An 82,752-nucleotide genomic window follows, 5' to 3' on the forward strand; every position below is an offset into this window, starting at 1 on the left:
ACAAGAAGTGTTGCGGGGTCTGATTTTTTGACTTGATACGTATAGCTGAAAGAGCTACTTTCAATTTGTGGCGTTATATGAAACAACAACCTTCAATCGTCTAAGTCATCGAATAATATACGATAAAATTAAAAAACTTCAATCGGTTGTCCTTTTTGGTCCGAGACAGACCGGCAAATCAACCCTGCTTGAGGGAATTTTTTCTGAACTTCCAAGTGGCAACCAGATTCGTATCTATTTTCAACTCCCTTCAGAACGACAACGATTTGATGAGGAACCGGAGCTTTTGATTCGCGAAGTTGACGCCAAGAAGGGAGGAGGTCCCTTATTTGTTTATATTGATGAGATTCAAAAGGTTCCGAAGATTTTGGAGGTTCTCCAATTTTTGATCGACAAAAAAAAGATTGTGTTGGCAGCGTCGGGCTCCTCTGCCAGAAAGATGAAAAAAATTGGTACGAATTGGTTGCCGGGACGAATTCATCTTGAACATCTGTATCCCCTGTCCTGGAGGGAGAGTCGGGTGCTTGAGGCGGCGGTTCCTTTAGAGGAATTGCTCCTTTATGGTTCTATGCCAGGCATTTTGGCTAAGAGAGATCTTCGTGCAAGGGAAGAAGACTTGGCTGCCTATGCCCATCTCTATCTCGAGGAAGAAATTCGGAGTGAGGCCTTAATTCGTGACTTGCCACGATTCACGAAATTTTTGAGACTGGCAGCCTTGGAGTCCGGTTCATCACCAAACTATTCAAAAATTGGGTCTCAAATAGGTGTCAGTCACACAACCATTCGGGAATATTTTCAGATACTGGAGGATAGTCTTATTATTCACCGTTTGGACGCCTTTGGCTCGTCACGCGACCAGGTTTTGAGGAGGTCTCGGTATTACTTTTTTGATATGGGGGTAAGAAATGCTGCTGCCCAGTTGGGTCATAGCAGCGGTCTGTTGCCGTTACAGAGAGGGCTCCTCTTTGAGCATTTTGTTCTGCTCGAGGTTGTTTCACAACTGAAGTACAAGTCCGGGCTCTCTTTTTGGAGGACAAAACAGGGTCAAGAAGTTGATTTGGTCATTGAAAAGGACAATCGTTGCATCGCCCTGGAAATCAAGGCAACGCGCACCCCCTCCCGTGGAGACTTAAAGGGGTTGGAGGCATTTTCTAAAAAATACCGGTCGAGTGAGACATTACTTGTTTGCCAGGTAATCAGACCACAGAAATTTGGTTCTCATGTCGCTATTCCATGGCAAGAGCTTCCCGATCGTCTCGGGTTGTAAGATAGAACTATGGAAAGCTTCTTTCGCCTCCCGGATTACGGAAGGCTCGGTTTCAGGGATAGACCCTGCAACTACCAATACATTCCTAATCCAGTTTGCAACTGGATCGTCCTCCAATTTTCTGGACTGGCTGTCATAAGAAGATTAAAACCTAGCTTTGGCCATCCCTCAAGAGGAGTGACCTCGTGAATTCCTAGTTCAAAACCTGCAGTGAAGTGGTCACCATAAAGTCTACTAGCACGATACCCCCATAAGAAAGAAGTCCTGACCGTTTCGTATAATTCCATCGTGAGGGCTTTATGACCAAATTCAAGAAAGGCATTTCCTGCCACATCATTCTCTTCACCTCGTCTGGAATTCCCTTCCGCATCGGTGATTACAACCGGTTTATCATGCGGCTCACCATTAAAACCTAAAACCCCATAGACTTGGGTGGCGAGAAGGGTTTTTTTATCGTCGTTTAAACGCAAGGCCGGTCCAAAAGAGGCGGAAGCGCCGGCTCCGAACCCATTTTGAACTCCAACCGATACTTGAGTGATGGCTGTTAGATCAACTTCCGACATTTCTTCCTCCTTTTTTATTTTTGCAGTTTCTATGCATTGACTTTCAAATCTGAAATCGATCTCGGGTATTAAAAGGTGCTTCTTAGCAGAAAAAAACGTACTCTTTTGGAGTACGATTGAGTGAATGATTTTTTAGCCGAGAAATCGGCTACGGGCGAGAGAAATCAAGCCTGGGAGGAGATTCCCTTATCTTTTTGGTGCGGAATTAAGGTCATCCTCATTTCCCCATCTAAGTCCTTCGATTCATAAATTCGGTGGCGAATTTATTTACTCAGGACTAGTGCTGAACGAGTGATTTTGCGTCCCACTTCGATTGAAGGTTTGTTTTTTTAGTCGCAATATGGCAATCCTATCTTCTTATGAGAGGCGTTGTTAAGGGATTTCAATTTTCAGCGATCACTGCTGGTATTAAAGCCGGCGGAAGGCCGGACTTGGCGCTCATTTGTTCGGAAGTCCCTGCGATTGTTGTGGGAGCGTTCACCACCAATCAGGTCCAGGCGGCGCCGGTGACCGTTTCAAAAAGAAATATCCGTTCGGGGCGTTGTTCCGCGATCATCATTAATAGCGGCAATGCCAATGCCTGCACGGGGGCTCGGGGGCTTCAGGATGCCGAGTGGATGGTCAAGGAGACATCGAATCGCCTCCACCTCCCTCGTCAACACGTTTTGGTCTGTTCCACGGGAAAAATTGGGGAGTGGCTCCCTCGCAAGTCGCTTCATCGTGGAATTCCCCGGCTTGTTAAAGGTCTTTCCCCACAAGGGGCCTCCTCGGTTGCTCGGGCGATCCTGACAACCGATCGGGGGCCGAAGATCTCTTTTTTTGAAGGGAAGATTGGCAAAAAGAAGTTTCATCTTCTGGGAATCGCCAAAGGGGCCGGAATGATTTTCCCCCGGATGAAGAGAGAGGCAACGATGCTTGCCTTTCTGATGACAGATCTCCGAATCGGTCGCCCGCTTCTCAAATCGATTTTTGATCGGGTACTGGATCAGACGTTTCATTGCATCACGGTGGATGGGGATACCTCGACCAATGATACGGTTCTCTTAATTGCCAACGGAATGGCCGCTCCTCTCGCCGTTCGATCCGGCTCCAAAGAGGCGCTTCTCTTTGAAAAGGGGCTTCACCAGGTGATGCAGGAATTGGCGCTGAAAATTGTTCAGGATGGTGAGGGGGCGACCAAGCGGGTTCAGATCGATGTATTGGGGGCTCGGAGTTGGCAAGAGGCTCAGAGAGTGGCGGAGACAATCGCCCATTCCCCCCTCGTCAAGACCTCCTTTTTTGGTGAGGATCCGAATTGGGGACGGATCCTGGCGGCCGTCGGTCGTGGAGCGGTCAGAATTGATCCAGACGTGGTGGATATCTACTACAACAACGTTTGTCTCGTGAAGAGAGGTCTCAGGAGATCGGTTGGGGCAGAGCGGAGGGCTCATCACGTGATGAAAAAGAATGATTTTAGGGTCACGATCGCCCTGCATCAAGGCAACGCTCGCTTCAGTCTTTGGACTAGTGATTTGGGGACCAATTATGTTAAACTCAACGCGACGTATCGTACATAACACCGATGCCTCGAAACCTTTTTGGAAACCTTAACGGTTTAATCTCGAAATACAGTGATCTTGTTTTAGCCGCTTTGATCATCGCCGTTCTCTCGATGATCATCATTCCACTCCCCCCCTGGCTTCTGGATCTGCTCATTTCCGTGAATCTTGCGACCGCCGTAACGATCATCATGGTCTCCCTCTATATTTCAGACGCCTTAAAGATTGGCTCTTTTCCGACCATCCTGCTCATGACAACCCTCTATCGGCTCGCGTTGAACATCGCCGGGACCCGTCTCATCTTGTCTGAGGGGTATGCCGGTGAGGTCATTCATGCCTTCGGTAGTTTCGTTGTGGCCGGGAACTATGTGGTTGGCGGTATTCTTTTTCTTATCCTGACTCTCGTCAACTTTATTGTCATTGCCAAAGGTGCCGAGCGTGTTTCGGAGGTCGGGGCCCGTTTCACCCTGGATGCGATGCCAGGGAAACAGATGTCGATCGATGCGGACCTTCGTGCCGGTATCATCAACATGGAACAGGCGATGGAACGGCGCCAGATCCTTCAACGGGAGGCACAGCTTTACGGTGCGATGGACGGCGCGATGAAGTTTGTCAAAGGGGACGCCATTGCTGCGATTGTGATCACCGTCGTCAACATCATTGCCGGTTTCATTATTGGGGTGATGCAGCGGGGAATGACCTTTGGTGATGCCGTCAAGGCCTACTCGCTCCTCACGATCGGGGATGGTCTGGTTGCCCAGATACCGGCCTTGATCATCTCGGTCTCCGCCGGTGTTATTGTGACACGAGTTGCCTCTGAACAGAGGGAATCGAATCTGGGACGGGATATTATCCAGCAGGTAACCGCCCATCCCAAGGCTATCGGCATTGCCGCCTTTCTTTTTTTGATGCTGCTTTTTGTTCCGGGTCTTCCCAAGCTTCCGTTCCTGATTATGGGGTCATTCCTGAGCCTCCTCGTCTTCATGCTGCAGAGGGGGAAAGAGCAGGCCGTTCAGAAGGCGTTGGAGACCCCCAAGGAAGAGGTTGTCAGAAAGGCGGTTGCCAAACAGGGGGATCAGCTTCCTTTTGTCATGCCGGCGCCGATCTCTCTCGAAGTGGGGGCCGATATTATCCCGTGTGTCGATGATAGCCAGGATGGGGGACGTTTTATCAACGAACTGATTCCGTTATTGCGTCATGGCCTCTACTATGAGCTAGGGGTTAACTTTCCCGGTATTCAGGTGAGGGGACAGACGGTTGATATGCAACCGGAGAGCTATGTGATCAATATCAACGAAATTCCGGTTGCCAAAGGGAGGGTGGAGAAGGGATCGATCCTTGTTGGGGAATCGTTGGAGCAGCTTCAACTTTTCAACATTACCGGGAAGGAGACACTTCATCCGATCGACAACTCGATCGTCACCTGGATCTCTGCCGAATACAAGGAAGTGGCGACCCAGGCCGGTTTTCGGATGTGGGACACGGCCGAATACCTGATCCTCCACCTCTCGCACGTCCTGCGACGTCATGCCCACGAATTTCTTGGTGTTCAGGAGATTCAGACGATGCTCAATGAATTGGAAAAGACGCACCCCGCCCTCATCAAGGAACTGATTCCCAAGGTGATCACCATTTTGCAGCTCTCCGAAATTTTTCAGCGGCTCGTTCAGGAGGATATCTCGATTCGTGATCTCAAGAATGTTTTTGCGACACTGGCCCAATGGGGTGAGGTGGAGAGGGATGTTGTCGCCTTGACAGAGCACGCCCGTGCCGGACTCAAGCGGTACATCACAAACAAATATTCCGGACAGACCGGTTCGCTGGCAGTCTATCTTTTAGATCCTGATATTGAAGAGATGATCCGGAATGCAATCCGCAAGACCGATAAGGGGAACTATCTCGCGCTGGAGCCGGAGGTCACCCAGGAGCTGGTGGAGGCGGTCGGGAAGGAGATTGCGAGTCATCCTCTCCCTCCCGGCTCAAAACCGCCCGTGATCCTGACCGTCTCCGAGGTTCGCCGTTATTTCCGCAAGATTATTGAACTGGAGTTTCCTCAGCTGGCGGTTCTTTCCTACCAGGAGCTCTCAGAGAGTCTTCGGATCCAACCGATTGCCAGGGTTTCGATCCGATCCGCCGCTCAGGCGGCATAGATTCGTTCTTGGCTCACAGGATTTTCAGAATTCCCCACAAAGCGCCGACAATCACCGCAAGGCCCAACAGGGACAGAAGAATCTCGCTGATCGGCCATGATTTTATCTTCATGAGTGAGGTGACGGATCGGGAAGATTCAGGGGAAGGGGGTGGAGGAGGGGGCTCCTCTGACTTTGGGGCAGGAGGCGGTTTTTGTGGCTCGGACGGAAGAGGTTCGAGCTCCTTTGCGGCCTCGAGAGGATTTCGAAAAATCAGGATGATCGTCCCAAAATGGATTCGGTCGCCGTCTCTCAACTCTTTTTTTCGGACCTTCTCCTTCCCCACATAAACACCATTTCGACTCCCCAGATCCTCAACGACAACGGAGTCCAATTTTCGGGTCACCTTTGCATGTTTTCGGGAGATCACATCCGAATCGATTCGAAATTCACAACCTACGTCTCGTCCAATCGTCACCTGCTGGTTCTTTCCCTCCAGGACGAATTTTTGGCCAGACAGGGGGCCTTCCATCACTTCAAGGGAGGGGTGGTTCTCCCGATCGAGCGCCTTGAGAAGTTTTTTGGCCATTTTGATCTCAAGGATGTTTGAGTCCGTCACTTCATAAACATCGTTCTCTTCGAGTGAGGAGGTGGTGAGAAACCGGATTTCATGGGGGCCGGCACGCAGAAGATCCCCGGATTTAAGCAGCGTCTTCTCTTCAGGGGGAAGAGGAACTTCGTTCAAGAAACTCTTGTTTTCGCTCTTTAAGTCAATGACAAAGTAATTCTCTCCATCTCGGAGGATTTCAAGGTGATGCCTCGAGACCTCCGGGCTTTGGAGATAAATAAAACAGTTACGGTCCCGCCCCACGAGGATGCGGGTTTGGTCCATCCGGTAACGCCCCTTTTCACCCGTTTTTCTATTTTTGACAATGAAGGTAGGTCGTATGTTCATTGGTCCAGCAATTAATGACAACCACCCAGTTGTTTAATCCGCCCCTCCGCAAGTCGTGTCTGGTCCGGATATTTTTTCCCAGCGGCCTTTACAAACTGGCAGAAATAGGCAGATGCCTCACGGGACTGGTTTTGAGAATCATAAATTTGAGCCAGATCGTAGAGGCTGGGGGCATGATTCTTGTCGATCCGCAACGCCTCCTGAAGGGTATAGATCGCCTCCTGAAAACTATTTAATGCGATGTAGGTTGTGCCGAGATTGTAGTGGGCCTCCAGAAAGTCCGGCAGGATTTCGATTGCCTTTTTATAGGACGTTTCGGCCTCGCGGTGATTTCCCTGCAGCCCGTAGGTATAGCCTAAATCAAAGTGCGCCCTGGCGCTCTTCGGATTTATTTTGAGGGCTCCCACGAACGTTGAGAGCGCATCTCCATATCGCTGTTGTTGCAGATAGCTTTCGCCAAGGGCAATCAGCGCCTCTTCGGATTGTGGATCGACCCGTCGGGCATTCGCAAAGGACTCCTCCGCTTTGACCGGGTCGCCTTTTTCCAGGTACAACTCCCCCAATTTTTTCCATGGGGCCGGATCGGTCGGCCGTGTTTCGATTGCCAACCGGTAGCGAAGGATCGCCTTTTCCCAGTCACCGAGTTTGCGGTAGGTTTCTGCAAGATCAAGATGGGCATGATAGAGGCGCGCATCAATTTGCGTCGCCTTCTTCATCGCGCCGATCGCCTTCTTCCAGCTCTCTTTCGGGTTTTCATCCTTCCTGGATTTTTCGAGGTAGGTCAGTCCGAGGTTGTACCAGGCATCCGCGAATTTATCGTCGGTCTTCTTCGCCTTTTGGGTCGCCTTGGTAAAATAGGTGATGGCGAGTGCGAACTCCCCTTTGGCCAGATAAACAGTCCCGACATGGTTGTAAGGGGTTGGCCACTGGGGGTCGAGTTTGATCGCCGTCTTGAAATAATCAAGGGCGGGATCGTACTCCGCACGGTACTTGTAGATGAGGCCGACGTTGTTGTGGGCCTCGGCGTACAAGGGGTCTAACTCAGCGGCTGTCTTGAATTCCCACATCGCCCGCTCCAGATCCTGGAGGGCAAGCTGTCTGACCCCCTCGTTGTTGTGAAAGACGGCCAGATCAATCGGAACATGCTTTTTCTTCTTCCCCCACGTGGGAGAAGCAATAAGAACCAGAAGAGCTGTGAGAACCAAGAGCGGTTTTTTTGTCATCGTTTTTCTCCTGCACAACTGTTCAGGTTTTCTATGAATCTTTGATGATACTCCGCCTCGCGGATGCGCCCCTGCTTTGTCAGGAGTTCAAAGGCCCGCTCATGGCTGCCCAAATCGCCAGGGAGAAACTCTGTCACCTTTCGCATTTCGCGGGTCGCCCCCTTGAGATCTCCTTGAGCCAGGTACCCCTCCGAGAGTTGGTAGTCGGTTTCTGCCTTAAGATAAGGTTCAATCTCTTCCGCCTTCTTCTTGGTCAACGCCGGCTTCATGAGCCGGGCCTTTTCGAGTTCCAGGCGGGCCCGTGTGAAAGAGGGGCGAAAATTTTCCCCCTGCATATTTTCAACGAATCCCTGTCGTACGAGGGAGAGCGCAAGACCGAGATAGGCTGGCACAAAATTGTAGTCGTTCCGGATCGATTCCTCAAAACGGCGCACCGCCTCCCGAACTCCTTCCAGGCTCCCACGTCGGAGGGCGATCGATCCCAAGACAAAATACCGAAGTGCCTCATTGGAAAGGGTCTCATGACGGATTGTCAGAAGCTCCTTCTTCTTGACATGGACGTCCGGGAAGGAATCGTTTGCTGCCTCCACAGCGAGTGCGAGGTAGTCGTTGATCGTCCGGGTGCCCGGAAACTCGACATTTCCGGTGAGTCGACGTTTTTCGATCCCCTCCCTCACATCCAGAAATCGCGTGCTGATGTTGATCGCCTGGCCTGTTCGTGAAAACTTGCCTGTGATGACGTAATCGGCGCCCGCCTTTTTGGCGATCTCCAGTGCGGTGCTTGAGTCAAAAAAACGGGGACTCGGGTCGGCAACCGATATGAAGGTGTGTGTCTTCTTGGCCAGTGACAGAAAATCCTGGAGCAGGACAGGAAAGAGGTGGCTGATCCAGTCATCCTGCGAGATCTTGGAACCGTTTTCAAACGGGAGGATCAGGAGTTTATGATTCTTGGAGACCGGTCTCTCGTTTGTCTCGAAGATCGACTTCCAGCAAGGCGAGCCCGACGCCAGGATCGGCCAGCTAAAAAGCAAAAGGAAGATCACTCTTTTCTTGATCATGAGACAACTCCTTAATAGCATAAATTTAGTATTGTTTTCAATTTTTTGGGTTATATTTAAAAAATGGCGCCACCGGCCGAGGACGACCACACCATCGTAAGCCAGCCCCAGGAAGAGTACCCCTGTCTTGAGCTTTTGGGGGGGGGCGGTGTCTCCGGCCGTTTTCCGCTTCATCCCGGCAGTAATCTTGTTGGGCGCCTCTCCGACAGTGATATTGTCCTGGATGATTCCAGCGTCTCCCGGAAACATGCGACGATCCAGATTTCGGGAGACGTGATCACGCTCATTGACCATGGTGGTCGGAACGGAACGCTCGTTCAGGGTCAGAAGGTTCAGGCCGGTGTGGAGATCCCGCTTGACCATGAATTTCGTATTCGGATCGGTGCCTACTCGTTCCGTCTCCTGAGAAAGGCTGCGGCACCTGCCTCTGCTGAAGGGCCTGCCGCTACTCCGCCTCAAAACCAGGAAGAGCTACCCGAAGTCCCTCCTGAAGAAGCTCCGCCCTCCGAAGAGGAGATGCAGGAAGAGATTCCTCAGCAGGAGGTTGCGGTCCCTCGCAAGAGACGTCTGTTTCTGATCCTTTTACTTGTCTTGGGGGTCGTGGTGATCGGACTCGGTGGCTGGAGTTTGTACAACCGTTTGGGAAGCAAGAAGAGGCCGGATCGAAAGGTAGAGAGGAAAGAAAAGATAGAAAAACCGGCTGAGGGTGAGGGGGGAGAGGCCTTGCCTGTTATTGGCGGAGGGGAGGAGCAGCCGGATGGGGCAGAGATAAGACCGGTCTTCCTTGCCTTTTCCTCTCCCCAGATGCCGGTTCGCGTCTTCTTTGGAGAGAAGGAGGTTGGCAAGACACCGTTCCGGATCTCATCAACCCTCGAGTCCGGCAAGTGGTACGAGGCGAAGGCGCTGTTTGAACTTTCGGAGGTCGGTGAAACGGTGGAAGAGACCGCCAAATTTCAGGTGACTCCGGGGGTTGAGTTGATTCCGATCTCCTTTTCGGCACCGATTGGGGTCTTCAAGGTGGCGAATCTCCCGCGGGATGCGGAGCTTTATCTGGAGGGTTATTTTGAAAAAGATCCGACACGGCCGAAGCCGATCAAATTCTCCGAGGTTGTTTTTGGAAAGCCGGTCTATATTCCGTATGGTCAGTATGTCCTGGAGCTGCGCCAGAGCCGGCAACTGGAGGGGTCACAAACGTTCGTGGACAAGATGATCTACCGGCGTGAATTCTTGATCAATACCGAGAAGACAAATTACACGCTCGAGGTGAAGGAGACCGATCTGCCGTTCTTTCCGGTTGAGATTGTGTCAGTCCCGACAGGGGCGAAGGTGTTGATTGACAGTAAGGAGGTCGGTGTCACCCCGTTTCAAGGGATGTTTCCGCTGGGGGAACATCTGCTCGTTCTGAAACGGGACGGTTACAACGATCACTCCCAGCTTATCAAAATGGAGGTGAACACCGCCTTTGTTTCCGAGATCAAACTGGTCACCTCCGAGGCGGGTGAGAGTATCAATCGGGCGACCGAGCTCATCAAGGGGGATCGACCCGGAGAGGCGCTTCCGATCCTGGTTGAGGCGTTTAACAAGAAGCCGACGGAGAGGGAGTCTGCAGAGATCTCTTATCTGGTTGGCATCTGCTACCTCCGTCAAAATGCATTTCAGGAGTCGGAGGATCATTTCAAGAAGGCGATGGTTCATCCTGACTTTAAATCCCATGGCCGCTTGGGTCTCGCAAACCTGACCTACCAGAAAGGGGATCCTGTAAAGGCGCTCCAGCTATTGATTGATGTCCTGATCAATGCGGAGGATGCCGCGGTTCGTTCCAACGCCGGCATCCTGTTTCAACAGCTTTCTCCGCTCAAGTCGGTTTTGTATATTACCTCTGATCCTGAGGGGGCGCTCGTTTTTGTCAACAGTCAGGAGATGCCTCGAAAGACCCCGCTGATTCTCCATGACTTGAGTGTTGGCAGCTACCGGATTGAGGTTAAAAAGGAAGGTTTCTCACCGGCGGAACAAAAGCTGAATTTGGGGATCTCCGAGTTCAGACCGGTGGTGCTTAAGTTGGCGCCGATTCAATAAGTTCCTTATCCGCCTCCGCCAGAAAGCCCTGCTGTCTTGCGGGGATGAATGGTCCGGAGATCCGAAGCATTGGCAGAGGAGGGTCGGTGGCTACGGGGATTCCGCCAAGAAACCCCGCGGTCTTGCCGCGGGAGCTTCATAAATTCATTGTCCCCAACCTAAAAATCTGATAAAAATCAGCCAAATGGCAAAGAAAGAAGACCCCCGGAGCCTGCCGGAAGCAAAGCACCTTGAAATTAAAAATATTTTGGAAACGAATCGGAACCAGGTTATGGGATTGGCACGCCGTCATGGGGCAAAAAATATTCGTATCTTTGGCTCAGTGGCACGGGGTGAAGCACAGCTCGATAGCGATATTGATCTTCTTGTGGAAATGGAAAGTGGAAGGACACTCCTCGACTTGGTTTCTTTTTGGCAGGAGATTGAGGACCTTCTTGGCAGAAAGGTCGATGTTTTAACTGACGGTGGCATTAGCCCTTATCTAAAAGATCAAATTTACTCTGAAGCTGTTCCTCTATGAAAAAGAAAGATCCTGGAATCTATCTTTTGCACATCCGGGATGCACTTGCCAAAATTCTCGAATTTACTAGCTCCGGAAGGGGCACTTTTTTTAAGGATTCCAAAACACAAGATGCCGTGATCAGAAACTTAGAAATCATCGGAGAAGCTGCGAAAAATCTTCCAGACGATTTTCGAGAGATGCACCCTCAAGTCTCCTGGAGAGCTGTTTCTGGAATGAGAGACAAACTGATCCACGACTATTTTGGAGTGAATCTGAACATTGTATGGGAGGTTGTTGAAAAGGAAATACCTTCTTTAAGACAAAAAATTGCAGTCCTTCTGGAAGGGCTCAAATAACTCAGAGTTTTTTTATCTGCCTCGCGAGACCATTTCCGGGGCAGTCGGTCTGTTGGCTTCGGGTAGGCGTGTAACCCCTTTTTTTTGTGATCTCCCGATCCACCTCCCGATGAAGAACAACGTGGTCTCGGACAATCTTTGGGTAGTCGTGTCTCAAAGAGCCGATGAGCCATCGAAGGCTCCTTATTTGGGCCTCGGTGGCGTAATCGGTCTCTCCACTAAAGTTGCCGGCCAACGCGATACCGATCGAGCCGTAGTCAGGATCTTTTGTAATATCGTGCGAGAGATTGGCCTCCTCGGATTCGCCGGCATGACCCCCCACATATCTCAGTTCACGGCCTTGGTAGATCGTTCCATCCCCCAGGATATAAAAGTGGTAGGCAATGTCATCCCATCCACTCCCTTGGGCATATCGTTGTAAGGCGTTGGGGGGGTAATCGGCCGGGAACGCCGTGTGATGGATCACGACATGGTCTATAACCTTTGGCAGCGGTCCCTCGTATCTCTGCCTCTCTATCTCCGGTTTGGGAGGCACCGCCCCCCATGAACCCCGTGGAACAATTCTCTTGCCTTCGCCCATATATAACTCCTTATCTCTGCCCCGGTTGATTGGCTGTATAGAATATGACCTTGTTGGGAAGCGAGTCGAATTCATAATTTTCAGCAAACTTCACAACCTCTCCCGAGGGCAACTGATAATTGGCCGTGTCATAATTGCCTGTATCGAGGTTGATCGCGGAGCGAAGCCCCGGGATCTTCAAGGCGAGATAGGCCGTCTCATAGAGGGTCAGATGGCCTGGAAAATCGACCAGGCCAAAGCTCCCATCTTTAAAGGTCACGAGGAGCCTGCGGTTTGCTGTGCCGGATCTTGAGGTAGACTGATCGACCCTGTTTTCTCCCTCATGGACGAGGAGGTGGGACTGAAACGCATCGCACTTTTGATCGCGGCACCAGTTGTCAAACCGGAAGAAATCAACCGCGTTCAGATCAATTTGCAGTCGTTGATGACTGTCGGGGAGGGTGAATTGGTCCAGATTGGACAGCAAAAAGGCCCCGCTTGCCAAGGCGATCGCCAATCCGTCTACCTTATCAGACAAAAAGTAGCTCTCCGTCCTGCCGTCATTCATCGAGAGGAACGCCGGTTTACGCTCCTCAGTACTGTAGACCGCAGCGGCCCCGGCGGCATAACGCCCCCCATATTTTTTCCTCAGAGAATCTTTCCCAGTCGTTTCGTCAATAGTGACCTCGAGATCGAGCCGTGCCCCTTCAGCAGGCCGGCCCCGGATGATCGTCCCGACTGCTTCTCCATCTCGTCTCAAGCGTTCGAGGTAAAAACCTTGCTTGAGTGGCCTGACCGTTTGATAGTCATAGCCCCTTCCATCAAATTCCTCTTTATTAAAGTTCGTGTTGTTTAGCTTATCGATCCCCCTTCTGATGATATAGGCAATCTCTCCCTTTTTAAGGTGATCCCACGCCTTTTCGTACCAGGGCGTCTCAAAAGGGACCTCTACGCCTAGTTCATTAAGCGCCTTGACGAACCCCTCCCCCTCTTCGTCTGAAAACAGTCGATCGAGATCCTCCTGATGGGCGACGAGCCACTCCGCGACCTTCGTCCCGTGAAAGCGGGCGATTGTTTGATACAGCTTTACTGCATCCCAAGAGTAGTGGGTAGGATATGCGAGGCTTGTCGCCGTGCGGATCCTTCCGGCGATGTTTTGTCGGGTGATCGGTTCCTCGATGGAGAAGAGGCCGATCTGGAAGAGGGTACGATCCCCGAGATTTTCGCGCAGCTGGTTTAGACCGATCCGTGCCTGCTCCATGAGATCAAAATCCGGCAGGGCGGTCGCCGGATAACGTAGCCTGAAATGGCCAAGCAGTTTTTCGGGATCAAAGAGTTCGGCAACGATTCTATCCCTGATCTGGTAAGGGAAAGAGAAATATGAGACGGAATTCGAGACATCGTCTATTAATTTGGTAAGCTCGCCTAACGGCCTCTCCTTTCCTGACAGGGGGGGCAGGTGGAACAGCTCAGCAATCGTGTTCGGTGGAAACGACCTTATCCTTGCAATGAGGGCGTTGCCGAAGTGAGTTGAGAATTGATGCTGCGGTGAGTCACTTCTGATCCTACTGAACATGATGGAGTATTCCTCCAACAGTTTCCTGGGATCTTTTTCACGGTCAATGCCGCTCGCGATCTCGCTTGCGGTCTCCTTCAAGAATCGATCGGAAAAACGGCTACCCCATAAGAGGTCGGGTATCCACCGATTGTCTGGATTCTCCCTCCAGAGCTTGGCAATCCTCTTTGGGGTGATGACCTTTTCAAGGGATCTTTGTAGTAACTCCTTTGCCTCCGGTGCGAGATTCTCGGCCCTCAAATAGGTCTCCGTTACAAGTTGAAGGTCATCAACGGTCCGTACCGTCCGGGGGGCCCTCTTTTGAGAGAGTCGTTCCTCCGAGAGGTATCCTTTTCGTAGTTCATGGGCAAGTGATCGGGTCTTAAGAATCTCCTCCTGATGCCCCGGAGGAAAACCGAATGTCCTGATTTCAGCCTCCCAGCTCGCTATGATATCGTCCAACGATTCAGAGAGACGGACGACCTCATCCAGGTAGTCTGCGAGATCCCCTGTTCGTTGCAGCGTTCGCTCCAGATATTGTTTCCGTGTCTCCCCTGTTTTGAGATCCTGGGGTTTAAGCCGAATCCGGTCCTTTATCTCCTCAATAGAACGGACAAAGATGGATAACATCTCCTGTGGAGGGGGGGGCGTAGGATTTTTCCTAAAGACGGTCGGGCACTGAAATCGTGATGGGACGCGTACCTGTTGAACCAACCGCATCCTGTTCTCCGGGGTTTGGGCAGAGAAGATGTAATCGATAATCGGGAGCCTTAAGTGGAGTTGGGTGTCGAGTCTCTTAAAGAATCGGGCCGCCTCCTCGTCGGTCTGCCCCTCTTTCTTGAACTCCTCATAGAGATAAAGAAACGCCTCGGGGTCGGTTCGATAGAGTTCCGGGAACAGCTCTACAATGAACTCGTCAACGGCCTCGATCCCAAAGGTGTTATTGTTATTGTCTTCAAGGTCAATAAAAGTCCAGACGAGCTCGTCACGAAAGAAGGCATGCTGCCTCGCAATCGAAACCATTTGTGAAAAATCAAACAAGAGGCGCCGGATCTCGCAAGCGTCACGCCTTTCAAACGCTCTGCTGACACGATCGAGCAGCTCATTGGAATTTACTTCGTCGTCATTATACCTTCTGCCATAATCCTCGATCTTGCCCAACCTTTCAGAGGCATTGAAATAGAGCGGGATGACCCTGTCTACATTATTTTTGCTCATAATTTGAGTCCCTGTCTTGTTATCGGACCTAGGCCCGCTTGAGTTTTCTATTAAATTCATTGTCCCCCACCTAAAAATCTGATAAAAATCAGCCAAATGGCAAAGAAGGAAGAGCCGATTCACCTCCCTGAGGCAAAATATCCTGAGATTACAAGGCTTTTGGAGACGGAGGATTTTGAGAAGGTCAATAAAGATTTTGCGAAGACCTATGGGGAGTTAGAAAAGCTAAGCAAATCCAAAGGGATGAAAAAGGCGGCCGATGCCGTTAAGGGGATGAAGGCGATTGAGAAGGCGATCGATCTCTTAAAGAACCTCCTCAAGAGGAAATATGAGATGCAGGAGCCAAAGAAGAAGGGGGTTGCCTCAAAACCATGAGGAACGTTCTCCCCATAGAAATGTTGAGGTGGGAAGCAACTCACCAGGGAAGCGGTCCCGATAATCATAGCGTGAGGGGAATAGGCCCCTTTCGGAGGCAAATATGATTACGGCAATCGATCCGGTAATGCTCAAGAAGAGCGGGACGACAGTCAAGACGAGTTCCGGCTCACAAGATTTTTCACGTTTCATGGGGGCGATGGCCCCGGCCGGTTACGAGGCGACGATGCAGACGACGAATGATCCGAATCAGGCCGCCGTGAGTCATGCCGCGATGACAGGACTCTCAGGTGCGACCGCCTCCTATCATGCCCCGTATTATGGAACGGCCCCTGTAAGTACCGCTTCAACAGGGGGGGGATATCCTCCGATGATGGGGACACAAACAATTCCTCCGCTTGATCCTGGAGCAGCCTCAGCGGGTGGCGGCATGATCCCGCCAGGCGGCGTTGGAAGTGCGGCCTCCGGGGCGATTGCAAACCCGAGTCAGGACTTTCAGGAGAAGAGCCAACTCTTAAATCAGATGTATGATTCTTCGCTCAATATGTTATTTTTACAGGCGCAGGTTCAGGATCAGAATAGAGAGTTTACGCTTGCCTCAAATATGTTGCAGAGCCGGGATCGGACACTCCACAACATGATTCAGAACATGAGAGGCATGTAATAGGCGGAATGTTAAAGAAGACTTTTGGGGGAGGGGGTTTTGGTTCCAATAGATCGCCAAGGATTGGTCCTTCTGATGGAGGCCGGATATGTCTATCTGGGCCTTACCCTGTTTGATGAGGCTCGCGAGGTGTTCGAAGGGATTACCGTTCTTGCCCCCAACAATGAAATCCCTCATGTTGCGATCGGGACCTCCTTCTTTGCACAGATGAAATACGACAAGGCGGTGCAGTCGTATCGGAAGGCGCTCAAGATCAAACAGGATAGCGCCTATGCAAGGGCGTTTCTCGGAGAGGCGCTCTTCTTTCTGGGGAAGAGGGAAGAGGCACTTTCTGAACTCGAAAAGGCGCTCCTTTTGGATCCCCAAGGGACCTCGGGTGCCTTTGCCAAGTCTCTGAAGGATGCAATCAAGAACGGGTTTGTGCCTCCACCCCATGCGGGCAAGCACTAAAAGAGCTGTTTTTGAGGATAGAGAGGTTGTAGAATAATAATCATGGAGCGTTGTCTCAAGATTTTTATCCCCCTTATTTTCCTTGCCGTTCTCGGCTGTCAGAAGATTGACCTGCACCATGGCCTCACGGAGATTGAGGTGGATGAGATCATGAATCTCCTCCACCAAAACGGGATTGATGCGGTCAAGGAGAAGGAGGTTTCAGGTCAGGAGATCTCGTGGAAGGTCTCGGTCAAGGCGGGGCAGATTCACGAGGCGAGACGTTTTTTGGTTGCCAACAATCTTCCCCGTCGTAAGGAGCTCGGGCTCTCCGGGGTCTACAAGGAGAAAGGTCTTATTCCGACTCCCGATGAACAGAAGGCACGCTTTCTGCTTGCCTTAAAGGGGGAGATCATCAACTCGCTCGAAAAGATCCCCGGAGTCGTCGATGTCGATGTCGTCCTCAATGTACCGTCTGAGGATGAGTTCTCCGAATTGAATGGACAGCAGAACAGACCAACCGCCTCTGTCATTGTCCGGATCCGTTCCGAGAGTGATTCCAGTGATATGACAGAGGGGAAAATCCAGCGATTTGTGGCGAATGCGGTTCCATCGCTCAATCCCAATGATGTGACCGTCATTATCTCAAGGGGGGGAGGGCCCAGGACGACCTCCGGCACCCTTTTTCCATCGACCGGTGGTTCCTCTCTTCCAACAACCGATTCGCAGGCCTCCACCCGGCGTGCGGAAAAGAGCGGCCCTCATGTGGAACTCCTGGGAATCAAGATTCAGGAAGGGTCTGTCGGCAGGATGAGGATTATTTTTATATTTTTGCTCCTGGTCCTGGTCGTCTTGTCGGCAGCCCTTCTCGTCAGTATTGTCCGTTTCAATAAAATGAAGCTGAGGGTTCAGAAGGGAATGCCTGTGGAGGCGGTCCCTATGGGAGCGGGGCAGCAATTTTTGGGGGGTGGGGAGGCAGCAGGAGGGGGGGCAGAAGGGACATTTGATATAGGAAGAAAGGGTTAAGGAGGGGCAACTTGAGGGGGTGTTTGCCACGATACTTAGGGTGAAGGGTTAGTTTTATGAATCAGATTCGTATAGATGCCAATCGGGTTAAATTTGAGGCGCGAAACAACCCTCCACCGGAGGTTGCAGAAAAAGGCTCTAAATTCTGGAGGTTTATGCGTGGATTCAGCGCCTTGGCAGCCCCGGTTGGATTTGCCTCGTCCGCATTTTTTCCCCCAGCAGCGCTCATTGGGGCCTCAGCCTACGGTCTGGGTCAGTTTGGCAGTTATAAAGATTCAACCAAAAAGGCGGAACATGAGGTGCCTTATGCCCCTTACTATCCCGGCCTGAACACCCCTGCCGGTGGGCCGGTCTCGGCCCCGATGCCACTTGCGATTGATCCGGTGCAGGATCCAATCAATATTATCGTAAACCGGCAAGAGGTCGCCAACGATATGATCGGGAGGATCAGATGATACGACGAACAGGTGATACAACCCCGCCTCTGACGGTTGTTGGAGGGAACCAGACGGCTCCTGGTGCAGGGAGCGGCGGTCCACCTCCTGCGACCAATGATGAAAGCCGGGTTGTCATTGATTCAAGCAGACCGGATATCAGCTTGGGACAGGTGGTTGGTGGGTTGCAGATTCAGGGTCAGGCACTGGAGAGAACACTTTATTATGTTCGGCAGATGATACCGTCTGAGACGATGAGAGACAGTTTCTGGGATATGCTTTTGAACGATCCGGGGATTGCGGGTAGTGACGTAAAGCACCGTGTTGCTCGTGACCTGGCAATGGCGGATCATGAAAAAAAGGGGAATCCAACAGGTTAGCTGACTGCGGTCTCCCACCCTTCAAGGTGGCGACTCAAAACCGCAAGATTTCCCTCCTTGAAACAGATCTGAAACAAGGCCAATTTAACCATTTGAAAATAAAGTAGTTATTGTCTAGCCTCTTTGGCTCTATTGGCACGAGAACTGCACACTAACGGGGGAGGGGAGGATTACTATGGTCCTGAAGCTGCTCAGCAAAAAGCCAAAGTTGTTTGAATCAAAGCTTGAATCAAAAAAGGAAGAGAAGGGATCGGCTGGGGCAGGCCACCTCTCCCCAAAAGAACAGAAAGATATCCAGAAGAGAAACAGCCTCGTGGAGCAGTACCTCCCTTATGCCACCTCCATCGCCGGGAAGGTGATGCAGACGCTCTCTTCGGTTGTCGATTTTGATGATGTCATGTGCAACGCCCGCCTTGGTTTGATTGAAGCGGCCAAAAAATTTGATCCGACCATGAACGTCGATTTCAAGACATTCTCTTATTATCGAATCAAGGGGGCGATCTACGACGGCCTTCGCAAGACCGGTTGGATCCCCCGTTCCCTCTACGCCAAGATCAAGTTTGAACAGGCGAGTAATGAATATCTGCAATACATGGCTGAAAAGCAGGGGGCGGCGGCCAAGGTTGCGGAACAGGAGATGGGGGAGCTTTATGATACCGTGAATTCACTCGCCTCGATCTACGTTATCTCCCTCGATGCGGCCGAAGACGGACAGGAGATTGAGGATACCAAGAACAAGGATATCGAGCAGTCAGCGGAATTTCAACAGGTCAAACGACAGATGAAAGAGGCGATCGAGTCGCTCCCGGACAAGGAAAGAAAACTGATCAAGATGTATTATTTTCAGAACAGGACGCTGGAGGAGGCGGGGCGCGTATTGAATCTCTCGAAATCCTGGACCTCACGCCTTCACGCGCGTGCGCTCGAAATTTTATTCAAGAAGATACAGACCAAGATGAGGACAGGCGTTTTTGAGATGGGGGAGGAACAGCCCAAGAGAGGGGAGGGATAACCGTATGGATCCCGTTATTGCGAAGACATTGACCGAAACAGTCCGGCCCTCCGGTGAGGGAGCGGCTCCCATCAAGCCCCAAACGGGCCTTGATTTTGACAAACTGCTTCAGGAGCAGATGGGACAGTCGGAGAATACGCAGAAGATGATTGAAGGGATGTTTGGGACTCAAAGTGAGGGAGGCTCCTCGCTGAAGGTTATGTCGGGAGAGGGCGTGACGGTTGATCCCGACAAGGTGGCGGGTGCCAAGAGAAGTGATCTTCTGCATGTCTTGAACGACGTCAATCGAAGTGCCCTGCAGATGGACCAGATGATTGAAATGGTGACATCGGGCCAGAAATTCAACCCCCAGGAGTTGTTGGCGATCCAGGCGGGAGTTTATCAGATCGTTCAGGAAGTTGATTTGACCGGGCAGATTGTGTCGAGTGCGGATCGGGCCCGCAACTCGTTATTGAACATACAGATTTAAGGAGAAGGAGAATCTCAGAGTGAAAGACCAGATGAGACAGGAGATGTTGGCGGGAATGGCGTCGGTTCTATCCGGTGCAGACGGGGAGAAGCTTTTCCGCTTTGCGGCCCCGAAAGAGGAAGAACCATTAAGGCGTCTGTTTCAACGGTATCTCCGGAATCCGGTTGATCGCGAGGCGCTTCGCCTCAAGCTTGAAAACTGGGAGCGCTTTGGGAAGCGAATGGCGCTCGAGGAGATCCATCCCGGATGGATTTTGGAAAAATTACGTGGAGAGTCCCCCCGGCTCTTGAGTCTCTTGCCCCATTTTCTCTCTTCGTCCAAGACCGAGGCGCTGCTCCACCAACTTAATTTTGAAGAGCGCCAGTTCATTTCGGAACCGGCGCGCGACCTCTCACCCGGGCTTCTCGCAGTGGTCCGTTCTTTGATCGAGAAAAAAATTGGAGAGCCCGCTGTCCTCAAGTCGGACGAGCCGTTCTCTTTCGATCACCTTTCCTGTCTCCGGAGCGGTGATCTTCAGGCCCTCTTCAAGGATCTGGGGCAGGAGGAGTTTTGTCGCGCCTTTGCCCATGTTGATGGGCAAATTCAAAGGGCGGTGCTGACCCGGTTTTCATTGGGAGACGTCAGGGAGATTCGGCGTCGGCTCAAGGCGTCTGAATCTGTCACGACAGAAAAAAGAAGGCAGGCGCAGAGGCACATCCTCTCTCTTTCGTTTGGAGAAGTCTCACCGGACCATCTTTTACGGGATATCGGTTTTTCCGTTTTTGTGCGAGCCGTCTCATTAGACAAGATCGATTGGGCCGATTCTCTCTGCCAAAAATTATCCGTGACGGATGGCTACGGACTGAAGCGATTGCTCCAGGAGAAGAGGATGAAGGGGGAAGAGGGGAGCAAGGAATTGTGCGATGAAATTATGGGCCGGCTCTACGTGCTTGCAACGCAGGGGAAGATTCAACGTTATTGGAAGGAAGAGAGGGAGATCGAGCCGACCGTTTTTTTGCAAGAGGAGAGGATTTAAATGGCATCCCGAATCATTAAAGGAGAGGGAACGGGAGAGTATTTTGATCCGACCGTTTTGGAATGGAATTCCGAACGGAAGGTGATTCCCGGAGAATTTTTGACCGCCTCTGAAGAGGCCAGACAGCTGATCCAGAAGGCGAAGGAAGAATCAGCCAGAATTTGCAAGCGGGCTGAGGCGGTCCTGGCCGACGCCGTCCGTGAGAAGGAGGAAGAGCGGGAGAGGGGATATCGGGAAGGTTATGAAGAGGGGCAGGCGGAGTTGGCGGAACGCCTGGTTTCCTTTGAGGCGGAACGTGAAAAGGTGCTGGCCGGCCAGGAGAAAGAGATTGTGGAGATGGTTCTGGAGATTGCCGAGAAGATTGTGGGGAATCAACTGGAACGCGGAGGGGTCGCCTCGGTTGTTCGCCAGGCGGTTTCCAAGGCGGTTGGAGAGCGGCTTGTTATTCATGTCCATCCCGATGACCTTCAAATATTGGAAGCGATCAAGGATTTTGGGCCCCTGACACTTCTCGGAGACCCGGCCGTAACACCGGGAGGCTGCCTCATTGAATCGGAGCTTGGAACGGTGGATGCCCGGCTGGAAATTCAGTGGAAGGCGATTCGGAAGGCGCTTGGGATAGAGGAAGAGAGATGACAACGATCAATTTATCGAAATACAGAAAAAATATCGTTCAGGCGACGACGGTTCAGAACAAGGGGCGTGTGACAGAACTGATTGGTCTCGTTGCGCGTGCCGTTGTTCCAGGGGTCAAGGTCGGTGAGCTTTGTATGATTCATCCGGGAGGGGAGAAGGAACCGGTTGGTGCGGAGGTGGTTGGATTTCAGGGGAGCGAAGTTCTTTTGATGCCTTTGGGCGAGCTGGAGGGGATCTCCCCCGGGAGTGAAGTTGTCCCGACGGGCGATTGTCTCAAGGTGAAGGTTGGCCCGAATCTCCTGGGACGAGTCCTCGATGGGCTCGGAAATCCGATTGATTCCCTTGGGGTTCTGGAATGCGACGAAACTTATCCGGTCCATCGTGAGCCGCCCGATCCGATGAAAAGGGCACGTGTAACGCAGCCGATCTCTGTTGGTGTGAAGGCAATGGACGGACTGTTGACCGTTGGTGAAGGTCAAAGGCTTGGCATTTTTGCAGCGGCGGGTGTCGGAAAGAGTACCTTGATGGGGATGATTGCGCGTCACTCGGATGCGGATGTCAACGTGATCGGTTTGGTCGGCGAGAGAGGTCGTGAGGTCCGTGACTTTCTGGAGGTCGACCTCAAAGAGGATGGGCTTAAAAAGTCGGTGGTCGTTGTTTCCACCTCTGATCAGCCGGCCCTGACCCGTGCCAAGGCGGCTTACGTTACCACGGCGATTGCGGAATATTTTCGCGATCAGGGGAAGAAGGTCTTTTTAATGATGGATTCGGTGACCCGCTTTGCCCGTGCCCTGCGCGAGATCGGACTCGCAGTCGGCGAACCACCGGCCCGTCAAGGTTTTACACCGTCTGTTTTTTCAACACTGCCCCGGTTGCTGGAGAGGACCGGCAATTCAGACAAAGGGTCGATCACCGCCTTTTATACGGTCCTGGTATCGGGGGATGACATGAACGAGCCGGTCGCGGATGAGACGCGGGCGATTCTCGATGGACATATTGTCCTTTCGCGAAATCTTGCGGCGCGGAATCATTTTCCGGCGATTGATATCTCCGAGAGCATCAGCCGCGTCATGAGCACGATTGTTGACGCCGAGCATCTGGAGGCGAGCCGGAAGTTGCGTGAGGTCGTCGCCAACTACGAGAAGGAGCGGGATCTGATCCTGATCGGTGCCTATGAGGCCGGGAGCGATCCGCGTGTCGACTACGCGCTCGAAAAGATTGAAGAGGTAAACAGCTTCTTGAAACAGGGGATCGATGAGAAGATTTCGATTGAGGAGACGACCGATCAAATGAAAGGGATCTTTGGCGCATGAAACAGCCTCGCTATCGATTACAGGTGTTGTTGGATCAGAAGGCCCGGTTGAAACAGAAGGCCGAGATCAGGCTGGCACAGACGATTGCGAGACTGGAGGCCGAAAAGAAGAGACTTCGCCGGTTTGAAGAGGAGAGGGAGGCGATGATTGCCAAGAGAAAAGAGGTCCGGTTGGAGCTTCACCAACGGGTCTCGACCGGCAAGGCACGGATCAAGGATGGGAGTTACGGCATTCATTATTTGAAGAGGCTTGAAGAGGAGCAGAAGCAGAAGGAGGCCCAGATTGAGAATCAGAAACGTCTGATCCTCGATTGTGAAACGGAGGTCAAGCGGGCACGCAGAGATTATATCAATGCCGTAAAGGAGTTGCGGATCATGGAGAAGCACAAGGAGCTCTGGTGGAAAAAGGCCCAGCTGGAACTCTTGCGGCACGAGGAGAAGGAGATGGACGAGCTCGGGAATATCATCCACCAGCTCAAAAAAAGTTTTCAGGGAGAGGACGTTCGACGGAGTTAAACGATGACGGACTCGATTAACAATAATAACTATGACGATTCAGTGCCGAGGGGTACGTACCAGATTCGACCCGAGACGCTGAACCGGAGCGGGCGGTTGATCGTCAGTAATGCGCCGGCTCCCCGCTACTCCAAGGCCTCACCGCAACCGTTTCAACAGGTCATGGATAACCTTCAGGAGAATCGGACCGCGACAGTCGATCCCTCCTTGCAAAAGACGGAAACAGCGACCCCGGAATTGACGCAAGCCGCGACGACAGAAGCGGCTGTGCCGATGGACCGCTCTGCCCCTCAATCTCGGGAGAACGTTCAGCGGCGCTCCCGCGACTGGGAGTCGGATGCGGATGGCAAGAAGTCTCGTACACAAGCGAGCCACAGTGAACGTCCCAAGTCTCAGGAGGCGGAACAACGCGTTGTCGGCAGAGGCCCCTTGTCCGAAAGGGGACGCGACCAAAAGGGGCAGGGTCAAGGAAAGGAGAATTCCAATTCTTCGCGGGGGGATCATCTCAAGGCGTTTGTTTTACCGGCCCACCTGAAAGGGTTGGGTAAGGGGAAGATTCAGGAATTGGGGCAAAGCGGTTTTCTGCAGCAATTGAAACAGACCCAAACGGCCGACTTTTCGAAAAAGGTCCATCAACCAACGGTTTTTTCGAAGGCACTCCTGGATCAGATCGTCCATTACGTCAAACTCCTTTCAAAGGCGGATGGCGAGAAGGAGATGGATATCTCGCTCCATGAGAAAGTCTTTAAGGGGCTTCGTCTCCGGGTGGCAACGAACCAGTCCAGGATTGAGGCGACCTTCCTCACAGAATCTGAATCGGTGCGCGAACTCTTCCTCGCCAGAAAGGGTGAGATTGAGAAGGCGCTGGCGGAAAAAGGGATTGATGTTCGCAAGATAGATGTTACAATGATTCAGCGTGGTTAGATCCCCCAATATTGTACCGTTTGATTTCGGGAAACTTCCCCACATCGGGGCGGCTGAGGTATCTCTGATCAACGCCTTTCATCGTTTTTTCCCGTCTCATGCTACCTCGGATGAGCTGAAACAGTCTGTCCAGGAGTTGCTTCACGAAGAGCTTGGCTCCGACTTTTCATTTCATGTCGAGAGGGTCGAATCACGGCCGATGGCGCAAGTGTTGGAAGGGCTCCCCCGCCTCGGGATCTTTCTCGTGATAGGACTTCCGCCGAAAGAGGAGAAGATTGTTGTCGATGTCGATCTCCTGATCGCCCATGCGGTTGTTGATCGTCTCTTAGGGGGGCATGGCGACACCTTGGCACAAACCCGCACCCTTTCAGAGATTGAAGAGGGGGTCCTTTCCTATCTCATCCTTAAACTGCTCTCCCATTTTTACGACACGATGGGGGCGTCTCCGCGGGTTCATTTTCGTCTGTTTGATTTTTGTTCCAACACGAACGAACTTCAACCTTATCTGAAAAGTGGGGAGGCGGTTATCGCCTTGACGCTTCAGGTTCGTTTGGGCAGACAATCGGGCTCATTCAAGATGTTGATTCCTTCTTCAATTCTTCTTCAATTCTCCTCTGCCGATGATTTCGGGCTTACAGAGGCCGAAAAGAGAGATCGTTCGGAGCGGATGAACGCCTTCGGTTTTTTGCCGGCCTCTTTATGGGTCGAGGGGGGGAGGACGACCGTCAGGACCGGAGAGCTCTCTCGATTGAAAGAGGGGGATTTTGTGCTCCTCGATGAAGGGGGGGGTGATGCCGTCTCGCTCCGAGTTGGTACGGGAGAACGGCGTTCAGTCCGTGGAAAGATTATCTCCAGGGAACGGAAGCTCCAGGTGCAACTGGAGGAGATTTTCGATGAACATTTTGTGGGGGGGATATGAAGGAGAAGGATCCCTATCTTTCCGAATTAGATGCGCTTGATACCGATCATCAGTTTCCCTCTGATGAAGAGGCAACCGATGTCCAGATGGGTCAGCCGCCGCCATTCTCGGAAGAGGGGGCTGAAGGGCCCATCGAGGAGGCTCCCCATGAATCGGTCTCGCTCGCCTCGGATGTTCCGGTACAACTCGTTGTGGTGTTGGGGCGAAAAGAGGTGACGGTCAAGGATCTCGTCGATTTTAAAAAGGGACAGGTTGTGGAGTTGAACAAGGTTGCGAATGAGGCGGTTGATCTTGTTGCGGGAGGGAAGGTGATTGCAAAAGGGGAGTTGGTTGAGATTGAGGGGAAGTTGGGGGTTCGGATTCTAAAAATGTTAAAATAATATGGAAGGCACACCCGATTTTGCCGCGCTTTTTATGAAGATGATCGCGGGGCTCGTTTTGGTGCTCGTGCTCGCGGTTGTTTTTATCCGCTTTATTCTGCCTCGGACCGGATTGGTGGGAGGGCGCTTCTGGGGAAGGAGGGGGCAGGGGATTGAGGTGAAGGTGTTGGAACGTGTCGTTCTGGAACCGAAGAAGAGTCTTTACATCGTCAAACTTTTGGAACGCTATTTTCTGCTAGGCTCGGCAGAGCAATCGTTGAATCTGATTACAGAGCTGTCAAAAAATGAGGGGGAACAGCTTGAAGGCAAAAATAAATAAACTCTCCATTTCTCTGCTTCTGATCCCGCTCCTTTTTTTGAGTGATACCTTGGCGGCCCAGGCGGGGGACTTTGGCGGCCTCGTGACACCGGGGCAGGCGATTGCGCGTCCCCTTGTCCTTCTCATGGTCCTGGCCGGGATCTCCGTCATCCCATTTGTCGTGATGATGACGACCTCGTTTGTGAAGATTGCGGTCGTCTTGGCGTTGATTCGGACTGCCTTGGGAACCCAGCAGATCCCCCCCAATACGATTATCACAGGTCTTGCGTTGATCCTGAGTGTCTACATCATGATCCCCGTCGGCCTCGAGGTCTACCAGGTGGCGGGAGGGACGATCCAGCAGGGGAGCAGCAAGCCGTTTCTCTCCGATGTCACCGTGAGCCTGCTCGTCAAAGGGGTCCAGGAGGGGCGTGAACCGGTCCGGCAGTTTTTGCTCAAGCATACCCATAAAAAGGAACAGGAGCTTTTTTACAATCTTGCCCGGAAGATGAGGAAGGATGCGGATCGGGAGAAGGTGACAGACAAGGACTTCACCATTTTGGTCCCTTCCTTTGTCATCTCGGAACTCTCGGAAGCGTTTCAGATCGGTTTCATTATTTTTCTCCCGTTTCTTGTGATTGATATTGTGGTGACGAACATCCTGCTCTCTCTCGGGATGTTCCAGATTTCGCCGATAACGGTCTCCCTACCGTTCAAGTTGCTTTTATTTGTGTTGGTCGATGGCTGGTACCTGATCGCGAAGGGGTTGATCCTCGGTTATTTATGATGGAAGCCTACATCATCTCGATTGCCAAACAGGCACTCTATTTGACACTAATTTTGACCGCCCCTCCCGTCGCCGCGGCGATGCTGACCGGCCTTGTGATCAGCCTGATCCAGGCAACAACACAGATCCAGGAGCAGACGCTGACCTTTGTCCCAAAACTCGTGGCGGTGATGGTCGCCCTTGTGCTGGCCGGCCCCTGGACGATGGTTCAGCTCGTTAATTTTGCCAAGTCACTTTTGGAGGCGTTTCCGACTTACGTTAAATAATGGAACGGGTCTTCCACATCGCCGGCTATGAGATCGACTGGCGGTTCTCGCTCCTGCTCGCCTCGCTGATCATGATCCGCATGATCATGATCACCACGACGATCCCTTTTCTCACGGGCAAGCCGGCCCCCGGCATGGTGAAGATCGGACTTGCCCTCTCGCTCCTCTTCTTTCTGTTTCCGTATCTCTCTTCGGAGAGCAAGGGGGTTATGGCACTCACACCGATCCAGCTCGTGACCCTTTACTTCAAGGAGGCGTTTTACGGCCTCGCGATCGGCTTCACCTCGTCGATCGTCTTTCACGGGATTCAGGCATCCGGTCTCGTGATTGACAATCAGAGAGGGGCTGCCCAGGCACGCATGTTGATCCCCCAGTTTCAACAGGAGAGCTCTGTTTTTGGCCAGTTTCAGTTTCAGCTCGGCCTTGTCCTTTTCCTGGCGATTGGCGGGCACATCCATTTCTTCAATGCGGTGATTGGGAGTTACGACAAACTGCCTCTCTTGGGAATCCCCCCTTCCGGTGGGAACTTTCCAGCGTTTGTTGATGAACTGATCCACTTGACCGGCGAGGTCGTCGTCCTTTCGGTTCAGCTTTGCGCCCCGGTCCTGATCTCGATCTTCATTGCCGATGTCATCTTGGGGACGATTTCGCGCACCGCCCCGGCGATCAACGTCTGGGAACTTGGTTTTATCATCCGTGGTGTCCTGGGTGTCTTCGTAGTTTTCCTCGCGCTCGGTCTGATTGTGAGCCAGATGGAGAGGATGACGCTCGGGATGGTGGGGCAGGTGCAGAGGGTTATCGATTTTCTCTCTGGTTTACGATCATTGTAGATCCCAAGGAATCACAACAACATCTTCAGAAAGCGGGTGGGCAGATTCTGCCGGCGCGATAACCAATCCCTTTTCAATTTTTAGATGAGGATAAGCTTCTCTAAATGCCTGAATGCCTCGAGTATCATGACCGGTCGGGCGGCTATTCCCCTTGACCTCAATGGGGTAAAATTTTCCGTTGTATTCCAGCAAGAGATCCACTTCCGCACCTCCGTGAGATCGCCAATGGTAGAGAATCGGTGGGGGATTTAGCAGTTGGCACTGTTTTCGGACTTGGCTCACCATGAGTGTCTCAAAGAGGCTTCCCCAAAGGGGATGTGCCGAGATTGCATCGGGTGTTGAAATCGCCTGGCCAAAACAGGCGAGGCCCGTGTCACTTAAGTATCCTTTCCCTTTCGTGCTGATTCTTTTGATTGTATTCCCGGAGTAAGGTGGAATCTCGTACCATTGATAAGTGGCCTTGAGGAGATCGAGCCAACGATGGGCTGTTTGAGGTGTTAGGCCTAATTCACGCCCTATCTCACTGTAGTTGATCTCTTGAGCCGTAAGGGCCCCGCACAAACGAAAGAATCGGGCAAAAGATTGAAGATCCGAGATCTCTGCCAGAAGACGAACATCTCGTTCCACATAGGTTCTCAAATAAGCAGCGTGGAATGGGGGGATATTTTGTATCTCCAAAAATTGTGCCTCGGGAAGTGAGCCGCGCCAGATTGTCTCAAAAAGAGTGCCAGGGAGTTTGAGGCGAGAACATTTCATGACAAAATCCTCGCTACTTTTGGTGAGCCATTCTCCGAGCCATGAGCTGCCTGGTGTTGTATCGCTGATTTCCTGGAGACTGAAACCATCCAGGTCCAAAAAGACCGCTCGTCCAGCAAGGCTTTCTGCAAGAAGTTTCATGACCCCCCACTGCTGGGAGCCGGTCAAAAGATATTGTCCCGGAGGGCGCTCTTTTTCCAATCGTCTTTTGATGGTAGAGACAAGCTCTGGTGCGTATTGAATTTCATCCAGGATAACCGGCGGTTTTCTGTGGTTTAAGAACAGTTCCGGGTCGGCTCGGGCATTTTCAATATCAATGCTGGGGTCAAAGACAACCCGTGAGATGTTTGGATAGGCATGCTCGAGAAGGGTACTTTTCCCTACCTGTCTTGCACCACTAACAACAACAACGGGAAAAACCTTGAATAGCTCTATTAATCTCTCTTCTAAGCCTCTTTTGAGGTAGTGTCTCTCCATCCCTTGAATTTTAGTGATCTGATCACCAAATATCAAGGAAGTTCTGTTTTTAGTTACCGACACAACTCGACCGGAACCGCCTACCGATAACTACTGTAGGGGGAGGGAGTACCAGGTATGATCGACTTATATGGATTCGAAGGGGGACCGATAAGGCTGCCAGGGGAGCGGTTTGGGTTATTTAAGGGTGTAGATCCCGCAGCCCAACAGGCGGCGCAACGCCAGATGGAAGATCGTCTCAGGCAAGAGGGTCGGAATGAGATGGCGGCTGAGGCGGCCGATCAGTGGATCAAGCAAGGGACCGGGCTTCGATTTCAACAGGATGTGCTTGACGGGGCGGATAACCTTGAAGAGGCGGCCAAAAAGGCCGGATTGGATACCTTTGAGGTCCAGAATCCAAACTGGCGGAACTGGAATTTTAGTATCGATCTGCCGGGCTCCAGGAATGATGATGATAATAACGCCTTTTTGGCCCGCTTAAAACAGGCAGTCACCTCGAGCGCTGCGTCGAGCAGTGATCCTAACGGCGAAAAATTTTGGGACAGGCATTATGGATCGGTCCTCAAATTGATGAAGGAGAAGGCGCCTGATATCAGTGGGAATGCGAAGATGGACGGCTTCAGTGAGTGGAACCGGATTGACGAGAAAGAGAGGGTGAAGCTCCTTCATTTTGCGGTCGTCGCGAATAATCTTAAGGAGAGGATCAAGATAAAGGAGCATCCCGATATCATACGGCTCAAGATGCGCGTTCGGGCGGCCGTCGAGAAGATGTTTGATGCGGGCAGTAAGAAGGAAGGGACATTTGATCAAGAGACCGTTGAGAGGGTGACCGAATTCCTCATGAGGCAGAATGCCCCTGTGGAGGCGCTTGAGTTGGTCTCGGACGTTGCGGCCGAGAAACTGCGCCCCGAAGAACTTAAAGAGAAACTGGCGAAGTATGGTTCGTGGGCCCTGAACATCTTCTTTATGAAGGAGATGATCTGGAGTTTTCTGGCCGACACCTCCGTTGGTAAGAAGGTACGGCTCGATCGGGCCGAGCGATGGCTTCAACAGAGATGGGCCGGAAAATCAGGCCTTGGTCGGTTTTTAACCGGTGTGAGGCCCCCTCCAGGCCTTGCGGCCCATGAGAATGCCGCAAAATTGGGAGGTCTTTTTATAAGGCCCGATCATCCCGTCCTGGATCCTGCCGTTCAGGCCGATCCGGTCCGACTCCACGCCGCCTTCCGGGATCTCGTTTTTGAAAATATTAACTTGGAATGCGATGTGAAGAGGCAACCACGGCCGGGTGAGGTCGAACAGAGGACTCTTAAGTCCCGACAGCAGGCGGCAAGAAAACATGCGACAGCGGCTATAAGGGGTGAGCCACCCGCCTCTGCAGAGGCATTGTCCTACGACCTTCGTGGTCAGCTACGCCCCGGTGAGACCGTTGTAGCGCCGGAGATTTTAAAGGCCCGCTCAAAGATAGCGAAGCAACAGCTTGCCGCGATGACTCGTGGTGCGCCCCTTTCGCCTGTCGCAGTCCCTTCAGTTACTACGACACCTGCTCCATCGGCTCCAGCAACTCCTGAGACACCCGTGGTGTCGGATCCAGCGGCGACTTCAGCCACTACACGGGTTCCAGGCGCCTCGGCCACTTCTTCTGGTGGTAGGGCTAGTGCAGCGGTATCTGGCGATATAGGTACTCCTCCCCCTCCTCCGGCATCGCCACCTTCTCCGCCTGAAACAACTGTTTTAGGTGAGAGGAGCGGCGTTATTGAATTGCCTGAGGCACCTCCCCCGACCGAGCCCCCTGCTGGGGCGCGTGCTCCATCGGGTAGGGCAGTTGCGCTGGCACAGGCAAGCAGTCTTGTCGCCTGGGTCGTCCTGTTTCGAGGGGCCCATATCGCTGTTGATTTTTTGGCAACGAGCCCCGAGTCACGAGAAAAGGGACATACCGCAATAGACTATGTAGGTGGTGTGGGCGGCACAGGATTGTTGTTTTATCTCTCTGCAACGAGCAAGAGCCTATTACCATTAGGAGTCGGCTTAGCTGGGATAGGATGGAGGTCAGTTGCCGATGATGTGAGTGATTGGTTCTCTGTCGGTGGGTGGGAGAAGCCATCTGGCTGGAAAGGAGTCGCCTTTGAGGCCGGTCTTGACGTCGCCTCTCTAGGTGCCGGGGCACTTTCGATCGGTTCTGTTTCCGCCGCCAACGCGGCCGCCGTTGCTGCTGGGACGGCAGAGGGTAGCTTTCTCATCGGTGGGGCGAGTGCAACCGTGGGTGCCGGCGCAGCCCCTTTCGCTGGTGCCATCATCGCAGGTTTTGGGATCGGTTACGCGATTGGAACGGGAGGCGTGAAGGCGGCCGAGGCGCTTGGGTTTGATCCGATCGGCTGGACGGAGAGGAACGTCTTTGGACGGCTCTTTGGGACACCCCGCGCAAAGTATTCAGAAGGGACGGCGACAACCCCGGGGACCCGCGTCACGGTCGATGCAAGTGGCAATCCAACAGGCTCCCAGTCCTATACCCAGCTTGAGTTCAAGGGGGATCTTGTTCGTGACGACAACGAGGTGAAGATGGTCGATGCCAAATCGGGTCAGGATATCGGCTGGAGCTTCCTCAATCCCGATCGCGTTAAATTCAAGAAATTCGAGATGCCTAAATTGGGAGATGACGGAAAACCGGTTCGACTAAAGGACAAGCAGGGGAACTTCATTCAGGCAAAAGGCAAGGATAATAAGCTCATGACCGATGGGGAAGGGAAGCCGATCTATGAGACCGAAAAGACGGAGAAGCCGATTGAGGTCAGTGCGTTTGAGAGGAACATGAAGATCTTAGAAGAGGTTTATTTGAATAACGGCAAGGCGAATGAGGAAGGGCAGTATGTCATTACCGACAATGGGCCAGAAAAGGTTCCAGAAGGGAAGACGCCTACCAAGGATGCGAAGAAGCTGTTAGGAAAAGAGGCGTATGCGTTTGCGCTCGATCGATACATGCGCCGATTGAATAAGTGGACAGAGGATCACCATGGAAATACCACAGAGGGGCACAAATTGATTCTGAAGCTGCTTGATACGAAGATGAGGGAGATCAGGCTCCCGGGGAGCGACCAGGTGATCAATGCCCATGATACGGTGAAGGCGACTGAAAGCAAAAAGAAAGGCAGTGGTGGAGGAGGTGGAAAGCCCCGTCCTGCAGGCGGTGAGGAGTGGACCAATTAGGTTAGGATAATTTATGGCGCAAGGGATCATCAGTTTTCAGGATAAATCGGAAAAAACCCTGCTTGAGGGAGAGATCCTCTATTCCGACGGCAACCTCAACAATCTCCATGACATGGAGGCGGCCTCGATCAGGATCAAGGACGCGGTGGGAGAGCATGTTTTTCATGATACCGATCAACTGGCCGCTTATCTCAAAGACAAGTTCAACGGGCAGGAGGTTGCCTATGTCCGTTGGGGAGAGAAGGGTGGAAAGCTCTCTCCTCCGGCCAGCAGTATCTCATTGGACCGTTTCCTCGAGAAGCATGGGAGCTGGTGGAAGAGGGCCGGGTCGGAAGTGGCTGAGTATGTTGCCCAGGTTCGTATTGATCAGAAGAAGGTTGATTCGATGTATGGTACGAAGACCTTTAGCGGCCAGAAAGAGAAGCAGGCATCCCAGGAACTTTATCAACGCCTGAAACGATTGGGGGATGGATTCAGCCTCACAACGCTCGTGGATGGCGATCTCAGTGTTGGTGGTTTGTCTAATGAAGAGAAGGCGGTCTTCTGGGAGCGGTTGAAGGACCGCTTCCCAGACAGTGGTGACACGGAAGGCGTTTTGGAGGCGATCAAGGCGATGAACCCCTCTCTGAAGATCGGGGATGCCGCTTGCACGATCGACGCGTTCTCTCTCGCCGAAAAAGATTATCACGAGATTGGCGATCGTTTGAACAAGAAAGAGGGGGATGGTGTTGAGGGGGACAACGATGTCGCCCTGGGGAGCATCCCGAGCACACCACAGAATGTCTCGAAGCAGATCGGCAAGATTAAAAAGAAGATCGATGACCTTTTGGCGATCCTGAAATTGTTGATTGCATTGGGTGACACCGACATGCTCGCCCTCTACCTGGAGCTCTACAGCTTAAGGAAAAAGCTCGATGGGGCCAAGGTCTCGGCGCATGTGGCGGATATCCAGAAGGCCCGTGATGAAAATATCGATAAGCTTTTGAAGAAGGCACAGGACTATGAAGAGAAGGCGGCCAGGAGTGAAGATCGTAAAGAGGTGACGAAGTATCGAAACAAGGCAGAGCTGATCCGGAACGTGATCGAAGGGCTCCGCACACTCGACAGGCCTCTGCAGATGCTCGCTGACGGAATGCTCGAGGATGCGCAGCAGCACTCGAAGACCGCCGAGTTTGCGAGAAATATGAGATCGAGGGATAAAGGGAAATTCTATGGTTAGTCTCTCTCCCTCACCCGTAACGATTTGAACGGTTGCAAATGCCCTCTCCCGCTAAGGGGAGAGGGACTAATTTGAAAAGGAGATATTTTGAGGATGTCGAGAAAAATCCAGATACGAGACAGGGCGACGAGGCGCGACGTAGGCGTACTTGACAGTACGTCGAGGAGCCGCCGAGTTGACCAACGAAGTAGGTGGAGTTTTATCGACATCCGACAGACAGGGTTCCTTAACGCGTCTAGTGCCCTACCCTAACCCCCAGACAGCGTGAAAACTGGAACCCGTATCGAACAACGGCCCGCCGGTCCCCCGGCGGGCCGTTTGGTTTTCGGGTGCCAATACCCCTCATCGCGGATTACTTTGTGCCAGGCACGCGTCTAACTACTTGAAAAACAACAATAAACAATCTTGGCGAGCATATGTTCCTTGGCACCGGGCTTGATTTCGTTCATAATAGCACAAATTGGTAGGCGAGGGGAGAGTCCGAGGCAACTCGGCTACTTAGAACGGCCGATAATCTAGTTGTAAGGAGGCACCTATGGAACTTTGGGGTTTTGAACGAGAGGGTGAGACCGTCCCAGGGGAGCGGTTTGGGTTGTTTTTTGGACCACCTCCTGGTAGTTTGGGACGTGCTGCTCCAGTTGCAGCGGCTGTACCAGCGGCCAATCCGAACGAGGTTCAATTCAATTATTCCTGGCTCGGTGACGATGGGAGCTCCGAGGGGGGCGATTTTAAGGCTGATGTTGCACCAGGTGCGGATGTTACAAAGGGACAGGGGCTCGAGAAATTTTTCGAACATCTAAAAGGCAAATTTGAGAAAAAGGGGAGCGGTAAGGTTAAAGGTTTTTTTGAGCGAGGTGGAAAGACATACGACCTTGAGATCGGACAGGCAGTTCCTAAGGGTAAAAAGAACGGTGTCCTTGGGATCGCTTCAACGAGCGTGACCCCCAGAGAGGAGAAGAAACCGGAGGCAGCCGCACAACCGGGTGCCAAACCGGAGCCTCCAAAACAGGGTGAGGCCGCGCCGGGCGACGAAAAGATAAAAAAATTGGAGGGTCAGGTCGACGAGATGTCCAAGCTCCTGAAGGCGATGAGTGAGGATCAGGAAAAGGATGAGAGGAGCGATTTTGACAAGAGCCTCGACCGCGCGAATGGCACGATGGAACGGTTTGGTCGGTTGGGAGAGACGAGTCATTATGCGATGGATGCGTGGGGCTCCATGACAACACCCCATAATGGCGGTTCGATGCTTGGTATTCAGGGACTGGGCGGCAATTTTCAGATGGGGGTCGGTGGCGGTATGGCCGACTTTGGAATGGCCGGCGGCATTGGTGGTATCGGTGGTATCGGGGGTGGGCTTGGCAGTGACGTCTATTTTGATGCAAGCTGGATCGGTACCTCCGGCTCGACGCTTGCCGATACGCGGGCCCAGAATCGGAAACTGGAGGCGCTGATCAATTTCCTCATCGCCCAGATCCTCATGGGGAATATCGATGCGATCACGAGTGCGATGATCGCAATCTCGCGTAAATCGAAACAGACCTTGATTCGCTCTTCCGTCTCGATGCTCCGGGCGATGCAGCATTATGACAAACAGCAAGATGCATTGACGGATCAGTTTGAGAAGATGCAGCCGAAGGGGAACGAAAGTGCCAACGACTTTTCCAGACGCTCCACGGCGTTGAGTCTCAAACTGAACGGCATTGCGGCAGCCCGGCAGATGTTTATGAATCAGCTCCGTGACGTGATGACAATGACGGAAGAGGTTGGGAACGTTGAAAAATCGCTGCTCGATATTACGGGACAGTTCAGGAGACATTATTCGAGGTTCAACGTTTGATGGCGAACGTCAATCACACCGTTTCAATTGGGGGGACGAGGGCGTCGAACTCTATCTCCCCCGATGCCTCACGCGTTACGGAGACCGTCCGAAGCTCTGACGGGACCAAAACAGAATACAAGGGGACCGAACGGGGTCAAACCGTGGCGAACTCCGCGGAGATCCTGCCGCAGGACTGGTTGACAAAACTCTCCTTAAACCATTTTCAGCGTCACAAAGAGGCGCTGACCCGTCTTGAGAAGAGCCTGTCCCAGATCGAGGGGAGAAAGAGGGACTCGGGCAAGGGGTTGATTCAAGAGGCGGAGCAGCAGGTTGTGGTGTTAAGGAGGTCGGCCGATCAGAATCCCCAGAAAAAAGAGGCTCTCTTAAAACAGGTCGGTGAGATTCAGACGGCGCTCGCCCAGGTCAAAAAGGCCCAGACCGAGATGGAGACGCAGTTGGCCAAAGAAGGGCCAAAGGTTCTTCACAAGACCCGGACCGAGGCGGCTGTGAGTCGGCTTGAGCGGTATTATGGCGGCAAGATCCCCGAAGAGGTGCAAAAAAATCCGGAAAAGGTTCGTGAACTTGTGATCGGCCGTCTTCGATTCAAAAATGAGGCGTTGATCAAGGGGCGCAAAGAGGCGCTTGCCGAGATTCAGAAGTGGGAGAAGCTAAAGGCAACGGGCAGTGCGGAGGAGAAAGGGAAGGCCGAGAAAATGATCGCCAAGCTGAAAGTGGATGCGGAAAGATTCTTAAAAGGCGAAAAACTTTTTACCCAGGCGATCCATTTCGCGAACCAGTGGATTCGTGAGCTGGAGAAGAGCGCTATTGAAGAGGAGTTAGATGTTGAACCGGAGAACCTTGTATCAGAGGGGAGCGAATCAGGTGATCTTGCGGAGCCGGGTGGCGAAGGTCCGGCGCCCGCCCGCACGGAAGTTATGAGTACGGGTGGGCGGAACCTGAGCCAGAACCCGGCGGAAGTTGATAGCGCCTTATTGGGCATCTCCTCTACAGGGGGTGACTTTGATGAAGGGTATTCGGAATATGTCGAAATTTATAATACCACACCGTCCTCACCGACCGTCTCGGCGCAGGGCCGCGTGGAGATTTCCGGCCTCGATCTTTCGGGAAACAATTTGGCCCTGATCCAATCTTCAGGACGCCTGCAAGAGGATATGAGAAAGACCAGAAAGCTCTTGGATCAGATCATGAGGCGTCTCCTGGCGGGAGACCTCCGGGTTCTTGACTTGGCCCTCATGATTCTGTCCCATCAGGGTGGACTCAGCACGATTCAGATCGGCGCCAAGACCGTGAAGGCGCTTGAGCAGCTCGATAAAAGCCAGAATGAGATTACCAAGCAGCTCGATTCTGTGAACGCCAATGATCCTACTTTCTCGTCGAGTCTTGCCAAGGCGAATATCCAGGCAAACCAGGTGGCGGCCGATCGAAACTCGGTCATGAATATGCTTCGGACCGTACTTACGACCTACGAAGAGATTCAGAACGTCACGAAGTCGTATCTGGATATCCAAGGTGCACAGATTCGACATCTATCCCGGTTTAACACTTAAGTTATTGTCATAACTTAAGAAAAATGATACCTTGGGAGGGAGAATCGGGGTGGCTTTGGCAACTAAAAAGAAAGATGATTCCAGGAAGTCGAAGGGGGAAGAGGCCGCGAGTGCCTCGATTCCCCTTTTTGCGCAATTGGAAGAGGCGTTAAAGAAAGTTCCCACCGAAAAACTCAAAGAGGCAAAGAGTCGGGTTAGTGACCTCATGAAGGGGGACCTGAAGTGGACCGAGCTCTTTGACTTGTCTCCTGAAAAGCTCAAGCAGATGGGAGAGGTCGCCTACGAACAGTTCAAGTCCGGTTCCTATGCAAGTGCGGAGAAGATCCTTAAAGGTCTGACAGTCATTGATCCGGATAATTACTACTACCACCAGGTGTTAGGAGCGGCCTACCAGCGTCAGAACAAATTTTCGGAGGCGGTTTTGGAATATTCCGTTGCGATCGATTTGAACGGCAAAGATGTCGTTTCGATGACGAACCGGGGGGAGTCCTACGTTAAACTGGGACTTCATCCGCTGGCGGTTAAAGATTTTGACAAGGCGATTGCGGCCGATGAATCGGGAAATGACAAATGGGCCAACCGGGCCCGGATGCTCAAGGAGCAGCTTGGGGTGATCGAGAAAGAGAAGAAAAAATAAGGGGCGAAAAACGTGGCGATTGACTCAACATCACTACGAACTGATCTTCAACGGGATATTCCGACGATGCCGGCCGATATGCCGGTTGCCGATCCGGAGTTTTTTTATCGTGAGCTTCAGGTTCCGCGAACCATCGACTCCAAGACAATAGGGCAGTTCTTCGCCACGCAGGGGAGGCGTCTCTATGCGCTGGAGCATGTTGACAAGATAAAGACCCATTCGGGCGAGGTTCATGATTTTGATGATATTGCCCAGGAGCTTGAGGCGTTTAGCCCGATGACAGGAGAGGAAGAACAGCTTTTGGAAGGGCTTCAAAGGGAGATTGGCGAAAGAACCTCCGGTGGACTTGTCGGGGTTCAGGCGGCAGGGGGCGACTTGACCGATCTGATTGATCGGGCCGAACAGTACGTCAAAGGACACCCCGCCTCCTCATCCACTTCGGCCGGTTCGGGTGGACCCTCCGATATTTTTGACACCCTGTTTATGACAGAGGTGCAGAAACAGAAATCGGAACGCGATGAAAAATACAAGATGCTGCTTGCCCAGGCGAAGGATCCGGAGACGATTGTGATGATCATTGCCGAGAAATATACCGATCTGTACGGGGAGAAATTATCAAAACTGATGCCGGCCTATCGGGATCAGTTAGACAAGCTGGATCAGATGACGGCCCGGATGTCCCTCGAAGGGGCTTCATCCGCCCAGATCGCTGCTGCCAACACGGAGGTGGCGAAGGCGACGAGCTTCATGGGGATGACGACGTTTGCGATCCAGTCGGTCAAGCAGAAGATCGATCAGGTTCAGAATATTTCCCAGTCTGTCCTGGGGAGTATTCATGAGTCGGCCAAGCAGGTCATTGCGAATTTTAGAGGTTAACGAACAAACGAATGCCGCTGGATGATTCACGTGCCCCCTTTAAAGAAGAAGAGCGGGGCAAGGTATTGGACCCTAATCCGGAGCGACGCCGGTACCTTGTCGATCTCTTTTATAAATTTGCACAAAACAGGATTTCTCTTGCCGATCTATCGCGTTTCCCCCGTAAAAAATTGGTCCGGGTCGCAGAGATCGGTTACTTCAAATACAAGTACGGGCGTTATGAGGAGGCCAAGAAGATTTTTGAAACGCTCGTCGCGATCGACCATGCGAATCATTACTATCACACAGCCCTCGGGGGCGTTTATCAGAAGCTGGGGCGGTATGTTGATGCGGTGGTGGAATATACGCGGGCGCACCGTTTAAGACCCAAGGATCTCTGCTCCTACGTCAACCGGGGAGAGATTTATCTCAAACACAAAAACTTCAGAAAAGCGGCCGAGGATTTCAGGGCCGCCATTCAGCTTGATCCCGACGGGAAAAATCTCTGGGCGAATCGGGCACGGTCGCTCGTTATTGCACTCAAACGGAATCTGGAACTGAGACAGAGGTTACAGAGAAGGCCGGCTTCTAGGGAGAATCCGGCTCGTCCTCGCCAATAATCCCATACTTCTTGAGCAGATTACGAATATGCTTTCGGTCGATGCCCGCCTCGCGCGCTGTCTTTGAGATATTGTAATTGTTTCTTCGAAGCATCGCGGCGAGGTAATCTTTTTCGAAAACCTCGACGACCTTTTGTTTTGCCTCTTTGAAGGGGAGGCCCATGTCGACCGACATCCGTTCGGTCGCCTCCTCCTCATCCTTCTCCATTTCCTGAAAAATGTAGGAGATGTTTTGACCCGTAATACTACTTCCTTCCACGAGAGGGACAATTCTTTCCAGAACGTTGATCATTTCGCGAACGTTCCCAGGCCATTGGTAACGGGTGAGCATCTTGAGGGCGTCATCTTCCACACGTGTGACTCGCAGTTTTCCATCCGGCATCTTGTTGAACTTCCCCTCTCCCAAAAATTTTTCGATCAAAAAGGGGATGTCATCCGGACGTTCTCGGAGCGGCGGGATATGAAATTTAACAACCGAGAGGCGATAATAGAGGTCCTCCCGAAAACGCCCCTCGGAGATCTCTTTCCTTAAACTTCTGTTCGTGGCGCAAATCACCCGGACATCGATGGAGGCTGTTTCGTTGGATCCCACCTTTTTCACCTCACGTTGCTCAAGCGCCCGCAGCAGTTTTGGCTGGAGGTCAAGGGAGAGTTCGCCGATCTCATCCAAAAAGATCGTCCCCCCGTTCGCCTCTTCAAAGGCGCCGCGGCGAGTCGTGACGGCACCGGTAAACGCCCCTTTGACGTGGCCGAACAATTCGCTTTCGATAAGGTTTTGGGCGACGCTGCTGCAGTCAAAAACCACAAACGGCTTTGCCTTGCGCGCACTGTTCTGGTGAATCGCCCGTGCGACCACCTCCTTGCCGGTTCCTGTCTCCCCTTCGATGATGACGGTTGCATTGGTGGGGGAGATCTTCTCCAGGATTCCGAAGATCTGTCTCATCTTGCGTGAGCGGCCGACCAGTAGGCCAAATTCGTTCTTGCTGGACGGCTCGATCTGGACCTTCTCATCAAAGGCGACAAATTCAATCCGGGTATTGCCGATCCGGATGATATCACCCGGCGCGAGATACGCCTCCTTCACGCGGATATCGTTGATGTAGGTTCCGTTCGTGCTGTTTAAATCCTTGAGAAGGTAGCTGTCATCCGCCTGCAGAATTTCCAGGTGATTTCGGGAAACGGTTGTGTCCTCAACCATAAACTCGTTGGTCTCTCTTTTTCCAATTCGGATGCGTGGTTGGGTGAGTGCCAGCTTTTTCCCCTTGCCTGGCCCCTCCACAATGATCAACTGACACTTCCGCTCGAAGATAAGATCTTTCTGATCTTCCTTGCCGATCAACGCGGTATCAGTGTCGAGAACGGACTGTTTTTCCATAGAGGCTCCTTCAGAGGTTCATTCTTTTTCCAGGGTTACGTTGTACATCTTGGTGGGCTGCTCTTTCAGATCAACCACCGATTCCCACGGTTGATATCCCTCCAGGACGAGCTTGACCGAATGTTTACTGTCGCGTGGCACCTTTTTGATCGTTACGGGTGTTTTTACGCCGATCAGCTCACCGTCAATATAGATGCTGGCCTGAGGAGGTGTGGAGTTTAGGCTCAGTTCGCCAAAGAGGTCTTCCAGCTTGACGGTCCCCAGTGAACGGGTCTCACCCGCTTTGAGGTTCAACTGCTGGATAAATTTTAGATAACCCGCCTTGGTCACGACGAGCTTGGCGCTTGTCGGTACATCGGTAATAGTGGCGGGCGTCGTTCCTTTGTACTCCGAGTTGACATAAACATCCGCGCCAACTGGATCGGAACTGACCTGCAGGATTGCCAGTCCTCCACTCGGAGGAGGAGGGGGGGGCGGTGGGGGTGGATTGACGACCTCTTCGGGCTCCTTTTTTAGTGAGGCGACCAGACGGGTTGTCTCTCCCGAGGCGACAATGACCGATTTTCGACTCCATCCCTCATATCCTTTTTTGATGACGGAGATCGACTGTCCTTTTCCCGCCTCGATGTTTTTCAAGGTGGCTGGTGTCAGTTGTCCGGTATCCCGGCCATTCAAAAGAATTCTTGCCTGAAGCGGATCCGAGGTGACATCGATCTGACCATAGGCTGGGGTTACTTTCTTCTCATCCGATGGTGGGGGAGGGGGCTTGATCGGCTCTTGAATGATCGACTTGGGAAGCGTTGTCAGGGTGGCCGCCAGCTTGACCGGATCGAACCCTTTGACCTCCACTGATCCATTCCATTCGGCGTGGTCCGCGAGCATGAGCTTGATGTCGTATGACTTGTTGATTTCCAGATTTTCAACTGAGGTAGGTGTTTTTAGGCCGGTCTCCTTTCCGTTCACAAAAATGTTTGCCCCCTGGGGATTCGAACTGATTGAAATGGTACCGAGGTCAAGTGCCGACAAGGTTTCCTGGACTTGAATCGGTTTGGTCGAGGTGACGGTAAATTTTTTGGCAAATTCCCGATAGTTCTCCTTGACCAGGCGTATTTCGTATTGTTTGCCCAGCTCAAGTTTGTCCAGACTGGCCGGTGTGGTAAGGCCCGTCTCGCCTCCATTGAGGATGACCTTAGCACCGACCGGTTGGGTGAAGATCTGAAAACTTCCGTATTCAGAGATTGTCTTGGGAGGGCGTGGTGGCGCCTCCTTTTGCGCGAAAAAGCGATAACCCAGATATCCGCTGACCACGAGGAGGGCGGTGAGACCGCCGATAACAGCGGCCCGTCCGATTTTTTTCTGTGTTTCAAGCTTTGGTGCGACGGAAGCGGCCGTCTTTTGAGTGATCGCCGTTGCTTGCGGCGTTGCCCCATGAACGACGAGCTCTTCCTGGGCTTGGGCCGCCTGGCGAATCAGGACGGATCTTGTCTTTTCATCGATGATCGGGGCGGATTCCCTCTTTTTGAGTTCTTGGGCAAAGAGCCGGGAGACGAGGGCGGCGAGGTTTCTCGGCGAGAAGTCAATGTAAGTAGAGTAGAGATGTTTCGTCAGGTCGAGCTGAAAATCGCCGGCATTCTGATAACGATCCTTGGATGAATAGGCAAGGCCTTTGACGAGGATCGCCTTGAGGGGACCTGAAATCTGCTCCGGGAGCATATTGGCAGTGACGCGGGTGGTCCTGATTTTATTCAAGACCTCAAACTGGCTCTCGCCCGAATACAGTTTTTCACCGGTTAGCATCTCATAGAGCATGATAGCGGCCGAAAAAATGTCTGTTCGGTGATCGAGCGGTTTTCCCAACGCCTGTTCGGGAGACATGTAGGCGATCTTCCCCTTGAGAATTCCGGCCATTGTGTGGGAGACGTTCATGGCCGCCTTGGCGATACCGAAATCGACGATCTTCACCTCACCTTCGTAAGAGATCAGGATATTTTGGGGACTGATATCCCGGTGGACGATATTCAGTGGATTTCCCTGTGTGTCGGTCTTGCGATGGGCATAATCGAGCCCCTTGCACATCTCGCTGATGACATAGACGGCGGTCTCTTCAGGGATTTTTTCCCCCTGCTCTGCAAGGCGGCGCATCACTTCGCGGAGGTTTGTGCCGTTGATGTACTCCATTGAGATGAAGTAGTCATCGCCCACCTTACCCAGATCAAAAACCTGGACGATGTTGGCGTGAGAGAGGAGTACGGTCAGCTTTGCCTCATCGACCAGCATGCTGATAAATTCCTTGTCAGCCGCGCAGTGGGGAAGGATTCGTTTGATGGCGAGCAATTTTTCAAAGCCGTCAACCCCGTAGGTCTTCGCCTTGTAGATCTCCGCCATGCCGCCGACAGCGAGTTTGTCGAGGAGGACGTACCGGCCGAACGGCTTTGGCTCAAATGTTGTTACGCCTTCTACTGCCATAGACTCATTCCCACAATAAGAAGGAGGGCGGCGATCATTGTCCCAATGACGAGGGCGTAGGTCAGAATGACACCGGCCCTCGGTCGCCCCTCTTCATCCAAGATGCCCCATACGACGAAAAACCTTTCCGTCAAAGTCAGACTTTTCTCCTCCTCCATCTCGTCTGAAGTCGAAGTTGTTTTTATTCTGAGTCTTGCCTTCCGGGTGAGCAGGGAGCTGTTCGCACTGCGCGATTCCGATGACAGGAGGCGTCGCCACCGGGAAGGTTTTTTTTCAAATTTGTCTTTTTCCTTTTTTTGTTGTTCCTGATCCTGCCTCCTTCCCTTGCGATCTCCTGAAGGATCGACACGTTGGAGGTTTGGGTCAGTCCTGTCGATAACTCTATCAATCGGCATCTATGTCTACCCCCTCTAAAAAAAATCAATAACAGGTTGGGTCTCTTGTCTCCACCACCTCTGGGACTTTTGTCACCATTTTAGGTTAATATGAATCGAAGATCAATAACCTTTTCTAATCATTGAAGAAAATTTATCAGAATGATTTTTCCGAGAAAACGGACAATTTTGCCTGTCATTTTGATAGGATAGATACCGCTGCCTCTCTCAAGAGACCGACTATCATTGTGTCCGCAATAATCAGGAGGATGAACACGAGGATCGGCGAGAAGTCGATCCCCGTCTTGTAGCGGAGCGATGAGGGGAGCAATCGGCGTGCCAATCTGAAGCATGGTTCGGTTACCATATAGAGGAAGCGGACGATTGGATTATACGGGTCTGGTCGTACCCAGCTGATAAGCACCGCGATGGCGACGATAAAGGTGTACATGTCGATTAAGAAGTCAAGAACTCGCGCAATCGTCTGCAAGAGGTAACCAAGGACGATCATGTTAACTCCCCAAATTCTTCTCTTAGTTCGCGACCCCGTTTCGTGGCCGCCTCAATAGTTTTCTCGATTATATTCTGAAAATGATAACGATGCAGGATGCGGAGCCCTGCCTCGGTCGTTCCCCCTTTGGAGGCGACATTCGTAATAAGCGTTTGCAACGGTCTGTTGCCTTGCTCTGCCAGCAAGCCGGCGCCTATCAGTGTTTGAGAGGCAAGCGTTTTACTGGTTTCCTGGGGCAATCCCATTTTTTTCCCTCCCTCGATGAGGGCATTAAGAAACAGGTAAACGAACGCCGGCCCTGCGCCCGAGAGGGCCGTAACAGCATCCATCTGGCCCTCTTTCGAGATGAACAGGCATTTTCCGACGGCGGAAAAGATTTTATAGGCTGTTTTTCTGTCTCTTTGTGAGACGCCAGATGCGTAAAGGGCGGTTATCCCTGCACCCAACTTTGCAGGGGTGTTTGGCATCGCCCGGATTAACCGGATTTTGTCCCCAAGAGAGTGACGGTAGAACTTTATGTCGAGTCCCGCCGCGACGGTAATGATCAGACTCCTCGCTTTTACAGTGCTCGCAATCTCTTTTAATACGGCAGACATCTGTTGAGGTTTCACCGCTAAAATCAGGATGGGGGTGGTCCCTGCCAGTTCACGATTGGAGCAAAAGAGGCGGAGATTGTATTTTTTTTGCAACTCCCGGCTCCTTTTGGTATGGGCGGTGGTGATGCCGATCTCTTGAGGAAGGTATATTTTTTTTCGGATGAGACCGGCGAGGATCGCCTCACCCATGTTACCGGCCCCGAGGAAGCCGATTTTGATGTTTCTCATCCTCATTTTTTTGTTTCACGCATTCCAAAAATCCCCGTTCCAATTCGAACCATCGTTGCCCCCTCTTCAATCGCCACCTCGAAATCATTGGTCATCCCCATAGAGAGGTGCCCCAGAAGGCTTTTATAGTGTCTCTTTTCATTAATTTCATCTCGAATCTCTCGCAATTGACGAAAATAAGGACGCGTCTTTTCGGGATCTTCTGAGAATGGGGGGAGTGTCATAAAGCCTTGCAAGGAAATATGATCATATCCATTCATTGCAAGAACCATTTCTTGCAGGGGCGTCCCTTGGTGAGCCCCGATTTTAATTCCTGATTTCGATTTCTCTCCCCCCAGATTAACTTCAATCAAAACCGCCTGGATCTTTCCTGTTTTTCCCGCCTGTTTATCAATTTCATCTACGAGTCCTGGCGAATCAACGGAGTGAATAACGGAAGTCAGTGGCAGGATCTGTTTGACCTTGTTTCTTTGAAGATGGCCGATGAAGTGCCATTCTATCGGGTGTAGGGGTGCCGCTGGGTGCGCCCTCGATTTGGGCGTAACATCCTCCAGGCGTAGCGCTCCCCAATGATTGACCATCTCCTGTGCATAATTCTCTCCTATATCGAGCAGGCCACTTTGAACCGCTTCATACAACCTTTCTTTCGGTTGTCCCTTGGCCACTCCAATCAATCTCACCTCCGACCGAGAACGGCCCGACCGCTGACACGCCGTGTCGATCTTTTTTCTGACGATTTCGAGCCGTTCGGCCATGAAGTTTGTGGACATCGAATCAACCGGTTGTTATAATTCCTGTACGCAAGAGTTCATCACATCTTCACCGCTCTTTCTCAAGCAAGATATGGCAGGGGGGGATTGTTTTTTGATTTCACCTTGAGAGGGTGAAGAGCAGGCAGAATGGGGGGATCCATGGCACCAAACAACGATGTCCTGAATTACATTCAGGAGCTTCATAATGCACGTCAGTACACCGACCTCAGTTGGAGTGGCACGATGGAAGAATATTTGGAGATTGTGAGAAAAACTCCCTCTGTCGCCCGGTCGGCCTTCCAGCGGATTTACGACATGATCCTCTTCCATGGATCTGAGGAGTACATGGATCACAAGAAGAAGGTGAATCGCTACCGGTTCTTCTCGGATCCTCTCGATAACGGTCGGGATGCGATTTTCGGTCTCGATATCCCCCTCATGAAGTTGGTGAATATCTTTAAGGCGGCTGCTCATGGGTATGGCCCGGAAAAAAGGGTCATCCTCCTGCATGGCCCGGTGGGTAGTTCTAAAAGCACCATTGTCAGGCTTCTGAAGAAAGGGATTGAACATTATTCCCGCACCCCTCAGGGGGGAGTTTACACCTTCAGTTGGCTCCGAGGGGATCTCGATCGGTCGTTGTTCGGTGCCGCCGACCGGTTTCCCTGTCCGATGCATGAAGATCCGTTGCGGCTTATCCCTTCCGATATTCGACAGGAGTTTTTGAAGAAAGTGAACGAAAATCTGCCCGAATCCCAGAAGGTTCGGGTTGAGGGAGATCTCTGTCCTCCCTGCCGTTTTCTATTTAGGGAGATCAGTGATTATTACCGTGGAGATTGGACCAAGCTGGCGAGTCATATCCGTGTGCGCCGGATCGTTCTTTCGGAAAAGGACCGGATCGGCATCGGGACCTTTCAACCCAAGGATGAAAAAAATCAGGATTCCACGGAGCTGACGGGCGATATCAATTATCGGAAGATTGCGGAGTATGGGTCTGATTCAGATCCGCGTGCCTTCAATTTTGATGGGGAATTCAACATCGCGAACCGGGGGATTGTTGAGTTTATTGAGATGCTGAAGCTCGATGTCGCTTTTCTGTACGACCTCCTGGGGGCCTCCCAGGAACACAAGGTCAAGCCAAAGAAATTTGCGCAGACCGACATTGACGAAGTGATTATCGGGCACACCAATGAGGCGGAATATCGCAAGCTGCAGAATAACGAGTATATGGAGGCGCTCCGGGATCGGACCTTGAAGGTTGATGTTCCCTACATTACCAAGCTTCATGAAGAGAAGAAAATCTATGGTAGGGATTTTAATCCGCAACGAATTCAGGGAAAGCATATCGCACCACATACCATTGAAATGGCGGCGATGTGGGCCGTTCTGACCCGTATTCAGGAGCCGAAGAAGGCGAATCTGACCCTCCTTCAAAAACTGAAGTTGTATGATGGACAAAAACTGCCCGGTTACACCGAGGAGACGGTGAAAGAACTTCGCAAGGAGGCGATGCGTGAGGGATTGGATGGGATCTCACCCCGTTACATCCAGGACAAGATCTCCAATACGCTGGTCATGGATCGTGACGAGGGTTGCATCAACCCGTTTATGGTGCTGAATGAACTCGAAAGCGGTCTCAAGCATCACTCACTGATCAAGAACGAAGACCAGAAGAAGCGCTTTCATGATCTGCTCACGGTTGTCAAAGACGAATACGAGGATATCATCAAGAATGAGGTCCAGAGGGCCGTTTCGGCGGATGAAGAAGGGATCAGCCGGCTTTGCAGCAACTACATTGACAACGTCAAGGCGTACACCCAGCGCGAAAAGGTGAAAAACAAATACAGCGGGCAGTACGAGGAGCCTGATGAAAGGCTCATGCGCCAGATTGAGGAAAAGATTGATATCCCGGAAGGGCGTAAGGACGATTTTCGTCGGGAGATCATGAATTACATCGGTGCCCTGGCTCTGGAGGGGAGGGTGTTTGATTATCGTACTAACGAAAGGTTGTGTCGTGCCCTGGAACTCAAACTGTTTGAGGACCAGAAGGACTCCCTCAAGCTGGCGAGTATTGTGACGAATGTGGTTGATCCGGCGACCCAGGAGAAGATCGGTGTCGTCCGGAGCCGCCTGATCAAGAACAACGGCTACTGTGACGTTTGTGCCAAAGATGTGATGACATACGTCACGAGTATTTTTGCTAGAGGGGATGTCAAGGGGAAGGGTTGATGTAGGGGTGTTCCACCATTTTGTTTATGTTCGTAAAGATTGATACCGATCACACCCGCTTTAAAGAGATCATCCGCGGGAAAATCAAGAAAGAGCTCCGTAAATTTATCACAAAAGGGGAGTTGATTGGTCGGGAGGGGAAGGATGTGATCAGCATCCCCCTTCCCCAGATTGAGATTCCTCGATTCGCCTTCGGCTCCAAGCAGATGGGGGGGGTTGGGCAGGGGGATGGCGAACCCGGCACTGTGATTGGAGTTGGTGAGGCGGAAGGGGGACAACCAAAGGCTGGAAATGAGCCCGGAGAGCATATCCTCGAGGTTGATGTGACCCTTGAGGAGCTGGCGAAGATTCTGGGTGAGGAGCTGGAGCTCCCCAAAATCGCCCCTAAGGGAGATGCCTCGATCATGGCGGAAAAAGACCGGTATACCGGTATCAGCACGGCGGGACCCGAATCACTCCGCCACTTTAAAAGGACCTATCGCCAGGCGCTAAAAAGGCAGATCTTAAGCGGCTCCTATAATCCCTCCCATCCGAAGGTTGTCCCTGTCCGTGAGGATCGCCGTTACCGGGTCTGGCGGGAATCAAAGCGTCCCGAAAGAAACGCCGTCATTATCTATATGATGGATGTCTCCGGGAGTATGGGGACTGAACAGAAAGAGATTGTGAGGATTGAGTCGTTTTGGATCGATACCTGGCTTCGCTCCCAATATCAGGGACTCGAGACGCGCTACATTGTCCACGACGCCGTCGCACGGGAGGTCGATCGGGAGACGTTCTACCGGACCCGCGAGTCGGGAGGGACGATCATCTCGTCGGCCTACAAACTTTGTCTGGAAATGCTCAAGACGCGCTACGCCTCGTCCGAGTGGAATGTTTACCCCTTCCACTTTTCAGATGGGGATAACTGGTCCGGAAACGATACCCAGGAATGCCTCAAGCTGCTTCAGGAGGAGATTCTGCCTAATGTGAACGTCTTTTGTTACGGCCAGGTGGAGAGCGAATACGGAAGTGGGCAATTTTTGAAGGATTTGACGGAGAAATTTCCGAAAGAGGAACAGGTGATTACCTCCAAAATTTCGTCGCGCGAGGCAGTCTATGACTCGATCAAGGATTTCTTGGGTAAAGGGAAGTGACATCGATGGATGACTCTACACTGACCCCTGAGTTGGAAGGGTGGCGCCAACGGATTGAGGGATATGCGCGTCATTATGGTCTCGATTTCTTTGGGGTCGTCTTTGAGCTTCTCGATTGGAACGAAATTAATGTCGTTGCCTCCTACGGAGGGTTTCCCAGCCGGTATCCTCACTGGCGGTTCGGTATGGAATACGAGCACATGAGTAAATCGTACCGTTATGGGCTTTCCCGTATCTATGAAATGGTGATCAACAACAACCCCTGTTATGCCTATTTGCTCAAGTCGAACGGGATGATTGATCAAAAAATGGTCATGGCTCATGTCTTTGCGCATGCCGACTTTTTTAAGAACAACGTCTATTTCGCCGGGACAAACCCTAAAATGATTGATGTCATGGGGAACCACCGGACCAAGGTGCATCGGTATATCGATCGTTTTGGGCTGGATCGTGTAGAGGGTTTTATCGACCGGTGTCTCTCGCTCGAAAATCTGATTGATATCCACCGGCCTGCCGAGAGGCAAAAAAATGCCAGGCCACCCAAGATGCTGGATGAGAACTCCTTGGAGAGGATGAAGGGGAAACCTCTCCCTTCGGTGTCTGAGCGAATTCCACTTCAACCGGAGAGGGATGTTCTCTTGTTTATTCGGAACCATGCCTCTTTAGAGGAGTGGGAGAGGGATCTCGTGACCATGATCAGGGACGAGCAGCTTTATTTTGCTCCTCAGGCGCAAACGAAAATCTTGAATGAAGGGTGGGCCGCCTATTGGCATTCAAAAATAATGACCGAAAAGGTGTTGGATGACAGTGAGATAATTGATTATGCCCAACATCACTCGGCGACAGTTTCCCCCCAGCCTGGAAAGCTCAATCCGTACAAGCTTGGCATGGAGCTACTCAGGGATGTTGAGCGACGGTTTGGTCATGAGAAAATATTCAAGGTCAGGGCCCTCCACAACGACCTGACCTTTATTGATGAATTCTTGACGGAGGAATTTTGTGAGGCCCAGAATTTTTTTGTCTACGGATTTAATCAGGCCAATGGGACGTATGAAATCACCGATCGGGACTTTAAAAAAGTCCGGGAGAAGCTCCTTGTGAGTCTAACCAACATGGGGGCGCCGATTGTCCAGGTGACGGATGGGAATTATGGGGGGCGTGGCGAATTAGGCCTCAAGCATCTGCATGAGGGGGTCGATCTTCGGCTTGATTGGGCCAAAGAGACCCTCTTGAGCCTGCAGGCACTCTGGAAGAGACCGGTTCATATCGAGACAATTGTTGAGGGGATTCCAAAATCATTTTCGTTTGATGGGGAGGAGCACCACGAACAGAGGATGACCTAGGGAGCTTGAATTTGGATTTTGTAGAGCTCCTTCAGTTTTCCCTCCTCAAAATCAAGCTCTTTGAATGTCACGGTGACGGACGGGACGGGACTTGCGGTGTCTGTTTCAACAAGGGCGTAGATCGAGGCGATTTTTTTGGCATGGTACGGTTCGCTTGGATGGCCCTTGATGGCCCAAGGGATGCGGTAGATCTCGCGGATGCCGGGATGGGTAACCCCGGGAGGCAACGTCTCTCCAACAGCCCGTTTGTAGTCGAGTGGAGAGGCGGAGAGGTCGAAAAGTGCCGTGGGGTTCGATGCTAAAGAAAACAGAACCGAATTGGGACTTTGTTGAAGAGGTTTCATCGACTCCTCCCAGTTCAAGACATTGAAGGAGGGAAAATGTTGGTCCCCTGACAGCGTAAAGACCCCACGAATCTGATGGGTCCGGGTAAAATCGAGAACCTTCTTGCGTTCCTCCGCGTATCCCTCCCAGTTGTCAAACCACTTTTTGTCTCTGGAGCGGTCCCCTCCGGTGTCACTCCAGGACATGCTTGAAAGGATAATTTTAAAAGGATGACCGGCCTCTTCTGATTTTTTGAGCCCCTCAAGAAGCCATTGGAGTTGTTTCTCTCCGAGGAGTGTGTGCTCCGGCCCATCGGGGCCCATCGGTGATTTGTACCATCGGCTGTCAATAACGAAAAAATCGACGTTGGCGGCAGAAAATCGATAGTAGAGTCCCCCCTCAGGCTCCAGGTAAGGTTGTACGGGAAAGGTTTCGTTAAAGACCTGTTTCGAGATCTCTTTATAAGGGTAGGTTCCATCGGAGCCATCTTCACCAAAGTCGTGGTCATCCCAAGTGGAGACAATTGGAAGGGCAGCGCTCATTTCCTGAAAATGCTTGTCAAAATTTCTCTGATATTTTTGCCGGAACGATTCAAGGACGGAATCTTCGCGTGGTAACGGTTCCCCTTCCTGCAAAAGTTTCTCTCGGTAGCCCCTGTCTCTCTTGATTTTATCAATATCGTTCAGATTGCCGTCATAATCGCCATAGATGTTGTCCCCCAGCAGGGCCATAAAATCGAGTGATTCTTCCTTCAGAAAGCCGAAGATGAAGTGGGGTCGGTACTTTTCCCGCAAACAGGAGGAAAAGGCAAAACGGAGCTTGCCAGGTTGCGAAGAAGCCGGGAGGGTCCTGAATTTTTTCCAATCGGTCGGCGGTGCTTTTTCAAATTCAACCTGATATTCGTAGGAGGTTGCCGGTTTGACTTCAGAGAGCCAGAGATTCGCCGTAAAATCATTTTTGGACTTCAGCGGATACCAGCTAGTGGCAGAGACCTTGTCGGAATCGGCCTCCCGGAACTGAATCCGGACCTTTGACTTCTCCCGTCCCTTCACGAGGATCGGGAGTCTCCCCTCCTGGATCAGACCGATGATGGGGGCCCGCCGGAGAAGCGGAGTTTTGTTGGGATTAGCCTCTTTCCCCCAGGATGAATTGGAAGAGAGAAACATTGAGACAACAAGACTCAAGGCAAACAGGGTTTTTAGGAAGTGCATTTTTTAATCCCCCTTAAGTTTTGAATAGTCCGGTTTTCTTTTTTCGAGAAAGGCAGACATCCCCTCCTTCAGTTCAGGGCTGCCATAGATCTTTGGTAATTTTTTAAGGTCCTTTTCGATCTTTGTGAGGAGCCCCTCATAGAGGGAGGCCCTTGCTAGTGCAATCGCCTGAGGACTCTTCTCCAGGATTTCGCGGCAGATTAGCTCCGTGATTGAATTAAGACTCAACTCCGGGACTACCTTGTTAATGAGTCCCATCTCGAGGGCCTCACGGGCCGGGTATTGATGACAGAGAAAGGCGATCTCATGCGCCTTTTTGGGGCCGACTAAGAGCGGGAGGATTTGGGTCCCTCCCCAAAGCGGCGCACTCCCGACCTTGGGGCCTGTCTGACCAAAGACCGATTTTTCGCTGGCAATTGTCAGATCACAGAAGAGCTGGATTTCATTACCACCGCCAAGGCAGTAACCGTTGACCTTGGCGATGATCGGTTTGGGGGAGGCAATGAAACTCTTTGCGAGCTTGAGGAGCTTTGTGACAAAGAGACGGCCGGTCTTTGCGGATAAATCGTTCATCTCGGCGATGTCTCCTCCCACACAAAACGCCTTGTTGCCGGCACCCGTGATGACGATAACGCCAACCTCTCTCTCTTTTATAGCCGTCCGGATCGCCCTTTCCATCTCCATGATTGTTTGTCCCCGAAAGGCATTCAGTTTGTCCGGGCGATTGATCGTAATGGTGGCAATTCCATTGTGAGATTTGAGAAGGATGTCTTGAAACGTCATCTTAAGCCCGCCTGTCTCTTCCCATATTGTAGAAATCAATCAACAGAATTTTGTTGATTTTTTTGGCTTTGTACATACGTCATAGTCATTACGAGTCGAAGTACTTAGGCGATTGAAGTTCAAAGGTATGAAAAAAACTGAATTTTCAAAAGAGACCGTTATTGCGGTCGATCTGGGCGGTACCAATCTTCGCGTTGGGGCGGTATCCGCTAAGGGTGAGGTTTTAGCAGTTGAGAAAATCCCAACGCTTTCGAAGGAGAAGAAAGAGATCGGCCTTGAACAGATCGCCTTGGGCATTGACTCTTTGATACAGAAGAATTCACTGGGTCGCCCTTACGCTCTGGCTCTGGGTATCCCCGGAATTGTCGAACAAAAAACCGGGGTTGTTTATTGTTCGCCTCATTTTCCAGACTGGAAGTCGGTTGAGGCGCGCTCTTATTTTGAAAAGAGGTTTTCCTGCCCGGTGGTCGTTGATAACGATGCCCATATGATCGCCCGTGGAGAGGGCTGGAAGGGTACAGGGAAGGGATTAGAACATTTTATTCTTGTGACGCTAGGCACGGGTATTGGCGGCGCCCTGGTCTGTAACAGATCTATTTTTCATGGGGACAGCGGCTTTGCGGCAGAAATCGGTCACATGGTGATTGAGTCCGAGGGGCGCCCTTGCAACTGTGGGAGCCACGGTTGTTGGGAGATGTATGCCTCGGCAACGGGGCTTCTCTACGGCATTGAACATGATAAAGTGAAGAATAAGGAAAGGGACAAACTTCTTGAACGGTTTGGCGGTCTTTTGAAGGTGACGGTGGCCAGGCTTTACGAATCGGTTCAGGAGGGTGATCTTTACGCCCATGCAGTCTTTCAGAAGTTGGGTTACCATTTGGGTATCGGAATTGCCTCGCTTGTCAATATTACGGGGATTGAAACGGTGATTTTAGCGGGCGGTGTCAGTCGCGCCTGGGATTTTTTTGTCGGTCCTATGAAAAAAGAGACAGCCCTCCGGACCTACAAGGAGACCGCCAGTCGGATTCAGATCAAGCAATCCACATTGGGAGATGAGGCGGGATTGATCGGCGGGTCAGCTGCGTTTTTCCAGAATTTTCAACATCATCGGCAGGAAGACAAGGGTTGAAAGGAGACAGGTTCCAATCCCCAAGACGGCCAGGAGTCCCATCGAGAAGAGTCCTTTGTGTATCGAGAAAAGAAGCCCTGCAAAGCCACCGGCATTAGTCAGAGAGGAGAGGAGGCAGGCAACGCCGGTATCACGCAGGACGGTCTTCAGGGAGCCACGCCCTAGTTCGCGATAACGATGCATGACATGAATGGCGTTATCAATACTGACTCCCATGACGGTCGGAAGGATCACCATGTTGTAGAAATTGAGTTTAATGTCGAAGAAGGTCATGAGTCCCAGTAACCAAAAAACTCCCATTACGATGGAGGTGACCACGAGGGCGGTCTCTGGCATCTTGCGAAAATCCAGATAGACGAAGGTCATAACGAGTAAAAGAGAGAGAAGAAGAATTCGTGGTACATCGTCAAACATCGTTTGCAGGACGGTGCCATAAATGATGGCGTTGCTGGAGGGGTAATGAGTTTCAACAGGGGTTTTGATCTCTTTGACTTCGTGGGCAAACTGAATGGCGTTTCGACCATCGTCTAACTGGAGCCGTGGAAGGGCGTTGATAAAAAAGAGCGTTTGGCCATCGGGGAGAGAACCTTGCATGAGTTCTTTAAGCTCATGGGGAACCTCGGACTCCAAAAAAGGTCTTGTTCTGTTTAAAACCTCCTTGAATTCGTCCAATTTTTTCTTGTCCTCTCCCTTAACGAGCTTGATGGTCGGGTCGGAAAGCATCTCCTTCATTTCGTTCACGAGCTGCATTTTTTGGTCCTGATCTGCCGGAACGAGATCATAATAAGAACGGGTTGTATCAATCACGGTTTTTGGTCCTGCTTGATTTTTGAGCGTCTGAACCGTTTCTTTGAGGGCGTCTGCCTCTTCCCGGGACTTTACAATGGTGACGGCAGGATTGTTAACGCGTGTGGAGGTCTGGTGTTGTTTCTCCTTGGCAAGGCGAACCTCAGGAATGTCGGCCCGTATTTTTTTTGAGTCATATTCAAAACCGACCCGGAACGGGGAGAAGAACGAGTAAAGACTGAAGAGGAGGAAGCTTGCGAAAAGAATATGAAACCCTCGTTTTTTTGGAACCGGAACATTAAATCCACGCAGTTCTTTTTTTTGTATTTTTAACAGACCTATTTTTTCAACAAGGAGGATGAGTGCCGGGAAAAAAGAGAAATAGAGGATAAAAAGGAGAATGAGCCCGGTACCTGCAATCAGCCCGAATTCAGAAAAACCGCGGAACTGATTCACAATGAGGAGAAGAAAGGTGATGGCGACCGAGGCGACGGAGGTCAAGATCGGTCGACCCATTTCGCGATAGAGATGATGAATCGCCCGCTCCACGTTTTCCCCTGAAGATCGCAAATTGTGGTAACGGCTGAACAGATGGATTCCGCTCTCAATTCCCAACCCTCCCAGAATGGCAAAAAGAAAAGAGGTGATGACACTCAGTTTCTGAATAAAGAGGGATCCAAAAGAAAAACCAAGTGGAATTCCCAGAAGGAGAGGCAGAAAAATGAGAAGAACAACGACCAAACTTCTGAAGCGGATGAGGAGAGGCAGGAAAAGTGCGAGTCCTGAAATAAGCCCAGCGACTTTCAGGTCTCGAATGAGGGCACGATATTCAAGGACTCTGCTGGGGCCGGCCAGATAAAGTTTAATGGTTGGCTCTTTTTGGGAAGGCCGTTCCTCTTCCATAAATTCAGACAGGTGATCATAAAAAGTCGAACTGGCTGCGAGATTGTTATCGAATTCCGTTGATTGAACATACATCGTAAAGAGTGTTCCCTCTTCATTAGTGTAATATTCACTCCGTGCCGCCTCTGAATATTCCTCACGATATTTGTGTTCTAGATCAGAAAAACTGAATTCCTCCTCTCCTCCCAGGTCGATAAGAAAGCCACCCAGTTTTTCCTTCTGAATCCGCCGGTCAATCCGGTCCCGAATGCTTTGAAGGTCTTCCCGGTCAAGAAAAAGGAGTTTGTTTCGGTCAAAAAAGTCGTAACCGACTTTTCGATAGTGGACCTCATGCACAAAAGGGAGGCTTTTAAGACGACCTGCAAGGTCCTTCATGTAATGGATCGCTCTTTCGGAATCGGCTGATTCGAGAACGATACCAATGGTGATCCTTTCATGATAGGCTTCACGAATTTGATGGAGAGTTTTGACATTGGGATGATGAGGAGAGAGAAGATCGACCGGATCAGTGCTGATTTTTTTGTAGAGATTGATAGTCGGGATGAGGGACAATCCGCCAAGGGCGAGTGAGACGATGAGGATGAACGGCCAGAATCTTGTGACGAGTCTCGAGACCATAAAAAACTAATCTCAGATTTTTTACTGATTGACAACTTATCGATTTGCCGTGAGAAAATGTCTTATGCCTCTTATCTCTTTGGATGCTTTTCGAAGGATCCGTCAACAGGATCCTCAGGCCTCTCTTGTCCTTGAGATTCCCTTTGATTTTGAGACCCCGGTTTCTCTGTTTTCCCGCTGGAAGAATCAAAAGTATGCCTTCTTGCTGGAAAGCGTCGAGGGAGGAGAACAATGGGGGCGATATTCGTTTATCGGCCTTTCCCCCTCATCGGTTTTTCGATGTCGTGGAAACGAGGTGGAGATTGAGGAGGGGCGTCAGAAGAAAAAAATTTCAACCCCACATCCTCTGGAAGTCCTGAGACGCTTTGTCGGTCCGTTCCATCAAGTGTCTCACCAAAAAACTCCCCTCTTAGGGGGTGCGGTTGGTTATGTTGCCTACGATGCGGTCCGTTTTTTTGAACGATTGCCCGGAAAATCAGCTCCTGATCTGATTCTCCCTGAGTTCTGTTTCCTCAAGCCGGAGATCCTGCTGGTTCATGACAGGCTGAATCATAACTTGCAGATTCATTTTTTTCCTTCCGCAGGGCTTTCAGATCAGGAGGCCTACCGACGCGGGCGCCAGGCCATTCAAACTGTTTTAAAGGAGATTCAAAAAAGACCTCGAGGAATTACCTTGAGTGGTGGGGAAAAACTTTCCTGGAAGGCGAGTCTTTCTCAAGCTGAATTCCAAAAAAAGGTTGAAAGGATCAAGGAGTACATTCTTGCGGGTGATGTGACGCAGACGGTTTTCTCCATCCGATTTTCAGCGAGGGGAAAGACCGACCCTTTTGCTGTTTATCGAAGACTCCGACGCATTAACCCTTCGCCGTATCTTTTTTATCTTAAATTGGGGGAGCAGCAGATTGTCGGGGCCTCTCCGGAAACAATGGTGCGGCTGGAAGAAGGGAAGATGACGCTTCGCCCCATTGCCGGAACACGACCTCGCGGGAAAACTCATTCGGAAGATCTACAACTTGAGAAAGAGCTTCTGGCCGATCCCAAGGAGAGGGCGGAGCATATCATGCTGGTTGATCTGGGTCGAAACGACTTGGGACGTGTTGCCAAACCGGGGAGTGTCACGGTGGATGAGTTGATGAGGGTCGAGCGTTACTCCCATGTGATGCATATTGTTTCCAATCTTTTCGCTGAACTGCAGGAGGGAAAAGACGCCTTTGACCTTTTATCGGCCGCCTTTCCTGCTGGCACATTGACCGGCTCTCCCAAGGTGCGGGCGATGGAAATTATTGAGGAGCTCGAACCGGTGCGACGCGGGCTCTACGGCGGTTGCGTCGGCTATTTTTCAACGAATGGCAATATGGACATGGCGATTACGATCCGATCCGCCTCTTTTTACAAAGGAAAGGTTTATGTGCAGGCTGGAGCAGGGATTGTGGCCGATTCGGATCCTGAAAAGGAATATCAGGAGTGTTTGAATAAGGCGAAAGGGATGATGGAGGCGATCGAGGGTTCATAACGCCCCCCAACCCCCCTCTCTTAGTGTAAGAGAGGGGGACGGGGGGTGAGTTATGAGAACAGAAAGGGATGCCTGTTTTGCTCCTTGTCATCGACAACTATGATTCCTTTACCTACAACCTGGTTCAGTATTTTTTGGAACTAGGGGAAGAGGTTAAGGTTTTCAGGAATGATGAGATAGGCATTGAAGAGATTCGTGTCCTGAAGCCGGGCCATTTGGTGATCTCACCGGGACCTTGTACCCCGAATGAGGCGGGGATTTCCCTTGCGGCCGTAAAAGAATTTTCAGGCAAAATTCCGTTGCTCGGTGTTTGCCTCGGTCATCAATCGATTGGCCAGGCGTTTGGGGGCAAAATTGTTCGTGCAAAGAAGGTGATGCATGGCAAGACCTCGATGATTCACCACGATGGAAAGACCCTTTTTCAAAACATTTCCAACCCCTTTGAAGCGACCCGGTATCATTCGCTCGTCATCGAAAGAAAATCACTTCCTGATTGCCTGAAAATCACCGCCTGGACCGAGGAGGGGGAGATTATGGGGGTTCGTCACGAAAAACTGTTCGTGGAAGGGGTGCAGTTTCATCCCGAGTCGATCTTGACGATCGAGGGCAAAAAATTGCTTAAGAATTTTCTAGAGATGAGATGAATAGAGTCTTCCTTGAAAAGTTGTCTCAAGGTGATTCCTTGACCGACGCCGAAATGGTCTCGGCCATGAAAGAGATCATGTTGGGGAGGGTGGCTGAGGAAGAGATTGTTAATTTTCTTACATTGCTTCGTAAGAAGGGGGAGAATCCAGAGGAGATCCTGGCGGCTGCCACAGTACTCCGGGAATTTTCTGTTCGTGTGAATGTTCCAACGGACAATCTGGTCGACACCTGCGGCACCGGAGGGGATGAAAAGGGCTCTTTCAATATCTCCACTGCCGCCGCCTTTGTGGTGGCTGGTTGCGGAGTGGGCGTTGCCAAGCATGGAAACCGGGCGGTCAGTTCGAGGTCCGGCAGTGCCGATGTTTTGGAGGCGTTGGGGGTTCGGATCGATGTAGAGCCGGTGGTCATGAGGCGTTCGATTCAGGAGGCGGGGATCGGCTTCTTTTTTGCTCCGCGCTATCACCCGGCGATGAAGAATGTTGCCTCGGCACGAAAAAAAGTTGGCAAGACAATCTTCAACCTGCTCGGTCCGCTGGCGAACCCCGCCCAGCCGATCTTTCAGGTTGTGGGGATTTATGATCGTTCCCTCATGAAGAGGTATGCGGAGGTACTGAAGCGGCTCGGGCTCAAGCATGCCCTTGTGGTTCATGGAGAGGACGGGATGGACGAACTGACGCTTACCGGAAAAAGCCATATTGTTGAGTTGTGGGACGATATCATCCGTGAATACTCGGTGGATCCACGCGATTTTGGCCTGGAGCTGTGCCACCCCTCAGACCTTCAGGGGGGCGATGCCTCCTATAATGCCAATCTCCTGCGTGGATTGCTGGAGGGATATGTTTCTCCGTTGCGGGATGTGGTCCTTCTGAATGCTGCGGCGGCGCTCATCGCTGCCAACCGGGTTAAGGAGTTTGGGGAGGGATTGATGCTGGCGAATCATGCGTTGGACCAAGGCAGGGCGCGTGGTTGTCTAAAAAAACTTATAGAGATAACGAATGAATGAGAAAAGCTATTTTTCAACACACCCCTTATCACTTTGAGAAACCATTCTCATTTTGATAATAAGGTCTATCTCTTGGATTTTGACCAACCCATTTTCTTTTGTTATAGTAATAACTTACAGATCGGCATTGGGAAAGCCTTGGCATGTCTATTGCTCATTTGACTATCTATACAGGGGCTTTATGAGGCTAGGCCAGATCTTCTTCATCCTTTTTTTGTTAGTAAGACCTCTCCTCGCGGAACAATCTTTTCGAGCAGGTCAAGATTCGCAACGTCCAACGACAATCTCTCCGGCACTCGGCCAAGGCGTGAGCGAGATCCGGTATAACCAGATCAAGACGCCGCAGTTTCTTTTTGAAGAGATTTTACCGGAGGCCTCGATCTTGAACGGTGGTCTGGGGAATGGGAGAGGGGGAAATCCCGATCCATCCTACTTTTGCAGCGGTCAGGATGAGGTGATTGCCTACCGCAGGCAGATGGGGTTAGGCGGAGCAGAAGAATTTAATCCAAATGTGGGGGCGGGAAATCAGGGCAGTTATAGAGTGGCCCGGATTATTGATCGCTGTCGGACAGAAGGGGGCTGTGGTTCCGTTCCGGCGGATGGAAAATCATTTCTCATTGGCTCTCCCAAATATGCAACGAACTGTCACCCGTGGGGGGAGGGCCGGTTTTGGGACAATACGGCGCTTCAGAGCCCAAGCGTTCGTGAGAATTCTTTCAGCACTCCACCGAATAACCCCCTCCATTTCCGCTGGTCCTGGAGGAACTATATCGATGATGGAAAAAGCCTCCTGTTTGGCCGGTACCTTTTTCACCAATTGGCAGAGAACCTCACGGGAGACCGATTAAGAACCGAGGCGGTGAACCGGCTCTCCCTCCGGATGAATGCGACCAACCGGTATGGAAGGGACGAGGCGGATCCTTATCTTGTTTATGCAACCCCTCCGCAATTTCTGGATATCCCGTATAGTCTGGATCATCTCACCTGGGGATTTACCTGTGCGGAGATTGCCAGGAACGGTGGTTACCAATCGAACCCCGTTTTTAGGGGTCGAAGCTGGGCGGCCACTGGAAGAGATCAGGCGATGGACGTGGAGTGGCTTGACCATCACCGAACCCTGCTCGAATTTGTCCGGGACGATTTAGGGTCCCGAATAGCGCGGAGGGATTTTGGGAATATCTATCCGCGAGTCCCGGGGGATGTTCGAAACGGGTTGACCGTAAACGAGCGGGGGATAGCAGAGATTGTCGTGAATATCTGGACAATCTTAAACAAGATGCTCTCGCGCGTGGAGTGGGGAGCTTGTACCGATGCGACCTGCCGGGCGCGGCAGCGGTTCCGCTCCCTGTTTGGGTTAAGAAGGATCGAGATCCGGAGCTGTCGTGAGTTAGCCGGCGGCTCCCTCGTCGATTACCGCCACGAGGAACGGCTGCTTTGTGTCAAATCCGAGATAGCGAGCGATTGCCACAGCAAGCGGGCGAAAGAGGCCGACTCTCATTATAATGTTCATGGGGAGGGGCTCTGGGGGGCTGCGGGAAGATGTTTCCTTTCTTATGGGGAATGGCGGGGTGGCGGAATCTACGAGCGGGCGTATGAGACCGCTCAGGGGTACCAGCTCCGGGATCGTGGGGAGACGATCGGTGCGATCCATGGGAACGTCGGTTATCGGTCACCGGATGGTTACAGCCCCGTGATCGCCTCGTTGATAGCTCATCAATTGGTTCATGCCTATTTTCAAAGGGAGCTGGAGATGAACCGGATGATCGGTTGGCCAAACAACCCGGAGGCACTCTACGAGGAGGAGCTTGCCGTGATGGCACAGGCGGCGGTCTTCACGCATCTGCGCTGGATGGGGTATGCCGACAAGACATTTAAAATGGAGAAGGAGGGGTTTATCCGATCGATCACGCGTGCGACGCCGGGGAATCGGAACTCCCGTGTGGTCGATGCGACAATGGGGGAACGGTTTTTGTATCCACAGGGGTGTCGTGGGTATGGCGGGATTTTTTTGGGCCCCTTTTGCGCCAACATGAGATCGATCTACAGTGCACTCCGGAACGAACGGAATCCGGAATTGGCGCGTATGCTGGCGCTCTACCATGCGAAGGGGCCGACGCTCACGCCACCGGCACGGATGATGGTGAATGGTCAGGACCAGGCGTTTCGCCTCGCGAGCGATCAGGCTGAGGTGATTCAACCGGATGCCGGGCGAATGCAGCAGATGAGGGAGGGGGAACAGAGGATGCAGGATTCCTCCCCCACCCCTGAAGAGATGTCGGATGACCCGCAACCGTTCCGGTTTGAGGGAGACGTAGAATGAAGAGGGCTCTCTTTTTGTTCCTCACACTTTTTTTGATCTCGCGGATCGCGACAGCGATGGAGATCCCTCCCCGTTTGAACCTGTTCCATGATGAGGAGGAATCGGGGTGTCGAACAGAAGAGGTCCAATCCCGGGGCGACGATCCAATCCTGCGTGAAAACGACTGTCACCGTGAGATCTGTGGCGGGAATTTCTGGGGACTCTCGGCAGTGGATGTTTGTTGCAATGATCAGGAGATCATTGAGGGGGGGATGACCTATAACCGATGTTGGATGAGGAGACCGACCCGGTATCGGGCGGAGGAGGCGTGGAGGGATGTTTCATTTCCGCGTCGTATTGAAAATCCGATCGGTTGTGGCAATCATCTGGTCTCTGTCGAAGAATATACGGGGTCGGAAACAACTCTTGCCGATTTCATCCTTCCAGATCTTTATGCCGATCCGGCGGAAGCCTCTCAGTCACCGTTCCCCTGGTCTGGTGTGGAGACACTGACGGTCTCGAATACGGCCGCTGTTATTGCCGATATCATTGAGGTTGCCTTGGCGAATGGAGATCCTCAGGAGGTGGGGGAGGAAGGTTCTCTGTTCAGACGGTGGGTGGAGGATACCTGGATGGCCTCCCGGTTCGTGGCCCATGTGATGTCCCCTATCGGGTTTCCGGTCTGTCCACCCCAACTGACCGGGCTCTGTGATTTTATCGGGCACCGGGTGGAGGGAAACTGGGCCAATCTGATCAGCACTTGGGGATCGACCCATCACTTGAACAGTTTTGTGATTGAGAGAGAGTTTGCCAACCCAAACCTGCTCGCGCTTGTCATGGGGATCTCGATTCATGAGACAACGCATATCCTGTTTCATTGGACCCGCGGGCTTTTTGAGGATTTTACGAGCCCCGCTTTTGATTACAATTTCATCTCGCCTCCTGATCCGGTGCTCAATTATGAGGATGAGATGTCCGCCTCCATGGTTGGTATCATTGCCTTTCATTTTCTATCTCCCGGGGTTCGGGGAATGTTGCCGGCGGAGATGCGGTATGTAGAGAATTCTTATGAAAATATTTTTGCGAATCTCCTTGTTGATGGAGGTAACAATCTTGCTGAAAGACTTCAGGAATCTTATGTGTACACATTTTTTTGGACGTCTTTGACCCCGGAACAACAGAACGAAATCCTTGGGTGTGTTGACTGGATGTTTGAGCACTCCAGTGGTCGCTTATCACCCAACGATCAGGAGGCGTCCAGGAATATGTTGGTCTTCTGTATTGGAGAGGAACTGGGTAACACGGATGCGGTGGCCCTCCTGCAGCAGCTGAACAACAGATTGCTGGGAAGGGGGGGTGGAAACGGGATTGGAAGTGGGGGAGGAGGGGATGGCACGTTGGCGATCAGTCCCCACGCCGATCTCCATCATGATTATCTTGAGAGCCCGGACGTAGAGGGCGGACCCGGCGGTTCCTCTGAATATGAGGCCCCTGCCGAAGGGTTTGACTGGGACTACCCCGGCAACTTTCAGGGCCCGAATGACCCGAACAACTTCCCTAATCAGAACTACCCCCCTGAATCCTGTGTGGAGGCGATGGCAAATCCAACCTTCGCTGATCTCATCCCATCGGAGTGTGCCAACTGGTGCTGGGACCATTTTGAGGGGGGACGGGATGGCAATGGGATCTGTGAGCGGATCACCAATAGGGATGTAGAGGAAGACTGCCGGCTTTCAACAGGGGGTCGGTGTGAGGCGGGGGAGGCGACTCGAAGAGGGGATTGTGAGACGGATCGTTCATACCAGACCTCTGATTTTTGTGTCGATGCTTGTGGGAGTTCCGGGAGTCTTGGCTATTGTGATGACCTCTGTCTGCAGAATCATACCTACCGGTTCTGCGATAATATCTGCCGGCGTGGGGATAACTACGGGCTTCCGTTTTGTGATGAGATCTGCCGGGACGATTTCTCACCTGATTTTTGTTGGAGTCGGTGCCGGTATGTGAGTGACTCCCCAGGGTATTGCGAGTCTATTTGTAATGCGACTCCTCGGAGTGATATGTGTGATCGCCGTTGTGAGAGGAACTTTGCGGGTTATTGTCGAACGAGGTGTGATGAATCACCCGGTCTGGGGTTTTGCGAGGAGTGGTGTGAGGAGCGTCCGACCGAGTCGTTTTGTACGCCGGAGGAGGGGGCGGGCGGTGAGAGTGAGATTGTCGGTTCTGACGTGATCGACTGCCCGGTCGGTTGGTTTACGACAATCGGGACGTTGTATATGAATGATATTGATCTCATCCGGTGGGATCTTGGTGGGTCGGTAGACGAGGTTCAGGAGGAGGTGTTGCGGGCGTATCTGGAACACTACGACCATTGCGATCCGTATGTGGGGCGGATGATCTGTTGCCGCCTGGCAAGGGGGGAGGAGGTCTGCCTCCCCGATGGAGACAATGATGCCTGTGAAGAGGGGGGATACTGTGGTTGCCCTGTTCTTACTCCTAATGAAGAAGTCTTTGAGGGGTGTTGTATGCATCCAGACGACGGGGTGATAGCGGATCATCAGTGCCTGTTGATGGGGGAAGGCTGTTCTTGTCTCCGGCAGGCGATCAGGGGGTCTTGTTGGTGATGGGCACCTCGAAAAACTACCCATCTGCTGTGTTGCCCGCTTCGGCCGTGTCCTCACGTACCACGAAAGTACCCTCCGGTCGCGGCCTTGAGGGCGCCTTGCATCTGGGCCGTTTTTCGGGGTGCCCGAAAATTTGCATTATTAGGGGTTCCCTGGTGAGATTTTTATTATTGATCGGGATGTTTTTAAATCTCCTCACACCTCCCCTGTGGGGTGCTGGGGATCCGGTCGAAGGATTCCGGAAGAGATATCTCTCACGGGAATTTAGATATGAAAAGGAGATGAGTCTTGAGGCCAAGGACGGTTTTTTTCCGATTCGTGGCGTTCCTAAAAAGGAAGGAGAGGGGGCTCTCGCCCCGAAGATCATCAAACCAACCATTGCCGTCTTTACGACCAATCTCGATTTTGAAGGGGTGAGGCGGATGTTTCAATTAAAGAAGGTTGAACTGGAGTTGTGGGACAAAGAGGCGGCGCAAAAACAGAGGGTGAAGCGGCCGCCCCTCGGTGAAACGAGGGAGGGGCAGGATCATTTGAAGAATCGATTAGAGATACCGAATTACCAGAGCGGTTCAGTCCGGATGGAGGATGGGTCGATCCTCCTGCTGAAAAGCCATTATTACCACACCAAGGATAAGACCTGGATCAAGAAGACAACAGTTACCTGGATTGGTGTTCCCCCATCACCGTCTCAAACGGTTCATTGACTTTTTGGGATAGATCCTCAACAAACTGTTAGACACGTTAACGATGTGGCTGGGTAAAATTTTAAAATACAAACAGGAAGAACTGGAGGCGATTAAGAGAAAGAGATCTCTTAAAGATGTAAGGCTCCAGGCGGAGGATCAAGAGAGAGCACGGGGGTTTGCGGATTCCCTCACCCACCCTTCGGGTCCCCCCTCTCCCGCAAGGGGAGAGGGTAACAAGGCTTGGATCATTGCCGAGATAAAAAAGGCCTCTCCGTCGGCAGGGCTCCTTCGACCGGAGTATGATCCGATCGGCATCGCACAAATGTATGAAGAGAACGGGGCCTCCGCGATCTCTATTCTGACCGATCGGCATTTTTTTCAAGGGGATCTCTCGGATCTCACAAAGGTCCGTCAGGTCGTCAGGCTGCCTGTTTTAAGGAAAGACTTCATCTTTGATGAGTATCAGATTTATGAGGCACGAGGAGCCGGTGCTGATGCGGTTCTCTTGATTGTGCGCCTTCTGGAGGGCTCCCAGCTTGAGGATTATCTTGCCTTGGCCCACGGTCTGGGGATGGCGGCGCTCGTGGAGGTTCACGATGAAAACGATTTGAATCGTGCCGTTTCGTCGGGTGCCGGACTGATCGGTGTCAACAACCGTGATCTCGATTCCCTGAAGACGGATGTTGCGGTGACGGAGCGGCTCGCCCCGAAGGCCCCGAAAGAATCGCTTCTTGTCTCCGAATCGGGCATTTCAACAAGAAAAGAGGTTGAAAGATTGCAAAAGGTGGGGGTGAACTGTTTTTTGATAGGGGAGTCGTTGCTTCGAGAAAAAGAGCCGGGACAAGCCCTAAAGGGCTTATTATCCCCACCCTGTCCCTCCCCTTAATTTAAGGGGAGGGTGAGGGAGGGGATATATGGTTAAGGTCAAGATCTGCGGCATTACTAATTTGGATGATGCCCTCGATGCGGTGGAGTTTGGTGCCGATGCCTTAGGATTCAACTTCTGGCCCGATTCACCACGTTTCATCCAGCCGGGGCAGGCCAAGAAAATGATGGAGGATCTCCCCCCCTCTGTCTGGAGGGTCGGGGTCTTTGTGAATGAGGCGTATGAGAAGGTTCGGGATATCGCTGTGGACCTTGCCCTTGATTACGTCCAGTTTCATGGGGATGAACTCCCCTCCTACTGTGACCAGTTTGCTACCCCGCATTGGAAGGGGTTTCGCCTGAGAAGTGAAGCAGATCTTGAACTCATGAAAAAATATCATTGTGATTACTTCCTCGTCGATTCTTGCATCGAAAAGATGTACGGTGGAACCGGTGTTACTGGGAACTGGGAGTTGGCACGAAAGGCAAAGGAATTCGGCAAGATTTTCCTGGCGGGGGGGCTGACGCCGGAGAACGTGCAGACCGCGATTCGTGTGGTCCGACCGGCGGGAGTTGATGTGGCAACCGGTGTCGAGGAGACACCGGGGAGAAAGAACCGGTTCAAGTTAGAGGAGTTTATTACGAAGGCAAAGGGTGTGTCATAACTCACCCCCGGCCCCTCTCTTACATTAAGAGAGGGGAGTTCGGGGGGTATGTGGAAAAAGAGAAATTATTGGGAGGGGGCGTTAATGAAAGGTCACTTTGGTACGTTTGGTGGCCAATTCGTCGCCGAGACACTCATGCCGGCCTTGAAGGAACTCGAGTTGGCCTACGAGAAGGTAGCCAAGTCAGCTTCTTTCAAAAAAAGATACCATGAGCTGGCCCGGACCTACGTCGGTCGTCCAACGCCGCTCTATCATGCGCGACATCTCTCTGAAAAACTGAAAGGGGCCCAGATTTTTCTGAAAAGGGAGGACCTCTGCCACACGGGCGCCCACAAGATCAACAACACGCTCGGTCAGTGTCTGCTTGCGAAAGAGATGGGGAAGCAGAGGGTCATTGCCGAGACGGGAGCGGGGCAGCATGGTGTAGCAACGGCGACGATGGCCGCCCTGCTGGGACAGGAGTGCGAGGTCTACATGGGAGAAGAGGACATCCAGCGCCAGTCGCCGAATGTTTTCAGGATGAAAATCCTTGGTGCAAAGGTGATCCCGGTTTTGTCAGGCTCAAGGACCCTGAAGGACGCCCTCAATGAGGCGCTTCGCGATTGGATCACGAATATCCGGACGACGCATTATTGCATCGGCTCTGTGGCCGGTCCTCATCCTTACCCGACCATGGTGCGTGATTTTCAATCGGTTATCGGAAAAGAGACAAAAAGGCAGCTTACGAAAACCCCTGATTATCTCATCGCCTGTGTGGGAGGAGGCTCCAACGCGATCGGTCTTTTTTATCCTTTTTTGAAAGAGCGTCATGTCAGAATGTTTGGGGTTGAGGCGGCTGGGGCGGCGACCCTTTGCAAGGGGCGGGTTGGTGTGCTTCATGGCTCCAAGTCGTACCTCCTCCAAAACAGCGAAGGGCAGGTGAATGAGACCCACTCCATTTCTGCCGGTCTCGATTATCCGGGAGTAGGACCGGAACATAGTTTTCTAAAAACAACCGGCAGGGTTCACTATGTGACGGTCAACGACCGACAGGCGATGGAGGGATTTTCTCTTTTGACTGAGACAGAGGGGATCATCCCGGCGCTTGAGTCATCCCATGCTATTTATTACGCGGGTCGCCTTGCGAGACGTCTGCCCCGAAACAAGGTCATTGTGGTCAATCTCTCCGGACGGGGGGATAAGGATCTTGCGACAGCAGCGAGGTATTTGGGGTTATGTCACGCATAAATTTAAAGTTTTGGGAGCTTAAAGCGCAGAAAAAAAAGGCGCTGATTCCGTTTATTGTGGCCGGCACTCCTTCTCTTAACATCACCAAGAAGCTGATCTTGGCCCTCGAAAAGGTGGGGGCCGACATCATCGAACTCGGTGTCCCTTTTTCCGACCCGATGGCGGATGGTCCGGTGATCCAGAGGGCGAGTGAGAAGTCACTCGCTGCCGGGACAAGTTTAAAAAAGATCCTCGGCCTTATCAGAGACGTTCGAAGAGAGACAGAGATTCCGATCTTGCTCATGGGATATTACAACCCGATTCTCTCCTACGGTCTCCGACGTTATGCGGTTGATGCCGCGCGTGCCGGGGTTGATGCGACATTGGTGGTTGATCTCCCCCCTGAAGAATCTCTCGAATTGGATCGTGAGTTAAAGAGGGTTGGGATTGATCTGATTTATCTCCTGGCCCCCACGTCAGGAAGGGAACGGATCCGGCTTGTCGCCAAGAGGGGGAGGGGATTTATCTATTTCGTTTCAATGACCGGTGTGACCGGTTCACGACTTAAAAACCGGCCGGAGATCAAAGGCCACGTGGCGTTGATACGTCGCCACACAGGTCTTCCGATTGCCGTTGGCTTTGGTGTGAAATCCCCCTCTGACGCGAGACAGGTCGCGCGCCTTGCCGATGGTGTTGTTATCGGGAGTGAGTTGGTGAGGAGGATCTCATCGTCATCTCACCCCCTTCGTGCCGCGGGCTCTTTTTTGAGTGCAATCGGAAAGATCTAGGGGCAGGCCTAAATGCCTGCCCCCACCGCCACCCACAACTTTTCCTTGTTTTGACCGAAAATAAACCCATGGGATTGATCGGCAGCAAAACGTTTCCTGTCAGAGGTGTTTTACACGACAGCCTCCACAACCTCTCTCAAATTATTGCCTCTGTGAGTTGCGACAAGCTGTTACCGTTGGTCCGTGAGAAGCCTTTGACAGAGGAATTCAGGGCACAACTCTTGAGCAGATACCGCCAGGCCCACGAGGATTTGGCAACGGTTCTCGGTCGGTTTGATCCAACACGAAATCCCACCGTGAAAAGGGAAGAGCTGGCACTTTATATTGGTTATCTGGATCGTCTCTTCAGCGAGGCCGCCTCAACGCTGGATGCCTCGGATCAAATATCCGCTTATCAGACGATCGGTGACCTTTTAACCCGTTGCCGGCCTGTCCGAAATTTGGATAACAATCTGTGTCTTTACACCGCCTGGCGGCAGTCAGCGGATCGCGTTCGCAGATTTGATCTGGGCCAAATTTTAGGGGCCCTTCTCACCTTTGCCCGCGAGACCCGTCCCGAGTTTTTGCAGCCGGGGACCTTGTCGGTTTTTGCAGGTGGAGTTTCTTGCGCAACAAGAGGGGCGTTGTGACGATAACTTCACTGATGTCGATCGACAGCCTCCAACAACTTGCCCGCCTCTGTGAAGAGGCAGGGGAATACGCCTCCTGGCTTGGTGATGAGATCGAAGAGGCGAACTGGGGGGATGATTGGAATCGGCCTCGACCTCGTCCGCTCCGTGGTGGGTGGGTTCATTTTACAAAGTTGGATCAGGAGTTTACCGAACCGGCTGTGGCGGTCCTGCATGAGGCAAAGATGCACCGCATCGTCGAAACGTTACGCAGTTTCTCCGGCGGAGAGGGCGCCTCTGGAAGGCTCCACAGGACGTTTGCGGGATTTGGCCATCTTGTTCCGTGGGCTGATGAGGGAGATCTCCTGGCCCGCTCTTTTACCCATCCGGTCGGTGGGGCGGCGTACCAGTTGGGTCAAAGACTTAAATTAAGGGCCTACGAGTTGCAACAGTTACGCCTGCAGATCGTGGCCGAGATCGAATCACTTGCTCGTTTGGGGAAGGGCGGGACTGCTGCCCCGATGGCAGCTCTAGTGGGAGTTCTCGTATTAACAGGAATTTTCTCCCAGATAAGACACACAGAGTAAGGAGTTAAACAACAAACATGGTTGTTGATTCCAGAACACAAGTTCTAGGTTACTTAACGCAGGGAGCTCAATCCCTCATGCGGGTCTTGGACGAGAGGAGTAAGATTCCTGGGGTTTTTCTCAAAGTCTTGGAGCCGGGGGAAGCAGCAGAGGTTGCTCGGGAGCTCAGGGCGTTGTTAGGGCAGAGGGATCCACTCAGACTTGCGCTCGGTCTTCGGTCGTCAAGAGCTTACCAATTTTATCAAAGCGACCTGACGTGCCCCTCCATTTTCGGAAGGGTTGTAGAGGCTGTTAGGGAGGGTGGAGTTGAAAGAGGAGCGAGGACTATCTACGATTATGAGGTCGATATGGTTAATTTTTATACCTCCGTTTTGTCCTTCTCTCCTGGTATCTCATTCGAGGCGGGTGTGGGGGTTATTTCTGGGATAAGAGAATGTTTCTGGATGCCTCCTGTTCACCTGATTTGGAGTTAAATATTTCGCCAAATCTATTCTGCTAAAAACAGTTGCGCCTTCTCTTCTTTCCGCTAAAAAAGCGGTTGATGACAACCCTCTACCATCCTCACGAAATAGAGCCGAAATGGCAGAACGTTTGGGAAGAGCAGAAGGTCTTTAAGGTAACAGAAGATCCTTCCCGCAAGAAATATTATTGTCTTGAGATGCTTCCCTATCCCTCCGGTCGAATCCACATGGGGCATGTCCGAAATTATTCGATCGGCGATGTAGTCGCTCGCTACAAGAGGATGAGGGGGTTCAACGTCCTTCACCCGATGGGCTGGGATGCGTTCGGGATGCCTGCGGAGAATGCGGCCATTGCCCACAAAACCCACCCCGCTCAATGGACCCAACAGAATATCCGGACGATGAAGAGTCAGCTCCAACGGATGGGGTTTTCCTACGATTGGGACCGCGAGATAGCGACCTCGGAACCGGATTACTACAAATGGGAGCAGCTCCTCTTTCTGAGGCTCTACGAAAAACGATTGGCCTACAAGAAGAGGTCATTCGTCAATTGGTGTGATTCCTGTCAGACCGTTCTGGCCAATGAGCAGGTGGAGGGGGGAAAATGCTGGCGTTGCGATTCGACGATCCTGCTCCGCCCCTTGGAGCAGTGGTTTTTGAAGATCACCGCGTATGCCAGGGAACTTCGTGAAGAGACCCATAAACTCAAGGGCTGGCCGGAAAAGGTTCTTGCGATGCAACGGGAGTGGATTGGGGAGAGTGAGGGGGCGATGGTTCGCTTTCCCATCGAGGAGAGCCCAAAGGAATCGATAGAAATTTTTACGACACGACCGGATACCCTTTTTGGAGTCACCTTTCTTTCACTTGCTGCGGAACATCCCCTTGTTCTGGAACTGTCCAAAGGCGCCTCTCAGGAGGCAGAGGTTAGAAGGTTTATTGAGAAGGTTGCCAGGATCGATCGCACCAAAAGGCTTGCGGGAGAGTATGAAAAAGAGGGGGTTTTTACCGGCGCCACCTGTCTCCATCCGCTGAACAATCGCCGTCTGCCAATTTACGCCGCCAACTTTGTCCTCATGGAGTACGGGACCGGGGCCGTCATGGCGGTCCCGGCGCACGACCAGAGGGATTTTGAGTTTGCCAGAAAATATGGTCTGCCGATTGAGGTCGTGATCCAGCCTTCCGCCACGGAACCGCTTCATCCTCAAACGATGAAAGAGGCGTATGTTGAACCGGGTGTCATGGCAAATTCCGGGCGGTTCGATGGAATCCCCTCCGAAACGGCGAAGGGCCAGATTGTGGCGAGTCTGGGATCCTGCGGAGAGAAATCGACGATCTACAAGCTTCGTGACTGGGGGATCAGTCGTCAACGATACTGGGGGGCACCGATTCCGATCCTCTACTGCCCCAATTGCGGTGAGGTTCCGGTGCCTGAGAAGGACCTGCCGGTTGTTCTTCCGACGGATGTCGCGTTTACGGGGACTGGCGGGTCGCCGCTCAAAAAGGTGGAATCTTTTCTTAAGACACCCTGTCCCAACTGTCCCGGGACGGCGACGCGGGAGACCGACACGATGGATACCTTCATGGAATCCTCCTGGTATTTTCTCCGGTATTGCTCGCCTCATCATGACCGGGGGATGTTCGATCCAAAACAGGTCGATTACTGGATGCCGGTCGATCAATACATTGGTGGTGTGGAGCATGCGGTGCTTCACCTCCTCTATGCCCGTTTCTTTTCAAAGGTGCTTCGGGATATCGGCTGGCACCATCTGAGCGAGCCTTTTGAAAACCTCCTGACGCAAGGGATGGTGATCAAGGATGGGGCCAAGATGAGCAAGTCGAAGGGGAACGTTGTTGATCCGGATGCGTTGATCGAAAAATACGGTGCGGATACCGTCAGGTTCTTCTCCCTGTTTGCCGCTCCTCCGGAAAAGGATCTTGATTGGAGTGAATCCGGTGTGGAAGGGGGGGTGCGTTTTTTAAGAAGGGTCTGGACCCTGATGGACCGGCTTATTTCTAAGGGAGAGTTTGCCGAGCGGGAATCCCCGGAAGAAAAGAGAAAGGTTCACCAGACGATCAAGAAGGTGACCGGGGATCTTGAAGAATTCCATTTTAACACGGCGATCGCCTCGCTCATGGAACTGCACAATTTTTTTCATGACTCAAAAATTGTTCCCTCGAAGAAGAGCCTCGAAACTTTCATCCTGTTGCTCACCCCCTTTGTCCCCCATTTTTGTGAGGAGCTCTGGCGCCTTTTGGGCCGCCAGGAGCTGGTCAGTACCGCCTCGTGGCCCTCCTATGAAGAGGAGGCGGTTCGGGCGGAGAGAGTGACCTTTGTCGTTCAGGTGAACGGGACCCTGCGTGCGCGGCTTGAAGTTGCTGTTGGGTTGTCCGAGGAGGCGGTTCGGGAGCTGGCCTTGAAAGAGGAAAACGTCGTTAAACACCTGGCCAGAAAAAAGGTTGTAAAGACGATCTTTGTTCCCAATCGCCTCATGAATCTGGTGGTCCAGTGATTTACGTCCTGACGGGAGACCCTTTTCTGACAGAGCGGTCCCTAAAAAATCTCAAGGTGAAACTTCTTGGCCAGGAGTTGGTGACACCTGACAGCATGCGGGTCATGGGAGGTGATGAACTGGAGGCTCGTGATCTCCTCGAATCGGCCCGTTCTCTCTCTCTGTTTTCAAAAAAAGCTGTTTTGATCGTGCGTGGGGCGGAGGATATCCGGAAAGAGGAACTGGAGAGACTGAAGGGGCATGTCCAGGAATTGGTGAACGGAGGGGAGCTTGTTTTTGTTGCCGAGAAGCTCGACCGCAAAATCAGTTTTTGGCAGGAAGTCGTCTCTGTGGCAAAGTGGCAGGAGCTTAAGGCCCTTTACCCTCGTGAGATTCCAGCCTGGATCAAGGCGGAGTGTGAGAAAAGAGGAAAACAGGTCAGTCCGGCGGCTGCAAGTTTTCTCGCGGAGAGGTATGGGGCGGAGCTTGGGTTGTTATCATCAACACTCGAGAAAGCTTTTTTGCTTATGCCGGATCAGCCGGAGATCAGCCTGGAGCTCGCTCGGGAGTGTTGTGAGTCGATCACCTGGAAGAGCCTGTTTGAACTAAGTGATGCAGTTGGCTCCAAAAATCTCCCCCGGGCACTTCAGCTTTTCCGGCAAATGACGCTGTCTGGAGAGTCGGAGGTGGGGCTCCTGGCGCTTCTGGCGAGACACTTTCGTATTCTCAAAAAGGTAAAGGAAACCGGACAGGGGGCACCCCCTTATTTTCTTCCTCAGTATCAGAGGCAGGCCTCTTCTTTTTCCCATGAAAAACTGATGCAGGCGCACGAACGTTTCTTCCGGATTGATTGGGATCTGAAGAGCTCCCCCTTGCCGCAGAAAATCCTGTTGGAGAAACTTCTTCTCAACCTTTGTCAGTAGGAAAGACGAATCAGGATTGTAACGAGGAGACAAGACTCGACAGACGCGAGGTCTGTCTTGAGGCATAGCCACGGTGGACAATCTTTTTGGTGGCGGCCCTTGAGAGTTGGGACATCACCTCTCTCAAGGAGGTCTCGGCACCCGCCTTATTTTTTGCTTGGACGGCAGAGAGAACCTTCTTCATCGTATTCTTAATCTCCGACATGACGCTTTGATTCCGCTCAGCTCGCTTCAGGCTCTGCCGGTGTCTCTTGATGGCGGAGCGATGCCTTCCCTTGACGAGCTTCCTCTTTTTCTGACTTGCGGCCTGTGCCTGTTTCTGTTCTGCCATAGAGGAGGGGACGGATACTTGGGAAGGAGGGGAAAGTCAATCGAAGAGTTCCCGCCCGGGGGCTCTACAGCTTGAGTGAAAAGGGGGTAAAATCGGTACGGCGGTCAAAGAAATCTTCCCGTTCGGCTTTTTTAAGAAAATTAACAAAACGATAGGTGACCGGTGTTAGAACGACCTCCCAGACAACTTTCAGGAGATAGTTGGTCGCCATCACCTTGAGAACGAGCTCGTTTTCCCAGAGCCCCCAGAAGGCGAGCGGGTAAAAAATGAGAGAATCGACCCCTTCCCCGACGAAGGTAGAACCGATCGTTCGCATCCATAAGAAGCGGCCTTTCGTCAGGATCTTCATTCGGGCAAGGATATAGGAATTGGAGAACTCTCCTGCAAAGAAGGCGAGGAGTGAAGAGAGGGCGATTCGAGGTGTCATGGAAAAGATGGTTTCATAGGCATTTTGATAGGGCCAGTTTTTGGCCGGTGGAAGTTTCACGATAAGCCAGCTAAAGAGGGAGGCAAAGAGGAGCGCCCCAAAACCGCTCCAGACGACTCGTCGTGACCGGGCATAACCGTACACCTCGGTCAGGACATCTCCAAAAATATAGCTGACGGGAAAAACAAGGATTCCAGCCCCAAAGTCAAATCCGCCAATTGAGGCGACCTTTGAGGCGCTGATGATGTTGGAACAAAGAAGGATCGTGACGAAGGTTGCCATCAATAAATCGTAGTATTTGTAAGGCCTGTCCATAGACATTCTTATGTATGAAGGGGGGGTAGAATATCAAATCCTGAATTTTATTTTTTACCTCATTAATTGTCGTGACTTTTCGACCCTCCTAAGCCATTTTTTGAGGCATGAGTGAGGGGGAGATCCTCAAACGTGCCGGTCACGTCGGCTTCTTTACCTTAATCAGCAGGATCACCGGGCTTCTTCGCGATATGGCGATCGCCTATGCCTTTGGGGCCAGGGCAGTGGCCGATGCCTTTTTTGTTGCCTTCCGGATTCCCAACCTTCTCCGGCGCCTATTTGCCGAAGGGGCGTTGACGATCTCCTTTGTTCCCGTCTTTACCGAGACCTACCGGCGTGATCCGGAGGAGGCAAAGAAGCTGGCAAACGTTTCCTGGAGCCTTCTGGCAGTCGTTCTGGCCGGGATTTCCTTTTTGGGGATTTTACTTTCCCCATGGATTGTCCGGCTTATTGCGTGGGGATTTACGTCGGATCCCGAAAAATTTCGGCTGACCGTTTTTCTGACAAGGATCATCTTTCCCTACATTTTTCTCGTCTCACTGGCTGCTTGGGCGATGGGGGTTCTCAATTCCCTCAAGCATTTTGCCGCCCCTGCCTCTTCTTCCATTTTTATGAATCTGGGGATCATCGTGGGGGCGCTGGGGCTGTCTTATTTTACGAATCCCCCTGTTCTCGGGCTTGCCTTGGGGGTCTTGTTAGGGGGGATTTGGCAACTTTGGATCCACTTCCCTTTTTTGAAGAAATTTGGATTTTTTCCGAAGGTTCAGTGGGATCCCTCTCATCCCGGGGTTAAAAAAATTCTTGGAATGATGCTCCCCGCCGCCTTTGGGGCTGCTGTTTATCAGTTTAATGTTATCGTCATTACGCAACTCGCCTCGTTTCTCCCCGCCGGTGCCGTTTCTTACCTCTGGTACGCCGATCGTATCATGGAGTTTCCGCTCGGGATCTGGGGGATTGCAATGGCCACCGTCTTGCTCCCCTCACTTTCGGATCACGCCGCCGAACGGGACTATGAAAAACTCAAAGAGACGCTTCGGTACGGACTTCGGATGGTTCTTTTCCTGTCGATTCCTGCGGCTGGGGGGCTGATGGTACTTGCGGAACCGATCGTTCGTCTTCTTTTTGAGCACGGGACCTTCTCTGCCGACTCGACCGTTCAGACCGCGCATGCCTTGATCTTCTTTGCGATCGGCCTTCCGTTTATCTCAGGGGTTCGGATCACCTCGAATGCCTTTTATTCCGTTCAGGACTCCAAATCTCCCGTCAAGACGGCGGCTGTTTCCATGGGGTTCAATTTGCTTCTTGCACTCCTTTTTATGGGTCGAATGGGTCACAATGGACTTGCGCTTGCGATCAGCCTCTCTTCCTTTGTTAACCTGCTTCTCCAGCTTTGGGTCTTTCGTCGGAAAATGGGCCGTCTCGGTCTTAAGGCCATCGGGTGGGGGGTTTTAAAAACATCACTCTCAACGCTTGTCATGATGGTCTTTCTCAAGTTTTTGCAAGGCACTTTCTTTTACGATGTGGTGGGTGGATGGCGTGAGGCGGTTTGGCTTGTTCTACTTATCAGTGCCGGTCTTCTCTCATTCCTTGGCATGGAATTTATTCTCCGGGGCCGTGAGGTGCAGGAGTTTTTTCTTGTCCTTCAGAAAAGGGGAGGAAAACGGTAATTGTTTTCCCGGTACCCGGTTGTTTAAATTCAAGGTGGCAGGCATGCAGGTAGAGACGATTGGCCGGTGGACCTTTGTAGAGTAGATCCCCCACAATCGGATGTCCGATTGCCGCCAGGTGGGCCCGGATCTGGTGGCGGCGCCCTGTCTTTAGGGTGACGCGAAGCCACGTCATGCGTACCCCGGCCCCCCTTACCTTAAGGGGGGCGTAGTAGGTCACCGCCTCCTGCCCCTTGTTCCTCCTTGCCTCCGCAAGGTTTTTGTAGACCTTGACCCTCTTTGATGATTTTGGGTTAGGTCCAATCGGCCAATTAATCCTTCCTGATTTTTTGATCTCCCCTTCAACCAGCGCCAGATATTCCTTTTTAACTTTGTTTTTAGAAAACATCTCTCGCATCTTTTGATACGTCTCTTCGTTTCTGGCGAAAACGAGGAGCCCCGAAGTCGCTCTATCCAATCGATGGCAGGCGCCGTGATCCTGGCCGCCGACTTTCATGATCTCCGGAAAGTCATTCTGAAGAAGGGCCGATGGATCTAAAGTTCCGGCCGGTTTATTGACGATGAGAAGGTCGTTGTCTTGGTAGAGCACCCTTTTCTCCATCACCGATACACACTCCCAATCCAGGCGACGAGCAGATTGCTGATCGTGTGAAAGAGAACGGAGGCTGTGATCGCTCCTGTCTTTTCACGGAGCCACCCAAAGACGAGACCCGGGAAAAAAATGGCGAAGTGCCACCAGGCGAGCTGGATCACACTGTGGGAAAAGGCAAACAGGAGTGAGGTCACGACAATGGCGGCAAGTGGTTTTAGTTTTCGTGAGAGGAGCGGCTGAAGCCAACCCCTGAAGAAAAACTCCTCCGGCAACGCAACAAGAAAAAGATGGGTCATGAGGAGTCGTTGAATGTCCGGGATGACCCCCTCCCGAAATTGCGTTTCCAAAAAGAGAGACTGGTAGAAATGGTTGGCGATCAGAAAGAGGGGGAAGAGCAGAAGCGACGTGAGGCAGAAACAGCGAAGTGAACGGATCAACTCGGAGAAGGAACCTTCAAAAAAGGGCAAATCAAGACGACGGATCCTTTGATGGAGGTACGGGACATAAATAAGCAGGAGGGCTATAAAGAGGTGGGGCTGGCCACCGATAAAGGGGCTATCTCTGAATTGGGCGATAAGACGTGCGGCGGTCAGAAATCCGATCAGGATGAGTGTTGTTTCAATCCACATGACGATTCTTCTTCGCAAGATACCGGTACATTCCAAGGAAAAATAACGAGACGGCAAAACCGACGATCATCCCGGTTGAGAGAAATCCGAAGTAGATGCCCCGGTCTGAATCAGCCCGAAAAAATTCAACAACCATACGGGGGAGTGACCAGAAAATCGCAAGCAGACAGGTCGTCTGTCCGTCAAACTTCCGGCGTCTGTAGAACCAGTTAATAAAGAGGAACAGAAGGACAGAGTGGATCATCGAGTAGATTTGTGTTGGGTGGAGCGGAATAGCCCCCATAAAATAATGCGCGGTCGAGGCGGGGTCATGAAAGGTGATTCCCCAGGGGAGGTCCGTTGGACGACCGTAGCAACAACCAATGAGGAGACAGGCCAGTCGGAGAAAGAATTTGATAATCGGTGCGGCAACGCAGAGAATATCAAAATAAGGCAAGGGAGCGAGCTTGCGGATACGGAAGTAAATCCAGAAGGAGAGGCCGATTGTTAAAAAACCTCCCCATGAAACGAATCCGCCGCGGCCGAACTCAAGGACTCGCATCGGTTTTTCCCAATAATAATCGGGCGCCTCTACGAGGATGTGAAAAATTCTTGCACCCAAAACAGCACCGATAAATCCGATCAGTCCCATGTCCAGAATCACATCGGCTTTAAGTCCATTTTTTCGGCCGATCCAGACGGCATAGGTGGTTCCGACCAGCGCGGCGATCGTGATGAGGAAAAAGAAGGAAGGGACTTGATAGGAACCGATGCTAAAAAGGATTGGTCTCATCTCTTCTCTTTTGATTTCATCAAGAGGAAGGTCAGGCCGATGACCCCTACCGTGATGGCGGCATCGGCGACGTTAAAGGCAGGCCACTCCAGCTTGATGTGCCAGTTCCAGGTGCCGATCGACCCGTTGACCCACTGATTCTTCCAGTGAAAAGAAAGGAAGTCGATCACCTCACCCCGGAAAATCCGGTCAAAGATGTTTCCGAGGGCTCCTCCCAAAATGAGGGCCAGGGCAACAAAAGGGCTCCTTCGCTCGTCCGAGAGACGAAAATAGTAGAGCAGAATAGCGATGAGCGCGATGGTGGAGGTTGTGAAGAAGAAGGGGAGTCGTATGGAGTCGGGAAGATTGGCAAAGGCACCGAAGGCGGCGCCTGGGTTACGGGTATGGGTCAAATCAAAAAAATCAGGGATGATCGGGACAGGATGACTGAGCGGAACCGTCTGGATTATGATCCATTTTGCAACCTGATCGGTCAGGAAGACCAGGGGTGAAATAAAAAGAAGCGTTTTTGTCTTCATTCTCATCCGATTGTTTCCATGACCCTCACGCATCGTGGGCAGAGTTCCGGATGTTTTGAGGAGAGTCCGGTTTCAGTGTGATAATTCCAGCAGCGAGGGCACTTTTTGCCGGAGGCCTTCTGAACCTCAATCCAGAGTGTCGGGAAGGGGGTGGAGATTTCGCTATTTTCGCCCGGCTCTTTGGCCCAGTCGACCTGGGACACCAGAAGCAGCGAGGGGAGTTCGTTCCTGAAAGAGGCCAGGGCCTGTTTGGGTTCATTCTCCGCATACAGGATAACGCGGGCCTCAAGAGAACTGCCGATCAGTTTTTTATTACGGGCCTTCTCAAGTGATTTGAAAATCTCGTCCCGGGGATTGGAGCCATCAATCGTGCCAGCGAAGAGGCGATCTCAAAAAGGATCTTTTGGGCCCCGCGTCGTGAAGGGTCATTGGGGGCTGAGGCGTACAGGCGGTCCTTCAGGACATCCAGATAGAAAGAGGAAAGGGTGACGGTGCAGAACCGGTTCAATTCGTGGAAGATCGTGTGAAAGTTGAATTGATCGTATCCCTCACGGACGCGTTGGATCAGTTTTTGAAGCTGATGCACGGCCCAACGGTCGATTTCCAGAAGTTGGGCGTCCGTGTTCTCATCCGGACGATAGTCGTAGAGGTTTCCCAGAAGATAACGGCAGGTGTTGCGGATCTTCCGGTAGGCATCGACCAGGCGGAGCAGGATCTCCTGTGAGACCCGAATATCTGTTCGATAATCCTCCGCGGCAACCCAGAGTCGCAGAATCTCCGCACCATATTCCTTCAGGAATTTTTCGGGCGGGACATAATTTCCGGCCGACTTCGAATATTTTTTTCCATCTCCGTCCACAACAAAGCCGTGGGTGAGAACGGTTTTATAAGGGGCCTTCTTGCGAGTTCCTATGGAGGCGAGGAGGGCGGAATGAAACCAGCCGCGGTGTTGATCGCTTCCCTCCAGATAAAGGTTTGCCGGAAACTGGAGGGAAGGATTTTTTTCAAGGACGGCCGCAAAACTGACGCCGGAATCGAACCAGACATCGAGGATGTCTTCCTCCTTCTCCCATTTTTTGCTATGACAATGAGGACAGGTTGGGGAAGAACCGATCAGACCTTCCGTGGTCTCCGCAAACCAGATGTCAGAACCTTCCTTTTCCATTCGGTCGGCAATTTTTTCGATCAGGTCGGCATCCAGGAGGTAGTGATTGCAGGAGGCGCAACGGAACGCGATAATCGGGACCCCCCAGCTTCTCTGACGCGAAAGGCACCAGTCCGGCCGGTTCTGGATCATTCCCAGGATCCGTTCACGGCCCCAGACGGGGACCCATTCTGTCCTCCGAATGGCGTCTACCGCTTTTTCCCGCAGATCATTCTGCTTGAGTGAAAGAAACCATTGTTCCGTCGCACGGAAGATGAGCGGGTTCTTGCAACGCCAGCAATGGGGATAGCTGTGACGGATCTTTTCCTGTTTTAAGAGCCGTCCCTTCTCCTGCAGTTTCTGGATCACGTGTTGGTTGGCCTCAAAAACGTCTAAACCAACCCATTCAGGAATGCCGCACTCCTCCGTAAATTTTCCGCAGGCGTCGACGGGGGTGAGGATTGGGAGATGGTACTCTTGCCCGATGACAAAATCTTCCTCTCCATGCCCCGGTGCCGTGTGGACAGAGCCGGTGCCGGTGTCGATCGTCACATGGTTGGACAGAATGATGAGGGAGTCACGTTCCAGAAACGGATGCCGACATCTCTTTCTTTCAAGGATCTTTCCGGAAAACCGCTCAACCGGTTCTGGCTCAGGTATCCCCATCGTTTTACAGAAGGAGCCCGCGAGATTCTTGGCAACAACGAGGTATTCTTCACCAAACGGGATGATCACATAGTCGTGAAGGGGGTGAAGGGCAATCGCAAGGTTGGCGGGCAGTGTCCAGGGGGTTGTTGTCCAGATCACGAGTGAAAGCGGCTTGTTTTTAAGATTAGGGAAGAATTCTTTTACATTTTCCACAAAAGGGAACTTGACATAAATGGAGGGGGACTCCTTTTCTTCGTACTCCGTCTCTGCCTCTGCAAGGGCGGTGCGACAACGGGCACACCAAAGGACCGGCTTTTTCCCCTTATAGATTTGGCCCTCGCGCACGAACCGTCCAAGCTCTCGTGCAATCGTTCCTTCGTAGAGAGGGCTCATCGTCATATAAGGGTGATCCCAGTCCCCCAAAATTCCAAGCCGCTTGAATTCATTTCTCTGGATGTCGATGTATTTGGTGGCGTACTCGCGGCAGGCCTTCCGGATTTGCACCTTCGACATTGTTTTTTTCTTTGGTCCGAGATCCTTGTCGACCTGATGCTCAATGGGCAGACCATGGCAATCCCATCCGGGGACGTACGGACTTAAATGACCGGTCATGTTCTTGTACTTGATGACGATGTCTTTCAGAACCTTGTTTAAGATATGGCCGAAATGGATGCTCCCATTGGCGTAGGGAGGTCCGTCATGCAGGATGTATTTCGGTTGATCGGCATTCTTCGTGATTATTTTCTCGTAGAGATTAAGACCCTCCCAATGCTTGAGACGATCGGGTTCACGAACCGCGAGGTCAGCCTTCATCGGAAAATCGGTCTTTGGGAGATTAAGGGTTTCCTTATAGTTGGGGGTCATCAAAAAACCCTCATCATTCCTCGACACCCAGATTTGTCATCTTGAAACTGTCGGAACGCAGCAGATCGGCAATCTTTTTGAAGATCTTTTTCTCCTCACGATACGTGCTTCGTTGATAGCCGGCCAGACTTCTGACCGGGGCTGTGATCTGCACCTCTGCCTTGCCATCCCGTTCCTGGACCTTGAGGCGGAGATGGAAGTAGGCGCCAATCGTTCCGTAATCCTTCTCGCCGAAGACCTCTGTGTAGTGAGAGGTTGCTTTAGTCGGCATCCATTCCGTCACGACTGTTTTCTCCTCAGAATTTTCCTTCTGAATTTCATAGTCGTTTAAGCGGAGCGACTTCTTGGCGGCATCAAAGGTCTCATCGACTGATGCTGCAAAGGAGCGTGAGATCGGTTGAATCGGCCGGTCTTTACCCTGGACAACCGCCTTGTTACAACCCGTCAAGGCCAAGAGAATAATGAGAAAGGTTCTCATGCTTTTCTCTTTCGTTTCTTTACATAGAGCCCCAATGCGATCAACACCAAAACAAGCGCTATCATCTGTGAAACGGAGAGCCACGGATCGATGAGGAACGTCCGTGCGAGACTCCCACGAAAATACTCGAGCAGAAAACGTGCGAGACCATAGAGGATTAAATAGGTGATAAAAACCTGCCCCTGAAAATGGGGTTTTCGGCGGATGAGCAGGAGTGTCAGGAAGATCAGAAAAACCGATCCGGACTCCATGAGCTGTGTAGGATAGAGGGCGATCCCCGCCGGGGCGAGTGAGAACGGGAGATCAGGATAAATAATCGATAGAGGGCCGCTGGTGGGGGCACCATGACAACAACCGGCGGCAAAACAGCCGAGTCTTCCAATCGCATGTCCGAGCGCGATACCGGGTGAGAAGATATCGGAGAGTTTCAGGAAGGAGATCTGGTAGCGACGTCCATAAAGGATGGCACTCAGAACTGCCCCGACAAATCCACCGTAGAAAACCAGGCCACCTTCCCATATTTTGAGGATATCAAGGGGATTTTGGAGATAGCGTCTCCACTCGATGAAAATATAGAGGATTCTTGATCCGATCAGGGCACCGAGGATCAAGTAGAAGGAGAGGTCGAGAATTTTCTCCTTCGGAAAGCCGGCCAGACGACCTTCCCGTGTCGACCAACCGATTCCTGCGAGAAATGCAAGCGCTACGAGGAGGCCATAGGTATAGATCCGGACTCCCCCAAGGATCGGAATTTCAAATAATACCGGGAACATGGCCGGACTATACTGTGATTCACTTTAAAGTAAAGGATCAAAGAGGGGCTGTAATCGACTTATTCTTCATCAATTAGCCGTACAGCTGGCGTTGCCAAGCGCTATAGTACAAGTCGTTCCAACGACACTGCTTCCGAGCTGGCCAACGCAGTTCCCAGAGACAACGGTGAGCATCCGGCTAAGCGTGCCACAGCTGAACGGTGAGATTATTCCTGCTACAAATACATCGCTTGAAGTGAAGGTGCAGGGACCTGATGTCACTTGGCGATTTGCAGTGCCTCCCCAGCCCCCAGATGCCTTCGTCACCGTACCGGTGGCATTGCCACCTGATATGGTCAGTTCTATGGACCCACTGGTCGCTGTTTGACTAGAAACGGTCGAAGCCGAACTCTCCATCGATACCCCCACGGAAAAGGCAGGACAGGTGCTTGCAGTAATCGTCCCTCTTGTCAGAGTAAACGTCGACGGAAGATTAACAGATTGCTGTTGTTGCTGCGAAGTACAATCCCTCGAGCAGGTCGTTGTTGTCTCTCCCCTCGCCGCCTGACAACTCCCGTCCCCACAATAACCGCCTCCCCCGGCAACACTCCCGCAATCCGACGGACAGTTCGTCGGTGACTCCGAACCGTTGCAAAGGGCATCCCCGCAGATCTCA

At 52.0% G+C, this 82,752-nt stretch carries 78 protein-coding genes and 1 pseudogene (1 of these 79 only partly in view); 53 read left to right on the forward strand and 26 right to left on the reverse strand.

What is annotated here, in order from left to right; all coding sequences use genetic code 11:
- Both secA and HYT77_01155 read left to right on the forward strand, forming a co-directional pair.
- Positions 1 to 23, forward strand: the 3' portion of a protein-coding gene (gene secA / locus HYT77_01150) for a preprotein translocase subunit SecA (protein ID MBI2066605.1). The gene continues 2,713 nt to the left of window position 1, outside the view; the window shows 23 of its 2,736 coding nt (coding positions 2,714–2,736); its start codon lies off the left edge, out of view; its stop codon occupies positions 21 to 23.
- Positions 24 to 67: 44 nt separating this feature from the next.
- On the forward strand, positions 68 to 1,267 hold the full coding sequence (locus tag HYT77_01155; protein MBI2066606.1) for an ATP-binding protein: 1,200 nt from the start codon (positions 68 to 70) through the stop codon (positions 1,265 to 1,267).
- A gap of 71 nt (positions 1,268 to 1,338) precedes the next feature.
- On the opposite strand, the gene HYT77_01160 is transcribed toward HYT77_01155, so the two are convergent.
- A complete protein-coding gene (locus HYT77_01160; GenBank protein MBI2066607.1) occupies positions 1,339 to 1,830 on the reverse strand; it encodes a hypothetical protein in 492 nt (163 codons plus the stop codon).
- Between the two features lie 359 nt (positions 1,831 to 2,189).
- Between HYT77_01160 and argJ the strand changes: the two genes are divergently transcribed.
- Positions 2,190 to 3,386 carry a bifunctional glutamate N-acetyltransferase/amino-acid acetyltransferase ArgJ gene (gene argJ, locus HYT77_01165; protein ID MBI2066608.1) on the forward strand — a complete coding sequence of 399 codons (1,197 nt, stop codon included), beginning with the start codon at positions 2,190 to 2,192 and terminating at the stop codon, positions 3,384 to 3,386.
- Between the two features lie 5 nt (positions 3,387 to 3,391).
- On the forward strand, positions 3,392 to 5,518 hold the full coding sequence (sctV, locus tag HYT77_01170) for a type III secretion system export apparatus subunit SctV (GenBank protein ID MBI2066609.1): 2,127 nt from the start codon (positions 3,392 to 3,394) through the stop codon (positions 5,516 to 5,518).
- Positions 5,519 to 5,531: 13 nt separating this feature from the next.
- Here the strand turns inward: sctV and HYT77_01175 are convergent, their stop codons facing one another.
- From HYT77_01175 to HYT77_01185, 3 genes are read right to left on the reverse strand one after another with little or no spacing between them, the layout of a single operon-like run.
- Positions 5,532 to 6,452: an FHA domain-containing protein gene (locus HYT77_01175; GenBank protein ID MBI2066610.1), complete on the reverse strand. Its 921-nt coding sequence runs from the start codon at positions 6,450 to 6,452 to the stop codon at positions 5,532 to 5,534.
- Between the two features lie 11 nt (positions 6,453 to 6,463).
- On the reverse strand, positions 6,464 to 7,675 hold the full coding sequence (locus HYT77_01180; GenBank protein ID MBI2066611.1) for a tetratricopeptide repeat protein: 1,212 nt from the start codon (positions 7,673 to 7,675) through the stop codon (positions 6,464 to 6,466).
- A complete protein-coding gene (locus tag HYT77_01185) occupies positions 7,672 to 8,733 on the reverse strand; it encodes a hypothetical protein (GenBank protein ID MBI2066612.1) in 1,062 nt (353 codons plus the stop codon). Before HYT77_01185 ends, HYT77_01180 begins: the two co-directional genes overlap by 4 nt.
- Before the next feature lie 63 nt (positions 8,734 to 8,796).
- Here HYT77_01185 and HYT77_01190 point away from each other — a divergent pair, with 63 nt between their 5' ends.
- The 3 genes from HYT77_01190 (at position 8,797) to HYT77_01200 (ending at position 11,667) form a co-directional block, all read left to right on the forward strand.
- Positions 8,797 to 10,809: a PEGA domain-containing protein gene (locus HYT77_01190; protein MBI2066613.1), complete on the forward strand. Its 2,013-nt coding sequence runs from the start codon at positions 8,797 to 8,799 to the stop codon at positions 10,807 to 10,809.
- Between the two features lie 184 nt (positions 10,810 to 10,993).
- Positions 10,994 to 11,329, forward strand: a complete 336-nt coding sequence (locus HYT77_01195) for a nucleotidyltransferase family protein (GenBank protein ID MBI2066614.1) — start codon at positions 10,994 to 10,996, stop codon at positions 11,327 to 11,329.
- Positions 11,326 to 11,667 (forward strand): DUF86 domain-containing protein, encoded by a 342-nt coding sequence (locus tag HYT77_01200; protein ID MBI2066615.1) that lies wholly within the window; start codon positions 11,326 to 11,328, stop codon positions 11,665 to 11,667. Before HYT77_01195 ends, HYT77_01200 begins: the two co-directional genes overlap by 4 nt.
- Before the next feature lies 1 nt (position 11,668).
- Here HYT77_01200 and HYT77_01205 read toward each other — a convergent pair whose 3' ends face one another.
- Both HYT77_01205 and HYT77_01210 read right to left on the reverse strand, forming a co-directional pair.
- The gene (locus HYT77_01205; protein ID MBI2066616.1) at positions 11,669 to 12,247 is read right to left on the reverse strand and encodes an N-acetylmuramoyl-L-alanine amidase; all 579 of its coding nucleotides are present in this window, start codon (positions 12,245 to 12,247) and stop codon (positions 11,669 to 11,671) included.
- A gap of 10 nt (positions 12,248 to 12,257) precedes the next feature.
- Positions 12,258 to 14,999 carry a hypothetical protein gene (locus tag HYT77_01210; GenBank protein ID MBI2066617.1) on the reverse strand — a complete coding sequence of 914 codons (2,742 nt, stop codon included), beginning with the start codon at positions 14,997 to 14,999 and terminating at the stop codon, positions 12,258 to 12,260.
- Between the two features lie 96 nt (positions 15,000 to 15,095).
- Here HYT77_01210 and HYT77_01215 point away from each other — a divergent pair, with 96 nt between their 5' ends.
- The 19 genes from HYT77_01215 to HYT77_01305 all read left to right on the forward strand — a co-directional run bounded on the left by HYT77_01215 (position 15,096) and on the right by HYT77_01305 (position 27,671).
- Entirely contained in the window at positions 15,096 to 15,374 is a 279-nt protein-coding gene (locus HYT77_01215; protein ID MBI2066618.1) for a hypothetical protein, read from the forward strand.
- 103 nt (positions 15,375 to 15,477) lie between these two features.
- On the forward strand, positions 15,478 to 16,038 hold the full coding sequence (locus tag HYT77_01220) for a hypothetical protein (GenBank protein ID MBI2066619.1): 561 nt from the start codon (positions 15,478 to 15,480) through the stop codon (positions 16,036 to 16,038).
- A gap of 39 nt (positions 16,039 to 16,077) precedes the next feature.
- Positions 16,078 to 16,488, forward strand: coding sequence for a tetratricopeptide repeat protein (locus HYT77_01225; protein MBI2066620.1), 411 nt, complete (start codon positions 16,078 to 16,080; stop codon positions 16,486 to 16,488).
- Positions 16,489 to 16,530: 42 nt separating this feature from the next.
- The gene (locus tag HYT77_01230; GenBank protein ID MBI2066621.1) at positions 16,531 to 17,493 is read left to right on the forward strand and encodes a hypothetical protein; all 963 of its coding nucleotides are present in this window, start codon (positions 16,531 to 16,533) and stop codon (positions 17,491 to 17,493) included.
- A 56-nt stretch (positions 17,494 to 17,549) separates the two neighbouring features.
- A complete protein-coding gene (locus HYT77_01235; protein ID MBI2066622.1) occupies positions 17,550 to 17,948 on the forward strand; it encodes a hypothetical protein in 399 nt (132 codons plus the stop codon).
- The gene (locus HYT77_01240) at positions 17,945 to 18,307 is read left to right on the forward strand and encodes a hypothetical protein (protein ID MBI2066623.1); all 363 of its coding nucleotides are present in this window, start codon (positions 17,945 to 17,947) and stop codon (positions 18,305 to 18,307) included. Before HYT77_01235 ends, HYT77_01240 begins: the two co-directional genes overlap by 4 nt.
- Positions 18,308 to 18,482: 175 nt before the next feature.
- Positions 18,483 to 19,319 carry a sigma-70 family RNA polymerase sigma factor gene (locus HYT77_01245; protein MBI2066624.1) on the forward strand — a complete coding sequence of 279 codons (837 nt, stop codon included), beginning with the start codon at positions 18,483 to 18,485 and terminating at the stop codon, positions 19,317 to 19,319.
- Positions 19,320 to 19,323: 4 nt separating this feature from the next.
- On the forward strand, positions 19,324 to 19,788 hold the full coding sequence (locus HYT77_01250; GenBank protein ID MBI2066625.1) for a hypothetical protein: 465 nt from the start codon (positions 19,324 to 19,326) through the stop codon (positions 19,786 to 19,788).
- Between the two features lie 19 nt (positions 19,789 to 19,807).
- Positions 19,808 to 20,803: a hypothetical protein gene (locus HYT77_01255; protein ID MBI2066626.1), complete on the forward strand. Its 996-nt coding sequence runs from the start codon at positions 19,808 to 19,810 to the stop codon at positions 20,801 to 20,803.
- A complete protein-coding gene (sctL, locus tag HYT77_01260; GenBank protein ID MBI2066627.1) occupies positions 20,804 to 21,439 on the forward strand; it encodes a type III secretion system stator protein SctL in 636 nt (211 codons plus the stop codon).
- Positions 21,436 to 22,752 (forward strand): flagellar protein export ATPase FliI, encoded by a 1,317-nt coding sequence (gene fliI / locus HYT77_01265; protein MBI2066628.1) that lies wholly within the window; start codon positions 21,436 to 21,438, stop codon positions 22,750 to 22,752. Before sctL ends, fliI begins: the two co-directional genes overlap by 4 nt.
- Complete coding sequence (locus HYT77_01270; GenBank protein ID MBI2066629.1) at positions 22,749 to 23,267, forward strand: hypothetical protein; 519 nt, start codon at positions 22,749 to 22,751, stop codon at positions 23,265 to 23,267. Before fliI ends, HYT77_01270 begins: the two co-directional genes overlap by 4 nt.
- A gap of 3 nt (positions 23,268 to 23,270) precedes the next feature.
- Positions 23,271 to 24,191 carry a hypothetical protein gene (locus HYT77_01275; GenBank protein MBI2066630.1) on the forward strand — a complete coding sequence of 307 codons (921 nt, stop codon included), beginning with the start codon at positions 23,271 to 23,273 and terminating at the stop codon, positions 24,189 to 24,191.
- Positions 24,184 to 25,110 carry a FliM/FliN family flagellar motor switch protein gene (locus tag HYT77_01280; protein MBI2066631.1) on the forward strand — a complete coding sequence of 309 codons (927 nt, stop codon included), beginning with the start codon at positions 24,184 to 24,186 and terminating at the stop codon, positions 25,108 to 25,110. Before HYT77_01275 ends, HYT77_01280 begins: the two co-directional genes overlap by 8 nt.
- Positions 25,107 to 25,490 (forward strand): FliM/FliN family flagellar motor switch protein, encoded by a 384-nt coding sequence (locus HYT77_01285; protein MBI2066632.1) that lies wholly within the window; start codon positions 25,107 to 25,109, stop codon positions 25,488 to 25,490. The genes HYT77_01280 and HYT77_01285 overlap by 4 nt, the downstream gene beginning before the upstream one ends.
- A gap of 1 nt (position 25,491) precedes the next feature.
- On the forward strand, positions 25,492 to 25,809 hold the full coding sequence (locus tag HYT77_01290; GenBank protein MBI2066633.1) for a flagellar biosynthetic protein FliO: 318 nt from the start codon (positions 25,492 to 25,494) through the stop codon (positions 25,807 to 25,809).
- A complete protein-coding gene (gene sctR, locus HYT77_01295) occupies positions 25,775 to 26,575 on the forward strand; it encodes a type III secretion system export apparatus subunit SctR (GenBank protein MBI2066634.1) in 801 nt (266 codons plus the stop codon). The genes HYT77_01290 and sctR overlap by 35 nt, the downstream gene beginning before the upstream one ends.
- Positions 26,572 to 26,841, forward strand: coding sequence for a flagellar biosynthesis protein FliQ (gene fliQ / locus HYT77_01300; GenBank protein MBI2066635.1), 270 nt, complete (start codon positions 26,572 to 26,574; stop codon positions 26,839 to 26,841). The genes sctR and fliQ overlap by 4 nt, the downstream gene beginning before the upstream one ends.
- Complete coding sequence (locus HYT77_01305; protein MBI2066636.1) at positions 26,841 to 27,671, forward strand: flagellar biosynthetic protein FliR; 831 nt, start codon at positions 26,841 to 26,843, stop codon at positions 27,669 to 27,671. The genes fliQ and HYT77_01305 overlap by 1 nt, the downstream gene beginning before the upstream one ends.
- Here HYT77_01305 and HYT77_01310 read toward each other — a convergent pair.
- Complete coding sequence (locus tag HYT77_01310; protein ID MBI2066637.1) at positions 27,663 to 28,904, reverse strand: ATP-binding protein; 1,242 nt, start codon at positions 28,902 to 28,904, stop codon at positions 27,663 to 27,665. The two genes, HYT77_01305 and HYT77_01310, sit on opposite strands and share 9 nt — an antisense overlap.
- Positions 28,905 to 29,021: 117 nt before the next feature.
- On the opposite strand from HYT77_01310, the gene HYT77_01315 reads away from it, so the two are divergent.
- The 7 genes from HYT77_01315 to HYT77_01345 all read left to right on the forward strand — a co-directional run bounded on the left by HYT77_01315 (position 29,022) and on the right by HYT77_01345 (position 38,823).
- The gene (locus HYT77_01315) at positions 29,022 to 32,105 is read left to right on the forward strand and encodes a hypothetical protein (protein ID MBI2066638.1); all 3,084 of its coding nucleotides are present in this window, start codon (positions 29,022 to 29,024) and stop codon (positions 32,103 to 32,105) included.
- Between the two features lie 13 nt (positions 32,106 to 32,118).
- Positions 32,119 to 33,324, forward strand: coding sequence for a hypothetical protein (locus tag HYT77_01320; GenBank protein MBI2066639.1), 1,206 nt, complete (start codon positions 32,119 to 32,121; stop codon positions 33,322 to 33,324).
- A 535-nt stretch (positions 33,325 to 33,859) separates the two neighbouring features.
- On the forward strand, positions 33,860 to 35,161 hold the full coding sequence (locus HYT77_01325; GenBank protein MBI2066640.1) for a hypothetical protein: 1,302 nt from the start codon (positions 33,860 to 33,862) through the stop codon (positions 35,159 to 35,161).
- Entirely contained in the window at positions 35,161 to 36,711 is a 1,551-nt protein-coding gene (locus tag HYT77_01330) for a hypothetical protein (GenBank protein ID MBI2066641.1), read from the forward strand. Before HYT77_01325 ends, HYT77_01330 begins: the two co-directional genes overlap by 1 nt.
- A 49-nt stretch (positions 36,712 to 36,760) precedes the next feature.
- Positions 36,761 to 37,348 (forward strand): hypothetical protein, encoded by a 588-nt coding sequence (locus HYT77_01335; GenBank protein ID MBI2066642.1) that lies wholly within the window; start codon positions 36,761 to 36,763, stop codon positions 37,346 to 37,348.
- A gap of 12 nt (positions 37,349 to 37,360) precedes the next feature.
- Positions 37,361 to 38,224 carry a hypothetical protein gene (locus HYT77_01340; protein MBI2066643.1) on the forward strand — a complete coding sequence of 288 codons (864 nt, stop codon included), beginning with the start codon at positions 37,361 to 37,363 and terminating at the stop codon, positions 38,222 to 38,224.
- An 11-nt stretch (positions 38,225 to 38,235) separates the two neighbouring features.
- Positions 38,236 to 38,823: a tetratricopeptide repeat protein gene (locus HYT77_01345; GenBank protein MBI2066644.1), complete on the forward strand. Its 588-nt coding sequence runs from the start codon at positions 38,236 to 38,238 to the stop codon at positions 38,821 to 38,823.
- Here the strand turns inward: HYT77_01345 and HYT77_01350 are convergent.
- The 6 genes from HYT77_01350 to HYT77_01375 form a co-directional block, all read right to left on the reverse strand.
- Positions 38,792 to 40,198, reverse strand: a complete 1,407-nt coding sequence (locus HYT77_01350; GenBank protein ID MBI2066645.1) for a sigma 54-dependent Fis family transcriptional regulator — start codon at positions 40,196 to 40,198, stop codon at positions 38,792 to 38,794. The two genes, HYT77_01345 and HYT77_01350, sit on opposite strands and share 32 nt — an antisense overlap.
- Positions 40,199 to 40,216: 18 nt before the next feature.
- Positions 40,217 to 42,664 (reverse strand): serine/threonine protein kinase, encoded by a 2,448-nt coding sequence (locus tag HYT77_01355; GenBank protein MBI2066646.1) that lies wholly within the window; start codon positions 42,662 to 42,664, stop codon positions 40,217 to 40,219.
- Positions 42,655 to 43,059 carry a hypothetical protein gene (locus HYT77_01360; protein MBI2066647.1) on the reverse strand — a complete coding sequence of 135 codons (405 nt, stop codon included), beginning with the start codon at positions 43,057 to 43,059 and terminating at the stop codon, positions 42,655 to 42,657. The genes HYT77_01355 and HYT77_01360 overlap by 10 nt, the downstream gene beginning before the upstream one ends.
- 175 nt (positions 43,060 to 43,234) lie before the next feature.
- Positions 43,235 to 43,549, reverse strand: a complete 315-nt coding sequence (locus HYT77_01365; protein MBI2066648.1) for a YggT family protein — start codon at positions 43,547 to 43,549, stop codon at positions 43,235 to 43,237.
- Positions 43,546 to 44,373, reverse strand: coding sequence for a pyrroline-5-carboxylate reductase (locus HYT77_01370; GenBank protein ID MBI2066649.1), 828 nt, complete (start codon positions 44,371 to 44,373; stop codon positions 43,546 to 43,548). Before HYT77_01370 ends, HYT77_01365 begins: the two co-directional genes overlap by 4 nt.
- A 2-nt stretch (positions 44,374 to 44,375) precedes the next feature.
- The gene (locus tag HYT77_01375; GenBank protein MBI2066650.1) at positions 44,376 to 45,128 is read right to left on the reverse strand and encodes a YggS family pyridoxal phosphate-dependent enzyme; all 753 of its coding nucleotides are present in this window, start codon (positions 45,126 to 45,128) and stop codon (positions 44,376 to 44,378) included.
- A 144-nt stretch (positions 45,129 to 45,272) separates the two neighbouring features.
- On the opposite strand from HYT77_01375, the gene HYT77_01380 reads away from it, so the two are divergent.
- Genes HYT77_01380 through HYT77_01390 form a run of 3 tightly spaced genes read left to right on the forward strand, consistent with a single transcriptional unit; the run spans position 45,273 to position 49,827 of the window.
- Positions 45,273 to 47,351 carry a serine protein kinase gene (locus HYT77_01380; GenBank protein ID MBI2066651.1) on the forward strand — a complete coding sequence of 693 codons (2,079 nt, stop codon included), beginning with the start codon at positions 45,273 to 45,275 and terminating at the stop codon, positions 47,349 to 47,351.
- Between the two features lie 26 nt (positions 47,352 to 47,377).
- Positions 47,378 to 48,484 carry a DUF444 family protein gene (locus HYT77_01385; protein ID MBI2066652.1) on the forward strand — a complete coding sequence of 369 codons (1,107 nt, stop codon included), beginning with the start codon at positions 47,378 to 47,380 and terminating at the stop codon, positions 48,482 to 48,484.
- A gap of 5 nt (positions 48,485 to 48,489) precedes the next feature.
- A complete protein-coding gene (locus HYT77_01390) occupies positions 48,490 to 49,827 on the forward strand; it encodes a SpoVR family protein (GenBank protein MBI2066653.1) in 1,338 nt (445 codons plus the stop codon).
- Here HYT77_01390 and HYT77_01395 read toward each other — a convergent pair.
- Both HYT77_01395 and HYT77_01400 read right to left on the reverse strand, forming a co-directional pair.
- A complete protein-coding gene (locus HYT77_01395) occupies positions 49,824 to 51,362 on the reverse strand; it encodes an alkaline phosphatase D family protein (protein ID MBI2066654.1) in 1,539 nt (512 codons plus the stop codon). The two genes, HYT77_01390 and HYT77_01395, sit on opposite strands and share 4 nt — an antisense overlap.
- 3 nt (positions 51,363 to 51,365) lie before the next feature.
- On the reverse strand, positions 51,366 to 52,145 hold the full coding sequence (locus tag HYT77_01400; GenBank protein MBI2066655.1) for an enoyl-CoA hydratase/isomerase family protein: 780 nt from the start codon (positions 52,143 to 52,145) through the stop codon (positions 51,366 to 51,368).
- A gap of 127 nt (positions 52,146 to 52,272) precedes the next feature.
- On the opposite strand from HYT77_01400, the gene HYT77_01405 reads away from it, so the two are divergent.
- Complete coding sequence (locus HYT77_01405; protein MBI2066656.1) at positions 52,273 to 53,274, forward strand: ROK family protein; 1,002 nt, start codon at positions 52,273 to 52,275, stop codon at positions 53,272 to 53,274.
- Here the strand turns inward: HYT77_01405 and HYT77_01410 are convergent.
- Positions 53,221 to 55,581 (reverse strand): MMPL family transporter, encoded by a 2,361-nt coding sequence (locus tag HYT77_01410; GenBank protein MBI2066657.1) that lies wholly within the window; start codon positions 55,579 to 55,581, stop codon positions 53,221 to 53,223. The two genes, HYT77_01405 and HYT77_01410, sit on opposite strands and share 54 nt — an antisense overlap.
- 64 nt (positions 55,582 to 55,645) lie before the next feature.
- Here HYT77_01410 and trpE point away from each other — a divergent pair, with 64 nt between their 5' ends.
- The 15 genes from trpE (at position 55,646) to holA (ending at position 72,939) form a co-directional block, all read left to right on the forward strand.
- Positions 55,646 to 57,094, forward strand: a complete 1,449-nt coding sequence (gene trpE, locus HYT77_01415) for an anthranilate synthase component I (protein MBI2066658.1) — start codon at positions 55,646 to 55,648, stop codon at positions 57,092 to 57,094.
- 77 nt (positions 57,095 to 57,171) lie between these two features.
- Entirely contained in the window at positions 57,172 to 57,738 is a 567-nt protein-coding gene (locus tag HYT77_01420) for an aminodeoxychorismate/anthranilate synthase component II (GenBank protein MBI2066659.1), read from the forward strand.
- Complete coding sequence (gene trpD / locus HYT77_01425) at positions 57,735 to 58,742, forward strand: anthranilate phosphoribosyltransferase (protein MBI2066660.1); 1,008 nt, start codon at positions 57,735 to 57,737, stop codon at positions 58,740 to 58,742. Before HYT77_01420 ends, trpD begins: the two co-directional genes overlap by 4 nt.
- A 181-nt stretch (positions 58,743 to 58,923) precedes the next feature.
- Complete coding sequence (locus tag HYT77_01430) at positions 58,924 to 61,062, forward strand: hypothetical protein (protein ID MBI2066661.1); 2,139 nt, start codon at positions 58,924 to 58,926, stop codon at positions 61,060 to 61,062.
- Positions 61,059 to 63,662 carry a hypothetical protein gene (locus tag HYT77_01435; protein ID MBI2066662.1) on the forward strand — a complete coding sequence of 868 codons (2,604 nt, stop codon included), beginning with the start codon at positions 61,059 to 61,061 and terminating at the stop codon, positions 63,660 to 63,662. Before HYT77_01430 ends, HYT77_01435 begins: the two co-directional genes overlap by 4 nt.
- A gap of 155 nt (positions 63,663 to 63,817) precedes the next feature.
- Positions 63,818 to 64,366, forward strand: a complete 549-nt coding sequence (locus HYT77_01440) for a hypothetical protein (GenBank protein MBI2066663.1) — start codon at positions 63,818 to 63,820, stop codon at positions 64,364 to 64,366.
- A gap of 43 nt (positions 64,367 to 64,409) precedes the next feature.
- Entirely contained in the window at positions 64,410 to 65,234 is an 825-nt protein-coding gene (gene trpC / locus HYT77_01445) for an indole-3-glycerol phosphate synthase TrpC (protein MBI2066664.1), read from the forward strand.
- A gap of 28 nt (positions 65,235 to 65,262) precedes the next feature.
- A complete protein-coding gene (locus HYT77_01450; GenBank protein ID MBI2066665.1) occupies positions 65,263 to 65,877 on the forward strand; it encodes a phosphoribosylanthranilate isomerase in 615 nt (204 codons plus the stop codon).
- 48 nt (positions 65,878 to 65,925) lie between these two features.
- Positions 65,926 to 67,104, forward strand: a complete 1,179-nt coding sequence (trpB, locus tag HYT77_01455; protein MBI2066666.1) for a tryptophan synthase subunit beta — start codon at positions 65,926 to 65,928, stop codon at positions 67,102 to 67,104.
- Positions 67,092 to 67,871, forward strand: a complete 780-nt coding sequence (locus HYT77_01460) for a tryptophan synthase subunit alpha (GenBank protein MBI2066667.1) — start codon at positions 67,092 to 67,094, stop codon at positions 67,869 to 67,871. Before trpB ends, HYT77_01460 begins: the two co-directional genes overlap by 13 nt.
- 68 nt (positions 67,872 to 67,939) lie before the next feature.
- Positions 67,940 to 68,500, forward strand: coding sequence for a hypothetical protein (locus HYT77_01465; protein ID MBI2066668.1), 561 nt, complete (start codon positions 67,940 to 67,942; stop codon positions 68,498 to 68,500).
- Positions 68,497 to 69,066, forward strand: a complete 570-nt coding sequence (locus tag HYT77_01470) for a hypothetical protein (protein MBI2066669.1) — start codon at positions 68,497 to 68,499, stop codon at positions 69,064 to 69,066. Before HYT77_01465 ends, HYT77_01470 begins: the two co-directional genes overlap by 4 nt.
- A gap of 17 nt (positions 69,067 to 69,083) precedes the next feature.
- Positions 69,084 to 69,539 (forward strand): hypothetical protein, encoded by a 456-nt coding sequence (locus HYT77_01475; GenBank protein MBI2066670.1) that lies wholly within the window; start codon positions 69,084 to 69,086, stop codon positions 69,537 to 69,539.
- 68 nt (positions 69,540 to 69,607) lie between these two features.
- Entirely contained in the window at positions 69,608 to 72,037 is a 2,430-nt protein-coding gene (locus tag HYT77_01480; protein MBI2066671.1) for a leucine--tRNA ligase, read from the forward strand.
- A complete protein-coding gene (holA, locus tag HYT77_01485) occupies positions 72,034 to 72,939 on the forward strand; it encodes a DNA polymerase III subunit delta (GenBank protein MBI2066672.1) in 906 nt (301 codons plus the stop codon). The genes HYT77_01480 and holA overlap by 4 nt, the downstream gene beginning before the upstream one ends.
- Positions 72,940 to 72,949: 10 nt before the next feature.
- Here holA and rpsT read toward each other — a convergent pair whose 3' ends face one another.
- Positions 72,950 to 73,270 carry a 30S ribosomal protein S20 gene (gene rpsT / locus HYT77_01490; protein ID MBI2066673.1) on the reverse strand — a complete coding sequence of 107 codons (321 nt, stop codon included), beginning with the start codon at positions 73,268 to 73,270 and terminating at the stop codon, positions 72,950 to 72,952.
- A gap of 64 nt (positions 73,271 to 73,334) precedes the next feature.
- Positions 73,335 to 74,018 (reverse strand): queuosine precursor transporter, encoded by a 684-nt coding sequence (locus HYT77_01495; GenBank protein ID MBI2066674.1) that lies wholly within the window; start codon positions 74,016 to 74,018, stop codon positions 73,335 to 73,337.
- A 101-nt stretch (positions 74,019 to 74,119) separates the two neighbouring features.
- On the opposite strand from HYT77_01495, the gene murJ reads away from it, so the two are divergent.
- Positions 74,120 to 75,679 (forward strand): murein biosynthesis integral membrane protein MurJ, encoded by a 1,560-nt coding sequence (gene murJ / locus HYT77_01500; protein MBI2066675.1) that lies wholly within the window; start codon positions 74,120 to 74,122, stop codon positions 75,677 to 75,679.
- Here the strand turns inward: murJ and HYT77_01505 are convergent.
- The 8 genes and pseudogenes from HYT77_01505 to HYT77_01540 form a co-directional block, all read right to left on the reverse strand.
- A complete protein-coding gene (locus tag HYT77_01505) occupies positions 75,612 to 76,283 on the reverse strand; it encodes an RluA family pseudouridine synthase (protein MBI2066676.1) in 672 nt (223 codons plus the stop codon). The two genes, murJ and HYT77_01505, sit on opposite strands and share 68 nt — an antisense overlap.
- Positions 76,280 to 76,900 carry a CPBP family intramembrane metalloprotease gene (locus HYT77_01510; protein ID MBI2066677.1) on the reverse strand — a complete coding sequence of 207 codons (621 nt, stop codon included), beginning with the start codon at positions 76,898 to 76,900 and terminating at the stop codon, positions 76,280 to 76,282. Before HYT77_01510 ends, HYT77_01505 begins: the two co-directional genes overlap by 4 nt.
- On the reverse strand, positions 76,890 to 77,672 hold the full coding sequence (locus HYT77_01515) for a prolipoprotein diacylglyceryl transferase (protein ID MBI2066678.1): 783 nt from the start codon (positions 77,670 to 77,672) through the stop codon (positions 76,890 to 76,892). Before HYT77_01515 ends, HYT77_01510 begins: the two co-directional genes overlap by 11 nt.
- Positions 77,669 to 78,190, reverse strand: a complete 522-nt coding sequence (gene lspA, locus HYT77_01520; GenBank protein ID MBI2066679.1) for a signal peptidase II — start codon at positions 78,188 to 78,190, stop codon at positions 77,669 to 77,671. The genes HYT77_01515 and lspA overlap by 4 nt, the downstream gene beginning before the upstream one ends.
- 2 nt (positions 78,191 to 78,192) lie before the next feature.
- Positions 78,193 to 80,846: pseudogene (gene ileS, locus HYT77_01525) on the reverse strand (isoleucine--tRNA ligase).
- 13 nt (positions 80,847 to 80,859) lie between these two features.
- On the reverse strand, positions 80,860 to 81,324 hold the full coding sequence (locus HYT77_01530) for a hypothetical protein (protein MBI2066680.1): 465 nt from the start codon (positions 81,322 to 81,324) through the stop codon (positions 80,860 to 80,862).
- Positions 81,321 to 82,097 (reverse strand): prolipoprotein diacylglyceryl transferase, encoded by a 777-nt coding sequence (lgt, locus tag HYT77_01535; GenBank protein MBI2066681.1) that lies wholly within the window; start codon positions 82,095 to 82,097, stop codon positions 81,321 to 81,323. Before lgt ends, HYT77_01530 begins: the two co-directional genes overlap by 4 nt.
- A gap of 69 nt (positions 82,098 to 82,166) precedes the next feature.
- Positions 82,167 to 82,752: hypothetical protein (locus HYT77_01540; protein ID MBI2066682.1), on the reverse strand; the 586-nt coding region annotated here is incomplete at its 5' end.

Source organism: Deltaproteobacteria bacterium, from assembly GCA_016180855.1.
GTDB lineage: Bacteria > UBA10199 > UBA10199 > JACPAL01 > JACPAL01 > JACPAL01.

What these genes read in the sequence shown, in the direction of transcription:
- trpE (MBI2066658.1), top strand. Translation starts at nt 55,646, where the DNA reads ATGCCTCTTATCTCTTTGGATGCTTTTCGAAGGATCCGTCAACAGGAT.
- HYT77_01195 (MBI2066614.1), top strand. Translation starts at nt 10,994, where the DNA reads ATGGCAAAGAAAGAAGACCCCCGGAGCCTGCCGGAAGCAAAGCACCTT.
- HYT77_01215 (MBI2066618.1), top strand. Translation starts at nt 15,096, where the DNA reads ATGGCAAAGAAGGAAGAGCCGATTCACCTCCCTGAGGCAAAATATCCT.
- HYT77_01240 (MBI2066623.1), top strand. Translation starts at nt 17,945, where the DNA reads ATGATACGACGAACAGGTGATACAACCCCGCCTCTGACGGTTGTTGGA.
- murJ (MBI2066675.1), top strand. Translation starts at nt 74,120, where the DNA reads ATGAGTGAGGGGGAGATCCTCAAACGTGCCGGTCACGTCGGCTTCTTT.
- HYT77_01180 (MBI2066611.1), bottom strand. Translation starts at nt 7,675, where the DNA reads ATGACAAAAAAACCGCTCTTGGTTCTCACAGCTCTTCTGGTTCTTATT.
- HYT77_01325 (MBI2066640.1), top strand. Translation starts at nt 33,860, where the DNA reads ATGGAACTTTGGGGTTTTGAACGAGAGGGTGAGACCGTCCCAGGGGAG.
- HYT77_01350 (MBI2066645.1), bottom strand. Translation starts at nt 40,198, where the DNA reads ATGGAAAAACAGTCCGTTCTCGACACTGATACCGCGTTGATCGGCAAG.
- HYT77_01405 (MBI2066656.1), top strand. Translation starts at nt 52,273, where the DNA reads ATGAAAAAAACTGAATTTTCAAAAGAGACCGTTATTGCGGTCGATCTG.
- HYT77_01175 (MBI2066610.1), bottom strand. Translation starts at nt 6,452, where the DNA reads ATGAACATACGACCTACCTTCATTGTCAAAAATAGAAAAACGGGTGAA.
- HYT77_01410 (MBI2066657.1), bottom strand. Translation starts at nt 55,581, where the DNA reads ATGGTCTCGAGACTCGTCACAAGATTCTGGCCGTTCATCCTCATCGTC.
- HYT77_01305 (MBI2066636.1), top strand. Translation starts at nt 26,841, where the DNA reads ATGGAACGGGTCTTCCACATCGCCGGCTATGAGATCGACTGGCGGTTC.
- HYT77_01210 (MBI2066617.1), bottom strand. Translation starts at nt 14,999, where the DNA reads ATGAGCAAAAATAATGTAGACAGGGTCATCCCGCTCTATTTCAATGCC.
- HYT77_01185 (MBI2066612.1), bottom strand. Translation starts at nt 8,733, where the DNA reads ATGATCAAGAAAAGAGTGATCTTCCTTTTGCTTTTTAGCTGGCCGATC.
- HYT77_01160 (MBI2066607.1), bottom strand. Translation starts at nt 1,830, where the DNA reads ATGTCGGAAGTTGATCTAACAGCCATCACTCAAGTATCGGTTGGAGTT.
- HYT77_01230 (MBI2066621.1), top strand. Translation starts at nt 16,531, where the DNA reads ATGGAGCGTTGTCTCAAGATTTTTATCCCCCTTATTTTCCTTGCCGTT.
- sctL (MBI2066627.1), top strand. Translation starts at nt 20,804, where the DNA reads ATGGCATCCCGAATCATTAAAGGAGAGGGAACGGGAGAGTATTTTGAT.
- HYT77_01400 (MBI2066655.1), bottom strand. Translation starts at nt 52,145, where the DNA reads ATGACGTTTCAAGACATCCTTCTCAAATCTCACAATGGAATTGCCACC.
- HYT77_01465 (MBI2066668.1), top strand. Translation starts at nt 67,940, where the DNA reads ATGGGATTGATCGGCAGCAAAACGTTTCCTGTCAGAGGTGTTTTACAC.
- HYT77_01290 (MBI2066633.1), top strand. Translation starts at nt 25,492, where the DNA reads ATGGAAGGCACACCCGATTTTGCCGCGCTTTTTATGAAGATGATCGCG.
- HYT77_01320 (MBI2066639.1), top strand. Translation starts at nt 32,119, where the DNA reads ATGGCGCAAGGGATCATCAGTTTTCAGGATAAATCGGAAAAAACCCTG.
- HYT77_01435 (MBI2066662.1), top strand. Translation starts at nt 61,059, where the DNA reads ATGAAGAGGGCTCTCTTTTTGTTCCTCACACTTTTTTTGATCTCGCGG.
- trpD (MBI2066660.1), top strand. Translation starts at nt 57,735, where the DNA reads ATGAATAGAGTCTTCCTTGAAAAGTTGTCTCAAGGTGATTCCTTGACC.
- HYT77_01245 (MBI2066624.1), top strand. Translation starts at nt 18,483, where the DNA reads ATGGTCCTGAAGCTGCTCAGCAAAAAGCCAAAGTTGTTTGAATCAAAG.
- trpB (MBI2066666.1), top strand. Translation starts at nt 65,926, where the DNA reads ATGTGGAAAAAGAGAAATTATTGGGAGGGGGCGTTAATGAAAGGTCAC.
- HYT77_01375 (MBI2066650.1), bottom strand. Translation starts at nt 45,128, where the DNA reads ATGGCCGAACGGCTCGAAATCGTCAGAAAAAAGATCGACACGGCGTGT.
- HYT77_01370 (MBI2066649.1), bottom strand. Translation starts at nt 44,373, where the DNA reads ATGAGAAACATCAAAATCGGCTTCCTCGGGGCCGGTAACATGGGTGAG.
- HYT77_01190 (MBI2066613.1), top strand. Translation starts at nt 8,797, where the DNA reads ATGGCGCCACCGGCCGAGGACGACCACACCATCGTAAGCCAGCCCCAG.
- HYT77_01385 (MBI2066652.1), top strand. Translation starts at nt 47,378, where the DNA reads ATGTTCGTAAAGATTGATACCGATCACACCCGCTTTAAAGAGATCATC.
- HYT77_01315 (MBI2066638.1), top strand. Translation starts at nt 29,022, where the DNA reads ATGATCGACTTATATGGATTCGAAGGGGGACCGATAAGGCTGCCAGGG.
- sctR (MBI2066634.1), top strand. Translation starts at nt 25,775, where the DNA reads ATGAGGGGGAACAGCTTGAAGGCAAAAATAAATAAACTCTCCATTTCT.
- HYT77_01205 (MBI2066616.1), bottom strand. Translation starts at nt 12,247, where the DNA reads ATGGGCGAAGGCAAGAGAATTGTTCCACGGGGTTCATGGGGGGCGGTG.
- HYT77_01510 (MBI2066677.1), bottom strand. Translation starts at nt 76,900, where the DNA reads ATGTGGATTGAAACAACACTCATCCTGATCGGATTTCTGACCGCCGCA.
- trpC (MBI2066664.1), top strand. Translation starts at nt 64,410, where the DNA reads ATGTGGCTGGGTAAAATTTTAAAATACAAACAGGAAGAACTGGAGGCG.
- HYT77_01345 (MBI2066644.1), top strand. Translation starts at nt 38,236, where the DNA reads ATGCCGCTGGATGATTCACGTGCCCCCTTTAAAGAAGAAGAGCGGGGC.
- HYT77_01200 (MBI2066615.1), top strand. Translation starts at nt 11,326, where the DNA reads ATGAAAAAGAAAGATCCTGGAATCTATCTTTTGCACATCCGGGATGCA.
- rpsT (MBI2066673.1), bottom strand. Translation starts at nt 73,270, where the DNA reads ATGGCAGAACAGAAACAGGCACAGGCCGCAAGTCAGAAAAAGAGGAAG.
- HYT77_01270 (MBI2066629.1), top strand. Translation starts at nt 22,749, where the DNA reads ATGAAACAGCCTCGCTATCGATTACAGGTGTTGTTGGATCAGAAGGCC.
- HYT77_01360 (MBI2066647.1), bottom strand. Translation starts at nt 43,059, where the DNA reads ATGCCGATTGATAGAGTTATCGACAGGACTGACCCAAACCTCCAACGT.
- HYT77_01250 (MBI2066625.1), top strand. Translation starts at nt 19,324, where the DNA reads ATGGATCCCGTTATTGCGAAGACATTGACCGAAACAGTCCGGCCCTCC.
- HYT77_01380 (MBI2066651.1), top strand. Translation starts at nt 45,273, where the DNA reads ATGGGGGGATCCATGGCACCAAACAACGATGTCCTGAATTACATTCAG.
- HYT77_01515 (MBI2066678.1), bottom strand. Translation starts at nt 77,672, where the DNA reads ATGAGACCAATCCTTTTTAGCATCGGTTCCTATCAAGTCCCTTCCTTC.
- fliI (MBI2066628.1), top strand. Translation starts at nt 21,436, where the DNA reads ATGACAACGATCAATTTATCGAAATACAGAAAAAATATCGTTCAGGCG.
- HYT77_01275 (MBI2066630.1), top strand. Translation starts at nt 23,271, where the DNA reads ATGACGGACTCGATTAACAATAATAACTATGACGATTCAGTGCCGAGG.
- fliQ (MBI2066635.1), top strand. Translation starts at nt 26,572, where the DNA reads ATGATGGAAGCCTACATCATCTCGATTGCCAAACAGGCACTCTATTTG.
- HYT77_01330 (MBI2066641.1), top strand. Translation starts at nt 35,161, where the DNA reads ATGGCGAACGTCAATCACACCGTTTCAATTGGGGGGACGAGGGCGTCG.
- HYT77_01310 (MBI2066637.1), bottom strand. Translation starts at nt 28,904, where the DNA reads ATGGAGAGACACTACCTCAAAAGAGGCTTAGAAGAGAGATTAATAGAG.
- HYT77_01395 (MBI2066654.1), bottom strand. Translation starts at nt 51,362, where the DNA reads ATGCACTTCCTAAAAACCCTGTTTGCCTTGAGTCTTGTTGTCTCAATG.
- HYT77_01475 (MBI2066670.1), top strand. Translation starts at nt 69,084, where the DNA reads ATGGTTGTTGATTCCAGAACACAAGTTCTAGGTTACTTAACGCAGGGA.
- lgt (MBI2066681.1), bottom strand. Translation starts at nt 82,097, where the DNA reads ATGTTCCCGGTATTATTTGAAATTCCGATCCTTGGGGGAGTCCGGATC.
- HYT77_01495 (MBI2066674.1), bottom strand. Translation starts at nt 74,018, where the DNA reads ATGTCTATGGACAGGCCTTACAAATACTACGATTTATTGATGGCAACC.
- HYT77_01285 (MBI2066632.1), top strand. Translation starts at nt 25,107, where the DNA reads ATGAAGGAGAAGGATCCCTATCTTTCCGAATTAGATGCGCTTGATACC.
- HYT77_01450 (MBI2066665.1), top strand. Translation starts at nt 65,263, where the DNA reads ATGGTTAAGGTCAAGATCTGCGGCATTACTAATTTGGATGATGCCCTC.
- argJ (MBI2066608.1), top strand. Translation starts at nt 2,190, where the DNA reads ATGAGAGGCGTTGTTAAGGGATTTCAATTTTCAGCGATCACTGCTGGT.
- HYT77_01235 (MBI2066622.1), top strand. Translation starts at nt 17,550, where the DNA reads ATGAATCAGATTCGTATAGATGCCAATCGGGTTAAATTTGAGGCGCGA.
- HYT77_01480 (MBI2066671.1), top strand. Translation starts at nt 69,608, where the DNA reads ATGACAACCCTCTACCATCCTCACGAAATAGAGCCGAAATGGCAGAAC.
- sctV (MBI2066609.1), top strand. Translation starts at nt 3,392, where the DNA reads ATGCCTCGAAACCTTTTTGGAAACCTTAACGGTTTAATCTCGAAATAC.
- HYT77_01390 (MBI2066653.1), top strand. Translation starts at nt 48,490, where the DNA reads ATGGATGACTCTACACTGACCCCTGAGTTGGAAGGGTGGCGCCAACGG.
- HYT77_01355 (MBI2066646.1), bottom strand. Translation starts at nt 42,664, where the DNA reads ATGGCAGTAGAAGGCGTAACAACATTTGAGCCAAAGCCGTTCGGCCGG.
- HYT77_01530 (MBI2066680.1), bottom strand. Translation starts at nt 81,324, where the DNA reads ATGAGAACCTTTCTCATTATTCTCTTGGCCTTGACGGGTTGTAACAAG.
- lspA (MBI2066679.1), bottom strand. Translation starts at nt 78,190, where the DNA reads ATGAAGACAAAAACGCTTCTTTTTATTTCACCCCTGGTCTTCCTGACC.
- HYT77_01460 (MBI2066667.1), top strand. Translation starts at nt 67,092, where the DNA reads ATGTCACGCATAAATTTAAAGTTTTGGGAGCTTAAAGCGCAGAAAAAA.
- HYT77_01220 (MBI2066619.1), top strand. Translation starts at nt 15,478, where the DNA reads ATGATTACGGCAATCGATCCGGTAATGCTCAAGAAGAGCGGGACGACA.
- HYT77_01430 (MBI2066661.1), top strand. Translation starts at nt 58,924, where the DNA reads ATGAGGCTAGGCCAGATCTTCTTCATCCTTTTTTTGTTAGTAAGACCT.
- HYT77_01365 (MBI2066648.1), bottom strand. Translation starts at nt 43,549, where the DNA reads ATGATCGTCCTTGGTTACCTCTTGCAGACGATTGCGCGAGTTCTTGAC.